A 102,643-nucleotide genomic window follows, 5' to 3' on the forward strand; every position below is an offset into this window, starting at 1 on the left:
ATCGATGTATATTTAGGAATTACATTTTTTTTTACGTTCTTTCTCTTATTTTATCCCAAATTTCCCCAAACAAACTATTAGATATAATAGCAATATCAATATCCGATTCTTTTTGATTACTATCACTAGCATTTTCAACGAAATGTCTAAATGGTTTTTGAGGTGATAAACTCATTCCTAATTTTGCACTTCCTACAATTTGCGCACTGTGAAAGCTAACTTCAAAGCAGTCTGATACAATTTCTTTAAATCGATCCATTTTATCAATAAGTTCATTTCCTTCTGTATGTTGATATTCCGCAAAATACCAATTGTTAGTTTTTATTATGTACTTTATATAAAACTCTCTAGCCTCTAATTTCTTAATATCTTCTTTTATAATACTTTCATCGTATATCATTAGCGCTTTCCTCACATAGTCGACTATATTCACATATTAATTTACGTAATTCCTTTCCAACTTTCTCCGCCATCAATACTGGAACACCATTTCCAACTGTCTTAAACATATCGGTTAATGACATTGTCTTTGGCAATTCAAACTCCATAGGTGCCGATTGTACCGCCAAAACTTCCGCCACACTGAGCCTTCTTGCCTTATATGGATGTAAATGAACTTCATTATTTCCATATGCCGCAGTTGGCGAATACCTCCATCTATGCAATCTTTTATAGGATTTTTTTGAAACATCCCCCTCATCTATTGTCTGCATTCTATTTAGTCCAGCTTTTGGGGTAAAATAATTATTTGCGTTTGCATGGATCTCCACTCTATTTTTTTCAAACCAGTACTGAATTGTTAACTCTTTAATAATTCCAACTGGAGGTTTTGTAATACTATCTTCAACAAATCTTTCTGTCGTAGGCCAGTCTATGTTCTTTATCATTTCAAGAGTATTACAATTATGAATTCCCCAATTAAACTCCTGTACTAATTTTTTTATAATTTCTCGCTGATGTTGATTAGTACATTTTATCCCGATCATTATTACTCTCTCTCTTTCCTGCGGCACACCGTATTCAAGAGAATTTAGCAACTTATCTATAATATAATATCCTTTTCTCTTCATCTTTCTATACATTTTGTCATAAAATTCCTTATGTTTTTTGGTCTTCCACAAACCTTTAACATTTTCAAAGACAAAAAAATCAGGCTCTTCTTTTGCTATAAGATCAAAATATGTTTTTGATAACTTTCCATTATCCCCCTTTGCTCCTTTGTTTTTTCCAGCAGTAGAAAAATCAGGGCAAGGCGGTCCTCCTATAAATCCTATAATACTATTTTTTTTCTCTTTCCTGACTATATCATCAAGGATTGAATTTTCCTTCAGATAATCGCATATGTCATCATTAAAATATCCATATTCGGGTTTAGGCATCTGCATTTTTTCTCTTGAATATTTATAAGCATCTAAAAACGGTTGGTATTTTTCTGAAACCATAGCTATATCAAATCCTGCTTCCTCCATTCCCAAATCCAATAAACCACAACCCGAAAAAAAAGAAAATAATTTTATCTTCATTATTTATTTTTGCACCCGGTGCATCCTCCATACCTTTTTAATTTTTAATAACTGCCCACTTCTGCAGTTTCTAATTTTACATTAGCCAAATATTTTGCGCCATGCATTTTCTTATAACTCATCATTGTCATGAATATTCATATCCCATATTGTTTCTCCAACTACTTTTACACATTCGTCAACATTTCTAGAAATCTATTTTCCCAAAAATCTAATCACAGTCCATCCCATAAATAAAAGTTGTTTATTTATCTCATCGTCTCTCTCTATATTTTTCTCAATTTTTTGTACCCAATATTGACTATTATTTCCTTATTCCAGCCTTGGTTTAAGGACTTCCCAATCTTTTCCATGGAAGAATTCGCTATCGCAAAATATAGCAATTTTATATTTTGTTAATGCTATATCCGGTTTCCCTGGTAATTTTTTATAATTTTTACGATAACTAAGACCTTTTTGCCATAACGCTCTACGTAGTTTTATTTCAATACTAGTATCACAAGACTTTATGCATTGCATATTTCTTCTTCGTTGTTCTCTAGTTAAATTATCCATTTATATTTTCCTGCAATTTTCCACTTACCGCCTTTGCCACATACCAAAACATCACCGGCGGAATGGCATTTCCCAAGGCTCTATACTGGGCAGCCTCACTTCCAACAAGTTCAAAATCATCTGGAAAAGACTGTATTCTCGCCACTTCTCTAGGTGTAAATCTGCGGTATCTCTTATCTTCCATAAGCACTGGATCTGTACTATTTAAAGACACCTTTGCCAAATGCGCCCCCACCGTATTACAAGGCTTATTAATATCCTGTGCCCTTCCCTTGTTCATACTCTCTCTTTTTTTCATCATTCCAGCTACAGCACGTTCGCTAAAAAAATATTTTTCATCCACTTTTTTCTCAATGACCTTTTTTAATGGTGCAAAATTATTTTCATCTTCTATCTCCACATCTGGAAATGAAAAATTTACATTTAAATCTTTTCTAAATCCAACAATAATCACACGTTCCCTCTTTTGTGGCACTCCATAATTGGCTGAATTCAAAATGCGATACTGAACATCATACCCACTTTCTTCAAATTCTTTCATGATTAATGGAAATGCACTTTTTTTATTTGCTGTAAGAATCCCCTTTACATTCTCTGCAATAAAACATTTAGGTTGTCTTTCCCTTAATATCCTGCACATCTCGAAAAACAGCTTTCCTCTTTCATCCTTTACGCCGAGACGTTTGGGATTCTGTGCAATAATAGAAAAAGACTGACATGGGAAACCACCTGTCAAAATATCAAACTCTGGGATCTCTTCCGACTTTACCTCTCTGATATCGCGGTTATCAGGCGTAATTCCAAAATTCTCTTTAAAAATATTACAAGCATTATCATCAATATCATTGGCATAAACTATCTCCATGCCATTAGACTCATAATGTTTACCCAAGAAATCAAAATCACCCAACAATCCAACATCCGTTCCGCCACATCCACAAAACAATGATGCTACTTTTAATTTTTCCATGTTAACAACTCCTCAAATTGTCCCACTTGCTTGGGATCAAATGTTATATCCGCTCCATCCGCAGGTATCATATCGATCTTATCTTGCTTATAAAGTCCTACCGGATCTTGTAACAAAAACAATTTTCGTTCCGATTTACTAAGAAGCAAACGATATACAAAATATCTATCATGAGTACTGCTCGCTGTATTCCACTCATTTTTTGTCAAATGAATTCTGTTAAAATGTAATGGTTTTGAACTAATAGTCGTTTTGACTTCAACATATCTCTTTCGCTCATCCAGCTCTACCGAACTAATATCATATCCAACGGCAAATTGCGTAGGTATTCGCTTAATCAAATGAATCAAATCCTCACGACCACCTAATTTAATTCTCATGCACTCATGCCCATGAACCAGACTTTCACCTATGTCACCTATGTCTTTTGTTGTCAGCATATCATAATATGTAGCAATACGCTTTTCAATCACATCATCCCTTTCAATAAAGTCTGCTAATCCAGCATCTTTGGCATTTCTTGCATTTTCTTTAAGCTGCTTTAATTCTTCCGCATCATTTGCAATATATGCCAAAATATCTGTTGAAAAATCCGTATTCTTCATATCTCTATTGACATATGCAAACCAGCCGTCACTACAGGCTTTCACCGTCTCCAAACTTCCATGACGACTTTGTATCATATTGTCATATCCATCAAACCACTCATTGGATTCACAAAATTTTATAATCGATTCTTCTTCCAACGTATTAAGATAGTATGTTCTACTATCATAAGTCTTCAAAAGATTTGCAATCTCCATGTAATCCAAAATATCGCCTGCATAACGTACCACATCACCAGTTTGATCATACGTCATTTTATTCTTTCGATTATCTGAAATCCTCTTCCATGTACTCTCAACACCTTCGTGATCTCTAGTCACACGCAAATCGTTAAATATACAATGGCATGCCTCTGGTTTAGTTATCCCAATAGAATTTTCACCTTCTCTATTAGCATATCTTAATAATTGCAAAACATATTGTGCAGGTTTGAATTTTATGCCTTGCTCTATCTGCTCCAATACCGCCCTAGGCTTTATATGTGCACCCGGATATTGAAAATTGTATAGAAATACTTTAAAACACTCAACCAAATCTTGATTATTAGCTAATTCTATTGCTCGTCTACCCGGTTTGTCTGTTATCTCCGTATGTTGTATAAATCCAAACAATGCTGAAATCTCTGTTCTCCAATTATTTATTGTTTTTAATTCCCTATGTGCATTTCCCGGATATCGAAACAGGGCAGCATTTACATCAGCAACAAAATCATCCGTTGCTTTCTCACCTACCCTTGCAATTTCCTCTGCAACATATATTAAAACATTTTCTATATCTCCTTTAAAGCGAGGTCTAACATGATGCAACCTAAAATAATACTCTTTTGGTATTTGATATTCAGCCATTATTTTCATCTCCTAACGCTTTTGTTAATTGCTCTGCAATACACTGTGCCATAAGCGGTGGAACTGCATTTCCCACTTGTCTAAACTGTTGTGTTTTGTTGCCTAAAAAAATAAAATCATCTGGAAACGATTGTAATCTTGCACACTCCCTAACCGTTGGTACTCGATTATATTTATAATGAAAATGATGTCTATGTCCTGTATCAATAGTAGGTGCAGGTTTATCACTTGCAAATCTTGTCCATGCAACATGAAAATTTCTGCTATTTCTATATTCTTCTGGTAAATCCTTATAGTTTCCACCATCTGGAACCAAAGATATTATTTTTTTGACTTTTTGAGAATGATTTGCAGCAACATGATTTCTAACCACACTTGAATTTTTTCTCATTAGTTTTTGATAATCGTTCTGTGCATCTGTGAGATATAGCGCATTCTCACAACCTAATTCACTCTCTAATGTGGGAAGATCTGACAATGCCATGCTACAACTTACAATTTTAGTGATAGCTTTCGGATATTCGTAGTGTCCCTTTTTCATTCCCACAAACACTACACGTTTTCTATTTTGCGGCACCCCATAATCTGATGCACATAATACTTTATATTGAATTTCATAGCCCAAATCAGTAAATTTCCTGATAATACTATCTTTGATCTGTCCACCAAATAAGCTTACAAGCCCCGGAACATTTTCAATTACAAACGCTTTCGGCTTGATTTCTTCCACTAAACGTATATATGTCAAATAAAGCTTATTTCTAGGATCATCAAATTTTCTCGGTCCTGAAAGTGACATTCCCTGACAAGGAGGTCCACCTATAATGACATCTATAGTTTTATCTCCAATTAATGGTTTTATATCCTTTTCATATGTTAATTCTGTTATATCTCCACAAATCGATTTTGACCCTTTGTGATTTAATTCAAATGTTTCTAAGGCTTTAGCATCATTATCTATTCCCAGCAAAATATTGTAGCCTGCCTTTTCAAATCCATAAGATAAACCTCCACATCCACAAAATAAATCAATGGCGTTTAGACTTGTTTTCATTTTGTTTTTTTACCTTTCTATTATCCTCTGGTTTCTCTGCATTCTCTGGAATTGCCCAAGCTTCTCCCAACTTAAATGTACCTTTTATCCGGTTTTCAGAGCATAATATTTGTACTCTGCGTTGAGAAATATTCCATTTTTTTGCAGCTTGATTTGCTGTCATATAACCCATATTATTTACCTCAACTTTCATATATCATTATATTCTACGGGGCGAACAAAAGCAACATGATCTTTTTCTCATTTCAGTTCTCATTTCATTCCAATCACATACAGTTAAAAAAAGACATCGTTTTCATTGATGTCTCTCCAACTATTTCTTATCAGCCATATAATATTTCTGTTCTCACAATCTACTCAGCTCTCTCCCGAATATTGTTCATCCTCTGCACCCAAAGCATCTGATTTTTCTCTTTCAGATGTTCAGTCACGCCCTCTTGTTCTGCCATCTGCTTTACCAATAGATCAAACTGTGCCTCTGCCTGTTCCTGCATCATAAGCAAATGTTCCTTTAGTTTTCCGCTTAATAGCATTGCCTGATAGATACCGCTCCTATACTCTTTCAGATAATGTCTTCTCATAAGTCCAAACTTTCTCAATTTCCCTTACGGCTCCGGATCAGAAATTAAGTTTGGTATCAAATAATCTTGATTTTTTCGTATGTAATATTCATAAACAACCTCTCTTTCCACGAATTACAATTCGGTACTGATATTGTGTTTTCTCGATGTGCCATGTTCCTGTGTATGCATAGATTTTTGTTGTGTTTGCTCTTTCACAACCTTCTGCTTTTCTGTCAAGCGTTCTTTCATTGTCTTAGGCTCTAATGACTTCACAAATTCTGCAAAGGCTTCGCCCAATCCTCTGGTGGAAATAAACTGCTTCATTTTATCCAATAGTCCATTCACATCTGATACTTTTTCTCTAGTGCAACAATCTTCTTTTCGTATTTTTCCAACAACTTATTTCTGGATACAGCTCTGCTAAAAGCATCTATGATTTTATCCCAGTCGCTTTTCTTTACTTTGACATATTCTTCACCGCCAAAAATATTGCTGACTGGAACTGCTGCACTTTTCAATTTCTTGGTATCTTTCTCTGTTTCTTTGGCTATAGTCTTTAGGGTATCTGCTCTCAAATCATGTTTTTTCAGCACATCCTTGCTATCTTTTTCCTTCTCATCCAGATTTGCAATCTGATCGGCAAGTTTCTCTGCCTGTTCTGCCAGCCTTTGATTATTTTCTTCTATTTTCACTGCCCGTTGTTCCAGTGCTTCCACTTTCTGCATCGCAGCTTTATACTCCGGCAAGCTAAGGTTATCTCTTTGTATTCCCAGCACCTCTACATCAATCCCTTTTTCCTGACAGAGTTCTGTCAAAAAAGCTCCCTCTCTTTGTTGCCATGCAACCGTTTCATTTTCTTTTTTGCTGACTGCCTTTGCAAATCCCATCTGCTGTAATGCCTTGGTAAGACTGTTGCGTGTTTCCATGCCTGTTTTATATCCATGCGCCACCGGAATATAATCAATGTGCAAATGTGGTGTTGCTTCATCCAGATGCATAACGCAGTTAAACAAATACAAGTTCGGATTTCGTTCCTGAAAGGTTTTTGCATACTGCTCCAGTATTTCAATTGCTACCTTCGCTTCCTCTGTAAGATTTCCATCTGTATCCACCACTGGAGTATCTTCCTTTTTCCCTATCTGAACGATATTTTCATAGAATGTCTTTTCCTTATTGCCGGAATTTTCTATCTCCTTCAGATAATTTTCCTTTCTCCTGTCCTTACGCTTTTGCGTTGCATTATAATCCATAAGTGCCTGCCCAAAACATTTCTCATATGCTTGCTCCAATGATTCCTGCATATAAACACGGTTCCAAGATGTCCGTTCGGGTACCACATTCTTGCTGATAAAATCTCGATTATTATGTGTAAGATGCCCTTTCCCTTTTGGAAAAGAAATCGTTTTTGCTGCCAATCGTCTCACCTTCTTTCTTCTGTTCGTGCTCTAAATGCTGCTGTTTAAGAATCTTCTCGAACATTAGCAGTTCGAGAAATATCGCCAGCTCTGCTGGCTCTTTGTTACTTTTGTCAAAAGTAACGCCTTATTACCTTTGACACTGCGTATCAAAGGTAGGCGCTCTGCGAGGCTGATGACACTCTGCGAGTGTCATAGTCTGCCATTGCAAAATCCCCATGGCAGACTGCTCATTCCGGCAAAACGCACCGTCATTCGCCATGGGTGACGGTACCGAATAAAATGCTTTCGCTACAGTATCATAGGCTTGCACTTTGAAAGTGGATACCAAGCACCAAAATGGGTTCCCATTTTCGGTACCGCCTATTCACCCATTGCAAATGCCATTGACATCATGGCATCCGACATATCCGTCTCCGGCACTTGCTCCGTTTCTTCCTCGCACTGCTCTCTGTGAAGCGTATCCTCGCCCGAAACGGTTCTCAGGGCATGTTCCTCAAGTTCCTTCATCAACTGCCTTAAAAGTGCTTCCTGCATCTTTGAAATTCGATCTGCAACGCTTTCCTCAATATGTTCCGCTGTCACTTTCAACCCGGCATAAAAAGCCTCCTCCGAAAGCTTCTTTCCGATTGGAATATTTTCTTCGCTCAAAGCTTTCTTGGCTTTCAATAGGGAGAAACAAGGCTCCTCTGCTTCTTCAGCCTCCCCCTTAGGTACCTTACCATCCAAAACCAATACAAAGGCATCCGAAAGTGCCTTTCCATAGGAGCTGTCCTTTCGGGTCAAACTCTGTAGGTACTCCCATGTCCGGCGCTGGTTCTCATCCTCCATACAAAAGCGAACGTTGCTTGATTTGTATGTTTTCCTCATGCAATTTTTCCTCTCATGCGCTGCTTCATTTCTGCCAAAGCCTCATAGCCCTTTGCATTTGCACAAATATCGGAAATGACAGTTACATTTCCCTTTTCTGTCATATCTGAAAAATGTCTCAGCAGACAGCCACCACCGCCAATGATATAGAGATGAACCAAATCTTCCTTATAGCCATGTGCCGTCAGCTTTTTCATGATTTCCTCTGTATAACTTTCCGCAATTCGTTTCGTGACCATTGCTACATCATCAGTTCTTTCACCTATGCCATTTCTAAGCAGAGGTTCTATTAACATTTCCGGCACTTCCACACCGCCTCTCTTGGACAGCTCTTTCTGTATTTTTTCCATACAATGATGCACCCCGAATACTTCTGTGCTGATGCTCTTTTCAATCGGTCTGCCATCGTGAATTTCAAGAATACTCATGGTTCCGTTGCCAATGTCCACCAGCATATTCATGCCCGGCATTGCACCTTGATTATGAACAGCTGCCAGTCCCTGCGGAAAGATTTCCACACCACACAGATGCACCTTGTAGCGTTCCTTTTGGAACATGAAATCCAGTTCTTTCTCCTGCATCAGATATGCTCTCCAATCGGCAGCCTGTGACTTAACCCACGCAAGCGGAAGTCCTACCGCAAGCACTGCCTCTGCCTCATGCATTCCCCGGAATTTCAACTCTTCTGCCAGTCCTGCCAAAGTCAGTATGTAGAAATCCTCTGAATCTGTTTTGTTGCCCTGATATACCAAATGGCTCTCGCCAATCACATAATATTTCTCCCGGTATTTTACAAAGTTGGTACTGACAATCGGTTCCTCATCATACGCTTCCACTCCGGCAGTAAATACTCTGTGTGCAGTCTTGATATTCCCATACCCATGATCCAAACCGATATAAATTTTTCCTTTTGCTTTTCCATTGTTCTGAATATAATTTTTCTCCATTAAAATATCCTCCTGAATGTCCTGCTTACATATCCGTTTACACGTTTTGTTTACAAATACTCTTTTAAATAATTTCTGTTTACGCTGTTTACAAATCCTCAAAGCCTTAATTTTACTGTATTCTTTCGTAAACCGGATTGTTTACATTTCCGTAAGCGAACGCCTGTAAACAAAATTTGTAAACGCAGCCTAAAAAACTTTTATCTTTCCTCAAAGGGTATTACCGCATCCTCCGGCAGTTTCTGAAACTCATTTTTCCCTGTCACCCTGCGCCACCCTCTTTGTGTGCCATATCCGGCAAATCTGTGGGAAGATATTTTTTCCCACCCGACAATGCTATGGTTCATGACATTATTGATTTCTTTCAGTTCCCAGTCCTTTGGTGTGTCATACTCGTGGGAAAATGCTTCCTTGTAAATCATAATGCTACATACATAATCCTCTGCCAGTTCATCCAACCAGAGCTGTATCACTCCGACCTTTGCATCCTCCGGCATAAAATCCTTCTGCATTTCCTTTAAGTATTCTTCTGTTTCCCTCCACAGCTTTAACTCATGAGAACCGTTCCGATATAGTTCCATCGCTTCCGCCCACGCCTGACGTATGTATTCCCTTGATTCTTTTTCATCCTCAAGAATGTGCTTTTCCACCCGTTCCGGATGTACCAGCACCGGAGCAAATCTCCGATTCCCTGTACGATCAAGAGGAATAAAGTCCATATTGTTGGAAGTACCAACAAATACACATTGTCTTGGTCTGTCCTCCGGGTATGTTTCGTAGGAAATTTTATATGTTTCCTTTTGCCGACTGATAAAAGACTTAATATCTTCGATGCTCTTGGCATTGACCGTTGCCATCATTTCCGACATTTCAATAATCCAATGTCCTTGAATCTTCCGATAGACATTATCATCATCCATCCGCTTCAAATCATCTGAAAACCATTCATCATTGATGGCTAGGAACCGAAAAAATGTTGACTTGCCTGCTCCCTGCCCTCCTACAAGGCATACCATGATTTCAAATTTGCATCCCGGCTCATACACCCTGCGGATAGCTGCCAGCATCAAGAGCCGCATGATTTCTACCGTGTAATCATCGTGATCAGCACCCAAATATCTGGGCAAAAGATTATCTATTCGTGGCAGTCCATCCCATTTGATTTTTTCCAAACACTCCCTGATAGGGTGATACTTATTTTCACTTGCAACGATATTCATAGCCTTGTTGATGTTACGGTCATTTTTTAGATCATAATTCTTTTCTAAGTACCAATGTATCTGATATACATCAGTATCCGTCAGGCTTGAAGATGTGCGCTGCCATCCGAGATTACCGACAATATCAATCTTTCCGGACAGCTCATTTTTTCTAATTGCACCCTTCAGCAACTGATCACGCTGAAATACCAACATACAGTTATTGATTGTCTGACAGATATTGCCTTTTTCGTTTCTTGCCAAATCTGCCCGAATATCCTCTACCGTGCTCATTTCCGTATCAAGCACTTCCCCGATTTCGTTCCATGATACGTTCTCTTCCGATTCTGACTCTCTCTGCAACTTCTTCCACCTCCTTCCTGCCTTTCATAAAAAGTTCCTGTTTATCCTCCGTATTGCCCATGCATAAAATATCCAACCAGTAATTCATAATCGGTTCCGCATGAAGCATCCGTGCATAGTCCTCTGAAAAAATAATATCCGGTGGCTTTCCATTAAAGAAAATACCCATCTGCTCTATCAGTGATAAACTGTCCCTTAAACTCTCAATACTGTGATTGCACCATCTGTCAAAACGCTCCCTGATGTGTATCAGCCTCTCGCGTTCTGTCCGTTCTCTACGAATACGCTCTCTGTCCTGCTCTCTTAATTCCTTGTTTCTTTTGACCTCTATCGGCAGCCGGAAATCTTCTACAATCTTTAGTGCCGCCTCATATTGTGATAAACCAAACATCCGGGAAACATAGTCAATCACATCCCCTCCCACACCACAGGCAAAACAATGATAGTTCTTATCAATCTTCATGCTTGGGTGCTTATCATCATGGAAAGGGCAACAGGCTAACCCATTTCTTCTGACCTGCAGACCATATTTTTCTGCTACCTGTCTCGCCGTCAGATACTCCTTTACCTCTGAAAAAATATTCAATATGCAATTTTCTCCTTTCCTCCGGAGAAAGCCTTTGCTATAATAAATGTGTGTGTTGGATAGAAAGGCTTTATCCTTTTTATTCCTGAATGCCCTTGTTACCAGCAGGGGCATTTTTATTTACTTCCAGCAACTGTTTTACCAATTCCAGCAGTAATCTTTCCTCTTCTGTATTGCCATTCTGTAAATGTGCCAATATCTGCTCCAATACTTTTGCCACCCTAACCGACATATAATTTCCGGCAATAACCGTTACCTCCTGCCCTAAAACTGCTTTCCGGTAATATTCACCTTTCGATATTCCCGATAAAATTATCTTCACTTCCACTTGGCTTTTCTCTTCGTCACTCAGCCAAAAAGCAATTGTATTGCGCCGAAACCTGTCTTCTCGTTTACACGCCACTCTCCTCACCTCTTTCCACTTTTCCAAGTCTATCTGCAATTTTTACCTGCGCATCCATTGACTGATGACAATAGGTTTCAATCGTAGTCGTAACCTTTCCATGCCCTAACCGTTTTGCAATCTCAACCGGACTAAATCCCATCTGCACAAGCATACTTGCATGACTGTGACGAGTACAATGGACTGTAATTTTCTTTACACCCGACAACTTAATTCCACGCTCCATCTCGTGTTCAAAGAAACTCTTTGTCCTTCCGGCAAAAAGACGGGTTCCCGGTCTCACATGATACAATGTGGCAATATATTCTTTTAGTTCCTCCTGCAATTCCTTATGTATCGTAATCACTCGAACCGAGCTTTCCGTCTTTGGTGCCGTAATCAAATCCTCTCCATCAAGCCTCGTCAAAGATTCGTCAACAGTTATGGTTCCCTGTTCGAAATCAATATCTTTCACCTGTAATGCCAGCAATTCTCCTATCCGCATACCTGTCCAAAATAAAATCTGAAAGGCAATCCATGAATCCTGCTTATCCATAATCGCATCTGAAAATTTCTGAAACTCCTCCAGTGTCCAATACGGTCTTTCATCCGCTTTACTCTTGCCCATGCTTCCGACTTTGCGGCAAGGATTGGAACGCAAATCATAGAAATTTACTGCATAATTCAAAATCGCACTAAGCTGATTATGTATTGTTTTCAGATATGTGGGCTTAAAACCTTTTTCCATCATTTCTCCCTGCCATTTGCGTATCATGGGAGCTGTGATTTCATTGATTGGCGTCTTTCCGAAATATGGTAGCACCTTGTCATTCATTACATACTCTTTTTGTTTCATGGTAGTTTTTCGTAAGCGCTTTTCCATATCCGCCTTATAAATCTCCCAAAAATCCGCCAACGTCATCGTCGGATCAGATGATTGCTGCAACATGAAATGTGCGTACCATTCTTCTGCTTCTTTCTTGGTCTTAAAACCTCTTTTTTGTGATTTCTTTTTGGTTCCCGTCCAATCTGTCCAGCGATATTATATCCGCCACGTACCATTGGGATCTTTCTTTGCATTGCAGCTCATGCACTTACCTCCTTTGCTCCTCCGTACCATTTTTCCTTAAAATACTCCACCGGAATTTTTCCGGCGATTGTGAGAAATCCTTTACTTGCCAAATCCTTATTCATTTCTCTAAGGATTTTGTAGGCTTTCCCCATACTCACACCAAGCATTTTTGCAATATCCTCCGCACTGTAATAGATTTTTTCATTCATATTGTTTACTTCTATTCTTGTATTTGCTTCTGTATAGTATCATTTTGTTTCGTTTTTATAATATCGTAACTTTTGTTTCGTGTCAATATCTTTTTGCTTTATTTTTTTGTTCTTGTGTGTTATCCTATATATGATGTTGATCAGTTTCACAAAAATATAGCTTTAGAGCAGGAGGCATGTTGTTATGACAGTCGGTGAAAACATAAGACGTATCCGGCAGGAACGTAATCTTACTCAAAGACAATTAGGAGAAATGGTTGGCGCAAGTGAAGCCTACATTCGTGCCTACGAAAGCGGCAGAAGAAATCCAAAGCCATCATCCCTTGAAAAAATAGCAGACGCTTTATCTGTCAGTCCCGAAGTACTGGCGAACTCTGATTTTGATGGCATAAAAGCCATACACAGACTTTTTCAGATATTCCGGCAATACGATGGACAACTCTTTAAATACCAGGATAAAGATGGAAATGATATGGTTGGAATCAGCTTTGGAACATTGTCTTTGATGCGATCATGGTTAGACCGCTATGAAGAATATATGGAAGAAGTTGAGAAATGCAATGAAATAAAAGATGTTAAGAAGCGTGGGGAAACTCTGCTGAAAGCGGAGGCAGATTTTAATCTTTGGATGGATATTTATCCGGAATCGGAGCCGTGGCAGGAACGACTTAAGATTCAGAAGACACATGATGATGTTATGGATAAGATGGGATTAAATCTCAAAAACTAAACTACTCAAATATAAAATTTTATAAAGGAGCATTTCAAATGATAGAATCCGTAAAAGAACTTGCAGGTATATCTTTAGCCATTTTTGAATCAATATTTGCCTCTAAAATCTGTGATTTTCAGAATCATAAAGATACTCTTGCATATTTCAATAAATTTGATGAATCTATTATTAGTCTTATACATGAACAAATAAAAGATGAGTATGAAGTAGAAAAATTGCAAGATTTTATATTAAAAACTCCTCTTCTGTCAGAGAAAAAATATGAATTTATCACAGAAGATATGAAAACCTCTTTTATAGATTCCTTTTATAAAAAAAATAGCGATTTGCGTTATATCGGAAGTAAACGGATAAATAATTGCCTAGAAACATATATAGACAAAATAAATGAATTGCTAAATAATATACTAAGTATAGAGGGTAAAATTCTTTTACAACAAATTAATACTTCAACCACATCTGTTCTCTCAGCAATTGAAACTACTAATCAAACGATTAATGATATAAAAGAAATTTTAACCTCTCAAACGAACGATCCATGTATTCCAAATTATTATAATATTCCAAGAAGGAATAGGCTGTTTTTCGGGCGTGTAAATATTTTAAATAACCTTATCACTGAATTAACTGCTAATAAGCTGGTTTTTCTTACTGGACCTGGTGGAATTGGAAAATCTCAAATTGCCCGAGAAGCTGTAGCACAATTACAAAATAAATATGAGCTAGTTTTGTGGTTTTCAGCCACATCCGAAAATGAACTCCTTGAAGAATATAATAATTTTGCAGTTTATTATAAATTAATTACTAATAAGAACAACGAATTAAATTCAATCAGCAAAGTAGTATTTTCTTTCATTAATCGTTTTTCAACCTCATTGATTGTATTTGATGGCGCTGATGATTTATCTATTGATTTTTTTGTCCAAAAATGTCCTTGTAATAATTCAGACATTATTGTTACCACACAAAATTCTAATGTAGACAGCGATGAATTTTCTGTGATTCCTGTGGATGTATTTGATATAGACGAAAGCACCTCTTTTTTATTAAATTACACAAGCCATCGCCAATGCTGCAAAACAGATAACGACTCAGCAAGGTCACTTTCTTCAATGCTTGAAAATTATCCGTTAGCTTTAGAGTATGCTAGAGCATACATAAACCAAATGCATATTTCTATTAAAGACTATTTTAACCTTTACACAGCTAATAAACAAAAAATATTAAATACCACAATAACATCTTATAAGAAAACAGCATATACCGCCTGGAAGATATCATATGATAAAGTTCTACAACAATCTGCCGCAGCTAAAGACATATTAAACCTAGTCTCCCTTTTTGACTCTAATAATATTCCACTATATGATATTTTCTTATCACATGAACAATACACAGTCTATGAGTTTAATCAAATAATATCTGCAATAACTAGTTATTCTTTATTTACTATAAACGGAAAAATAGCAGATACACATGGAATAACTCAAGAATTTATACGTCTGCAAATGCAAGACGATAATGAATATCAACACTATGTTGAGAAAGCTTTGCAATTATTCACTGACTTACTTCCACAAAAGATAACCTGTTCTTCTGAACGTGATGTTGCTAATCTTTTATTAAAGCATACAATAAAACTTTTATCATATAGTTGCTTGAATAATGAAACCACTATACGTCTTTCTGCAAATATAGCTTCAAAACTGTATGTACTCGGCAATTACATTGAAGTAATTAATTTTGTTCAAGAACAAATTGACCAGTATAAGTGTGATGAATATGAATTTAGTATATGTGAAATAGTGATTTTTTCCATACAATCATATCATTATATAGGAAAAGATGCTGACGCATTATCTTTACTAGAAAAATATGCAAATATCGTAACCTTATCAGAGGTATTAAGTAATATTCAAAAGGATTATCTTTTATCATTATATAAAAACATTGAAGGTATCATTCAAAAAGATCAAGGTAAATATGAAGAAAGTATTAATACATTTTTGGAGGCATTAGAGTATATTGAAAAAATGAAAGATAATGCTGCTGATGATTCAAAAACTAATATATTAAATAACATTGGCAACTCTTATAGAAATATTTTTCAATTAGATAAAGCTCTAGAATATTACGAACGGGCATTAGCATGTTCACATAATGATAAACACCAGTTCCTTCGTATTTATGGAAATATTGGTATAACTCATAAATTATTAGGAAATTATGAGTTAGCTATTCACTATTTTCAACCTGCTTTAGATTATTCTATTGAACTAGGCGATAAACGTAATGAATGTATCGGCTTAGAACATTTAGGAAACTGCTATATTTGTATGCATGAATATGATAAGGCTCTTCCTTTTTTAGAAAAATCTTTACAAATAGCTAATAATATGGAATTAGCTATTGCAAAGGTAAACGTATATTACGATTATGGTTCTTTAGCATTTCATCAAGAAAAATATAGCGAAGCAGAACAATACTGGAAACTGTGTATAAAAATGAGCATCCCAATAAACTATAAAAAAGGAATCTCTCTTGCTCAAATTGCTTTATCTGAGCTACCAAATTGAATAATCTTATATTGCAATGTAAAACCTTATCATGAACACCAGTAAGTTTTGTACCCAAATCGTACCCAACGCCATCTAAAAAATCCCTATAAAGCCTATAAATACAGGCTTTGTAGGGATTTACCTTTTTATTCAAACTCTACAAAGACTAACGCTTTTTGTTTAGGAATTATTCTCTGTAATGTTTCTCGTTCTTTTGATTATTTGATATATCCATATTATCCTGCCTATACGAGCTAATGTTATCATTTTGTTATCGGCATTGATAACACCTACTCGATAACTGTGGATAATAACTATATGTAGCATGTCAAATTATAAGCTATTTTGCTTAGAGATTCAACACAAAACTGAAATTTTACTTTTCCTTATATTCATCTGGTATTGCTATTTGAAATGTTTCACACAACAGCATCACATCATGCACATCATTTTTATCGTGTTCATATCCCAAATGAAGCATTACCTGACTCAATGGTTCAATACAAGAAACAGTTATATCTCCAACTTTTCCAATACCGGAAAAAGTTTTTGATGGAAATATATCTCCCTCATAAACAATTCCGTCATCTGTAAATTCAAAACAATGTAAATCAATGATTCTTTGTTTATCATCTTTCCAGACAGTATGACCATCCGTTGTATAATCAGTATTTACTTCCTCAAATCCATGCTGCTTAATCACATAAATATAATCATGATAATGTTTCAGTTCAACAAACAAATCAATATCATTGTGTATTCTTGATTCTCTTTTAAGAAGTGCATCAACACCCCATCCGCCATCTAAATATACTTTAATTTCGTTTTGCAAAGCATATTTTATAATTTCACATGCATCTTCTGTACGTACCATAATCTATCCTCCAAATTCAAATCTTTGTATGCTTTCCAACTCACTAAAAGCCTGAAATTTGTCAGTCTTTCATCCTTTTTGTTATCAATCACCAATTAGCTGTAATCCATTAGGATTTAGCTGATATATTTTATCGCACACCTCTTCAATATACTTTCTATCGTGAGAAATGCTAATGACAGCCCCCGGAAATTCTCGGAGCATTTTTCTTATTACCGGACCGGACAATGGTGAAAAATTTCTTGTCGGTTCATCCAGAATAAGAACATTTGCACCACTTAAGCTCATCCTCAAGAGAAGCACTTTCGCCTTTTGTCCGCCTGATAACTCCCGAATCGGATGCTCCATTTCATCTGGTGTGTATTTAAGTGAACCAAGGTATGTTCTAATTCTTGTACGCTCTTCTTTATCTCCTGTTTTATCAAGGTAATCAACCGGTGTAACATCCAAATCCAGCAGGTCTTCATAAGTTTGAGGCATATATTCTGCTTTAATGTCATTCCGATTTAGGAGTTCTTCCGCTATCTTTTTTAGAAGAGTCGTTTTTCCTGCCCCGTTGGCTCCTATCATACAGATTTTTTCTGAACCTTTTATTTTTAAATGAATTCCTTCTGCTAAAATTCTTTTGCCATCCGGAGTCACAAGCTTTGAAAGTTCATATTCTATGACCGTTTTTCCTGCGGGAATGTGTGAGTTTTCATCCCCTAATTTGACAAAGATTGCTTCTTCCTGTTCCGGCATCTGAGTCATATTTTCATCTTCTTTTTCAAATCTTCGTTCCATTGCCTTAACCGTATGCATTTTGTCCTTTAAGTTTTTGGCAACAGACGGTGCTTGTCTGGTACAACTTCTTAATGCACCTTGTACACTCTGCATAACTCTTTGATATTTTTCATCGCGAATCTTTTTCTCCCTACGGTCACTCAGTGCCCGCTGTTTTTGGATTTCAAATTTATGAAGCCGTTCTTCCACATAGCGTCTATAGGGAAGCTTTGCCACGGTATATCTCGCCTTTGTTTTTCGTATAATCTGCTCGATATGTATCACCATGTTGGCAGTACGCTCTATCAGCGTTTCATCGTGTGAAATAAAAAGCACAATGTGCTTCCAGTCATTTATGATTTTTTCCAGTAATGTAAGCGTCGCAATGTCGATGTCATTGGAAGGTTCGTCCAACAACAGCACAGAAACATCGCGAATGAAAAGCCTCATAAGTTGTGTCTTGACTTTTTCGCCTCCTGAAAGACTACCCATTGTCTGGTTACTGTAGAAAAAATCATTTTTCATTCCAAATTTTCCCGCAATAACAGACAATTCTTTAGGCGTTTTCTCCCAGAATATTTCCTCTTCAGAAAAATATTCGTATATTGTTTTTTCCTTATCTTCATCGAGCATCTCCTGCGGAAGATAACCAAGACGTTCGTGTCCCATTATCCTTTCCCCATCTGCTTCTATATAGTTTTCTACAAGCGACGGATTGTATATCCACTTCATTAATGTCGATTTCCCATTTCCCTCTTCTCCAATAATAACTGCCTTATCTCCATCATTTAGCACAAGGTTGAAATCATTAAGAATTATTCTCAGGTCTTTTTTATGTGTTAAATTTAATTTTTTTATCTGCAACATTAAAGTTTCTCCTTTTCGAAGTCTGAGCCAATTATTATTTTGAACACACAAAAACGAGTCTTTTTTGCATACGCAAAAATAGACTCGCTAAATAGACCCTTATTTCTTTTCCAAAAGGAAAACAAAGGAAATGCCTCTTGCGATAATCCAACTTAAGCGTACACAAAACAAACCTATTCTCTACAGGCTCAATAACTATATGTGTCTTACTTAAATCAAATTATCTATTAATCATTTCCTCACCTTACACAAAATGTGCCTTTCTTTCTTCTAATGGCAATACTATCATACTGTATTTTTTGTGTCAATACATTTCACCTTATGGAAGTGCAAATTAAAATTTTCACTTCCTAATTATACATCCAACCATTACGAAATTCAATCTTTCACAACCTCTTTACAACCACAACCACAGCACTCCAGCAAACGCAGGAGCACCATACCGTAAAACGCTTATGTGTAAATCAACTCCGTTCCTACAACTTCCCTCACACAAGCCTGAATATTATTCATTCTTCCAATCCATTCGTAGGGATTATCTTTCTTTAATTGTTCCGTCACATCTTGTCTGTCGGCATATTCCTTTACCAGTCGAAGAAACATATCCTCTGCTTGCTTATCGACTTCTGCAAGATAACTATGCAGCTTTCCGCTTGTCAGCAGGTTCATATATAACACTTTATAGTGTTCCTTTAAATGCCTTGCATGTCGTTTCCCCCATAAACCAATCGGCTCTATTTCTTCTTCGGCTGGTACTGTGATGTTCGGCAATAAATAATCACCCACCTGTCTATAAGTTCCGCCCATTTCTTCAAAAATTGTCTTTGTCATTTTCCTTTTCCTCCTGTGATTTTTGTCTATCGTGATCGTGTATTATCACGCTTGCGACCTTTAACTGTTCTTGCCTGCTCCAACAAATCATCTATCTGTTTGCGACCAAAAACCTTACGGAGCAGGCTGTAATCTTTATTTTCTGCTTTTAGGATTTTGTTTTCTTCGGTCAATCTTTCATTGACTTTCTCCAAACGCTGATTGGTGCGGTATAACTGTGCATTCGCTGTATTCAGCCTATGATAGTTGTCCCACCCCTCAAAGCAGCGGGCAAGCACCGTTTTGACAAGTTGCTTCAATTTCCTTACAACCGGCTCTGCCATTTTGGTTTATATGCCTTTGCAGTCATAAATTTCTCTGGTTCTGGCAACTGATATTTCGGTGCAGTATCAAGCTCTATTTCAAGATTTGACAGCTCGTCTTTTGCCTTATCATAGTTCAATACTCGTTCCGACAACACATCAAATTCAATCTGTTTCTGCTCGATTTTCGCACCTAATGCCGCCACTTCTTTTTCTCTTTCCTGCTTTTTATAATCCAAAACAGAAAGATGTTTTTCGTGTGTGCCTAAATGTTCCCACTCAATCCCATAACGTTCCATCACCGCCGCAAGCTGTTCTTTTTCGGACTGTATCCATTGCGACCACTCCGTATCGCCACGACTGCCGCCCTTAAAACCTTGCGTTGCAAGAGCCTGCTTTAGTGACACTCTTGTATCAAGTCCACGCTTGCTGCCTGTGGTAAAAGGTACAAAATCTATGTGCAGATGTGGTGTAGCTTCATCCATATGCAGATGAGCCGAGAACACCCGAAGCTGTGGATTTCGCTCCTGAAAACCCTGATAGTATTCATCTAAAATCTGCTTTGCCAGTTCTCCGTTTTCCGTATCGGCGTTCATATTTCCCTTACCGCCCACCTGTAAAATGATTTCGTGGAACGGTTTTTCCTGCTTGGAACTTCGGATTTTTTCATAATAATCTTTTATCTTTCGGTCTGACCTTATCTGCTTGGCATTGTATCTTTCCAATGCTTCATCAAACAATTCGTGATAAACTGTCTTTATATTTTCATTGCAGTAGTCGATATTGAGATGAGTACGAGTTCCGTCTACATTTTCTGCTCGGAACTTTCGGCTATTGTGATTGACCGAGCCTTTACCGACCATTGCACTTATCGTTCTCTGCATTTTTTCATCTCCCATCTGTAAATTTCAACATTCTCAGGTTTGTTACTTTTGTCAAAAGTAACGCAAAAGCACTTTTGACGGGTACACCCATCAAAAATGCGACCTGTAAACAGGTTTTGCGTTCTCCGAAGGCTCTCCGAGGGGTGAGCGTGTGCCGGTGGCACACACGCCTGCGAACCGACCGAGCCAGCAGGCGAGACCAAAGAGCCGCCTTTGAAAAGGCACTCTCTGCACACTCCCCTAAACTTTATCCGGTGTCAAAGTGTGACGATGGTGACAATGTTTTTCACAGCGTGCTGCTCTCAAAAACATTGACACCTTTGACACCGTTTGTCACGCCGTCTGCTCGGTTTCTTTCCAAAGTGAAACCTTTCTTCCGTCGTGTGTGCGGCTGTTCTGATAACGGATACCGTAATCACGAAACAGCCTGCTTGCGTTGATACTGAGCCTTAAAGAAAGTACATTCGGCTTTATATCCACCGCAAGCCTTTCGCAAAGTTCCGAAGCAGTTCCTTCCCATCTGTCACTTTCCGAAAAGAGCGTATCCGCTATCTTCTCAAGCAGAGGTTCGGGCGGTTCTTTCCACATCTCCGTTTCCGATTTTGCAAAGTTCCACACCAATCGCTCGCTGTCCCTTACAAGATGGATTTTCATATCCTGCTGGTCTCTGCCAGCAACATCAAGTGTGGCATTGTTGGAAGTACGCTTGTCCTTACTGAGAACAAATGCACCGTCTGCCGCACCCATCAGACCATTCGTGCCTGAAATCATATCGAATATATCTTCCGATTTTTGTTTGCGTGTATGATGAACAATAAGCATTGAAACCTTGTAACTGTCTGCCAACGCTTTCAGCCTTGCCACAACATCATAATCACTTGCGTAGCTGTAATCTGCTCCGCCTGCTTCACGCACACGCTTTAAGGTGTCTATGATAATCAAGCCTGTGTCTGGGTGTTCCCTCATAAACCCTCTTATCTGTTCTTCCAGTCCGCCATTGACCGTTTTACATTCCGTTGCGAAATACAGATTGCCTGTCTCCTTTGCACCGAACATCTGAAACAATCGCTTCTGCAAACGTGGGTAATCATCTTCAAGGGCAAAATAAAGCACCGTTGCCTTACGCACCTTATACTCCCAAAGCGGTGTGCCTGTGCTGATATGATAGGCAAGCTGTGCCATCATAAAGCTCTTTCCCACTTTCGGGGAACCTACGAAAAGGTAAGTTCCCCTTTGGAGCAGACCGTCGATAAGTGGTGTCTGAACCTCAAACACCGTATCATACAGCGTTGTCATTGATACTGTTTTCAGATAGGAAGGGTCTAACTGTCTGAGTATTTCCCTTTGCATTTCTTCAAAAGATTGCTCGTACCCCTTGAAATCCGTATCCTGATTGACTATACTATTGTCAGTACATTTGGAAAGTGACTGTTCCGCATCTGTTGCCGCAGATACATTTGGAATAGTCATTTCTTTTTTATTCTCCATTCGCATCCTCTCCTTTCAAACCGCCGAGAATAATGGAAATCAGTTCTATTACACTCAGCAGTTCATCATCCACACCTTTTCCTGCTTCAATCCTTTTCAGTTCCGCAAGGCTGTGGCAAATTCCGTTTTCAACGCCTTATACACTCTCGGATTGCCCTGTACCACCACATCCTGATTTAAGCAACGGCGGTAACAATACTCCTGTTTTGGCAATCCTGATAGAGCTACAGCTCTGTTAATGAGTTCGTTTTCTTCGGGCGATACTCGAAACCCTACTGTGATATTCCTCCAACGATTTTTGTTATCTCTGTTCTTAGCTGACATTTTCAAAATCTCCTTTCCCTAAATCATCTAATTTTTCTGCCATCTCAATCTGCTTTGACGGAAAGAGGTGTGCGTACTGATAAGTAATATCAATACTTTCGTGACCAACTCGGTCAGCAATCGCCACCGCAGAAAAGCCCATATCAATCAAGAGTGAAATGTGGCTGTGACGGAGATCGTGAATGCGGATACGCTTCACGCCTGCCGCCTTTGCCCCTCTGTCCATCTCGTGATGAAGATAGCTTTTCGTCACCGTAAAGATACGGTCTTTCTTCTTCAATCCGTAAAGCATACCGAGATATTCTTTCATTTCCTCACACAGAAACTTCGGCATTTTAATCGTGCGGTTGCTCTTTTTCGTTTTCGGAGAAGTAATCACATCCTGCCCTTTCAAACGCTGATAGGATTTATTGATTGTGACTGTTTCCTTATCAAAGTTGAAATCTGCCGGAGTCAAAGCTAACAGCTCGCCCTCTCGGATACCGCACCAGTAAAGCATTTCAAACGCATAAAAGGAAACAGGCTTGTCCATCATCTCAAAAGAGAATTTCTTGTATTCTTCCTTTGTCCAGAACAGCATTTCCTTGTGTTCCTCACGTCCCATATTTCCCACCTTTGCCGCAGGATTGGAACGCAGTTCATAGTAGCGGACAGCGTGATTGAAAATGGCGGACAACTGATTGTGCAGCGTTTTCAGATACGTCTGTGAATAAGGCTTTTTCTTCTCATCACGATAGGCAAGCATTTCATTCTGCCAAGTAATAATCTCCTTTGTGGAAATCTCGCTGATTTTCAGTTTCCCGAAATACGGAAGTATCTTTGTGCGTATGATATGCTCTTTGGTAAGCCACGTGTTTTCCTTCAAACGGTTCTTCACATCATTGATATAAAGCTCCGTAAAGGCTTCAAAACTCATATCAAGGTCTGAAGAAGTCTGCAATTTGAACATTCTTTCCCATTCCTGTGCTTCTCGTTTGGTAGCAAAGCCACGCTTGCATTTCTGCTTGCGTTCCCCTTTCCAGTTCACATACCTTGCCATCACATACCAAGTACCGTTATCTTCATTCTTAAATACCGGCATTTACATTTCCCCCTTTCCTGCTCCGTAGAGCCTTTCGTAAAAATACTGGCGATTTACACGCCCTGCAATCGTAATAAAGCCCTTTGCTTTCAATTCCTCATTTAATTGTCTGATGAGTTTATATGCATAAGGTTTTGATACGTTTAGTTCCTGAGCCACATCTTCGGCTCGGATAAATCTGTTTTCCATATCCTTTTTCTTCCTTTCTTAAAATAATTTTTTGCTTGCCGCTTTCTCCGTGTTAAAGTTCCAACAGGCACTCCTGCTTGTCGGCAGGCGCTGTGCTGTCCCAATGCACCGCAGTACATCAGGCGCTCGCTCGTATAGGGGTTCCCGAAAAGTCGGAGACTTTTGGGGAAGAGGAGGAGCAGTGCAGCGAATGAGCTTTTGTGCTTGCACACAAGCGAACGATACGGAACTTGCTCCGACGAGGTCTTGGCGGTTTGGCTTTTCGGACGGTCATTCAGTTGTCGCATTAAGCATATTTGTTTAATTCGTAATTTATTTTACTAAACATATTTGCTATTGTCAAGTGGTTGCAAAGAAAATATTAAACATTTTTGTTTCGGTTTTTCTTGACTTCCACTAAACATTTCTGCTATACTTATTTCACTAAATATAAAAGGAGCGTATCATTATGGCTATCAGCGAAAGAATACATTTTTTCAGACTAATGCGTGGTATGACACAAAAGTATCTCGGTACAGCAATCGGTTTTCCAGAAAAGAGTGCTGATGTGCGTTTGGCACAGTACGAAACTGGTACACGCAAACCGAAAGCAGACCTTACAAATGCATTGGCACAGGTGCTTGATGTTTCTCCACAGGCTCTTGATGTTCCTGACATAGACAGCTATATCGGTCTTATGCACACTCTGTTTACCCTTGAAGATATTTACGGTCTTACTGTCAGTGAAGCAGACGGAGAGGTATGCTTAAAGGTCAACAAGGACAAAGGCAGAGAAGCATATGAACTCCTCAAAATGCTGTATGCTTGGAAAGAACAGGCAGACAAGCTATCTTCCGAAGAAATCAACAGAGAAGAATACGATAACTGGCGTTACCATTATCCAGAGTTCGACACCACACAGCGTTGGGCAAAAGTTCCATCACAGGAATTAAGTGACGCTCTCGTGGAAGCATTCAAAGACCACTTGAAAGATAAATAAGCACCTACAGGACCTGCCACTGGCAGCTCCCTACAGATGCTTTGGCAACGACAAAAAAGCCCTTAACTATGGTTATTAACCACAGCTAAGGGCTTAGTTTATAATATGGAATTTGTTCAGAGCCAAGCTCCGAACTTTAGTCTGCAAGCCACCTGTTAATTGTTCCGTTACCCATAAACCACTGGATAACAAGAATAATGGCACTTGCTATGACTGTTATCAATTTGTTATCAAAAGACTAATCGAAATCGCTGAAACCCGCATAAACACTGGCTTTTTTAAGCAACTCGATTTATTCAAACTCAATCGTTCCAGGTGGTTTACTAGTCAGATCATAGAATACTCTGTTGACCCCACGCACCTCATTTATAATTCTGCTCATGACTGTCTGGAGAACCTCAAATGGAATCTCTGCGCTCTCTGCTGTCATGAAATCAATTGTGTTGACTGCACGAAGTGCAACCGCATAATCGTAAGTTCTTTCGTCACCCATAACACCAACGGAACGCATGTTAGTGAGGGCTGCGAAATACTGGTTTGGCATCCATGCTGGAGCCTTGCCGTTAGCTTTCTTGTACTCAGCTACGGCCTTGTCAACCTCCGAACGGTAGATAAAGTCAGCATCCTGAACGATACGAACCTTATCAGCTGTTACCTCGCCGATAATTCTGATTCCAAGTCCCGGACCTGGGAATGGCTGACGGAAAACAAGATGTTCTGGTATTCCAAGTTCAAGACCAGCCTTACGAACCTCATCTTTGAAAAGGTTGCGGAGTGGTTCAATGATTTCCTTGAAATCAACGAAATCAGGAAGTCCTCCTACATTGTGGTGAGACTTGATTACTGCTGATTCACCGCCAAGTCCGCTCTCTACAACGTCTGGATATATAGTTCCCTGTGCAAGGAAGTCAACTGCACCAATTTTCTTGGCTTCTTCCTCAAATACACGGATAAACTCTTCCCCAATAATCTTTCTCTTAGCTTCTGGCTCTGTAACGCCTGCAAGCTTAGAGTAATATCTCTCCTGTGCATTAACTCTTATAAAGTTAAGGTCGAACTGTCCTTCTGGTCCAAATACGCTCTCAACTTCATCGCCTTCATCTTTACGTAGAAGACCGTGGTCTACGAATACGCATGTAAGCTGCTTTCCAATAGCTCTTGAAAGAAGTCCGGCTGCAACAGATGAATCAACACCACCTGAAAGAGCAAGTAAAACCTTGCCACTGCCAACCTTCTCGCGGATTTCCTTAATTGTATTCTCAACAAATGCATCCATCTTCCATGTTCCGGCACATCCGCATACTCCACGAACAAAGTTGTGAAGCATCTTGGTTCCTTCCTGAGTATGAAGAACCTCTGGGTGGAACTGGATTGCATAAAGATTCTTCTCTGTACACTCTGCTGCTGCAACTGGGCAGTCTGCTGTGTGGGCAACAATCTTGAATCCTGGTGCAATCTGTGAGATGTAGTCAAAATGGCTCATCCACACAATAGTTTTCTCTGAGACATCTGAGAATAAAGCGCTGCTCTTATCTACAAATGTTTCTGTCTTTCCATACTCTCTTACTGGTGCCTTCTCAACCTTGCCACCAAGCACATGCTGCATAAGCTGTGCGCCATAGCAAAGACCAAGTACAGGTACACCAAGTTCGAAAAGTTCTTTAGTACATGTTGGCGCGCCATCTTCATAACAGCTGTTAGGACCACCCGTAAGGATAATTCCTTTAGGGTTCATGGCCTTAATCTGCGCCAGGTCTGTCTTGTAAGAATAGATCTCACAATATACATTACATTCACGGACACGGCGCGCAACCAGCTGGTTGTACTGACCACCGAAGTCAATGACAATAACTTTCTCCTGATCCATGATCAATCTCCAATCTTGTGTATTTATATATACATTATAGTTAAACTTGCCACTTATGACAAGCCTTAATTCTCCCCAATTCTTATCTTGCTAATTCTCCTCCAGACAATCCTTATCTATGCATCTTTCTCCCCAATTCTCTTCTTCACATAAGAATCCATCTTCTCTCTGACCATCGCCATCTTTCTGTTGGTCTCCTCATTATCAGAATGAAAATGCATAAGCTTTGCAAGATAGCCCTGTTCGACAGTAATCCGCACGCTCTCATCATACACAAGCTCATAAGCAAGTGATACATGACCAATAACAGTATCAGCCGGTGTGCGTCTTATTGCTTTGAGTATACAGTGTTCCTCATCAAACGCTTCTAACACTTCATCTGTAATATCACTCTTCATGAGTTCTTCAGTCGTAGTGTTATATATTTCTTCAAGCGGAGTATCAATATTAACCTTAAATATATCAACCTTATCAGCGTCACGAAGCACATTGCAGAATGCCTGCTCGCGGCTATTAAGTCCCTGCGGAATTCTGTACATATTGTGACACCTTATTGCAAGCTCAAGCATTTCCATGTCCGATTTATTCAATCTGTCATACAGAAATACTCCATCAGAACTATATCGATCCTCTAATGCTCCTGGCTTGTAGCCTGTACATTTGACCATTCCATTAAGAAAAGTACTGATAAGACCATCTTTGAACAACAGGTCTGCACCGAATTTTGCATGGTCAACAGAGTCCGCATCTGAAAATGTGTTATAACGCTTTATCTGTTCAAATCTTCCAACATCATGAAGCATTCCGGATAACCATGCCAGCTCAACATCATAGGCACACATTCCAGCTGCCTTTGCAATTCTTTCGCACAAAGCTGCAACTCTGTAAGTGTGGTCAATTTTTAATTTAATCTTAGGGTCATCTGCATTATAAGCTGCTGTGTATTCTGCAAATGCTTTCTTAACATGCACTCTGTCAACATACACACGGTTTATCTTGGCATTTTCATAATAACCTTCAACATCAGCAACCTTTCCCTCATTCCATGTGTCTATAATATCAGGCACATCAGATAAAGAATGACACACAACTGAAGTCAGTCTTCGGATGTCATCGTTAATCTCAATAGTATCAGGTATATGAATCACCTTCATGCCTGCTGCATATCCTGCTTTAATGCCATTAATACTGTCCTCAATGACTACACATTCTGATGGTTCACATCCGATAAAGCCTGCTGCCCTTAAGAATATGTCCGGCTCAGGCTTTCCATGCTCAACCTCATCTCCATATACAACACCAGAAAGATAATCCCATGCTCCTATTCTGTGAAGACTCTTTTCAGCACTTGATTTCTGTGTTGAAGTTGCAACAGCACATTTGAGTCCATTATCCTTAATATAATCAAGCAGCATATGAAGCCCCGGCTTAACCGGAACTTCCTCTGTCTCCCTGATTTTGTAGACATGGTCTGTGCGCATTGTCCGCATTTCCCAGTAATCCTGCTCTCCATGATAATAATCATCAAAAAAGCTCTGACTAAGCTTTGCCGGTGCACCTTTAAAACTGTCGATAAGCCATAATGGCATCTCTACATTTTTCTGGGAAGCTGCCCACAGCCAGCCAAGATTAGACTGATTCTCCGTATCAATCATAACTCCGTCCATATCAAAGATAATCCCTTTTATCATAACTGCCTCCATTCTACTCCCCAAAATATCAAACCGACATCCCTTGCATACACTTGCCAGATATACGTTCATTCACTTCTTAATCTTACTTCTCTTCCAGATACTTCTTAACATACTGTCCGGTATAAGACTTCTTAACCTTAACAATCTCCTCAGGCGTTCCCTTGGCAATAACAGTTCCGCCGCGGTCGCCCCCCTCTGGTCCCATATCTATAATATAATCTGCTGTCTTAATAACATCAAGATTATGTTCAATAACAACTACAGTGTTGCCACCCTCTGCAAGCCTGTGAAGGATATTGACAAGCTTGTGGACATCGGCAAAATGCAGACCGGTTGTAGGCTCATCAAGAATATATATAGTCTTTCCTGTGCTTCTTCTTGAAAGCTCTGTTGCAAGCTTGATTCTCTGTGCCTCACCACCTGAAAGCTCAGTTGATGGCTGTCCAAGCTTGACGTAAGACAAGCCAACCTCGTTGAGAGTCTCAATCTTTCTTCTTATACTTGGCACATTTTCAAAGAAATCAACTGCATCCTCAATAGTCATGTCAAGAACATCATATATGCTCTTATCCTTGTATTTTACTTCAAGAGTTTCTCTGTTGTAACGCTTACCCTCGCAAACTTCACAAGGAACATACACATCAGGCAGGAAATGCATCTCTATCTTGATAATACCGTCACCGGAGCATGCCTCACATCTTCCGCCTTTAACATTAAAGCTGAATCTGCCCTTCGTATATCCTCGCTCCTTGGCGTCCTTAGTCGTTGCAAACAGGTCTCTTATCATGTCAAATACACCTGTATAGGTTGCCGGATTAGACCTAGGTGTTCTTCCAATTGGTGACTGGTCAATATTAATAACCTTATCAAGCTGCTCTATTCCGTCAATTCCATCATGGTCACCAGCAATACATCTCGCCCTGTTAAGTGACTTTGCAAGGTGCTTGTAAAGAATCTCATTAACAAGTGAACTCTTGCCTGAACCTGACACACCGGTTACGCATGTGACAACTCCAAGCGGAATATCTACATCAATATTCTTAAGATTATTCTCCCTTGCACCTCTTACCTTAATCCAGCCAGCAGGCTTTCTGCGCTCTGCCGGTACAGGTATCCTGATTCTTCCTGACAGATATGCACCTGTAAGTGAGTCCTTGCATGCCATAATGTCCGCAGCAGTTCCTGTTGCGACAACTTCTCCACCATTTCTTCCTGCACCCGGTCCGATATCCACAATATAATCGGCTGCAAACATAGTATCCTCATCATGTTCAACGACAATAACGGAGTTACCAAGGTCGCGCAAATGTGTCAAAGTTCCCAGCAGCTTGTCATTATCCCTCTGATGGAGTCCGATACTTGGCTCATCAAGAATGTAAGCAACACCTACAAGTCCTGAACCAATCTGTGTAGCAAGCCTGATTCTCTGCGCTTCACCGCCTGACAGAGTTCCTGTAGCACGTGAAAGTGCCAGATAATCAAGACCTACATCTACAAGGAACTTAATTCTTGCCTTGATTTCCTTAAGAATCTCTGCACCAATAAACAGCTGTCTCTCTGAAAGCTTCATATTCTCAAGGAATTCCTGAAGCTTTATAATAGACATGTTAGTAATCTCATATATGTTCTTATCTGCAATAGTAACAGCAAGTGAAGACGGCTTAAGTCTCTGTCCGTGGCAGGCAGAACAAGGTCTTATTCTCATAAATTCCTCATACTGCTGCTTAGTATTATCAGAATATGTCTCTCTGTATCTTCTCTCCATATTTTTAATAAGACCTTCAAATGCGACATCATATACACCCTCTCCGCGCTGGCCTTTATATTTAACCTTTACAGAATGTCCCTTAGTACCATTGATAATAATATCCTTAATATCATCAGGATAATCCTTGAATGGTGTCTTTAATGAAAATCCATATTCCTCTGCAAGTGCATCAAGAACCGCCCTGCTGAAGCTGCCCTCATCCTTAGATGACTGCCATCCCATTCCGACAATAGCGCCTTCATCAATGCTGAGACTCTCATCCGGTATAAGCAGCTCTGCATCAAACTTCATTGTATAACCAAGTCCGAAACAGTCCGGGCATGCGCCAAATGGATTGTTGAACGAAAAGCTTCTTGGCTCAACCTCATCAATACTTATACCACAGTCTGGGCAGGAAAAGCTCTGGCTGAAATTAAGTGTCTCACCATCAATAACATCTACTGTCATAAGACCTTCGGCAAGCTTAAGAGCTGTCTCAATAGAATCTGTAAGTCGTTTCTGGATTCCGTCTCTTACAGAAAGTCTGTCTACAACAATCTCAATATTATGTTTCTTATTCTTATCAAGCTTAATCTCGTCTGTAAGCTCATACATGCTTCCATCAGCAATAACACGCACAAATCCGCTCTTCTTTGCCTGTTCAAACAGCTTTACATGCTCACCCTTTCGTCCACGGACAACAGGTGCAAGAATCTGAATCTTAGTTCTCTCAGGAAGCGCCATAATAACATCAACCATCTGGTCAACTGTCTGTTTGTTGATTTCCCGTCCGCATTTCGGGCAATGCGGAATACCAATTCTTGCATAGAGAAGTCGGAAATAATCATATATCTCTGTAACAGTTCCTACTGTAGAACGTGGATTCCTGTTAGTTGACTTCTGGTCTATAGAAATAGCCGGTGAAAGTCCTTCAATACTGTCAACATCAGGCTTTTCCATCTGTCCTAAGAACTGTCTTGCATATGAAGACAGTGATTCCATATACCTTCTCTGACCTTCTGCATATATTGTATCAAATGCAAGACTCGACTTTCCCGAACCTGAAAGTCCTGTAAGCACAACAAGCTTGTCTCTTGGAATATCAACATCTATTCCTTTAAGATTATGCTCTCTTGCACCCTTTATCCTTATGCAGTTCTTGTAACTGCCTCTTTCTATCTCTTTCTTTAACTTACTATCAGCCATGTTTTTTTCCTTCATAAATATATTTATTAATCTCAATCATCTTGTCACGAAGCTGTGCAGCCTCCTCAAAGTTAAGCTCTGCTGCTGCCTTACGCATGTTCTTCTCAACCTGCGTCTTAACCTTCTCAAGCTCTTTGATGCTCATAGATTCATAATCAACCTTGAGCTTTCCGGAAGCATCACCCGGTTCCGCTGCCTTGCTTATACTTATCAGATCTCTTACTGCCTTCTTGATTGTCTGTGGAGTAATTCCATGCTCATCATTATACTCCTGCTGAATCTTTCTTCTTCGTTCTGTCTCTGAAATAGCCTTTTCCATAGATTCAGTAATCTTGTCTGCATACATGATAACATGTCCCTCTGCATTTCTTGCAGCTCGACCAATCGTCTGTATAAGCGATGTCTCTGTTCTTAAGAAGCCTTCCTTATCAGCATCAAGTATTGCAACAAGGCTGATTTCAGGAATATCCAGACCTTCTCGCAACAGGTTGATTCCAACAAGAACATCAAATCCATCAAGACGCATATCTCTTATAATCTTCTGACGCTCAAGCGTATCAATATCTGCATGAAGATACTTAACCCTGATTCCTGCCTCCTTAAGATAATCAGTAAGGTCCTCCGCCATTCTCTTGGTAAGTGTAGTAACAAGCACCTTGTTCTTCTTGGCAGTTTCCTTATTAATCTCTGATATAAGGTCATCAATCTGTCCTTCAATCGGCTTAACAGTTATCTCCGGGTCAAGAAGTCCGGTAGGTCTGATAACCTGCTCGGTTCTCATAAGTTCATGCTCTGCCTCGTATGTGCTTGGTGTTGCTGATACGAAAAGCATCTGTGAAATCTTGCTCTCAAACTCGCTGAAATTAAGCGGTCTGTTGTCCTTCGCAGATGGCAGTCTGAAGCCATAATCTACAAGCGTAGTCTTTCTTGACTGGTCACCGGCATACATGCCTCGAATCTGCGGAATAGTGATATGCGACTCATCCACAATAATAAGAAAATCATCTGGAAAATAATCCATCAGCGTATACGGAGGACACCCTGCCGGAAGTCCTGCCAGATGTCTTGAATAATTCTCTATTCCTGAACAAAAGCCTGTCTCCTGCATCATCTCTATATCAAAATTCGTTCTCTCTTCAATTCTTTGTGCCTCTAGAAGCTTATCCTCACTCTTGAAATACTTCACTCTCTCGGCAAGCTCTGCCTTAATATTCTCAATCGCAGCGTCCATCTTCTCCTTCTCAACAACATAATGTGAGTTAGGGAATATCGCAATATGTTCAAGAACGCCTTTAACTTCGCCTGTTAGGGAATCTATCTCACTTATTCTGTCCACTTCATCACCAAAGAATTCAACTCTTATGGCATCACCTGATGATGATGAAGGATACACTTCAACAACATCGCCTCTTACCCTAAAGGTTCCTCGCTTAAAATCCTGGTCGTTCCTTACATACTGGATATCAATCAGCTTTCTTATGCAATCATCCCTGTCCTTCTCCATTCCCGGACGAAGCGAAATAACCATGTTCTTATAATCAACCGGCGCACCTAATCCATATATACATGAAACCGAAGCAACGATAATAACATCATTCTTTCAGAAAGTGCCGCTGTTGCCGAATGTCTTAATTTATCAATTTCATCATTAATAGATGAATCCTTCGCAATATAAGTGTCACTCTGAGGTACATAGGCCTCAGGCTGGTAATAATCATAATAGGAGACAAAGTACTCAACCGCATTCTCTGGAAAGAACTCCTTCATCTCCCCATACAACTGCGCTGCCAGTGTCTTATTATGGCTTATAATAAGTGTAGGTTTCTGAACATTCTGTATAATGTTCGCCATTGTAAATGTTTTACCAGAACCAGTTACACCAACTAGAGTCTCAAACTGATTGCCTTCCTCAAAGCCCTTTGTAAGTGCTTCAATAGCCTGCGGCTGGTCGCCCATCGGCTTAAAATCCGAATGTAATACAAATCTGTCCATAAAGCCCTCCCTATTTTGCGAAGCAAAATCCGAACCCCTTGGTGAGGAGAGGGATTTTGCCCTCCTTGTTTTCTGAAAGAAAATGCATTTCCCTCATTATACAATATAACAGCCAAAAAGTACAGAACAAACATTCGATTTGTCCTGTACTTTATTCCATACCTCTATATTCGTTATTCTGCCGCGCTGACACTCATTTTTCCATTGAGATACTCTACTGCTGCCTTCAACTGCACATCTTCAGTCGCATCATCCGGAAGCTCCACAATACTGTCAGGTGTCACTCCCTTGCCGTGAATATCCTGTCCCTTAGGAGTGAAATATTTGGCAATTGTATACTTAACCGCACTTCCATCAGTAAGCGGACGGATTGTCTGCACAATGCCCTTACCAAATGTCTGTGTTCCGATTATCTGTGCCTTATCATAATCCTGCATTGCACCGGCAAATATCTCAGATGCACTTGCACTATTGCCATTTACCAAAACTGCCATCGGAATATTAAGCTCATGATTATCAGAACCTGAATATTCCTGTCTCTTACCAGACTTAGTCTCTGTATACACGATAAGTCCGTTCGGAAGAATATAATCTAGCATATCAGCCACAGTCTTAAGAACTCCGCCAGGATTATTTCTTATATCAATTACAAGTCCTGTAATTCCCTGCTTCTGAGGTCATCAACAGCCGATTTAAACTGCTCTGTTGTAACATCATCAAACTGTGAAATATAAATATAACCTATATTATTCTCAAGCACCTCTGATGAAACAGTCTTAATATCAATCTTGTCTCTTGTAACTGTGAAACTCAGCTTCTCGCCATTTCTCATAACAGTAAGGTTAACATCTGTACCCTTCTCGCCCTTAATAAGGGCAACTGCTACAGAAAGGTCCATTCCTGTAATATCCTCACCATTAACCTCTGTTACCTTATCTCCATTTCTGATACCAGCCTTATATGCCGGTGCATCCTCATATGCCTCTGATATAAGTATTGAACCGTCGTCAGCCTTCTGGCATACAGCACCAATTCCATAGAAAGAACCTGATGTTGACTCCATCATTGACTTATATTCTTCAGGCGTATAATAAACAGTATATTTATCACCATATGCAGCAAGATATGCCTTAAAAATGTTGTCTGCAGCCTTTTCATCATCTACATCATCAAAGTAGAATCCATCTCCAAGCAGCGAATCCAAAGCATTCAGCTTACCTTCAACCTTAGTTCCGATTCCTTCGTTATCACTTGTTCCAACATCCTGAACATATATACGTCCGTCCATTCCAATATGGATATTACCACTTCTTATAAGTCCAATGAATACGCATGACAACGCCAGTATCACAACCAGCAGTGTTGCCACAACACCAATAATAACGCCTTTGCCTAAAGCATGTTTTCTCTTTCGTTCCTGTGCGGCCCCTTCCGAAGAAAAAGGTCTGTTATTATCATATTCCATTGAGTCCTCCTGTTAAGTTGAATTATTTATTAAAATATGGCATAGGATTAACATATGAACCATTGAGCATTACATCAAAATGCAGATGTGCACCAAATGAATTACCCGTATTACCCATAACACCAAGCTTCTGTCCCTTAGTAACCTGTTGTCCTACTGATACATTTAAACTATCAAGATGCAGGTATCTCGTATATAGTCCATTACCATGATAAATCATCACATAATTACCCGCTGTTGAGTAATACTCACTCTGTCTGTGTGCAATAACAACTTTACCGTCATAAGCCGCATATACAGGATCACCTGAAACGCCTGCTCTGACTGCTCCAATATCCACACCTTTATGTGGTGAAGTTCTGTCAGATGTATCTCCATATGGAGAAGTTATTCTTGTACTTGTTGTTGGCCATTTGAAAGTTCCGCCATCATATCTGTTAGACGGAGTAACTCCGCTTGCCTCCTCAGCCTTAATCTTGGCTGTTATAGAAGCAATCTCTGCATCAAGCTTCTTCTCGTCAGCTTCGAGCTGTTTCTTATAAGCCACCTGATTAGCTGTATTCTTACTCAAAGCATTCAGCTGGGCAGTCTTCTCATTCTGAACAACCTCCAGCGCATCAACCTGTGCCTGAAGTGCCTCCTGGCTGGCAGTCAGAGTCTCTTTATCTTCTTCAAGCTTTACTTTAGAAGATGATATAAGATTAATCGTCGACTGATATTCCTCGAGCATCTGTCTGTCATACTCTGATATCTTATTAATATACTCAAATTTATTAAGCATATCCGCCATACTCTGTGATGATAAAAGCACCTCAACATATGTATAATCATTATGCTCATACATAAACTGGATTCGCAGCTTCATAGCCTCATACTGGCTTTCCTTATCAGCCTCAGCCTGCTCAAGCTTTGCCTGTGTCTCCTCAATCTCAGCTTCAAGCTCTGCAATCTGGGTATTAATGTCATCTAATGACGCTGACAATTCTCCCATCTGTGCATCAAGTCCCTGAATAAGAGATGTAAGATCTGAACTCTGTGCCTTAAGCTGTGCAATCTTGTCTTCTGTTTCTTTCTTTTTATTCTGTATATCATTCTGCTGGTTCTGGGCATTCTTCAGATCCGATTTATTATCTCCGAATGTAACCTGTGCAAAACAATACGGTATAAGCAGCATTACAATCATGAGTGCCGCTGTTATTTTCTTTATTAAATTGTTCTGAAACAGTGCTTTCTCCATACAGCCACTCCTTTACCATAATTAAAATGTTCTCTAAAAACAAACAGGGACTTCTGCATCCGTTTGCAAAAGCCCCCAAAAACTATCCGAAACTATACATCGGCATGCTTTCTTACAGCGAAGAAACTTCCTATAAGACCAATACCAATTCCAAGAATAACTGCTACCGGAATAAGTACCTCAAATACTTCTGATGCTGGCATAAATGCTAATATATTCTGTAAAACAGAGAATTTTCCAAGAACAAAATTAACAACTCCACCATAAATATACCTCAATATTGCTACCGGAATAATAGCACCTATAAGTCCTATAACGATACCTTCTACGAAGAATGGTGCATTAACAAATGCATCCGTAGCTCCTATATATTTCATGATTGATATCTCATCTTTTCGTACTGTAATACCAATGACGATTGTATTAGTAATAAGGAATATAGATACCGCAAGAAGAACAACGATTACTGCAACTGCAACATAACTTACAAGTCTTGCTGCACTGGCAAGTCCGCTTGCTGTAACCTCTGAACGGTTAACCTGTCTTATTCCATCCTTATTCTCAAGGTACTTAACCAGTGTACCCTGATTACTTGCATCCTTAAGATACACTTCATAAGAAGCTGAATTTGCTAAAGGGTTATCATCCTGAAATCCATATGCAAGCTCTGGATAATCCTTGAAATAATCCCCCTTAAAATTTTCCCATGCCTGTTCTGCAGATACATACTCAACTCTTGATACTTCTTCTCTTTTGCTTATATCATCTCCAAGCTTCTTAATATCTGTCTCACTGAGATTTTCGTCAAAGAAAACTGTTACACAGACCTCTGTCTCAGCCTTCTTAATCATATACTGAAAATTAACCACTATAGAATAGAATACTCCAAAAAGGAATATACATGCCGTAATCGTTGCTATTGATGCCAGTGAGAACATCTTATTACGATGGATGTTCTTAAATCCATCTTTAATATGATATGCTAATGACCTAATCTTCATAGAAATAACCACCCTTTTCCTGATCGCTGATAATCTTTCCTTCACTCATAGTAATAGTTCTCTTCTTCATCTGCTGAACTATCTCCATATTATGGGTAACTACAAGTACTGTTGTTCCCTGCTTATTAACCTGATTAAGAATCTTCATGATTTCATTAGAATTAGCAGGATCAAGGTTACCTGTTGGCTCATCGCACAACAATATAGCTGGCTTATTAACCAGCGCTCTTGCAATTGCAATTCTCTGCTGCTCACCACCTGATAACTCATTAGGAAAAGCCTTATATTTGTCAAGAAGTCCTACCATTGAAAGCATCGCCAGTACTCTTGACTTAATCTTTCTATTCGGAGCTTCTACTACCTTCTGTGCAAATGCGATATTCTCATATACGTTTCTGTCCGGTAACAGACGGAAATCCTGGAATACTACGCCAATATCTCTTCTAAGATACGGAAGCTTCTTTCTTGTTATCTTGTTGAGATATTTCTTATTGACATATATCTTACCTGATGTAGGGTCTAATTCCTTAAGTAATAGTTTGATAAGAGTTGACTTACCCGAACCACTCTTACCTACTATAAATACGAATTCACCTTTCTGGATGTGAAGATTAATTCCATTAAGCGCAGCAACGCCAGTGGAATATGTCTTCGTAACATCTTCCATGATTATCATGTATCATTTCCTCCAAAAATCACTAAAATGTATCTTTACTTTCCATATACTTCATGTACTTAACTACCATAAGAGCAATCTTAAATGTTATTGCATCATCAAACACCCTGAGGTCAAGTCCGGTTATCTTCTGTATCTTATCGAGTCTGTAAACAAGTGTATTTCTGTGGATGTAAAGCTGTCTTGATGTCTCTGAAACATTAAGGCTGTTCTCAAAGAACTTGTTAATTGTTGACAGAGTCTCATCATCAAAATCATCAGGAGCCTTTCCTTCAAATATCTCCTTAATGAACATCTGACATAATGGTATAGGAAGCTGATATATAAGACGGCCTATTCCTAATCTGTTGTAAGCAACAACATTCTTGTTGCTGTAGAAAATTTTTCCAACATCAAGTGCCATCTTAGCTTCCTTGTAAGATCTTGAAACCTCTCTTATATCATTAACAATTGTACCATAAGCAACATGTGCCGCACTCATAGCCTCAGTGCTTAACATATCAATTATAACATCAGCTGTCTTGTCAAGTTCTTCATATGATTCATTACCCTTAACTTCCTTAACAAGAATTATACTCTTCTCGTCAACTGCTGTAATGAAATCTCTTGTTTTATTAGCAAAAAGAGTTCTTACTGTCTCTAAAGCATTAGTATCCTTTTCGTGCTTAGTCTCAATAATATATACAACTCTCTTAACATCAGTTCAATATGAAGTTTCTCTGCTCTTGTATACATATCAACTCGAAGAAGATTATCAAGAAGAAGATTCTTGATAAAGTTATCCTTATCAAATCTTTCCTTATATGCCACAAGTAAATTCTGTATCTGAAATGCAGTAAGCTTTCCAACCATATATACATCATCACTTGTTCCTCTTGCCATGATTATATATTCAAGATTGCCATCATCTTCAACCTTAAAAAACTGAAAACCATTAACTGCCTGACTTTCTGCTGGCGAATCAATAAAACTAATCGCATCCGCAAGGCATTCTGAAACATTATCAAAAGTCTTGGCTGCAACATTCTTATCTGCATCCACAATGCACAAATCCACTCGTGAAATAGCCTTAAGTCCATCTACAGTTGTCTGTAAAATTCTATTAGATATCATTGTTATCCCTTTCTGTCTACCACTTATCTTTTATTCGTACATATTCTATCTTATTGTAAAGCAAAACGACAAAAAAAAAAGGGGAAATGCAAATTTATTGCATTTCCCCTTCATAATTAAGATTTATTTAATAATTAGTGTGTGATAACGATTTCTGTTTCCTTATCGAATACATGAAGTCTCTCAACATCCATAGCAAATGTTACTTCATCACCTGGTCTTGCTGTTGTACGAGGATTTACCTTAGCTGTACATGTTACATCACCAATTTCATAGTGAAGGTTAACTTCTGCACCAAGTAATTCGTATACCTTAACTGTAGCTGTAAACTTAGAATCAGCATTCTTAGCGATGAATTCTGCATCATCCTTAACATCTTCTGGACGGATACCAACTACAACTGTCTTGCCAACATAGTTGCCATCGATAAGCTTCTTGCTCTTCTCAGCTGGAAGTGTAATTGTAACTGTATCAGAAAGTACAAGGTCAACCTGTGAACCATTAGCCTTAACTTCTGCATCGATAAGGTTCATCTGAGGTGATCCGATGAATCCAGCAACGAAGATGTTGTTAGGTGTATTGTAAAGGTTCTGAGGTGTATCTACCTGCTGAATAATACCATCCTTAAGAACTACGATTCTTGTACCAAGTGTCATAGCCTCTGTCTGGTCATGTGTTACATAGATGATAGTTGTCTGTAATCTCTGGTGAAGCTTAGAAATCTCAACACGCATCTGTACTCTTAACTTAGCATCAAGGTTTGAAAGAGGCTCATCCATAAGGAATACCTTAGGGCTACGAACGATAGCACGTCCCATAGCAACTCTCTGTCTCTGTCCACCTGAAAGAGCCTTTGGCTTACGATCAAGAAGGTGCTCGATATCAAGAATCTTAGCAGCTTCATGTACAGCCTTATCAATCTCTGCCTTAGGAACTTTTCTTAACTTAAGACCGAATGCCATGTTATCATATACTGACATATGTGGATAAAGAGCGTAGTTCTGGAATACCATAGCGATATCTCTGTCCTTAGGCTCTACATCGTTAACCATCTTATCACCAATCCATAACTCACCTGAGCTGATTTCCTCAAGACCTGCAATCATACGAAGTGTAGTAGACTTACCACATCCTGAAGGTCCTACGAAAATGATGAACTCCTGATCAGCAATTTCAAGATTAAAATCCTTAACAGCTACGAAACCGTTAGGATATACTTTACAAACATTCTTAAGCGATAAACTTGCCATTATTAAATATCCTCCTAATATAAATGCGCCTTTGCGCTTTTGATGTGATTATAATACACTATATAGGACTTTTTTACCACATGACATTTTTACAAATCTTTTCCGCGTTTTTTTTGCAAATTTACCATAGCAAGTCCGCTTATGTATAAATTGTACAAATTTATCGGGCTTTTATCTGCAAACATCACTAATGCAATATGCCTACTCAATCACAGCTATAGGGTACCAGCTAATTCCAGGGTTATCATATACATCACGCATATTACAATCCCCACAACAACCGGAGCCGTAAAATAATTCTTTATATGAGATAATCTGATTCCACTGAATCTGATTTTCTCAAGATTACCATGTCTTTTTGCCATAGTCTTAATGCACACGATTGCAAGCATCATGAATGCGGCAGCCACAACAGCAAGTATAATCATCTGGATTACTGTTGTGAGAGTACCCGTAGACGCCGCAAGTTCAGCTTCGCCTTCAGCCACTCCCGATAACTGACCATCTGTGGTGTACATGCCTGCCATCTTCAGAAGCTGTACAATTCCTATTGAATATGTATTAACTGCAAAATGTGCAATAACTGACGACCACAAAGATCCTGTAGCCTCAACCATATATGCGAACACAATTCCCATAACAAATGCGTACAATGCCTGATTAATATTGAGATGAAAACATCCGAATAATAATCCGCTCATTAGTGCCGCACCTGTCATTCCGGCTTTCCTGTAAGAGCCAAAGAATATCCCACGGAATATAAGCTCTTCTACAAGCGGTGGAATAACTGCCAGCAATATAACCTGCATCGCAAATGGATATGTAAGCAGTGTTGTTGTTCCCTCCTCAAGATAATTGGTTGAAAACAACATGCTAAGATTACTTATTAATAGTACTGCTGGAATAAGACAATATCCTGCAACAAGCGAAAGAACAATATCAACAACACTTATTCTTTTATAAGGAATCTCTGTAATGGGGTCAATCTTCTGAACAATCATATATATAATTGCAATAAGCAGAATTATCCCTTCTGACATAATATACTGAGTCCAGTCAGGCACAGCGATACCTGCATTCTGTGCATATCCCATAATTGATGCACACACAACAGATAATCCGATATAACCTATTACAAATATAATAAAGAAGCTATTAACTTTTCTTACTTCCATGCAATTGCTTCCACTTCAAGAAGAACATCCTTAGGAAGTCTAGCAACTTCTACGCATGAACGCGCTGGAAATGGCTCCTTAAAATATTTCTTGTAGATTTCATTAATCTTACCGAAATCATTCATTTCTTTAATAAATACTGTTGTCTTAACAATATTCTCTACCTTAGAGCCTGAAGCCTCAACAAGATTACAGAGGTTCTGGAATGCCTGCTCAGCCTGAGCCTCAACTCCACCTTCTGCGATTTCACCTGTAGCTGGTATTACAGGGATAACTCCTGATGTATATACCATATTGTTAATCTCGATAGCCTGTGAATATGGTCCGATTGCACTTGGTGCCTTGTCTGTACTGATTACTTTCTGCATAATAGTCTCCTTATTTCAACATATTTTACGTTACAAACGCATTGAATATATTGTACCGCAATCGTCATATTCATTCAAGATATTGATTAAAGAAGCTAATTCTATGGAACTATTTTTTAAGAATTATTGAATCCTGTGTTATCTCAATTTTGCCTTCTTTAAGCAGTCTTCCCACAGCTCTCTTGAAAGCATTTTTACTCATATTAAAATGTTTCTTGATAATCTCAGGGTCTGCCTTGTCTGTAAATCCAAGACTGCCACCCTTCTTTACTATGGTATCATATATCTGGACTGAATCCTCGTCCATCTGTATATAAGCTTCTGCTTAAGGCTTATAACAAGTTTTCCATCTTCTCTTACTCTTGAAACACGTCCGTGAATAACCTCACCGACACTAAGTGGCTCAAATACTTCTGACATAGGAATAAATGCGTCGTACTTATCTTCAACCGCAACATACGCTCTGTAATCTGGAGTTATTCCTATTATAGTACCTGTAACCGTACTGTCTTTTACAAGTGTGTCTGACTTTTCAAGATATTTGTTAATTCTCATAGTAGCTGCAAGTCTGCCGCTCTTATCTATGTAGAGAGCAACAAGGTACTCTGAGCCTTCTGATACATGTGTTGTCTGTTCCTTGTATGGCATTAGAAGGTCTTTTTCAAGTCCCCAGTCAAGAAATGCGCCAATACCTGTAACCTGTGATACTTTAAGTCTCTTAAGTTCTCCAAGCTGAATCTTTGGCTTATTAGTAGTTGCAATAAGTCTGTCGCTTGAATCCCTGTAAACAAATACTGTGAGAGCATCTCCCACTTCAACATCATCTGGAACCTGTTTTTTAGGAAGAAGGACTTTATCTTCTTCTGTTCCAAGATATACTCCGAAATCTGTTACCTTTACAATGTTAAGACACTGTGTTTTTCCTAACTCTATCATAACAACACCTATGCTGGCAGCTTCACCAGCCCTTTCATAATAATTTCAGTGCAAGTATGGCTGTTGCCTTTCTACGTTTATTCTCATCGCTACTCACACAAAAAAACCTCCCGTATGACTACGAGAGGTTTCTAGCTGGGCTTGAGGGATTCGAACCCCCGAAATGCTGGAATCAGAATCCAGTGCCTTACCACTTGGCGAAAGCCCAATATCGTGACGACATGCTGTATTATACATGAATATTTTCAGGAATGCAAGCACTTTTTTCAAAAAATTTAAAAAGTGTTATAATCCTCGTCTACTCCATCATCTTAAGGGTTACTGTACCGCCAGCATCTGTCTGTTCCTGTGTTACAGCAGCTTCCTGTATTACTGACAACTGTTCATTATCTGACACAGTTACTGCTTTATAGCTGTTATTGTAATACGAATTTATATTAATTCCACTTACTGACATAGCTGACTCCTTTCCGCCTTTATTACATCCTTGTACTTTATTTTAAAAAATCTAGTAATCATTATTAAATTTTTATAAATCCCCCCTTTTTCGTTGACCTCTTTTGCATATTAACTTAGAATAAAAACATATATTCATCAAAAAAGATTTTATAATAAGGAGTACATTAATAATATGAACAAAAAGAACTCATTATTGGTGCTTATTGGTATTTTCCTGATTTGTACAAGATTTTGGATATCAATCGGTCCAGTACACATTGATATCACTAATGACATTGTGGGATATATTTTAATATTTATTGGCATGAAGGATTTGAAATCGCTTAACTCAAGATTTAAGAAAGGTATGGCTCTTTCTGTTGCCGGACTTATCAGTGCTGTACTTTCCCAGTATCTCATATCGCGCGACTGGCCTTCATCACCTGAAACAATGTATTCAATAGCAATTGGTATAAGTGTCGTATTTGCAATTTATTTCACTTATTACTACACTGAAGCTCTTATAATGGAAGCCCGTATACAGGAAAAGAATGCCGTTACCAGAAATTATCAGATAACATGGCTTTTACTGTCAGCAGGAATTTTTATCCACTATTTTGCTTTTAAAGCTTCAACAACTGTTTACTCAATACTTGTTGAAGCTCTTATAATAATAATTACCATGTATTATTGTTTTTCTGTTTTTTCTACAAGCAAGCAGCTATATGAGGATTAATTGCTTAACATTTTTTATGATTGCAGTTATAATATTAACATTATTCGTTTATGCCTGAATAGCGTTGACTTTTAATCTTTACAGTGTTTTAATAATGTCGTCAGTACGAAAGGATATTATCTATGAAAAAATTAGAGATTATTATCAGACCTGAAAGACTGGATGATTTAAAGAACATCCTTAATAGTAACGGTGCTCACGGCCTCATGATATCTAACATCATGGGATATGGAAGCCAGAGAGGTCACAAGCAGGTATATAATGGTGTTGATTTCGGTGGCAACCTGCTTCCTAAAGTAAAAGTTGAGTCTATTGTATCTGATGAAACTTACGAAGCAATCATCGATCAGGTTATTGACCAGATTAATACCGGTGAATACGGAGATGGTAAGATTTTCGTATATGATGTATATGATGCCATAAGGATCCGTACCGGTGAACGCGGAACAGACGCATTGTAATTATAATATTATTTTGTTATCTCTTTTTGTATATAACTTTCAGTATCTGTATTCCATAACCTTACAGATATATAAATCGGGGCCGCAGAAAACTACCCAGTCTGCGGCCCCTCCTTTTTAGTTATTTGCTTATATTCTCATTAGTATCTTCTTCTGTTCCTGCCTCCTGTACTGATGGAACAGATTCCTTTTCAAGCTGTTTGAATATGCTCGAGAAAATATATGAATCAACATACAGAATCAATGGTATAGTCACAATAAATGCTGTGAAATAAAGACATGAAAAATATGTAAGTCCAACAGTAGCTATTAACATAATAATAGTCTGTGGAAGATGATGTACACTTATTATAAGAGCATTTTTTATTGTCACTATTATATTATTGTCATATCTTGACAGCATCGAAAATGAATACAACATAACTGCTGCCCATACCGCCATAACACCAACTACAACAAATACAAATATAACACCAGCCTGAGAACCCTGTACAAATCCCCACTGGGCACTGGCTCTTAAATCAATGAAAAGAAGGAAACCAATTACAACATGTATAAGCTCTAATAAAAATCCCTGCACGAAATTCATTTTGAATGATTTCCAGAAATCCTTATATACATAGCTTTCTTCATCCCTTACAAGCTTAATTCCTGAATAAAATGCTGCTGTAACCGCTGCTCCGATTGTAATAACCGGAACACAGAATAATACTGTAATAACTGCTAATATAATAAAATCTCCTGCTTTTGTAAGACCTTTAAATAATTTACCATCTAATCCAAATCCATTCATAATTATATACCCCTTTTTTTGCTTAAACACTATGATTATACAAAACCTTACATAAAAATCAAAGAAAATTTCAAATATTTTTCTTAAATGTTTATAAAAGCTGTTTTTTTGAGTTTATGTTTGTGTTAAACTGTATGCTATCTTACAATTAATTTAAGGAGAATTTATGGCTAAAGGCAACAACATACACGATGAAGTTAAGGAACAGCGTAAGAAGTTAAAAGATTTAACATTTTCCGGAAAGATTGAATACATCTGGAGCTACTACAAAATTCCTATTATTGGCATTCTGCTTGCCATTCTTTTTGCAGGTTCCCTTACTTATTCTATTATAAGAAACAATTACGACACCGTCTGTTTTATAGCAGTTCTGGACGGAAGAATAACCGGATATGATGATGATACGGACGCTCTTACTACCGGTCTTACAGATTATCTTGGTATTGACGGAAAAAAAGAACAGGTTGATATATCATATACATTTTCACTTGAAGAAAAAGAAATGGATCAGGAAGCTGATGTAACAGCTAACAGAATATATACCTATGCATCAGCCAATACTCTTGATGGATATCTATCTGAAAAAGAATATATTGATTATTTCTGTACTGACGGTAATATATTCTTCTGGGATTTAAGAGACCTGTTCTCAACAGAAGAACTCAACGAACTTTCTGATTATATTATTTATTACACTAATTCATCAGGAGAATCATTTCCTATAGCTGTTGATATTTCTAACGCCCCTGTTATCAAAGACAGTGACCTTAATATGAAGCAGCCTTGCTACGGCATCATATCAACATCCAAGTATTATGAGAATGCCGCCAACTTTATAAGATTTGTATTCAATATGGAAAAGCCTTGATATCACAGAAATTTTCTATATATATTCATCCCGTCTGTATCGCCTGCATACAATGTGAAACCAAGTTTCAATGCAAGCTGTATGGACGGGATATTTGTTTTCATTGTGCATATATACAATTCTTCTAAACCGAACCTGTCCTTAGCAATATCCACCATATGGTTCATAACTTCCCATGCCACATGCTTTCCCTGCCAGCTTTTTTTCACAAGATACCCAAGTTCCTGACAATTCTGTCCGTCTATGCTACGGTTTTCAATGCCTGCCCTAGCCACTAGCTCACCTGTTTTCTTATCAAGCACAAGCCACAGACCGTATCCGAAGAAACCATACATATTCTCAATGTATTTTATTGTAAATGCTTTCTCATCCTCATATTCATATAATGGTTCAACATACGGGCAGTCTGAAAGTGTCTGATATAATTCGTATAAATGTGGTAAATCCTCCACTGTCATCTCCCGTATAATAAATCTCTCCGTTCTGGCAATTACAAGCGGTTCATTGTATTTTCTTGCATATACAAGATCTAACAGGTCGTCATCAATATCTTCATCATCATATACAACATATGAAGCTTTTCCAAGGTATGCTTCTCCAAGCCCTATATCAGGAATCTCCAGCGTCCCATCCGGTTTTAATGTATCTTTATCACTAATTATTATTTCTCTGCCTTCGCCCATATCAATACATTTTCTCATATATGCCTCTTTATAATTGTTTCTAAAGTTTTAATTTGACTTTTTATACTGTAGTATTTAGAATTAATTACATCACATTTTGCTCATGCAGACAAGTGGGCAATTTAATGAATTTCAGGAGGAATAATATGGCTAATCCAATAGTTACATTTACAATGGAAAACGGCGATGTGATGAAAGCTGAGCTTTATCCGGAAATCGCGCCTACATCAGTTAATAATTTCGTTAATCTTGTTCAGAAGGGATTCTATGACGGACTTATATTCCACAGAGTAATCGCAGGTTTTATGATTCAGGGTGGTGACCCTGAAGGAACAGGTATGGGTGGTCCTGGCTACTCTATCAAGGGCGAATTCGCATCTAACGGATTCAAGAACGATTTAAAGCATACAAGAGGTGTTCTTTCAATGGCTCGTTCTATGAGACCTGATTCTGCAGGCTCACAGTTCTTTATCATGCACCAGAACGCTCCACATCTTGACGGAGATTACGCTGCTTTTGGTAAGCTTATCGAGGGTGAAGATGTTCTTGACAAGATTGCAGGCGTAGACACAGATTACAGCGACAGACCTAGAAAACCACAGGTTATGAAGACTGTTACTGTTGAGACATTTGGAGAGGAATATCCAGAACCAGATAAGTTATAATTAAAGTTCATCCATTGACATCAAAAAGGCGGATACAGTTAATTGCTGTACCCGCCTTTATATTTTTAGAAATGTCCGCCGGAGCCACTGTTTCCACCGCCTCCGCCGCTGCTTCCGCTGCTATTGTTGCGCTCAATATGTCTTGTAACAACTGTTGTATTAATGAACACGTCTCTTCTGTCATTAACCTTAAAGTTATGGTCTTTCGTATATTCTGTACTGCTAACTGTCATTCTTGCCTTGGCATTATGCATCATTGTAAGAACGGCTGCAACTGCAACACCTGATGCAATGAGAAGCTTTATCCACATTTTGTATGTAAGTTTCTTGACTATGCTTGTAGTCATACACATATTCATATTCTTGACATACTTAGAAAATGCTTTGTAATAATCCTTATCCGAAAGCTTCTCCTCACATGCTTCTCTTATGTCGTCAATTGTACCCTGTGATATATCAGTCTTTGCCTTTCCCTGTGTATACATTCTGTCGGCTCTTGATTTCATATCAACACCATATATTACGGCATTCTGCGAATATCCGTTATCATCAAGGAATTTCTTAAGATAACTGTCCATCGTACTGCCATCATGTCCTATATTAGTTGTGATAATAACTATATCACACTCTGAATCCTCAGATGCTTTCTTGCACTGGCTCTTTAGTTTACTAACCTCATCAGAAGTAAGAATTCCTGCATTGTCATATACATATTCCTTTGATGAATCTGCATGCACATCAGTCTTAATACTTAACAACACTCCCACACACATAAAGCATGCTATAATTATGCTCATGAAAGCCTTTATCTTCTTATTAATCTTCATCATATGAACAAAAGCCCTCCAAACATAGTAATGATAAGTGTAACGATGAATATTCCCGCTCCGAAGCCAAATGCTTTCTTTCCGCTTATCGGTCTGTCAGCAACTATCTTTCCTGTCTGTCCGTTAAGCATGAACTGGAAATTCTTCTTGTTAAACCTGTAATTAAGTACCCATACCGGAAATAATGCATACTGGCTTCCTGTTGGACGCATTGTTATGTCATTGTGAATTATATTAACAGATGAATAACCGGTAATTGTTGACATTGCAATATCTGTTATATATTTGTCAGCTCTTCTCGTAGCTCTCTCCTGTATCTGGTCTGCCGTATAATTATATCTTTCTGAAAGATATCCTGACAGATATGGCATTGAAAATGCAGTTAATTCGTTATAGTTAAATGGCTCTAACTTATCCATCGCATCATCAGGCATTTTTTCAGATGCATCAGCCGGAATCTTCTCAAACTTTGCAGATATATTTCTGAACACCTGAAAATGATCTGTGTATATATACTCTGTATCACCTTTTCTTGTTGTCCTGACTCTTTCTGCATTAGCATGCATATCAGTCTGTGCAGAATAATCATACAGCCAGTAAGGTACATACAGTCCGCTTATTTTCTCAATTGTTGAATTTCTTGATAAAGCAGATGGTGTGAGTGGTCCTTTCTTACACCAGTTTTTGTAAATCTCTACTGCTTTATCCTTGTTAATCTTAAATGGTATAATTGTTGATGGCTTGAATTCACCTCTAAGTCTGTCCTCCACAAGTGTCGGATTACCACAGAATGAACAAAATGTTGCCGATGTATATTCATCTGCCACAAGCTCTGCACCACATGTATTACAATGGTACATCTTCATCTCTTTGTCATATTCTCCCTGTGTACTGTTCTGTGAATATTTCTGTTCATATTCCCGCACATCAATCTGCATTCCACATGACGGACAGCCTAATTTCTGTGTGACACTGTCAAACTCCATAGCAGCACCACACCCAGGGCATTTGTAAATTGTTGGCATATTCCCCTCCTTAATTCACACTCGTTCATATTTTGTTCATATCTAATTCAATAAGATTTAACACTATGCACATTGTTTCTTCACTTTTGTTCAATATAATTTAATCATAAGAACAAGACATTTTCTACTATATGTTTTTCATAAATCGAGTTGTTAATAAACAGCTCTCCTCCCTCTTTCACCGTCTGCTACTCCGGCAGACGGTGTTTTTTATCCTGCATATAATTATAATACGACGAATGATGCTATAACTAAAACCACTCCTATTATAATTATTATCTTTCCCTTTTTCTTATCTTTAGCAAGTTTTTCATTATTAAGTCTGGCTTTTTCATCATCAGGCATAATCTGTTCCTCATATGTCATTCTGACATCTCTTGCATCAAAGAATATGTTAAAATTATGTTTTGCCGTAAGATATGTTGCAAGTCCGACAATAATTACAACAATTCCTGCAAGAAAAAGCATGAATCCAATAAATGGCAGATAGCTTGTGCCAGCATGGTCTTCACTATTATAGGAATCCATTGCTGTCTGAGTTTCGAGAGCTACCCTGTTGATAAAAAATGTTAAATAACCCATACATGTCTCCTCTCTTTAGATATTTTCTTAAGACATACATGATTATACATCATATTTCTTTGTATTAACACATAAATATCATATAAATATTCCTTTTCATTTTTAATGATATGAGATATAATGTTGTTATGCAAAATCGTGCAATGGAGGTAAAGAAATATGTTAGTTTCAGCTAAAGAAATGTTAGACAAAGCTCTTGCCGGCAAATATGCTGTCGGACAGTTCAACATCAATAATCTTGAATGGACTAAGTCTATTCTCCTTACTGCACAGGAGATGAATGCTCCTGTAATCCTTGGTGTATCTGAGGGTGCTGGTAAGTATATGACAGGCTTCGAGACTGTTGCAGCCATGGTTAAGGCTATGGACAAGTCTCTTGGAATCACTGTTCCTGTTGCTCTTCATCTTGACCACGGAACATACGAAGGATGCTACAAATGTATCAAAGCAGGCTTCACATCTATTATGTTTGACGGTTCTCATTATCCAATTGATGAGAATATCAAGAAGACAACAGAGCTTGTTAATGTAGCTCACAATCTTGGTCTTTCTATTGAGGCAGAAGTTGGTTCAATAGGTGGCGAAGAAGATGGTGTTATCGGAATGGGTGAATGTGCAGACCCTGATGAATGTAAATCTATTGCAGATCTTGGTGTAGACATGCTTGCAGCAGGTATCGGTAATATACATGGAAAGTATCCAGCTAACTGGCCAGGATTAAGCTTTGAGACTCTTGCAGCTGTTAAAGAAAAGATTGGTGATATGCCATTAGTTCTTCATGGTGGTACAGGTATTCCTGCAGATATGATTCAGAAGGCAATCTCTCTTGGAGTTTCTAAGATAAATGTTAATACAGAGTGCCAGCTTTCATTTGCTGATGCAACAAGAAAATATATTGAAGCAGGCAAAGACCTTGAAGGAAAGGGATTTGATCCTAGAAAGCTTCTGGCTCCAGGCTGTGAAGCAATTAAAGAAACTGTTCGTGAGAAGATTAATCTTTTCGGTTCAGCAGGAAAAGCTTGATGATGATTGGAGATTATTATGGGTAACTTAAAGACAGATGAAGATGATGATTTTATAACATCTGCTTCACCTGAAACAGAACCAGACGAAGCGGATGCCGCTTTTGATGCTAAAGAAAAAAAGAAAAAGCAGTCTAACATCATCAGCCGTATTATTTTAATCATATGTGCCTGCGTTTTTGTATTTGCAGCAGTCAAGCTTGTATCTATCCTTCTTGAATATAAGAAGGGCAACGACATTTATAATAATATTGAAGGCGATGTCCTTGACGATACGCCGGTTAATATTACAATTGATGATGATGAAGCACCTGAGGTAACAATTCCATTTGTGTACAATCATCAGGCGTTGCTTGACATTAATTCGGATGGTCTTGGTTTTCTTTATGTTCCATCGGTTGATATAAGGCTTCCTGTTGCCCAGACAACCGATAATGACTTTTATCTTACTCATACATTTGATAAGACATACAATCGCAACGGATGCCTGTTCGTTGATTACAGAATCAAGGATGGTCTTAATGCCAGCCATGTTCTTATCTATGGACACAATATGGGCTCCGGAGCCATGTTTGGCACTCTTGCCAGATATAAAAATTCTGGTTTCTACCAGACAGAAGGTAATGATGTTTTTTATATTTATACAGAGGATGTAATCCGTAAATACAAGATTTTCACAGTATATGTTACTGACCCGGTAAGTAATACATTTACTTTTAACTTCAGTAATTTAACAGGACTTCGCGAATACGCTAAAGTCGTTAAGGCCGAATCTCTATATGACACTGGTGTCGATGTTTCCAACGCAACACAGGTTGTCACATTTTCAACCTGTACAGACGATTCTAAGCAGCGTGTTATTGTATCCGGTACATATGTTGGAGAATCTAAGTTAGATAATGGGACATCTTCTGAAGCATCTGTATCCGCTTCAGAATAGGCATTTTAACACTCATATTTCATGCAGGCTTAATTTTTTAAATAATTTTAAAAAAGCACTTGCAAATTTATATAATATGAGTTATTTTATTTAAAGACAGCAGGCTGTCGCTAATTAAATAAGGTAGAACAAAGGCGTTCCATTTATATATTTGTATAAGTATATACTTGGACGCCATTTTTTAGTTTTACTAATAAAAAGATAAGAAAAGGAAGGATGAGGAAGTTATGAGTGAAAGATTCAATGTAGCTGACATCTTCGGCGAGAATGTGTTTAATGACACAGTTATGAAAGAGCGTTTACCAAAGAACGTTTACAAAAACCTTAAATTAACAATGGAAGGTGTGCAGGAGTTATCTTTAGCAGATGCTGATGTTATCGCTAATGCTATGAAGGACTGGGCTATCGAGAAAGGTGCAACTCATTACACACATTGGTTCCAGCCTTTAACAGGAACTACTGCTGAGAAACATGATTCATTTATATCAGCACCTAAGTCAGACGGAAAGGTGCTTATGGAATTCTCAGGTAAAGAATTGATTAAGGGCGAACCTGATGCTTCATCATTCCCTTCAGGTGGTCTTCGTGCAACATTCGAGGCCAGAGGATATACAGCATGGGATTGTACATCTCCTGCATTTGTACGCGAAGGTGCTCAGGGTGCTACTCTTTGTATTCCTACAGCATTCTGCTCTTACACAGGCGAAGCTCTTGACCAGAAAACTCCATTACTTCGTTCAATGGATGCCATCAACGAGCAGGCTCTTCGTATTTTAAGGCTTATGGGTAATACAACATCTAAGAAAGTTACTCCTTCTGTAGGTGCTGAACAGGAATACTTCATTGTAGACAGAGAGAAATATTTACAGAGAAAGGATCTTATCTTCTCTGGCCGTACTTTATTCGGAGCTATGCCTCCTAAGGGTCAGGAACTCGATGATCACTACTTTGGTTCTATCCGTGAAAGAATTGCCGCTTTCATGAAAGATATTAATGAAGAATTATGGAAACTTGGTGTATCTGCTAAGACACAGCATAATGAAGTTGCTCCTGCACAGCATGAGCTAGCTCCTATCTATGCACAGTGCAATATTGCTACAGATAACAACCAGCTTATGATGGAAGTTATGAAGAAGGTTGCTTACAGACACGGTCTTGTATGCCTTCTCCATGAGAAGCCATTTGCAGGTGTTAACGGTTCTGGTAAGCATAACAACTGGTCTATCACAACTGATGACGGCATTAACATGCTTGACCCAGGTAAGACACCACATGAAAACTTCCAGTTCCTTCTTGTACTTGGTGCAATTATGAGGGCTGTTGATAAGCATGCTGACCTTCTTCGTGAGTCTGCATCTGATGTTGGTAACGATCACAGACTTGGAGCTAACGAAGCTCCTCCAGCTATCATCTCTATGTTCCTTGGCGAGCAGCTTGAAGATGTAGTTATGCAGTTAATTGATAAGGGTGATGCTACAAGCTCTATCCAGAAGGGTAAGTTAAAGACTGGTGCTTCTACTCTTCCAGACCTTAACAAGGATGCTACAGATAGAAACAGAACATCTCCATTCGCATTCACAGGTAACAAGTTTGAATTCCGTATGGTTGGTTCTTCGGATTCTATCGCTCCTGCAAATGTTGTTCTTAATACAATCGTTGCAGAAAGCTTTAAGGAAATCGCTGATGAATTAGAGGGTTCTGAGGATATGCAGATGGCTGTCCATGATATGATTAAGAAACTCTTCACAGACCATCACAGAGTTGTATTCAATGGTAATGGTTACTCAGATGAATGGGTAGCGGAAGCTGAAAGAAGAGGACTTCCAAATATCAAATCCATGGTTGAGGCTGTTGGTTCACTTGTTAAGCCTGAAACAGTTAAGATGTTTGAAGGATTTGGTGTATTCACAGAAGCTGAATTAAAGTCAAGAGCTGAGATTAAGTACGAAGCTTACTCTAAGGCAATCAACATCGAAGCTAAGACAATGATAGATATGGCTGGCAAGGAAATCATTCCTGCCGTTATCTCATACACAACAGAGCTTGCTAACTCAGTACTTTCAGTTAAAGAAGCTGGCGCTGACGCTTCAGTCCAGGCAGACATCCTTACAGAAGTATCTGGTTACTTAAAGGAAATGAAGGCAGCTTCAGCTAAGCTTGCAGAAACAGTTGCTACAGCAGCTACATTTGAAGGAAAAGCACAGGCTGAATACTTCAGAGATACTGTAAAGGTTGCAATGGACGAATTAAGGGCTCCAGTAGATAAGGCCGAGATGATAGTAGATAAGGAATTCTGGCCATTCCCAAGCTACAGCGAATTATTGTTCGAAGTATAATACATAACTAATTGTTATAAATCACTCTCATAAAAATCTCCAGCATTAGACCGGCGAAGCCAAATCTAATGCTGGAGATTTTTCACCCCTGCCAGTTGTCCACTGTGTAGATTGCCAGCCGGGACGATTGTGTGGCTTAGGGAGTGGCTTGATTTATTACGAGCTGTGCAGGAGTTAATGCCGCCATAGACAAAAGTTCAGCGTGCAAAAGCTCGTTCAAACGAAGTGCGTTTGCTTTTGCACGCTGTAAAAACTCTGTATATGGCGGCATTTACTCCTGCTAAGCGCAGTAATCCATGAAAGCCACAGCCCGATATCCCCAGACTGGCACCACCTACACGCTACTGTGGATAACTCAACCTCTCCTCAACCGGATTATCCAGAACCTCCTCCTTAAACTTCTTCATATATATCTTCGCAAGCTTAAGATTGTTATCCAGATAATTACCACAGTCTCTTGGTGAATATCCAGGAATTGGTGTATTATCGTCATAATTAAGAACATAATCTGCAGCTTCTCTTAATACCCCGATAATATCCTCAGACTTTAAATCTCCTGCAAATATAACATAAAAACCTGTTCTGCAGCCCATAGGTCCGAAATATATAGTTTTCTCAGCCCATTCTGCATGATTCCTTAAAAATGTAGCAACAAGATGTTCAATTGAATGAATTCCCGGTGTATCCATAGGTGGTTCTTCATTAGGTCTTGTAAATCTTAAATCAAATGTAGTAAGACATACATCTCCGATATAATCCTTTCTTGATACATATACACCTGTCAGTAAATCAAGATGATTCACCGTAAAACTTGCTATCTTGTTCATTATGACTCCTTCTTTCTTATAAATACTATTCTTTTGTTATCTGTTGTTTCTATTAGCAGTTCTTTTATGCTTGATACAAATTTTGTCAGAGTTGAATATCCATATTCCTTTGCCTTGAATTTCGGATATTGACTATGTATTCTCTGTCCAAGTATTGCAAGCTCAACTCCTGTTGCCTTGCTTGCTCTGACATTATCTATTGCGTATTTAACAACCTGTTCTTTAATATTGTCATCTTCTTTGAGCTTTACCAGTACTGCATTATTAACCTTATATGTTTTGAACCCATCCATCTCATTGATAAATGTGGATAATGAGCTATACCCATAATTACGGACATCAAAGTCAGAATATTTTTTCTGCAAACGGCTTCCTATCTCTCCTAAATCCGTCTGCTTTCCCTTATTATCATTTTCCTGGATAATCTCAATAATAGCATTTTCGATTTTGGAAATTCGTATAATATTGTGTGATCTGTTAGGCCTCTGCTTATTATTAACAGCTGTAATTTCTTCATCCTCCTGATCCTGTAAAAGTTCCAGATCAGTAAATACTGAACATGCTGCCCTGAATGACCTTGGTGTTTTGTTCTCACCCATTCCAATAACTTCCATGCCAGATTCACGCAGCCTGCTTGCCAGTCTTGTAAAATCTCCATCACTTGATACAATACAGAATCCATCCACATTTTTCGTATACAGAATATCCATAGCGTCAATTATAAGTGTTGAATCAGTAGCATTCTTGCCTACTGTGTTGCGAAACTGCTGTATTGGTGTAATTGAATTCTCCATCAATTCTTTCTTCCATTTGCCCGCCTGCGGACTTGTCCAGTCCCCATATATTCGCTTGTACGTTATAACTCCATACTTAGTCATTTCATCTAATATATTAGAAATATATTTTGATGAAATATTGTCCGAATCAATAAGAACCGCATACCTCTTATCGTCCATAGATTCCCCCTTAATATAAACATTACATCTGATGACGTACTATCTTATATTCATCATTGCTCTGATAATATGGACACTGCTTATATGAAGAACTTAAAAGTCTTGCGTAATCGTCCTCGTCCATATCAACATCACATACATATCCTTCAATCTCCTCGTCATATACAAGGTTGTTGCAGTAATCGCAATTATATTGTGATGACATATCTATTCCATCTCCTTATTATCTGCTGTCTGGCTGCCTGATGCGCCATTAAGTCTTCCCATTTCCTCATATCTTTCAAGGAAATTATGCTTAACGCCATACTGCTTATACGCAATAACTGTATCAAGATTAACATTTTCAACACTTCTGAAAATATTCTTCTCAATGTAAGGGCTTACCTTAGTCAAATCTTTAATAAGCTGCTTAATCTCGCCTCTCTTAGAACCCTTTTCTGTTCCACCGCATGAAGCACAGCTCTCTGTAAGCCTGCATGCACACTGTATAAATGCAAGATTATTATAATCTCTCCAATGTATTATATCTGCTTCTCTTATAAGGTAAAGCGGTCTTATAAGCTCCATGCCCTCAAAATTAGTGCTGTGAAGCTTTGGCATCATAGTCTGAATCTGCGCACCGTATAACATTCCCATAAGAATTGTCTCAATAACATCATCATAATGATGACCTAACGCTATCTTGTTACATCCAAGCTCTTTAGCCTTACTATACAGATATCCTCTTCTCATGCGGGCACACAGATAACATGGAGACTCCTCTATATCTGCAACCGTATCAAATATCTCTGATTTGAACACAGTTATAGGAATATCAAGAATCTTTGCATTATTAAGAATAACCTGATAATTAATATCATTGTAACCCGGATTCATAACCAGAAATACAAGTTCAAAATTATTCTTTCCATGCCTCTTAAGTTCCTGAAAAAGCTTCGCCATAAGCATTGAGTCCTTACCGCCTGATATACAGACAGCAATCTTATCTCCGTCCTGTATAAGGTCGTATTCATTAAGTGCCTGTGTGAACTTTCTCCATATAGGCTTTCTGAACTTCTTGACTATGCTCCGCTCTATTTCCTTAACTCTTTCTTCACCTGAAAGCTCATTCTCTGCCTGTGCTTCCTTGACATAATTCTCGAACTTCCACTTCATATAAGCGCCCCAGCCGCCATACAGACTATAGACCTCATAACCCATTTCTTCAAGAATATCTGCCAGATCATCACTGTGCAGACCCGTATAGCACAGAAGATATATAGGAACACTCTTATCAAACTGCTGTGTGAATTCCTCAGGTGTTTCTTCAAGCACCTTAATCAGTTCCTCCCAGTACCAATTTCTTGCTCCAGGATATGTTTCCTTCTCGAATTCCTGCTTGTCTCTTACATCAAGCAGAACCTTTTCTCTTTCATCATTCTGGTAATCAATTATTGTTTTCATCATCAACCTCTTCATCCTGCGAATCCTCAAGAATACGCAGTCCTGCCGTACTTGTAACAGGAAGTGAGAACACAATAGTTCCTGCCTTGCTGTCTACGCCGGCTTTGTCCATTATAGCACGCATAATAGCATTTTTCTGTGATGACTTTGCAACAATAAGAATTACTTCCTTCTCTGAAACAAGCGAAACTCCTAGGAACTGCTCTGCCCGCTTCATTCCAACACCTTTTCCATGAAGCACCGTTCCACCTGTTGCACCGCCTTCTTCCGCTGCTCTCATCACCTGTGTATTATATCCATAATTAGCTATTGCAACAATAAGTTCATGTTTAGTATCCTTCAATGTGCTCTCATCTCCTTTCTTATATTCCTGCCCGTCAATTAAGAATCCCAGCTCTCTCTTGCCGCCAATACTGCTTAGCGGCACTATAAATGCGATTCCGGTTCCAGGCACATCTATTCTTAACTTACTCTGAAGCCCCTTCTTAACATTCTTCCATGTCTCCTCTGTAACAAGTGACATATGAATACCCTTCTCGTCATCCTCAAGCCCCAGTAAATCAAGCACATCACTTGATGCTGTTCCACGTCCTAATGATATATCAGCTGCTTCAACATTATAATCCTTATAGCAATCAACAAAACGCGGCATATTCTTCCTGCTGCATATTGTTACCATTACATATACTTCACTCATATCCGTCACCTCTACAATTCAATAATCGCATCATCTGAAAGCTCTGCAAACATATCCACAACAGGTGTAACAGTCTGTGGCACATTCTCTTTCCTGCTGTCCTTGATTCTGTATATAACACCAAGTATCTGCAAAGTTATAAGAGGTGTCATGGCAACCATGGCAACAACACCAAACGCATCAGTTACAATATTACCACCCACTGAAAGACATGCTCCCTGTGCCAGTGGCAGTAAAAATGTGGCTGTCATCGGACCTGACGCGACTCCTCCGGAGTCAAATGCTATAGCCGTGAATATCTTTGGAACAAAAAGCGTAAGTATCAGTGCTATTCCATAACCAGGGATAAGAAAATATAATATTGAGATGCCTGTCAGCACTCTTATCATTGAAAGGCCAACAGATACTGCAACACCTACAGAAAGACTTATCTGCATTGATTTGCCTGATATGCTTCCTGATGTCAGTTCTTCTACCTGATGCATAAGCACATATACAGCAGGCTCTGCCTTAACAATGAAATATCCTATTATCATGCCAGTAGGTACGATAATCCATCTAAATGATAATGAAGCAAGCACTGAACCAAGATAATTACCAGCTGGAATAAATCCAACATTAGCACCTGTAAGAAAAAGTACAAGTCCAATATATGTATACACAAGTCCAACACATATCTTCATAAGTGACTTCTTATTCATCTTTGGAGCAAATATCTGAAACACTCCGAAAAATACAACTATCGGAAGAAGTGACACTGCTATTTCTTTCAGATATTTTGGTATCTCATACCAGAACAGCTTTCCAAGTTCAACAGAATCGCTCACTTCAGTAATTGCTGTTGTTGTATAATTACCCTCTGTACTATAAACCATTCCAAGAATAAGAACTGCAAGTATTGGACCGATTGAACATAATGATACAAGACCAAAACTATCATTGCCGGCATGTTTGTCGTTTCGGATAGAAGAAATACCCACACCAAGAGCCATTATAAATGGTACAGTCATCGGACCGGTTGTTACTCCCCCTGAATCAAATGCAACTGCAAGAAAGCCTTTAGGAACAAACATCGCAAGTGCAAAAACAATTGCATAAAACACTAGCAGAAGCGGTGCTAACGGTATTCCAAAAAGTATTCTTAAAAGTGCAGCAACAAGAAATACACCTACTCCAACTGCTACAGATAATATAAGCACCATATTAGGAACTGCTGCCACCTGTCCTGCAAGCACCTGCAAATCCGGCTCAGAAATCGTAATTATAACTCCAAGAATAAATCCAATTGCTACAATCATCCATAATTTCTTAGTCCTTAACATACTTCCGCCAACTCTTTCACCCATTGGCGTCATGGACAATTCTGCCCCTAAAGAAAAAAACACCATGCCAATAATAACCAGCACGGCTCCAACAATGAATTCAACCAGTATACTAGGTGAAAGAGGTGCTATTGTGAAGCCAAGAAGCAACACTATAAGCATTATCGGTACTACCGCACTAACAGACTCCTTTGTCTTTTCCTTCATCTTCTCTCTTACCACTGTATTCTGGTAACTAAATTGTGTCCTTAATAATCCAGCCTTCAATAAAATCTCCCTTTGCTCTTAAATATCAGTTTCGGGTTACATAGTAATATATTAACATCTAATAATTGTACTGGCTACTTAAAATTTTATAAAAAGTGCCCGAATCAGAACACTTTTTATAAATTAAAACTCAATTATAAATTGTCATTTTCTTTCTCTCTGAGCAGTTCCTCATACTTTAACTGGTATTCAATCAGCCGTGGAATGTATTCTGGTGGAGTTCTTCTTGATGCCTCCCAGTCCTCTAATGTACGCACAGGAATACCTGTGTGCTGTGAAAATTCTTTTCTTGTCATTCCAACACTTTCTCTAAGCTGTTTTATTGTCTCTGCTATAGTCATAATATATGCCCTCTTAATGCATTTTTATTATTGTAACATTGTCTTGTATGTTACGCAATGCGTTATTTTGTCGTATGCTTTATTTCAATCACATACTTCTTTTTTAATTTTGAGCATCTATTCTGTGCAATGATACCTTCATGCTGCAACATTAATCAATTGCCGGCTGTTCTTTCAAAATCAGTGCCACACTCTCCACATGCACCGTATGCGAAAACTGGTCCACAGGCTGTACCTTAACAGTCTTGTAACCCTTAGCCGCAAGCAGTCCTAAGTCGCGAGCGAGTGTTGCCGAATCGCAGCTTACATACACGATACGCTCAGGCGACATCTTGACAATCGTGTCAAGAAGCGACTCATCGCAGCCCTTTCTTGGCGGGTCAACGACTACGACATCCGGAGTAATGCTCTTTCTTGCTTCCTCACGCTGAGCCTCGCTTGCAGATGTATCTGCTGCCAGCCGTGCCATTTCTTCATAAAAATGTGGTACGACCTCCTCAGCCTTTCCGACAAAGAATTCAGCATTATCAATGCCGTTAATTGCCGCATTATTCTTGGCATCCTCTATAGCCTGAGGAACAATCTCAACGCCATATACCTTTCTTGCATTCTTGGCAAGAAACAGAGATATTGTTCCTATTCCGCAATATAAATCCCATACAGTCTCATTACCTGTAAGGCCTGCGTATTCAAGGGCTTTTCCATACAGCTTCTCAGTCTGTCTTGGATTAACCTGAAAGAACGAAAGCGGTGATATCTGATATTTAATGTCGCCGATATAATCTTCAATATAGCTTTTTCCCCACAGAGTCTCGCACTGTCTGCCAAGAATGACATTAGTGTTCTCCGTGTTGAAATTAAGCATAATTGATTTGATGCATTTGTCAGTACTTATATCTGAATCAAGCGACACTTCTGTAAGACGCCCTACAAGCGATTCCTTTAACTTATCAGACATCTTAGTGCCGTTAATAACAAGACAGACCATTATCTCGTCGGTGTGGAATCCTGTTCTTATAAGAACATGGCGCACAAGTCCTTTTCCGGTCTGCTCATCATATGGTGCAACACCGTTAAGCTCCATCCAGCTCTTTATTACGGCAAGAATATACTGGTTCTCGACAGCACCAATCTTACAGTCTGTACATGAGATAATAGAGTGTGTTCTTCCTGCATAGAAGCCCATCACAATACTTCCATCTTTGGCTGTTCCAACCGGATACTGCGCTTTATTTCTGTATCTGTAAGGCTCTCCCAGCCCGATTGCCGGAAATACTCATACCCTTCTATCTTACCAATTCGCTTGAGATTATCGTCAACCAGCTTCTCCTTAAACTTAAGCTGTGCCTGATAACTCATCTGCTGAATCTGGCAGCCTCCGCACTGTCTTGCGACAGGACAGACAGGAGTCACTCTGTCAGGTGAAGCCTCAATAATCTTTTCAAGCCTTGCATAGCCGTAATTCTTCTTGGCTTTAATAATTTTTGCCTCAATCTTGTCGCCGATTATCGCATCCTTAACAAAGAGGGTATATCCGTCAACCTTGCCGATACCCTCTCCTCCGGTTCCTATATCTTCTATTACAAATGTTACTTTATCATCTTTCTTAAAACTCATTAGTTGTCCTTCTTATATTAGAATCAAGCCATCTGTTATAACCAAGCCAGTCGTTGGTATCCTTGGCTTCAAGTGCTTCCCTTAATGTCTCAAGCTTTGCATCCATATTATCAGCCATAGATAATGCAACAGCCTCTGCTATTGATGGCTTCTTAGGTGAGCCGTACTCAAGCTCTCCGTGATGTGAAAGTATGCAGTGTCCAATCTGCATTGCAAGCATATCAGGGAATCCGTCTATCTGCTTAACCTTCTCCATAACCATCTCATATCCAATAACGATATGTCCTAAGAAATTACCCTCGTCAGTGTAATCATTCTTAGGAAATTCAGATAATTCCTTAACCTTGCCGACATCATGCAGCATTGCACATGTTATAAGCAGATCCCTGTTAAGAAAATCATAGTTGCTGCTCATCTTGTCACATAATCTTGTAACACTTAAGCTGTGCTCTAACAATCCGCCAGCGAAACCGTGATGTACTGTCTTGGCTGCTGATACACATTTGAACTTCTTTGCAAATGTTTCATCTTTAAAGAAAGAATATAACAGCTGCTTCATATATGTACTTTTAACACTGTCTACATACTTCATCAGTTCTGCAAACATATTATCAATATTATATCTTGAAGATGGTACATAATCTGCTGCAACATATTCATTCTCTGATGCAATTCTTGCTCTCTCTATCTTAAACTGTAATGCTCCGTTATAGCTTGTTACCTGTCCTGTTACCGCAACATAATCATTAACATCAAATTCAGCAATTCCGCCTGAATTAAGGTCCCATATCTTAGAGTCAATCTGTCCTGTCTTATCAGCAAGCATTACATTGGCATATTCCTTGCCTGTCTTAGTAAGTGCTATTGATTTTGATTTGCACAGATATACCTCTGAAATTCTCTCACCATCTTTAAGAGTCTCTATATAACGCATAAATCCTTCTGCCTCCGTTAATTAAGTTGTTTTAGCTGTACACTTACTGAAAATGCTACATCTGAATAACCATCTTTTCCCTGCCTCATAGCTGTCACATACATAGCTTCTCCATCAGCGCACTGATATAGTTTCTCACTAAACTGCTGAATTGTCAAAATACTTTGTCCATTAATTGCACTAATTACATCTCCTGCCTGCAATCCTGCATAATAAGCCGGTGAATCAATATCCACATTAGATATGTATACACCACTCGGAAGCCCGTATTTGGCTGCAAGCTCATCTGTTACATTCTGTCCTGTAATACCACAGTACATGATTCCATGCTCATTAATCATAGTCTCAATCTGTGCCTTAAGGTCAGATATTCCAATGAATTTCGAACTTGTATCTGTTGAAGCCTTAGATACACCAACTACATTTCCTTCAGAATTAAACAATATGGCAAAACCGCCCGCCGTAATGCTTACACTTGTCTCAAAAACCTCATAACCGCTGTCTTTACTATACTCAACCTTAGAACCTGCAATTGTTCCGTATGACACACCTTTCGAAGTCTCATAAAGCTTTCCTGATGCAATAACAAGATCCCCCTGCTTTACCATATAAGAATTATCCAGCTGCGCAACTGCGATACTGTTACGTTGTTGTGCTGTAAGCTTAGATGCATTAATACTCACAATTCCTATTCCTGAAGCTGTATTTCTGCATACAAATGCAGCTTCTGTCTGGACTTCATCAGAAAGCCTTACTATATAATTCATTCCAGGTTCTAAAAGGCTTGAACTTGTAAGCACAAGATATGTTGAATTAACATTGGCAACCACAAGTCCTGCCACCTCTGTCTGACTGCTTTCAATTGTCGGAACATCAGAAAATGGCTGTTCAATGTCAACAGAAACCACACATTTATTAACATCCTCAACTTTTGCGCGAAGAGCTGCCATAGCAGCCTCATAATTATCTTTCAGGTCCTTCTCTGTCAATATATCTGAATATTCTGCCGTCTGGTTCTCTGCAAGTACGTAATTATCCTTCTGGATATATATGACATTCTTGTCCTTATTCTTTTCTTCAATCCTTTTCTGTAATACAGGATATAAAAATACCATAAACAAAGTTGCCGCTATTACGACAGAAACAGCAAAAAGCAGCAGCTTGCCTATTCTTATAAGCCACTTGTACTTCTTAGCCGGATGAAGAACTACCTGTTCTGTATACAGGTCATACTTTTCCTTATCATCTTCATTAGTTCCCATTTCGGACTCCTTATGTAATTATCGTCTCTTATGAATACAATTATATCATAGTTTATATTACGATTATGAACAATTTATGACTTACATGTAAATATTTATAAGCAAAATATAGTTTTTTTACCTTAAATGCTGTAAACTTATAAAGTATGAAAAGATTGTTTTTAGTTTTTGGAGGTCTTTCGTGAATAAGAAATCTTTATCCACTTTGGAATTTTATAAAATTACCGACCAGCTTGTTTCATATGCATGCTGTGACGGAGCTAAGAAAATACTTCGTAACTTAAAGCCTATGACTGATATAACAGACATCAACTTACGTCTCGATGAGACTAATGATGCACTCTCTAGAATTTTTCAGAAGGGTACTGTTGATTTCAGCCAGACTAAGGATATACGTGCTTCTGTTGCGAGACTTAAGGTTGGAAGCTCCCTTAATATATCAGAGCTTCTTAACATAAGTGCCATCCTTTCATGTGCAAAGCATGTTAAGGATTACTATGAGCATCGTGAGGATTCTATATCAGGAATGCTTGAAAACCTTGCAACTGTTGATGCTCTTAATTCCCAGATTAAGAAATGTATTATCTCTGAAGATGAGATAAGTGATGACGCAAGTGCCAACTTAAGAAGCATCAGAAGAAGCAAATCAATAGCCAATGACAGAATACATTCTGAACTTAACAAATTGCTTAATTCTCCTACTTACAGGACTTATCTTCAGGATTATGTTATTACCACAAGACAGGGGCGTTACTGTCTGCCAGTTAAAGCTGAATACAAGTCAGCATTTCCCGGTATGATACATGACCAGTCATCTACTGGTTCTACTCTCTTTATTGAGCCTGCAGCAGTTGTAAAGCTCAATAATGATATCCGTGAGTTAGAGCTTAAGGAAGCAGCAGAGATTGAAGTTATTCTTGCTGACTTAAGTGCAAAAGCCGGTGAACACACAGAGGAGCTTCTGTGTAATTATGAAATACTTGTCGAACTTGACTGTATATTTGCAAAGGCGCAGCTTGCCAGACATATGCATGCAAGCCGTCCGGTCATGAATACATCAGGAATTATCAATATCAAAAAAGGACGTCACCCGCTTATCGAGCCACATACTGTTGTCCCTATTGACATCTATCTTGGAACAGATTTTAAGCTTCTAATCATCACTGGTCCTAACACAGGTGGTAAGACTGTTTCATTAAAGACTGTAGGACTCCTCACACTTATGGCACAATCAGGTTTATTCATTCCGGCTCTTGACCATTCAGACATTGCCGTATTCAAGAATATATACGCTGATATCGGTGATGAGCAGAGTATTGAACAGAGTTTAAGTACATTTTCATCACACATGACCAACACTGTTAAGATTCTTAAAGAAGCTGATGAGAACTGTCTTGTACTTTTTGATGAGATTGGTGCCGGAACTGACCCTACAGAAGGTGCTGCCCTTGCTATCGCAATTCTTAATGACCTTAAGATGCGCGGTGTTACAACCATGGCAACAACTCATTACAGTGAAATCAAGCTTTATGCACTTTCTACTGAAGGTGTTGAAAATGCAAGCTGTGAGTTCGATGTTGAATCACTCCGTCCTACTTACAGACTGCTTATAGGCATTCCGGGAAAGAGTAACGCATTTGCAATCTCTAAAAAGCTCGGACTTCCTGACTATATTCTGTCTGACGCATCCGAAAGACTTAACGCGGAAGATGTACATTTTGAAGATATCGTATCTGACCTTGAACATGCGAGAATCTCTCTTGAGAAGGAACAAGCTGAGGTCGAAAGCTATAAGGCTGAGATTGCTTCTCTTAAAGAAAAGCTTCAGGCTAAGAATGAAAGGCTTGATGAAAGAACTGACAACATTATCCGCAAAGCCAATGAACAGGCTGCTGCCATCTTAAAAGATGCCAAGGATTTCGCAGACGAGACTATCAAAGCCATGAACAAGCACGGAATGACAGTTGCTGAGCTTGAAAAGCACCGTACTGCTGTCCGTGAGAAGATGAATAAGAATCAGGCCAAGTTAAAGGTAGAGCCTGCCAAGGTTAAAGCACACAAGGCACATGATATATCTGAATTCAAGACAGGCATGCATGTAAGAGTTCTTACTATGAATGTTATCGGTACTGTTTCTGCAATTCACCCTGCCAAGAAGCAGGTTACTGTTCAGGTAGGTGCTTTAAGCACTAAGATAGACATTAAGAATCTTGAGATTCTTTCAGGATATAAAGAGCCAAAGGAAGCTCCATCTAAGGTTGCCGGCGGTTCCGGTAAGATTAAGATGAGCAAGTCAGCCGGAATATCAACTGAGATTAATCTTCTCGGCTGTACAGTGGACGAGGCTGTTGCCCGCCTTGATAAATATCTTGATGACGCTTACATTGCCAAAATTCCACAGGTCCGTATCGTTCACGGTAAAGGAACTGGTGCATTAAGAAACGGCGTAACCGCTTATCTTCGCGGTGTTCCATATATAAAGAGCTTCCGCCTCGGCGAAATCGGCGAGGGTGATGCTGGTGTAACTATTGTTGATTTCAAATAATTATTATTGGGGGATATTATTATGGCATCTAAACAGCGAATACTTATTGTAGATGATGATGAAAATATTGCAGAACTTATATCTTTGTATCTTACAAAAGAATGTTACGAAACAAAGATTGTGTATGATGGAGAAAGTGCTCTGTCTGAGCTTTCTGTATTCAAGCCTAATCTCATTCTTTTAGACCTCATGCTTCCCGGTATTGACGGCTATCAGGTGTGCCGTGAGATAAGAAAGAATAACAATGTTCCTATAATTATGCTCTCCGCCAAGGGTGAAACATTTGACAAGGTGTTAGGACTTGAGCTTGGTGCAGACGACTATATTATTAAACCTTTTGAAACTAAAGAGATGGTTGCCCGTGTAAAGGCTGTGCTTAGACGATACCATATGCCTCAGAGTATTGGTGTTGATTCTTCTAATGCCAAATGTGTCAATTACCCCGACCTCTCTATCAACCTCGATAATTATTCGGTTAATTATATGGGCAAAAATGTCGAGATGCCGCCTAAAGAGCTTGAACTCTTATATTTCTTAGCTTCTGCTCCTAACCAGGTGTTTACAAGAGAACAGCTTCTTGACAATATATGGGGATATGAATATATCGGAGACACAAGAACCGTTGATGTACACATTAAGAGAATCCGTGAGAAAATCAAAGATCATGCCCACTGGAATATTGAAACAGTATGGGGAATCGGTTACAAGTTCGTAACTAAATAAAAAGGGCAGAACAAGGGAGGCTTAATATTGAAGGGCTTAAGTACACTGGGAAAACACATTTTTTTATATATAGTTATATCCATTATAGGATTTATTATTGTGTCTACTGTATGTTATAAAATTGATTACAAACGCATATACAGCTATTATTCTGACAGATTATATCTTCAGGCCAACGAAATAGCCAATGAATATGCTCTTGATTATTTCAGTGAAGCAAGGCTCCGCTCCATAGAACTTGAACTTCATTCCATATCTGTACTTAATGACACGCGTATTATTTTTATAACTCCATCAGGTGATGTCATTCTAGATACTAACGACAGCACTAAAGATAAAAGCAATAATGATGAAAAGATATTGTATTCTATTGAGGATTTTGACTATGGAGACCTTCACGGAAAACATGATATACTCTGGACTTTTTATGATTTGTTAAATGAACCGACACTGAGTGTTTTTGCTCCGATATCTAACTCCTTTGAAATAAAGGGCTATGTTGTAATTAATATACCCGATTCTGTAATCACAGACAGGGTTTATGATACATTTAACACTAACTACCTTACACTTATTATCACCCTTTTCCTTTCGGCTTCTTTCCTCGGATTGTATTTCATTCAGGTTCATAAGCCAATCACGGAAATCACAAAGGCTACAGCTGAATATGGTAAAGGTAATCTTTCTTATCATATCAAGCCAATGCTTAATGACGAAATAGGACGACTTGGAATGTCACTTGACTATATGGCTTCCCAGCTTAATGAATCTGATAAGTTTCAGCAAAAATTCTTATCAAACATTTCTCATGATTTCAGGTCACCTCTTACATCAATCAAAGGATACTTAGAGGCAATACAGGACGGAACTATTCCTCCTGAAATGCTTGATAAATATATCGGTATCATGCTTTTTGAGACAGAACGTCTTACTAAGCTGACCAGTAACATACTTACACTTAACGAACTGGATCCTAAATCTGTCCGCCTTGATATAAGTGTATTTGACCTTAATTCTATAATCCGTCATACTGTTGAAACATTTGAAGGAACATGCAAGAAAAAAGGCATTAAATTCAATATAACCTATGCCAACAGCATACAAAATGTCAAGGCTGATAAAGGCAGAATACAACAGGTAATCTACAATCTTATTGACAATGCAATTAAGTTCAGCAAGGACAGTTCATATATTTATATTACCGTGAAAGAAAAGGGCGAGAAAGCGCAGATATCCATTAAGGATACAGGCTGCGGAATTGCCAAAGAAGATATTGATAAAATCTGGGACAGATTCTATAAATCAGACTCTTCACGAGGCCGTGACAAGAAAGGCTCCGGTCTTGGTCTTTCAATAACTAAGGAAGTTATTCAGGCACACGGTGAAAACATTGATGTTGTAAGTACTGTAGGTGTCGGAACAGAATTCATATTCACACTTGAACTTGCAAAATAAAAACACACGGACATGCGTAGCTTGTATGTCCGTGTGTTTTATTATTCTTTCCAGTTAAGTCTGTGAAGATGTCCCTCACAATTCATATGTGAGAAATTATGCTGTCGGAGTGCTTCGTAAAGAACAATTGCCACTGAATTAGAAAGATTAAGTGATCTTATATCTCCTATCATAGGGATTCTGATACATGTATCCTCATTATCAACAAGTATCTCCTCCGGTATCCCCGCACTTTCCTTTCCAAACATTATATAACAGTCTTCTTCATAATTAACTTCTGTATATGTCTTATGTGCCTTGGTTGTAGCCATATACACCTTAGCACCCGGATTCTTAGCAAGAAAATCCTTATAATCATCATACTCAGTAACATCAAGCTTATCCCAGTAATCAAGTCCGGCTCTTTTTAACATCTTATCATTAATCTGAAATCCTAATGGTCCTATAAGATGCAGCCTTACGCCTGTTGCCACACATGTTCTTCCTATATTACCTGTATTAGCCGGCATCTCCGGCTCATGTAAAACTATATTCAACATATCTGATTCCTATTTCAGTGTACTGATAAACCTTTCTATTCTTTCGAGTCCCAGCTTAAGATTATCTATAGAATATGCATAAGATATTCTTAAAAATCCTTCGCCGCAGTCACCAAATGCAGTTCCAGGAACTACAGCAAGCTTCTGCTCTCTTAACAGTCTGTTAGCAAATTCTTCCGAAGATAATCCGAACTTCTTAATTGATGGAAATACATAAAATGCTCCAAATGGTTCAAAACAGTCAAGTCCCATCTCTTTAAATGCATGCATAAGATATCTTCTTCTCTGGTCATAAGCAGCAACCATCTTGTTAACTTCCATATCACAATTCTTAAGTGCCTCTATTGCAGCAAACTGGCTATTAGTAGGTGCACACATAATTGCAAACTGGTGAAGCTTAGTCATCTGACTTATAATCTCTTTAGGACCACATGCATATCCAAGTCTCCAGCCTGTCATTGCAAATGCTTTGGAGAATCCATTGATAACAATAGTCCTCTCCTTCATTCCCGGCAGACTTCCTATTGAGCAATGCTCTCCATTATATGTAAGTGCTGAATATATCTCATCCGATATAACAAATATATCCTTCTCAATTATAACAGGTACAAGCTCTTCAAGCTCCTCCCTTGTCATAACAGCACCTGTAGGATTATTAGGAAATGGCATAACAAGTACCTTAGTCTTATCTGTTATACTGGCAAGCAGCTCTTCCTTAGTAAGCTTAAACTCATTCTCTTCCTTTAACTCTATAATCACTGGCTTCGCATCAGCCATAATTGCACATGGAAGATAAGATACATAGCTTGGCTGTGGTATAAGCACTTCATCCCCTGGGTCACACATGCATCTTAATGCAACATCAATTGCCTCACTTCCACCTACTGTTATAAGTACTTCCTTCATAGGGTCATAATGAAGGTTCATCTTCCTTGCAAGGTAATTACATATCTCTTCTCTTAATTCCTTAAGACCTGCATTAGATGTGTAAAATGTTCTTCCCTTCTCAAGGGCATATATTCCTTCTTCTCTTACATTCCATGGAGTATCAAAATCTGGTTCGCCTACTCCTAACGAAATTGCATCAGGCATCTCACTTACAATATCAAAGAACTTTCTTATTCCTGATGGTTCTATGCCTGTTATTTTCAGTGATAATGGGTTTCTCATGGTGTAATCAGCATCCTTTCGTCTTTAGACTCGTCCTCAATTATTGTTCCATAGTCCTTATACTTCTTAAGTACAAAATGTGTTGATGTACTAAGGACTGAATCTAATGGTGCGAGTTTCGCCGCGACGAACTGTGCCACTGACTTCATTGTCTTGCCTTCTATAATAACTGTAAAATCAAAACCACCTGACATAAGATAAACAGATGTTACCTCATCATACTTGTAAAGGCGTTCTGCTATACTATCAAAGCCCAACCCTCTCTGAGGTGTAACTTTTACCTCTATAAGAGCTGTAACTTTCTCCTCACTTGTCTTATCCCAATTAATGACCGCATTATATCCGCAGATAATATGTTCTTTTTCCATATCCGCTATCTCATTGGCAACCTCTGCTTCAGAATATCCAAGCATAATAGCCATCTCCTTAAGGTCTATCCTTCCATTCTTTTCAAGAATATCAAGAATCTTCTCTCTCATAACGCAATCCTCCCACTAATTATATGAATCTGTATATCTCATCCTGTTCAGGAAGACCTAAGAATCTGTCTTCCTCAGTATTGTGAATAATTCTGTTATTGCTATCTGTAACTTTACCAATAACGGCAGCTTCGATTCCATTCTGCTGCATTGTATTAACTATATCACATCCATTTTCACATGTCATTAACAAACATCCCATAGAATCCAATATATATGGGTTAATATTAAATAATTCACATATTTCGATAATCTCCTGTTTAACTGGAATATTTCTTAAGTCAACTTCCAGTCCAACGCCTGAATACTCTGCCATATCCCATAATGCAGCAAATATACCGCCTTCTGAAACGTCATGCATAGCGCCTTCTACGCCTTCATTAACGAATACAGCTGCTTCTTTAGCTACAAGCAGCTCTTTATCATCTGTAAGTGCCTTATCAATGATATCCTGTGTATACACTTTAAGTATATCTTCTCTTCTTGCGGATATAACGTCTCTTATGCCACTCATTCCTATATACTTGGTAAGAACTATATCCTGACCTGCAACAGCTTTTCTCTGCTTATATACTTCATGACCTATTGCAGTTACAGATACAACCGGGTGATTAACATCCCTGCTTACAGTTGTGTGACCTCCAGCGATACCTGCGCCTATAACACAGCTTTGTCTGTCAATCTCTTTTATAATCTCCTTAAGACGTATCTCTCTTGACTTCTCATCAAGAACAATAGTATTCATAATACTATCTGTAACGCCGCCTGCCGCACTGATATTGTTAGCCGCTCTGTATACTGCCAATTCTCCGGTCGCAACAGCCGCCAGTACATTTCCCTCGTTAATTATATGTGCAGCATCCTGTCCATATGCCGGCTTTACTGTATTTCCTCTTTTGCCAAGCAATTTGAATACAGATCTCCCTAATATTGTATCAGATACTTTTCCTGTCTTCATAATACGTATAACCTCTTTATCTAATTTTAAGGTATAAGATAGACAACCATAGGAACAACCATTGCTACTATAAGTATCATTATTAATATTCCTGTGAACCATCTTTTAGTTTTCTTATTATTAAAATTAATCATAATTTTACCTCCAACAAAATATCAGATTTAATTAATTATAGCACAGTACGGATTATTTTCCATACTGTGCTATGATTGTATCTATCTGCCTTGAAGCAATACTTTTGGTCATCTCTTCAACTGGAATCTCAAGATTAATATTATGCTTATGCACAAGTGCCGCAAGATATCTTCTCTGGGCGGGAGTTATCGGCGAATCTTTCTTGACTGTATAGACAAGTTTCATTGTATGGTTAAATCCTTCATCATCCGGCTTTAACTTTTCCAGCTTACCATATAGCATACTTGCACTTACTGCATCATCATATGCTCTGTGTGACCTTCCCGGATCTATATTAAAATATTCACATAAGAAAGACAGATTCTTATGCTCTGCCTCTGGAAGAAGCCTTCTTGATATCTTTAACGTGTCGATTCCATCATCATTGATAGTCAGTCCGCTATTAACAGCTGCCTTCTTAAGAAAACTGAAATCAAATATAACATTATGTCCGAGTATCGGCCAGTCACCTATAAATGTTGTTATATCCCCTATGATATCCTCTATACGCGGTTTACCAATCAGATCATCATTATGTATACCTGTAAGTCCGGTTATACGCTCACTTATACTTATTCCCGGATATACCAGTGTTGAGTACTTTTCTGTTATACAGTCATTCTCAACCCTTGCCATTCCAACTTCTATAATTCTGTCTACAGCAGGATTAAGACCTGTAGTCTCTATATCCAGTGCAACATATCTGTTAATCATTACATTCTCTCTTTCAGGAACACTCTTCCAATATAATCTCCTATTATGGCAAGGAAATTGGCATCGTTCTCTGCCCATTTCTTGTCAAGCTTGTATCTTCCATAAGCTATGATATTATTATTCTTCTTAATATCACCACCAATTATGTACTGGATTGACTGAATTATTCCATAACCTGAATATACATTATACATAGTTGGTGCTTTAGTCTCAAAGAAATTGATGTTGTCAATTACAAATATACCATCTTCCCTGAAGTTAGGAATATAATTATCTCTATTGAAAAAGCTTCCATCATCATCTGACATACGCTCGTCCCCATAAAGAATATAATTTTTCATCTCTGCACGGTCATATATAACAATTGAATCAATATTAAATGCAACTGCAACAATATCTAACATTTCATTCCTTCTCTTGGCATCTGCATCTCTGAATCCTCTGATAATAGTATTAACAACATCCATCTTATGGTATTTGTAAAATGCTTTTTCGTCAATATCACCTATTTTTCCCATACCATACGCATAAGCTTTATGTATATCTTCATGATATATAATATATCTGTCTTTTCCTTTTTCCTTTGCCAGATATAATACCTTATCTGCTATCTTGAATAGTTCATTGTAATTATCTGCATCTCCGGGATAGGTTGCTGAACCAATAGAGCAGGTTATCTTAATATTACGGGAATCATCATGATACAGCCACTTAATGTTATTACGGACAGTTCTTAATACGCTTCTGATTCCCTCATCATCATTAAGACCTTCCATGACAATAAACATCTCATCGCCGCCTATACGCCCACACAAGCCTCTGCATCCAACAGCATCTCTTAGAATATCAGCGACTTTGTAAAGCACCTCATCACCAAACATATGACCATATGTATCATTGATAGTCTTAAAATCATCTACGTCAATAATAGCAATTGTTACATTATGACCTGGCTTGGAATCTATAAGTTTTCTTACATAATCTGTTATCGCCCGCTTATTAAGAAGATCTGTTCCTGGGTCTTTCATATCAGAGATAATACTGAGTTCTTCGACCACATGATTGTCAGAACTTTCTAAAATATTAATGGTTCCTATAACAACCTTATTGCCTGAATTATCAATAATTGTCTTACCTCTTACAAGACATCTGTCAAGTCTTCCTATATTATTGAGCACACTAATTGTAATCTCTCTTTTAAAGAATTTCTCTCCATTGATAAGTGCTGCAATAAATGCTTCAAGCTCCTGTACTGCCTGATTATCAAGTGCGTCAGTATTAATCTTATAATCTTTCCAATGTTCTACTGAACCTTCATAAAAAGACATCGTTTGCTGACCATCTGAAATCATAAAAATATTAAAGTCATCCTTAATAATATCATATGAGAAAAAAACATTCTCACACATTCCAAGATAACTTGAATATCTATCCATTCTGGCATTAAGATCATCTATCTGTGATGTTATTGATGCCGTATCAATGATGCTTATTCTATACAGATGTCCTCTCTCCTCAGATACGCCGCCATCTATAATTCTAGTAAGCATCCAGTGATATTCACCTGTCTGATATAGCATTCTTATAACAATATATTTGCTTACTTCACTGCAATCTCTGATAGCATCCGTAAATCTGCTGACATCATCAGGATGAATATATCTTGTATATATGAGCATGGCCTTATTACCCGAAATAACTTCGAAGTTTTTATCCATTGTTACAATAGTCATTTTCTCATCAATAAGGAGGTCTAAACTGCCAGCCTCCAATCTAATCAAATCTACCATAAGTAAACCCCTGTCTTGTGATTAATAGTGTCCTCTCCCTATTTTACCTCGACTCCTCAGGATGCTCCTTTATATAAGCTTCATACAGGTCAGGTCTGAATTTTCTGGTTCTCTCCAAAGACTTCTCATGTCTCCACTTTTCAATATTGGCATGATGTCCTGACAAAAGTACTTCTGGAACAGCTTTCCCATTATAATCTGCCGGTCTTGTATATTGCGGATACTCTAGCAGACCATCAGAAAAGCTCTCTGTTTCAGCAGATTCCTCATTATTAAGAACTCCTGGTACAAGTCTTGAAACTGTATCAATTACGACCATTGCTGGTAATTCTCCACCCGTAAGAACATAATCTCCTATAGATACATAATCCGTAACTATATTCTCCAATGCTCTCTCGTCAATTCCTTCATAATGACCACACAGAATAACAAGATTGTCTTCTTTTGCGAATTCCTCTGCCATACTCTGTGTAAATGTATATCCCTGTGGGGTCATATATATAACCCTTGGCCTTTTTCCAATACTTCTGACAATATCCTCATAGCAGTCGCATACAGGAGCAGCTCTCATAACCATTCCTGCACCACCGCCATAAGGATAATCATCTACCTTTAAATGCTTATCATTAGAATAGTCCCTGATATCATGTGCGGTAACAGACATAACTCCAGCTTTAATAGCTCTACCGGTTATACTTGTATTAAGTCCATCTGTTATCATATCAGGAAACAAAGTCATAACATGAAAATCCATTACTTCACTCCTGCAATTCCATTAAGCATAAATGCATAATAGCCACTCTTAAGATTATATCCACTATCTGTATAAGAAGATCCAAAATATCCCGAACCATCCTTAAATACAGTTGCCACATCGATATATGTTATACCAAGTGTTGATGCATTCTCTGAGAACATGCCGTTAAGTGAATCAATATTAGCCTGTTTGACCTTACTTGAAGATTCGAATCTCTGGCTTATTGGAAGTACTGAAAGAACATATACATTAGCTGATGGAAGGGCACTCTTCACAGCTTCTATAAATTCTTTCTCATACTTATATATATCATCCACTGATCTGCTTCCATAATTAAGGTCGTTAATACCAACCATAATATACACAGAATCAGGTGACTGGGATACAATATCATCAAGATATCCTGTAAGCTTGTCACTCGTCATTGAATTAGATGATATAACCTGTGAATCTGCCACAAATCCAAACTGCGAAATTCCGCTTACTACGAAATCTCCGATAAATACTGACTTACTGTAAGCTGCTGAAGATGTGTAATCTTCACTCTGTGGTGTTCCTGAAACAGCTAAACTTCTTCCAGAAGCAGCCTGCGTTGTCTGCTGCGATGCTTCCTGTGAAGAATTATCCGAACGCTGTGTCTCATCCTGTACACCCTGTGTGCTTTCCTGCTTTACAGGAGCTGTTGTATTATTATCATCCTTGCCACCATTCTTACCGCTGCAACTCTTAAGTACAACTGCAAATATAATAACTGCAACTACAAGTATTATTAATCCAATAACATAATTTCTGTATCTGTTCCACATTCTTTTCTTGCGGTTCAGACTTATCTTTGGTCTATCATTATTAGAATTATATGATTCCATTAAAATATTCCTTTCTGTTTCGACGCTATACTGTTGTATTATAACATTAGTCATTCACATGTGCAAATACAACATAAACAACATCTTTACCATTGCATCTTATGAAGAACCACTGCTGATGTCTTCCTTAAGCCTATGTCCAGCCAGCCATTCTGAAGATGGTACCCAAGCCTGTCGGTGCTGTATCCTCCTTCAAATGTAACCATAAGCTGTTCCACATCATCATCAAACCCAAGTCCGACTTCCCACGCAGGAATCTTCGCCCTTACCTCATCCTCATTATTATTAATAATAATAATTGCTGCATCATCTTTGCTAAATCGTCCATATGCAATAACATTATAAGCTGAATACAATGATTTATATGAGCCCGTTCTTAATACTTCGTTCTCTTTATGCATTCTTATTACTGCCTTATGAAAATCAATAAGTTCCTTATCCTCCTGGCCCCAAGGATAAGTTCTTCTATTATCAGGATCTGTAAAGCCACATACTCCCACTTCATCTCCATAATACACTGTAGGTGCACCAGGCCATGTCATCTGAATAACAACTGCCTCCTTAAATACTGACTTATTAATATTATTATTGGCAGCTTCAGGTCCAAGCGTGTTAGTTCTTCCAACTGTTCTGTTAGTTCTGGTTAAGAATCTCGAATGATCATGATTAGACAACTCATTCATAGATATCGATGTGCTCTGTCCACCCATTCTTGCCATATTATGATGCATCGCTCCAAAGAAATAATCCGGATTACCATATTTATCAGGTCTTGCCTCATCACTATGCTTCTCCATACCTGTCAGAAACCATGTTATAGGTTCCATAAAAGCATCATAATTCATTACAGTATCCCATTCATCACCCTGTAACCAGCTATATGGGTCTCCATAATGTTCTGCAAGAATAACCGCGTCAGGATTAGCCTTCTTTACTTCCTCACGGAATCTCTTCCAGAAATAATGATTATATTCTGGGCTGTATCCAAGGTCGGCAGCTACATCCAGTCTCCAACCATCTACATTATAAGGAGCTGAAACCCATTTTCTTCCGATAGAAAGAATATACTCCTCAAGCTCCTTAGACCCTTCATAATTGAGCTTAGGAAGAGTATCATGCCCCCACCAGCCATCATATGAATTATTATCCGGCCACTGGTTTGAGAAGAACTTGAAGAAATTATGATAAGGACTCTCATACTTCTCGTATGCTCCCGGCTCATACTCATCAGTGCTGTCTCTATAAATGTGTTCTTTATCCATCCATTTATTAAAGGAACCACAGTGATTAAATACACCATCTATGATAACCTTCATGCCTCTTGCATGAATTTCCTCTACTACTTTGGCAAAGAACTCATTGCTTGCTTCAAGATTAGCCTTTCTAGTAACTCTGTTAATATATCTTGTAGCATGTGTATTGTCATTGTCTCCCGGTCTTAAAAGTTCTCCCTCGTCCTCGACAATCTTTCCAAAATGTGGATCAATATAATCATAATCCTGTATATCATACTTGTGATTAGATGGGGATACAAACAAAGGATTAAAATATATAACTTCAACGCCCAAATCCTGTAAATAATCAAGCTTATCAAGTACACCCTGCAGGTCGCCTCCATAAAACTCTCTTATTCCCATCTGTGCAGGATACTTATTCCAGTCTTTAACCTGACAGACATGCTCCCCTATATAGTTATATTCATCATCAAGCACATCATTACTCTTATCTCCATTATAGAATCTGTCAACAAATATCTGGTACATAACTGCACCCTTTGCCCACTCTGGTGTCTTAAATCCTGGTGTGATCTGAAAATTATAATATTCGTTAAGATCCTTAATTGCTCCTATCTGGTTGTAAAAACACACTGTCCTGCCAAGCTCAACGCGGAAATAATAATACATTTTCTCTGTTCCAACATTAATCTTAGCCTCATAATAATCAAACATACTCTCGCTTCTGACTCTTGTCATAACATGCTCGACATTATCAACAACAAGATATGCTTTATCTACATTATATCTGCCAGTACGCAGTCGTATCGTTACTTCATCTCCAGGCATTGGCTCTGCCGGACTTCTGTAATCATTAGTAACATCCGAAAACAACGCTCTTGGATGTAGCGTCGGCCTTGCACTGCATGTATAAAAAATACGTTTTTCCCAGGCAGCTAAGTTTCCCATTTCCTCGGTTATTCTCATAGAGAATCCTCCTTAGCATATACTATTCTGATTTTATATCTAAAAGTACAATTTAGCAAGCAAAAAGGCTTTTATGGGTAGCAAAAAAGGCAGCCATGGGGTGACTGCCTTTTTCAGAGAAGGTATTTCTTTTCGATAAGCATTACTGCTTTATCTATAATGTATTGGGGGTTTTTACATTAATTATAATATCTTATTTCCCTCAATAAGTGTTCACAAACATCACTAAATTTATTCAAAATTTTTGTGCATATTTACTATACAATTGTTGTTCCCATAATACCATCATCATCTGTACCGCTTCCATTATCAAAAAGCGCTTCAAATTCTTCTCTTGTTACCTTTTCTTTTTCAAGAAGAAGTTCTGAACTCTTCTCTAATACATCCATATGCTCAGATATTATCTTCTTAGCCTGTGCATAACAGTCATCAATAATGTTCTTAACCTCTTCATCAATGGCTGTAGCAATATCCTCGCCATATGGTCTTGTATGTGCAAGGTCTCTTCCAATGAATACCTCATCTTCATCACTGCTTGCATAATTGATAAGACCAAGTCTGTCAGAGAAGCCATACTTGGTAACCATATCTCTTGCTGTCGCAGTTGCCTGCTTGATATCCTGTGACGCACCTGTTGTAATATCATCAAATATCAGCTCCTCAGCAACTCGTCCACCAAGGCTTACAATAATATTCTGTAACATCTTACCCTTGGTATTAAACATTTCATCCTTCTCAGGAAGTGGCATTGTATAACCTGCTGCTCCCATTCCTGTTGGAATAATAGAGATAGTGTGTACAGGTCCGACATCAGGAAGTACATGGAAAAGAATTGCATGACCTGATTCGTGGTATGCTGTAATTTTCTTTTCTTTCTCTGATATAATCTTGCTTCTCTTCTCAACGCCAATTCCAACCTTTACAAATGCATAATTGACATCTGCGTTAGTAATGAACTTTCTCTTGCTCTTGGCTGCATTAATAGCGGCTTCATTAAGAATATTCTCAAGATCTGCACCTGTAAAGCCTGCTGTAGTTCTTGCAAGGCTCTCAAGATCAACATCATCACCTAATGGCTTCTTGGCTGCATGGACATTAAGAATCTCAAGACGACCTCTTACATCAGGTCTGCCTACGACTACCTTTCTGTCGAAACGACCTGGTCTTAATATAGCAGGATCAAGAATATCAACTCTGTTAGTAGCCGCCATAACGATAATTCCTTCATTAACTCCGAAACCATCCATCTCTACAAGCATCTGGTTAAGAGTCTGCTCTCTCTCATCATGTCCGCCACCCATACCAGTTCCTCTTCGTCTTGCAACAGCATCAATCTCGTCAATAAATATGATACAAGGGGCATTCTTCTTAGCCTCCTCAAACATATCTCTTACTCTTGATGCACCGACACCAACGAACATCTCAACAAAATCAGAACCCGATATGCTAAAGAAAGGTACTCCCGCTTCACCCGCAACAGCTTTGGCAAGAAGAGTCTTACCTGTTCCCGGAGGACCTGTAAGAATAACACCCTTAGGAATTCTCGCTCCAAGGTTAGTGTATTTTACAGGGTCTTTAAGGAAATCTACAATCTCTTCAAGTTCCTCTTTCTCTTCATTAAGTCCGGCTACATCCTTAAATGTAACCTTATTGGCATCACCACTTATCATTCTCGCACGGCTCTTACCAAAATTCATCATCTTGGCGTTACCACCACCACCGGCCTGTCTTGTCATCATCATCATAAGTGCAACAACAACGATAAGGCACATACCAAATGGCAGAATAGTTGTCATCCAGATACTGTCTCTCTTAACATCCTTAAGAGTATACTCAACTCCCTTATTGTCGAGCAGCTCCTGAACAGAAACAACATCAGACACATTAAGTGAGTCTCTGCTTCCATCAGAGAATGTAATTGTAAGTGTACCGGTTGGAACTTCTGCATTCTGGCTGATAATAACACTTGTTACCTTGTCATCCTTTAAGTCAGATACAAAATCTTTATACTTATAAGTACTTGTTCTCTGGCTCATCTGAGCAATTACAGCCCAAATAATACCAATTATAATAATCATGAAGAAAATGCTTCCAAATCCTCCAGATTTTCTTTTCTTAGTATCCATCACTTCCTCCTTATTTAATTATGCCTCTCCATCAAGATGTAAAACTCCAACATATGGAAGATTTCTGTAGCTCTGATCATAGTCAAGGCCATATCCTACAACAAATTCGTCAGGAATGTTAAAGCCGTTATACTTAACCTCAACCTCAACTTCTCTTCTCTCAGGCTTATCAAGCAGAGTACATACACATATATCTGCTGGCTTTCTCTCCTTTAACATAGGCATAAGTCTTGCCAGTGTATTACCCGAATCGATAATATCTTCAATAACAATAACATGCTCTCCTTCAATGCTCTCATCAAGGTCCTTCTTAATCTTAATCTGACCGCTTGATGATGTCCCGCTTCCATAACTTGATACCTGCATAAAATCAAACTTAACAGGTACAGTAATTCTCTTGGCAAGCTCGCATGTAAATATAATACTTCCCTTAAGAATACAAATAAGTTTAACCTCCTTACCCTCATAGTCTTTACTTATCTGCTCTCCAAGCTGTGCAATTCTTTCATTAAGCTTCTCCTCAGATATAAGGACACTGATAAATGGTTCTTTCATCGTTTCTCTCCTTTGTCAACCTTAATATTCTCTCTTCTGTATAGTTACTTCCAGCACATTCTGTGTATTATCATCAATCAGGGCACGTTCACTTCGTCGCACCCCCACAGCCCATAAAACTCCGGTATCATCACATACAAGAAGCACATTGTCCCTCATATTCTCCGGCACTTTACGGTCAATAAATTCATTCTTTAGCTTGCGCTGATTTCCTTCTCTGTTAATAACAATTCTGTCTCCAGCCATACGTTTTCTAATGCATGGCTTTCCTGATATTTTATCATAATCAAAGGCTTTAGCATAGCGGCTATTAGCGTAATTTCGATTTTTTTCATAATTAGAATGAAGTGACAACTCAATCTGCACACTTTTCATCTGTAGTGTTTCATTATTATAATAAATATTTTCCTGAATTGTTACTTTCTGCCCAGCCTTAAGCTTTTCAATATCATCGTCCGAAAGTTCATATTCTTCCAGTGGCTCATTCTTATCTTGTCTGCTGACTCTTTCACTGCTAACCACAATATCGTCATATTCTCTTACAGCACATAAGCCATAACATATATCAGCACTGCTGCCAACTGTCTTTCCAACAAGTGCATCAACAGCATTGACATGTATCTTATATATATCCTTGGCAGTTTTTGTAAGATAATATACTGCCCTGTAGATAACTCGTCTTCTTATAACTTCATGAAGTCCTGCAAATTCTTCTCCATCCAGCTTAATAACTACATTATCTCCTTCAGTAACATACTTGTTATAAGCCTTGTCCGCTTCTGACTCAATAAAATCAAAATCCTGCTGCAGCTCACTGGCAGCACTGGCAATATTCTCAACAGTATGTGAATTAATATTGTCAGTCATATAAGGAATAACCACATTTCTTAAAGAATTACGTGTATAATCATTGCACAGATTCGTTGCATCTATAACATATGGCTGGTTAAAACCTTTCAGCACTTCCTCAACCTCAGCTCTCGTCACTGAAAGCAGAGGCCTTATAATATTATCCCTTACCGGTCTGATTCCACCTATTCCTTTAAGTGAGGTTCCGCGTGAAAGATTCATAAGAACTGTTTCTGCCTGGTCATTCATATGATGTGCAACCGCAATCCTTGCATTACACTCTTTACATGCCTCATTGAATATACGGTATCGTTCTTTTCTTCCTGCTTCCTCAACACTCATTCCAAGCTGCTTTGCAAGCCCGGCAGCATCTATATGATACGCCATGAATTCAACACCCATGCGTTCACACAAGGCTCTGGCAAACTCCTCATCATCTCCAGCCTCCTGCCTTATGCCATGATTGACATGCACCGCACATAATTCTGTCTGTAGATGCTTCCTCTCTATATACCCCTTAAGCACCATAAGCAGACACACAGAATCAGCGCCACCTGAAAGTCCGACAACCACTCTTTCGCAGTCCGTAAGCATATTATTCTGTTCAATATATCTGTAAATCTTATCTATAATTTCATTCATGCGAGAATTATATTATACGTTCACATATGTGTCAAACACTCCAAGAACCATAACAGTACAATCATCAAAAGCCTCCATATTATGATTCTTCAGTGACATCTCAAGAATCTTCTTTGCAATGCTTGCCGGCTTCTTAACATTTATATTATTAATAATCTCCACCATCTGCTCCTCCTTGTTGACTCCGGACAAATTATCAAGCACCCCGTCGCTTATCATTATAATATAATTTCCATCATACAGTTTCTTAGTTGTACAGTCATAATCCACCTGGTCAAGCACGCCCATTGGCAGCGTCGTCGACTTAATAATCTCAACCCAGTTGTCCCTCTTAATAAATGTAGACACAGCCCCAAGCTTATGCAGTTAATAACACCTGCCTGACAGTCAATAACGCTCATATCCATAGTAACAGGATTGTTAAATGTTGTTCCTGCAATATACGCTGAATTAATCAAATCAATTGCCGTCTTTTCCTCAAAGCCAGCTTCTATGCAGTTTTCCATAAGTTCAATCACCATTCTGCTCTCCGCAAATGCTCTTCTTCCGCTTCCGCAGCCATCCGCAATTGCCGCAACCATTTTCCCACAGCCAAGCCTTTTTAATAAGAAATTATCCCCACTCGTATTCTCTGCTTCTTTACATTTTCTTGCCATACCGGAAAGAATCCTGAAACGATCTTCCTGATAGAACACATACTGGTTAGGCTCTTCATTTATAATCACCCTGTTATCCTGATTAGAAAAGAACCTCACCTTGAACACATCAGACACAGCCTCTCGCAACACCCTCTCAGACACGCATCCTTTCATAAATGTTTTCGCAGTTACAAGTATCTCGCGTCTCTTTCCATCAACTACTTTTATATCCTTAACTGAAATTCCCACTGCCATACATTTGCGCTCAAGCTGCCTGTACTCCTGTTTTTCGGGCACTCTGGCGTTAAGATTCATTGCAACACATTCCTCTAATATGTCAGCAACGAGAATTAACTGTCTCTTAAATCCATTCTGCTTCTGGTTGGTCTCCCCGTATGCGTCGCCAAGATTCCTGAATGTTCTGGCTGTTTCCTGCAGACGGTTAATAGTATATGTATATCCGGCATCTTTATATGTATGTTTCATTCATATCCACTTCCTTTCCGGCACTACACCAATGTGAAGTATATATGACTGCATATAAATAAAATGTCGAAGCATGAAAGTCTTATAAAATCTTCCTGCTCCGACATAATATCCGTTATTATAAATGTTACTTGTTATTAGGCTTGAATATCAGTTCATCTGGATATATAAGCCCGAACTTGTTCTTAGCAATCTCCTCCACGAACTTCTTCGTCTTGACGTACTTCTCATATTCTGAGAGTTCATCACTTCTTTTATTCTCATCATCTATCTGTGACTGTAGTTCTGTTATCTGTGCCTCATAGTCAGCATTCTTCGCAACAAGTCCTGTTTTGCCTCTCCACAGAACAATACCAAGTGCAACAACTACAACAATAGCAATAGCCATTCCTGCAAGTGCTGAACGTCTCTGCCTTTTAAGCCTTTCTGCACGCTCTCTTCTTGATTCTAATTTCATATATCCTCACCCTTGTGAATCCTTCTTACGCATCTTATTCCTGTGCTCTATATATCTTTTAAGGTTTCTAACTGGTATTGTAATAATATGGACTACATTTTTCAATATAAAACATACCGGTTTTAGTAAAAATTTTATAATCTTCACTGTCCATCGGATATACAACACACTGATGAATCTAAAGTAAAGAAATGCACCAGATGCTATTCCCATAATTATAAATCCGCGGATAATACCATCTGACACTTTAAAACACATCAGAAAAACACTTATTCCTGCATATATTCCATATACAATGTCTTCTATGCTCATAAATACTATTGTTTTATGTCTTATTATTCTTCTGTAAACTCTTATATTATCATACACCCACGCAAGTAATACTCCTCTGAAGAAACTCACTGCCAGTGCATAAAGCTCCCACACTATTACACGGCTTATCATCTGAGCAGCCTGCTCATGAATGAATCTTGTTTCGTCTTCATGCCAGATTCAGAATAGCAGATAGAATCAACTCTTCCATCAATATCTAACTCGCCCTTCTCGATTGATAGGCGGTTTACATGCAGACCATCGCCCTTTATTGTAATATGACCGTAATCTGATTCCAGCACAACCTTTACCGGGTCAAATGAAACAACATCCGTTATTCCTGTAAAATCAATTCTTTTACGGTCCTCCATATTCAGTCTGTGTGGTCTTCTTACCCTGACCTTCTCCTCCATATAACCTCCTTATAGACATTCCGTTATATGAGAATATATGCATGACCACAATATATGATTACAGGTACTTTGAATTAAAGATATTCAAACATTTCCTTTGCCTCTTCTTTCTTAACAGTATCCTTGACATCTGTAACCCTTGCTCTTACATTTTTGTTACCAAACTGGATTTCAATAATGTCTCCGACTTTAACATCATAAGATGCCTTCACAACCTTGTCATTAACCATTACTCTTCCTGCATCACATGCATCGTTGGCAACAGTCCTTCTCTTTATAAGTCTTGATACTTTTAAATATTTATCTAATCTCATGTTCTTCTCCTTAATCCATTAGTAAATCCAGCCTGCTATCCCTTAAGTATAACCAGTCCGCCTCAAGTCATCTACGATTCCATGTACTTTCCTAAAAAGTTAGCCGCCGTCTTTACCATTTTCTTTTCATTATCTGTAAACTTTGGCTTCATGTCAATAGACATCATAAGCACAGTACCTAAAACATCTCCCTGACATATTATCGGATACATAATTTCCTGCTTAAACTGCGCCTCATCAGTGACTTTCACAAAGCCATCCTCTCCTTCACCTGCAGCAATGGTACATCTTCCCTCCATCGCCTGATTAAGCTCCTTTGTGACAGGCTTATTCATCAGATTCTTCTTATCGTCACCTGATGCAGCAATAACCTGTTCCCTGTCAGTTATACATACTGTCATTCCGGTCGCATCCGACAGTGATTCTGCATATTTTCCTGCAAATGTGCTAATATCCCCTATCGGGGAATATTTTTTCAAGATAATCTGCCCCTCGGCATCCGTAAATATCTCCATCGGGTCAGTTTCCCTTATATGAAGTGTCCTTCTTATCTCCTTTGGAATGACAATTCTGCCTAAATCATCTATCCTTCTTACAATTCCTGTGGCTTTCATATTAATAATTCCTCCTGATTTTTACATACTTTCCATAATTTATAATGTATGGGTAGTATGTGGAAAACAGGAAGAATTATGCATCTCATGTAATGATTTTCATATGGCCCCGGTTTCGAAAATGTAAATTTTTTCATTTTTTGAAACCGGACAAAAAGCGTCTATCCGGTTCAAATTAAAGAATGAATAAACGCTCATAAAATCACAATATTTTCCATAAAATATTGTGATTTGTCTGCAAAACATTTATCATATTTTCTAACAAATAGAAACGGGGTTATAAATATGTGCACTATACATTCAGACATTTTCCCAGACGGAACGCCCGTCGATGGCTGGTTTCACAATACCAGCATTCCAGAACTCACCAAACTGGGAAAGCAATATATTATTACAGATTATGGTATACATGATGACGGCAGAATATACACTGCTAATTTCCAGAAGCTGATAGACCTTGTATACAATGCTGGTGGCGGTGTAATCGTTATTCCGCATGGTACATACATGACTGGAGCTTTATTTTTCAGACAGGGAGTTAATCTATATATTGAAGACGATGCAACACTTATGGGAAGTGACGACATCAGCGATTATCCGGTCTGTGAAACAAGAATAGAAGGTGAAACCTGTCTGTATTTTGCCGCACTTATCAACGCTTCTGGAATTGATGGCTTTACATTGTGCGGTAATGGAACGATAGACGGTAACGGCTTACGAAGCTGGAAAGCCTTCTGGCAGCGAAGAACCTGGAATCCCGACTGCACCAACAAAGACGAACAGCGTGCAAGGCTTATCTATATGGAAAGATGTACCAATGTTACTGTTGCCGGATTGCACATTAGTAATTCGCAGTTCTGGACTAATCACCTATATAGATGTTCTCATGTACGTTACCTTAACTGCCGCATTACAAGCCCCTCTGCGCCTGTCAAAGCACCTAGCACTGACGCAATAGACATTGACGCCTGCACTGATATTCTTATTAAAGGCTGCACAATTAATGTAAATGATGACGCAGTTGCTTTAAAAGGCGGCAAAGGACCATTTGCTGACAGTAACCCGGACAATGGCACTAATGAACGCATAATTATTGAGGACTGCACATTTGAATTCTGCCATGGATGCCTTACATGTGGCTCAGAATCCATACACAATAAGAATATAATAATGCGTCACATCAAGGTCGACTCAGGTTACAATCTGCTCTGGCTGAAAATGCGTCCCGACACGCCACAGATATATGAATATATTACATTGGAAGATATCAGAGGACAGATATTTAACTTCATAAACATCAACCCATGGACACAGTTCTATGATAATAAAGGCTGCGCAGATATACCAGCCTCCATTGCAAGACATATTATAATAAGAAAGAGTACCTGCACCTGTAACGTTTTCCGCAACATAAAAGAAGCACCAGAACAATACACTCTCGCAGATATCCAGATTGACGACAATATGATAGAAGAAATCGGAACACCTTCCGATAAGACAAAACATACCGGAGCAGAATAACTGCCCCGGTATGTTTTATTTTATTGGTATTGAATATGATATCAGCAGGATATGTTAGTGGCGCGGGCTTGATTTATTCCTGTGCTGTGTGGAAGTTAATGCCGCTATATACAAAAGTTCAGGGCTTGAAATCTCGTTCAAGCGAAGCGCGTTTGATTTCAAGCCCTGTAAAAAACTTTGTATATAGCGGCATTTACTACCACTAAGCTCAGGAATCATGAAAGCCTGTACCACTAACATATCCTGCGTCATACATATTTAATGACCAATTAAACTGCTGCCTTCTCAGAGTTCTTCTCGCTCTTTGCATAGCTCTTTACTGAGTTAACTACGATGATTACACCAAGTACAATAAGGAGTATAGCAATTATAAGCTGAAGTCCGTTAGCGATGAATACGCTTCCCCAAGATGTCTGTCCAGCAGGAATTGTAACAGAAGCTGCTAACTTGATAGCCTTAACCATTGCAATTGTTCTCTGTACAAGTGCTGTAAATGTTACACAAAGCATGATGATAAGAGGAGGGAAAAGCATTTTGTTGCTTCGTCCTGTAACCTTTAAGAATACGCAGAGTGTAAGAATTACAAGAGCGCTTAATAACTGGTTAGCTGAACCAAATAATGGCCAGATATTAGCATATCCAATCTTAGTAAGGATGAATCCACATACTAATGTTACGATTGTTGAGAAGTATGTATTGCACAATAACTTTCTCCATCCTTCTGCATGTTCCATATCATCTACGCTGAAGAGTTCCTGGAAACTCATACGACCGATACGGGCAACTGCATCAAGTGATGTAAGAGCAAGAGCAGATACACACATTGTCATGAATACTGTTGCAAAATGTACTGGAACACCAAACATTTCAAAGAATCCTGCTACACCACTGCTGAAGATTGCGAATGGTGTCTTAGCTGGAAGTGCTCCGTTAGTAGCAGCTGCACCAGCAACACAAAGGGCAAGTACTGCAAGTAAACTCTCAAGTACCATTGCGCCGTAACCAACCTTAAGCATATCCTTCTCGTTATTAACTGTCTTAGAAGATGTACCAGAAGATACAAGGCTGTGGAAACCAGAAACAGCACCACATGCAACAGTTACGAAAAGAATTGGGAACATTGTTCCAAGCTTTGCATTGTTGAATCCCGTATATACAGGAAGATTCATTGAAGGATGTGCAACTACAAGACCAACTGCTGCACCTACAATCATGCAGATAAACATGAATGTTGTCATATAGTCACGAGGCTGCTTCATTAACCACATTGGCATAACTGCAGCGAAGAAGATATATACAAATGTGATATAACTCCATACATCTTTGTTGAACTCAAGTGGGAAAAACATACCAACAGCAAATGCTGCGATAATAAACACAATACCAAGTACTGCTTCTTTCCAGCCTGAAAGATTTAACTTCTTCTGGATAAGACCGAATACTACGGCAAATACCATAAACATGATAGATACCATACCAGCTGAACCATTTGTCTTAGCTGCTGCTGATAAAACAGTAGCACCATCAGCATTTACTGTGTAAGCATTAAATGTACCTGCAACCATATCTGCAAATGCTGCAATAACGATAAGTGTGAATAACCAGCAGAAAAGTAAGAAAATCTTACGGCCAAACTTACCGATGTACTTCTCAATGATCATACCCATTGACTTACCTTCATTCTTAACTGAGGCATAAAGTGCACCAAAGTCTGTAACTGCTCCGAAGAATACACCACCGATGAGGATCCAGAGTAAAACTGGTAACCATCCAAATGCTGCTGCCTGAATAGCACCTGTTACAGGACCTGCTCCTGCAATTGATGAGAACTGATGACTGAAAACTGTCCAGCCATTAGTTGGAACGAAATCTTTACCGTCGTTATATTTAACGGCTGGTGTCTCTGCCTTAGGGTCGATACCCCATTTCTTTGCTAACCAACGACCATAAACCATGTATGCACCAAAAAGTACAACTGCCGCGATAAGCACGATTACTAATGTGTTCATAATGTCACTCTCCTATAAAAATATATTTCACCAGTCAAACGCAGTGGAAGCGGTGCTATGATTCTCAGTGCTTCCATAGCTCGTAGCTCATATGTCAGAACTGCGTTCTGACATTGTCGCGGTGCTCCTCGTATGTTCCAACATGAATCTGATTGTATGCAAGCATACATCAAATTCCCGTTGTTCCATCCTCATCGCTACTCGCACAAAAAAACCTTCGTCGATGCACTAATCCATCACTGGATTATGTGCAAAGACGAAGGTATATTATTTCTACTTCCGCGTTACCACTTTGCTTGCCGGATACTCCGACCACTCTACTGCCACTCAGCAATTTCAACCTTATGGCATGCCCTTTTAACGATGGGTACCGGTTCCAACTACTAGACATCTGCCTGTCTTTCACCAGAACTGCTTGCAGGTGAGGGCTTAATCATTCCTTGCTGCCGTCTCTCATCAACTGACGGCTTTCTGTGAGCGGTGATATGAAGAAGTCATTTCCTGTTCTTCGCATTTGACTGTTGATTTGTACATTAAAATATTCCTTTGTAAGTAATTTGTCAATAACAAAATTAAAAATTTGTTAATTTTTCTTAAATTTTTTAATAAAATTAGGTATAACTCACATATTTAAAACGTTCCAAATCAATTTCTTTTAATTTTGTTAAGTATTTTAGATAACCATCCAGTCTTCAAACTTATTTGCATTTTCAACAATGTTGACAATTCCGTCTGCGCCGTAAGTAAATGCGCGGTGAATAAATACATTTACTTCCTCGCCCTTCTTTATCGGAGCTTCCTCAACATTTCTTGTTCCGACAACCTCTATACCGTTGACATTGACAGTTATCTCGACTTCCTTGCCCATGAAAAGCTTGCCTACAACCACGCCCTTTTCAACAGAAGCGGCTGAATCAACCTTCTCATCAAGCCTTGTGATGTTGACATTCTCAGGTCTTAATACCGCCTTAACAGAATCGTCAAGCTGGTTAAAACCTTTAATCTTATTAATCCGGTCAACATGTACCGGATGTCCCATGAATTCCGCCATAAATGCTGTCTCGGGCTCTCTGTATATCTGTCTTGGCGTTCCAATCTGCTCTATATGTCCCTTGTTAGTGACAATAATTTCATCAGCAACCTCAATTGCCTCATCCTGGTCATGAGTAACGAATATACTTGTGATTCCAACCTTTGTAATCATGTCACGAAGCCAGCTTCTTAATTCCTGTCTTACTTTCGCATCAATCGCTGCAAATGGTTCATCAAGGAGCAGAAGCTCAGGATTAGGTGCTAATGCCCTTGCAAATGCTACTCTCTGCCTCTGTCCGCCTGATAACTGGCTAGGGTATCTTTTCGCCATGCCTGAAAGTCCGACAAGCTCAATAAGCTCATCAACACGTTTCTTAATGTCCGATTTTTTCCATTTATTGACCTTTAATCCAAATGCAATGTTATCATACACTGTCATGTATCTGAAAAGTGCGTAGTTCTGGAAAACAAAACCTATTCCACGCTTACTTGCCGGCACATCATTAACAACCTTACCATCAATAATAATATCACCTGAATCCGCAGTCTCAAGGCCTGCTATCATTCTTAAGATGGTAGTTTTGCCGCTTCCGCTAGGTCCAAGCAGTGCAATAAGCTTGCCCTTCCCAATCCCGATATTAATATTATTCGAGGCTTTAAATGTGCCATATGTCTTATTGATATTACGAAGCTCTACATATTTGTCTGTTTCCTGCTGTAATTCTGCCATAATCTGTTCCGCCTTTCTGTTGTAGTGCGTTTCTATCCTTCCTGCTGCTCTTTCTCTGCCTTTGCTGCCTGCTCTCCCTTGTACTCAAGAACACTCCTTAGTACAAGTATAATAACCGCCATCAGCACCAGAATCGCTGACACTGCAAATGCTCCCGTAAAATCATATCCCTGATACAGAAGCTCAATATAAAGCGGCATCGTGTTAGTTCTTCCCCTTAAATGTCCTGAAAGCACGGATACTGCTCCGAATTCGCCCATCGCTCTTGCTGTACACAAAACAATTCCGTAAAGAAGTGGCCATTTGATATGTGGAAAGGTTACTTTCCAGAATATAGTCCAGCCGTTAGCACCCATAAGCGCTGCAGCTTCCTCCTCGTCAGTTCCCTGCGATGTAAGAACCGGTATCAGCTCCCTTGATATGAATGGAAACGTTACAAATATAGTCGCAAGCACGATACCCGGAACTGCGAATATAATTCTTACTCCCATAGCCTTAAGATATGGATATATAAAACTCTGTCTACCGAATGTAAGCACATATATAAGACCTGCTATAATCGGTGAAACTGTGAGTGGTAAATCTATTAAAGTAGATATAATCTTCTTGCCCTTAAACTGGAATTTCGTAATAAGCCATGAAGCAAATATTCCAAAAAATGTGTTACACACAACAGCGATAAGTGAAACTTCTATTGTCAGCTTGATTGAATGAAGTGCGTATTTGTCGGTAACTGCTGCCAGAAATACCTTTATGCCCTTAGAAAATGCTGTGTACATTACATAACTGAGGGGCAGAATAAGCATCACAAATAAAAACAACACACTTATACCTATTAGAATCCATTTTAACGGACCTGAATCTTTTCTTATATTCATACACTAACCCCTTTCTATGAAATTCCACTTACAATCTTTGATGTCCTGCTCTGTAACACTGCATTTATAAAGAGAATAATAAATGCGATGAAAAGCATTACAAGTGCTATTGATGTTGCACTTGCGTAATCATATTCCTGAAGCTTTGACATAATCATAAGCGGCGCTATCTCTGTCTCATACGGTGTATTTCCTGCTATGAATACGACACTTCCGTATTCGCCAAGGCCTCTTGCAAACGACATTGTGAATCCTCCGATAAGTGCTGGAAGTATCTCTGGAAGTATTACCCTGCATACTGTCTGCCTGTTGGTTGCTCCAAGCATGTTGGCTGCCTCCTCGTACTGGATATCCACCTTTTCTAACACCGGCTGGACAGCCCTCACTACGAATGGTATTCCAACGAATATAAGTGCGAATATAATTCCCAGCCTTGTATATGCAATCTTTATTCCGAATTTTGCAAAGATTGCTCCAAGCCAGCCGTTGGTTGTTGTCAGATGTGTAAGTGCTATACCCGCAACAGCTGTCGGCAGTGCAAATGGAAGTTCTATTATTCCATTCATAATCTGCTTTCCCGGGAAATTATATCTTACAAGAACCCATGCAAGTATAGTTCCCATCACAGCATCTATAAGTGCCGCGATTAACGCTGTCTGAAGACTTACTCTGTAGCTTGAAAGCACTCTCGGCCTTGTAACTGTCGTTATGAATTCCGTAAACGACAGCTTTGCCGAGAATATCACAAGGGTACATAAAGGGATAACAACAATGAATCCTAACATAGCAATTGTTATTCCAAATGAAAGACCAAAGCCCGGTATTACTCTTTTTTTCTTTCTTTTCTTCTCTTTCATTCTGTCGTTTCCCCTTCCCTTAATCACTTCTTCTCATATATCTTGTCGAACACTCCGCCGTCCTTGAAGTACTTGTTGTTTTTTAATTCCTACTAATTTAATATGTTACTATGTTGCAGATTATATACCTACTAGGTTTATATGTCAATAGTGTTTTAGAATTTCTAGTTGTTTCCTGATGCCTGTTTCCTTCGGAACGCTTTTTTCTCCGTAAACCTACTAAACATCTTGTTTTCTTAGCTTGCGTAGGCATTTCCCAAATATTATCTCATGCCTATGATTATCCTCACCCTGCCCTCTTGACTTCTTGTCTTATCTGTATTACTATATATAATACAAGTAAGACAAAAATCACCTCTCTTTACAGAAAGGAGCTTCACATGGTTATTGAACTTGATTTTGCGAGCGACACACCCATATATGTGCAGTTAAGGAATCAGATTGTTAAAGGAATTGGCAAGGGAGAACTTAAGGCTGGCGAGAAACTGCCGACTGTCAGACAGCTTGCTTCTGACGCAGGCGTTAATACAATGACCGTCAATAAAACCTACCAGATTCTTAAAGCTGAAGGTTTTATTAAAACCGACAGAAGGCTTGGTGCATTTGTCGCTGAGAATATTAATATGGATATTGAATTCAGGGAAAAGCTTGAATCAGAACTTGAACTGCCGTCAGCAGAAGCAAGCATTACTGGAATGGATAAAGAAGAATTCTTAAAAATGTGCGAAAACATTTATTCCAAGATGAATCCCTGCACAATGTAATATGCCTGTATTCACACATGCATTAACACACACAGTCCCACTATACAAGGAGGTTTCCTTATGAAAATCGCAATGTTTATGCTATTCTTCGTATGCAACATGTTCACAGTCCTGATCATGAGATTTGCATATGAATCCAACTACCGATACAACAATGGAATGCTTATCGGAGTCCACATTCCAGGCGACCATGTTAACGATGACGATGTCACACGACTTATGACACGCTTTAAGAAAAGCATGAAATATTTTCAGAATATCAATGCAGTACTCTCAATAGCCATATGCTTTCTTAATTTTGTGAACATAATCATTTTCGTTATTATGTATACAATCTGGATTCTCGTGTTCGTTTTCGGAATTATGTATATCCAGCTTTCAGCGCATCGGAAAATGTATCTGTTAAAGATACAGAATGGCTGGTTTGTTGAATCCCAGAAACAGAAGGTCTTCATTGATACGCGTGCCTGTGCAAATGCTGACGCAACCCCCATCAGCTTCAGATACCACATCATCATAATTGCCGCAGAACTGCTGGCACTGATTCCATTCTATTCATGGACAGACAGAGCGTATTTTTCTATGATTATTGTATTTGCAATATGTACTGTCATAGTTTCTGTATTCGGGTTTGTGTTCCATATTTATATGAACAGACGACAGAATCAGACATACAGCCTTAATTCGGACATTAACAACATTGTTAATCTTACTATGAAAAAATACATTGCTTCAGCAATGCTTGTAATGTCACTTCTTAACTTCGTGGCATGGATAACATTTGTATTAATGTGTATTATTCAGGATACTGTTGGAGACTTAAGTTTCTGGATGTACATTATTCTGCAGTTGTTAAGCGGCTGCACGCTCACTGTCATTCTTATTCTTGCACGCAACAGAAAGAATGAAATGCTTAAGGCTGACACACAGCCGGTATTTGTTGATGATGATGACTACTGGAAGACTGGATTTTACTACAATCCTAATGACCCGCACCTTTTCGTACCCGACAGGCTGTGTTCGACCAACTACTCGCTTAACTACGCCAGAACCGGTGCAAAGGTGTTCACTGGTACAATCACAGCAATTCTGCTAGGAACCTTAATATGGACAATTGTTGTACTTGCGCCGTTCCTGCATGTCACTATTGATATTAAGACTACTGAAAGCACTGTAAATGTGTCTTCATGCGGTTACACAAGCAGTATTAACATTGACGACATCATAGAACTTAAGCTTATGGATAAGCTTCCAGACGACCATTTTTTCAAGTCCAATGGCGGTGCCACAGAAAGTTATCTTGTCGGAAGATTCAAGGGCAATACTTATGGAAAATGCAGTCTCTACATTTTTAAAGATGTGTCTCCTGTACTTATGATAAAAACTGCTGACCAGACTGTGTTCTTGAATTCCAAGAAAGATGGCGAGATTGTTAATCTGTATAATGCAATTAAAAATGAATAATCTAACATACTATTCTTCTTACATTTGACAATCCTGCCCCAAAGTATTATAAATATCAAAGGGAATGAAGTACTCCCTTGGGAAACCTAAACTGCTTATTCAAGCTGATGACTTCTACGATTTTATGTCGCAGGAAGCATCAGCTTTTTTTGCGTTCATAAATGCATTTACTACATTTTTAAGGAGGCTTATTATGCTGACATCTTTATCACTTATCTTTCTGGTTGGGCTCGTCATGGGCGCAATCTGCCAGAAGCTGAAACTGCCAAGAATCATCGGTATGCTTGTTACCGGTATTGTCCTCGGGCCATATGTCCTTGATTTTCTTGACCCGTCAATCCTTTCAATATCGGCTGACTTGCGAAAAATGGCTCTTATCATTATTCTTATCAAAGCCGGTCTGTCGCTTGACTTAAAAGACCTGAAAAAAGCCGGACGAAGTGCAATTCTCATGTCCTTCATTCCAGCTTCCTGTGAAATCATCGGTTATATTCTGCTTGCCCCTGTAATTCTTGGAATTAACCACGCCGAAGCTGCAGTAATGGGCGCGGTTCTCGCCGCCGTTTCTCCTGCGGTTGTCGTTCCCCGGATGGTAATGCTGATTGAGAAACGCTACGGAACTGACAAGGCAATTCCACAGATGATACTGTCTGGTGCTTCGTGCGATGACATATTTGTAATAGTGTTATTCACAACATTTTTAAATGTGGCACAGGGTGGCAAGGCAAATGTTATGGATTTCGTAAATATTCCTGTGTCTATTATACTCGGCATAATTCTTGGCATAGTAACCGGATTGGGACTGTATCTGTTCTTTGAAACATCATACGCCCGCAAGCATACTGTAAGAAACAGCATGAAGGTTATTATCGTGCTTGGCTTCTCTTTCCTTCTTATCGCAATTGAGGGCTGGCTTGAAGGTAAAGTGTCTGTTTCCGGACTTCTTGCCGTTGTCGCTATGGCATGTACGCTGAAGTTCAAATGTGTTCCTGCCGTATCAGCCCGTTTGTCCGAGAAATTCGGCAAGCTGTGGCTCGCTGCTGAAGTAATATTGTTCGTGCTTGTCGGCGCGGCTGTCGATATCCGCTACACACTTAAAGCCGGGCTTCCAGCCTTACTCATGATTCTTGCAGCACTTGTCTTCAGAGCAGCCGGAGTTCTTCTCTGCACCGTAAAGACAAATCTTACATGGAAGGAACGGCTTTTCTGCATAATTGCCTATCTTCCTAAAGCAACCGTCCAGGCAGCCATCGGCTCTGTTCCTCTCGCCGCCGGACTTGCCTGCGGACAGATAGTGCTTTCCGTAGCTGTACTTGCAATCATAGTTACTGCTCCGCTCGGCGCGCTTGGCATCGACTGTACTTATAAGAGGCTGCTGACAGAGGACAAAACCCACTAAAAGCCATTATACACTCAATATAGTAGGTCATTTCCATAGTTTATGCATATACTTTCTGGCTCATAACCTACTATATTGTTAAATTAGCATATTTTCGTAGGTCTTTTTCCCACATTTCACTAACAATTGTAAGCAATTTGCGAGTGAAAGACCTACTAATCATATCTTCCCTGATTGATTAGTAGGTCTTATCACTTAAACAACTTATAATATTCTCCGCAGAAACCTACTAAACCAACAACTTGCTCTATATTAGTAGGCTTCATGTACCTGTGCATAGTCAGATTCGCACAATATATTCAACCGCGCAGCATATTCAACAAAACATTTTAATTAATCATATATCTTATCAAATATTCCACCATCAGAGAAAAACTTCTGTGTAGCCGCTTCCCAGCCGCCAAAATACCCGATATCCGCCATGTCAATGTCCTTGACAATCCATTTGCCGTCGGAAGGGATTTCCTTAATGTTTCTTGAATCGCCAGAAGACTCGTATTCCTTCTGGATGTCCCTGTTTACAGGTCTGTAGAAGTTCTGTGCTTCAAGTCTCTGCGCATCATCAGTGTACAGGAAAGATAGATAGGCATCAGCAAGCTCCTCCGTGCCATTCATCTGTGTGACCTCGTCAACCTTTGCAACCGTTGGCTGGCACAATACAGATGCAGACGGAACGACAATCTCATACTCGCCCGGATATTCCTGTAATGCAAAAAATGCTTCATTTTCCCATGCAATCAGGACATCTCCCTGTCCATTCTCTGCAAATGTGGTAGAAGAACCTCTTGCACCTGAATCAAGCACTGCCACATTCCTGTAAAGTCTCGTAACACTAGCCTGAACCTGTTCCTCAGTCTGTCCCTGCTTCTTAAAATAATACCATGCTGCAAGGAAATTCCATCTGGCTCCTCCGGAAGTCTTAGGATTAGGGGTAATAACCTTAACCTCATCATTAAGAAGATCATCCCAGTCCTTAATATTCTTAGGATTGCCCTTTCTTACAAGAAAAACAATCGTAGAAGTGTAAGGCGAGCTGTCATCAGAATAATCATTGATATATCCGTCATCAATCAGCCCTTCGTCCCTTATAACATTAACATCTCCCTCAAGAGCAAGCGTGACAACATCAGCACCAAGACCGTTAGCGACCTCTAGCGCCTGCTTTCCAGAACCGCCATGAGACTGGATAACCTCAACCTTCTCGCCAGTCCTGCCATACCAGTAATCCTCAAAAAGCCTGTTATACTCCTTATAAAACTCTCTTGTGGCATCATAAGAAACATTAACAAGTTCCGTCTTCTTCTGCCCACAACCAGAAAGTCCAATAAAAGTCAGGCAAAAAATCATACCCAAAGATATTAACTTTTTAAAAAAATGTGTATTCATAATTATAACCTAACTCCTACAAAATATATTCCAAAACCAAGCAAAGCAGCGAAGCGCCCTTTACCGCCCGTCTGCCAACACTTCCACCCCTGAAGTAACCCCACGCAGCGGGAAAGAGCCCCAGCTACGCATTCTTCTTAATAAACTCAGCCACATCCGCAGTAGTTGCGTCAACCTCAGACTCCCAGCCTGCAAGCACTTCTGCGCCATCAATCTTAATATCAGCTGCCTTACTAAGTGCAAGGATAACAACAATACCTGCATTTACAAAGTGAGTAACAACATTTGTATAATCCTCGCCCTCTGCCGGAGCATACAGATATACGTGCTTGCTTTCAAGAAGAAGCTCCTTCTCAACCTTCTTTAAGAAATCAACATTAATCTTGTCTGAAAGAACAGCCTCAACAACAACAGGCTTCTGGTTGTTAAGCTCAGCTCTGAAAGCTGCGTCAACTTCCTTAACATCATCAGCTTCCTCATTAACTTCACGGACAACGCCACAGGCACTAGTCATATTAGTAACACGGTCTATGAGGATAAGCTCACCCATAGTCTTGTGAAGGTCAAATTCATCAACAACAATTACATCAGCAAGAGAAATCTTGCATACTGCGATTTCATTTTTCTTAAGGAGAGCTGCTGGCTTCTCCTCACCTGTATTAACATCAATAGTATTGACAATCTCAGTAACAACGCCTGGAATAAGTCTTGTTCCAAGCTTTACGAAAAAGTTCTTGTTATTAGTAAGAACATCATCATCCATCCAGAGAATAGTAGCTGTAATCTCAGTTGCAAGCTTTAAGTCAGCGCCTGCTGCAAGAACAGAACCTCTTGAAACATCAACCTCACGGTCTAACTGGATAGTTACAGGCTGTCCAATAGAAGCAGTCTGGGCTTCCTTGTCACCGACATGGATACTCTTTACATGAACATGCTCCTTAGTTGGAAGAGTGATAATCTCGTCACCAACAGATACGCTTCCTGCCTCAATCTGTCCCTGGAAACCACGGAATTCATGATTTGGACGGCATACTCTCTGAACAGGCATGTAGAAGCCCTTTTCTTCCTCAGTATCATCAACATCAACCTGCTCAAGATAAGGAAGAAGTGCCTGACCCTTATACCAAGGAATATTTTCAGACTTAGTTGTTACATTGTCACCCTCAGTTGCCGAAACAGGGATAACAACTACATCTGCAAGTGAAAGCTCCTTAGTAAGCTCTGCTATCTGCGCATTAATCTCGTTGAAACGCTCCTCACTGTAACCAACAAGGTCCATCTTATTAACTGCAAATACAAAATGCTTAATTCCCATGAGTGCGCAGATTCTTGCGTGTCTCTTAGTCTGGATAAGCACGCCCTGCTTTGCATCAACAAGGATTACTGCAAGGTCTGCAAATGAAGCACCAACCGCCATGTTTCTTGTGTACTCCTCATGTCCCGGAGTATCAGCAACTATAAAGCTTCTATTGTCGGTTGTAAAATATCTGTAAGCAACATCAATAGTAATTCCCTGCTCTCTCTCAGCCATAAGACCATCAAGAAGAAGTGAATAATCAATCTTACCTTCACGGCTTCCGACCTTGGAATCAAGCTCTAATGCCTTCTCCTGATCTGCATACAATAACTTTGAATCATATAAAATGTGTCCGATAAGTGTAGATTTTCCATCATCAACACTACCGCATGTGATAAATTTAAGTAAACCTTTCATTCTAGAAGTACCCCTCTTTCTTTCTTCTTTCCATGCTTCCTGCTTCCTCATGGTCGATTACACGGCTTGTTCTTTCTGACTCAACCGCACTTAAAGTCTCCTCGATAATCTCATCAAGAGTCTCTGCGTCTGACTCAACACCACCTGTAAGTGGATAACAGCCAAGAGTTCTGAATCTTACCTTCTTCATCTGTGGCTTCTCGCCCGGAAGAAGTCTCATTCTGTCATCATCAACCATGATAATATTGCCGTCACGGTATACAACAGGTCTTTCTGCTGCAAAATAAAGAGGTACAATATCAATCTTTTCTCTCTGGATGTACTGCCAGATATCCTTCTCAGTCCAGTTAGAGATAGGGAAAACTCTCATGCTCTCGCCCTTGTGAATCTTAGTGTTGTAAAGCTTCCACATTTCCGGACGCTGGTTCTTAGGGTCCCATGCCTGTGCTGTATTTCTGAAAGAAAAAATTCTCTCCTTAGCTCTTGATTTCTCCTCGTCTCTTCGTCCCCCGCCAAATGCTGCTGTGAAGCCGTATTTGTTAAGTGCCTGCTTAAGAGCCTGAGTCTTCATGATATCAGTGTAAGCTGAACCGTGGTCAAATGGATTAATTCCCTGCTTAACACCCTCTTCGTTAGTGTAAGTAAGCATCTCAATTCCAAGCTTTTTCGCTGTCTCATCCCTGAACTTAATCATTTCCCTGAACTTCCATGTTGTGTCAATATGAAGAAATGGAAATGGCGGTTTCTCAGGATAGAATGCTTTCATTGCAAGATGAAGCATAACTGAGCTGTCCTTTCCTATAGAATACAGCATTACCGGCTTTTCGCATTCTGCTGCAACTTCCCTTATAATATATATTGCCTCTGCTTCGAGTGCGTCCAAATGTGATAAATTACCCATGATATTCCTCCCTAATATTTATTAGATTCTTGTCTGTTGACCTCAAGCGTCTTAACTGTTCCGTCTGGCGAAGTCACCGTCCATGTATTGATGCTTCCATTCTGTCTGAACGAAAGAGTGCTTCCCTTGCCGCCGACATCAGCACCCAGAAAGAAATTAATTGCCTCAAAACGACATTCTTTAAGACATGATGTGCAACCCCAGCAGTCCTTGACATGCTTTATAAATGCTTTTCCATCAGTATCTTTCTTAATAAGATTGCCAGGACAGGCTTCAACGCACTTCCCGCAGCCAACGCATTTTAACTTATTTATCTGAATGCTCATAGCTGTCGCCTCCCCTCACAAGGTCTCTTATGATTATCTTAATCTCGCCATTCTCCTTGCGGGAGTTGACATATTTTAACCAGTCATCACTCTTAGCCGGATAATCCATATTCTCCGCAAAGCTGTGCCAACGGGTTTCTTTTCTTGCTTTCAAATGTGCTATAACACTTCTGCACACCGTAAGTCTTTCTCTTATCTCATAGATTCTAAGCAAATCGTCCGCATCCTGTGCCGCAAGATTATCAATGCTCTTCTCTAAGAACTTTATCTTCTCATCCGCAAGCTCAAGTCTTGCTTCATTGTACTGGTAATCAGTGCTTATGCCACCTGCGTACTGGTCCATAATCTTCTGCATCGCTTCCTCAGTCTGCTCGATATCGACCAGCCCCTGCTTATTATTAAGGAAGCTCTCATATTCATGCTTCTTTTCCAGTGCTTCCTGTGACAGCTCCTCATCCGAAGCTTCCCTGACAACAAATCCTTTTCCAGAACCAGTAAGTCTCTCTGCTATCGCCTGTGCTGCAATCTCGCCCTCGGCAAGTGCGCCTGTCACATATTTCTGTGGACATCCGCCTGCAACATCGCCTGCTGCAAAAAGCCCGTGGATTGTAGTCTCTCGGTTATTATCAACCCAGTAACCACTCGCTGTATGGCCTCCGACTATGTATGGCTCAGTTCCTTCTATCTCAACATTTTCTTCAGAAGGACCGCCCGCCGCCTCAAGCCACTTAAGTGTCTGGCTCGGTGCCATGTTAAGATATGCTTTGTAAAGGTCTTCTTCCTGCTCCCTGCTTATTCCCTTAGTTCCAAGATAACAAGGACCTCTGCCCTCACGGTTTTCCGTAACTGTTCCGTAAAGTCTCTGTGAAGTTGTAAGACCATATTTGTTCTCATACACTTCACCGTTGGAATTAAGCTGCTTTGCCGGAACTCCCTGTGCAATCGTTCCTGTCGGTGCGATTGTATCTTTACATCTTAAAGCAATGAATCTCATTTCAAATGTGGTCATCTCCGCACCTGCATTGATTCCCATTGCATATCCGGCTCCTGTATTGAACGGTGGATACCACATTTTATGTCTTGAAAATCCAGGATTGTTAGGTCTGTAAAGACCTGCCGCTCCGCCAGTAGCCACAAGAACTGCCTTCGCATTTATCTCATAGAACTCTGCATTGTTGACATCAAATCCGTATGCACCTTTAATCTTGTTATTCTCTACTATGAAATCTGTAATATTAAGGTGATTGATTACCGCTACATTGTCCTGCTTCTTAACTGCATCTGCCAGTATCGGCTTGATATTCTCACCATTTATCTTAATATTGCGGTTTCCTCTCGCAACATAATCTCCATTCTCATCTTTAAGGATTACAAGTCCTAAGTCCTCCATTATCTTAGTGACATGATTAAGCCTCTCAGACATTGAAAGAAGCAGATCCTCTCTTACAATTCCATGTGCATCTTTCTTACAATAATCAACATAATCCTGTGGAACTCTGCCCTTAGTGATATAAGCATTGATTGCATTAACACCTGCAGCAAGGCAGCCGCTTCGTACAATGTTCGCCTTCTCAACAATCAGTACATCAAGGTCTTTCTTCCCTCCAAGTGTGATACCGGCAAAACACCCTGCCGTTCCGCCACCTATAATAAGTACATCTGTGTCAATAATTCTATTCTTCAACCTTCATGTACCTCCTTGTATATTCCTGCATAATCTTCTTGTGAATCCAATTCCATATAAACATAGTATCTTGGTATGTAAATGATTATATTCTCAATTTCCTATTTGTCAATAGGGTTTTGCAGATTCTTTTTGATTCTTGTTGACTTATTCTAACTCTGAACTCCAGTGGCGCACCTTTTGGACTTTATTATGCCTGTTTGCTGGCTTTTCGCCACTCTAACGTCCAACCCACCACTCTATCGCTCTCCTTTTGGACTTCCTCCTGCCTATTTACTGCCTCCCCACCGCTTCAACGTCCAACCTGCCACTCTATGCCGCTCCATTTTGGACTTTTTTGTGCCTTCCCTCCACTTCAACGTCCAATCCGTCCCCCCTGCCGCACCCTTTTGGGACTTCAT

Annotated in this window: 96 protein-coding genes, 1 tRNA gene, 6 pseudogenes and 1 riboswitch; of the genes and pseudogenes, 17 read left to right on the forward strand and 86 right to left on the reverse strand. The window is 39.0% G+C overall.

The genetic code is table 11. The annotated features are described in order from the left end of the window. Positions 1-31: 31 nt before the first annotated feature. The 18 genes and pseudogenes from DW963_RS08430 to DW963_RS08510 all read right to left on the reverse strand — a co-directional run bounded on the left by DW963_RS08430 (position 32) and on the right by DW963_RS08510 (position 13,159). On the reverse strand, positions 32-400 hold the full coding sequence (locus tag DW963_RS08430; protein WP_117915060.1) for a hypothetical protein: 369 nt from the start codon (positions 398-400) through the stop codon (positions 32-34). Then, the gene (locus DW963_RS08435) at positions 387-1,523 is read right to left on the reverse strand and encodes a DNA cytosine methyltransferase (protein ID WP_117915062.1); all 1,137 of its coding nucleotides are present in this window, start codon (positions 1,521-1,523) and stop codon (positions 387-389) included. The genes DW963_RS08430 and DW963_RS08435 overlap by 14 nt, the downstream gene beginning before the upstream one ends. 312 nt (positions 1,524-1,835) lie before the next feature. Continuing rightward, positions 1,836-2,078: a hypothetical protein gene (locus tag DW963_RS13995; RefSeq protein ID WP_353652792.1), complete on the reverse strand. Its 243-nt coding sequence runs from the start codon at positions 2,076-2,078 to the stop codon at positions 1,836-1,838. After that, on the reverse strand, positions 2,071-3,048 hold the full coding sequence (locus DW963_RS08445) for a DNA cytosine methyltransferase (RefSeq protein ID WP_117915065.1): 978 nt from the start codon (positions 3,046-3,048) through the stop codon (positions 2,071-2,073). Before DW963_RS08445 ends, DW963_RS13995 begins: the two co-directional genes overlap by 8 nt. Next, complete coding sequence (locus tag DW963_RS08450) at positions 3,036-4,499, reverse strand: protein NO VEIN domain-containing protein (RefSeq protein WP_158568672.1); 1,464 nt, start codon at positions 4,497-4,499, stop codon at positions 3,036-3,038. Before DW963_RS08450 ends, DW963_RS08445 begins: the two co-directional genes overlap by 13 nt. Next, positions 4,492-5,553 (reverse strand): DNA cytosine methyltransferase, encoded by a 1,062-nt coding sequence (locus tag DW963_RS08455; RefSeq protein ID WP_117915069.1) that lies wholly within the window; start codon positions 5,551-5,553, stop codon positions 4,492-4,494. Before DW963_RS08455 ends, DW963_RS08450 begins: the two co-directional genes overlap by 8 nt. Then, complete coding sequence (locus tag DW963_RS08460; protein ID WP_353652793.1) at positions 5,528-5,746, reverse strand: helix-turn-helix domain-containing protein; 219 nt, start codon at positions 5,744-5,746, stop codon at positions 5,528-5,530. The genes DW963_RS08455 and DW963_RS08460 overlap by 26 nt, the downstream gene beginning before the upstream one ends. A 160-nt stretch (positions 5,747-5,906) precedes the next feature. Next, on the reverse strand, positions 5,907-6,152 hold the full coding sequence (locus DW963_RS08465) for a TnpV protein (RefSeq protein WP_286169219.1): 246 nt from the start codon (positions 6,150-6,152) through the stop codon (positions 5,907-5,909). 96 nt (positions 6,153-6,248) lie between these two features. Beyond that, entirely contained in the window at positions 6,249-6,449 is a 201-nt protein-coding gene (locus DW963_RS08470; RefSeq protein WP_147347588.1) for a hypothetical protein, read from the reverse strand. A gap of 8 nt (positions 6,450-6,457) precedes the next feature. Beyond that, the gene (locus tag DW963_RS08475; RefSeq protein WP_353652794.1) at positions 6,458-7,540 is read right to left on the reverse strand and encodes a plasmid recombination protein; all 1,083 of its coding nucleotides are present in this window, start codon (positions 7,538-7,540) and stop codon (positions 6,458-6,460) included. Positions 7,541-7,894: 354 nt separating this feature from the next. Then, complete coding sequence (locus DW963_RS08480; RefSeq protein ID WP_158568677.1) at positions 7,895-8,317, reverse strand: hypothetical protein; 423 nt, start codon at positions 8,315-8,317, stop codon at positions 7,895-7,897. A gap of 80 nt (positions 8,318-8,397) precedes the next feature. Next, a complete protein-coding gene (locus DW963_RS08485; protein ID WP_117915080.1) occupies positions 8,398-9,348 on the reverse strand; it encodes a ParM/StbA family protein in 951 nt (316 codons plus the stop codon). Between the two features lie 200 nt (positions 9,349-9,548). Continuing rightward, the gene (locus DW963_RS08490; protein WP_117915192.1) at positions 9,549-10,841 is read right to left on the reverse strand and encodes a virulence-associated E family protein; all 1,293 of its coding nucleotides are present in this window, start codon (positions 10,839-10,841) and stop codon (positions 9,549-9,551) included. Positions 10,842-10,848: 7 nt separating this feature from the next. After that, entirely contained in the window at positions 10,849-11,496 is a 648-nt protein-coding gene (locus DW963_RS08495) for a CHC2 zinc finger domain-containing protein (protein ID WP_158568679.1), read from the reverse strand. Positions 11,497-11,575: 79 nt separating this feature from the next. Next, positions 11,576-11,899 (reverse strand): plasmid mobilization protein, encoded by a 324-nt coding sequence (locus tag DW963_RS08500; protein ID WP_117915084.1) that lies wholly within the window; start codon positions 11,897-11,899, stop codon positions 11,576-11,578. After that, the gene (locus DW963_RS08505) at positions 11,889-12,827 is read right to left on the reverse strand and encodes a tyrosine-type recombinase/integrase (RefSeq protein WP_353652795.1); all 939 of its coding nucleotides are present in this window, start codon (positions 12,825-12,827) and stop codon (positions 11,889-11,891) included. Before DW963_RS08505 ends, DW963_RS08500 begins: the two co-directional genes overlap by 11 nt. Before the next feature lie 12 nt (positions 12,828-12,839). Beyond that, positions 12,840-12,899 (reverse strand): annotated as a pseudogene (locus tag DW963_RS13675) (Arm DNA-binding domain-containing protein); the annotation flags it as partial. A gap of 65 nt (positions 12,900-12,964) precedes the next feature. Beyond that, positions 12,965-13,159, reverse strand: a complete 195-nt coding sequence (locus tag DW963_RS08510) for a hypothetical protein (RefSeq protein WP_055059692.1) — start codon at positions 13,157-13,159, stop codon at positions 12,965-12,967. A gap of 184 nt (positions 13,160-13,343) precedes the next feature. Between DW963_RS08510 and DW963_RS08515 the strand changes: the two genes are divergently transcribed. Next, entirely contained in the window at positions 13,344-13,889 is a 546-nt protein-coding gene (locus DW963_RS08515; RefSeq protein ID WP_117915086.1) for a helix-turn-helix domain-containing protein, read from the forward strand. 38 nt (positions 13,890-13,927) lie between these two features. Continuing rightward, positions 13,928-16,468, forward strand: a complete 2,541-nt coding sequence (locus DW963_RS08520) for a tetratricopeptide repeat protein (RefSeq protein WP_117915088.1) — start codon at positions 13,928-13,930, stop codon at positions 16,466-16,468. Between the two features lie 358 nt (positions 16,469-16,826). Here DW963_RS08520 and DW963_RS08525 read toward each other — a convergent pair whose 3' ends face one another. The 9 genes and pseudogenes from DW963_RS08525 to DW963_RS08560 form a co-directional block, all read right to left on the reverse strand. Then, the gene (locus DW963_RS08525) at positions 16,827-17,324 is read right to left on the reverse strand and encodes a nucleotidyltransferase domain-containing protein (RefSeq protein ID WP_009247521.1); all 498 of its coding nucleotides are present in this window, start codon (positions 17,322-17,324) and stop codon (positions 16,827-16,829) included. Positions 17,325-17,408: 84 nt separating this feature from the next. Beyond that, a complete protein-coding gene (locus DW963_RS08530; RefSeq protein WP_009247522.1) occupies positions 17,409-18,953 on the reverse strand; it encodes an ATP-binding cassette domain-containing protein in 1,545 nt (514 codons plus the stop codon). Between the two features lie 453 nt (positions 18,954-19,406). After that, positions 19,407-19,784, reverse strand: coding sequence for a TnpV protein (locus tag DW963_RS08535; RefSeq protein WP_009247523.1), 378 nt, complete (start codon positions 19,782-19,784; stop codon positions 19,407-19,409). A gap of 26 nt (positions 19,785-19,810) precedes the next feature. Then, positions 19,811-20,107: a hypothetical protein gene (locus DW963_RS14145; protein ID WP_330409153.1), complete on the reverse strand. Its 297-nt coding sequence runs from the start codon at positions 20,105-20,107 to the stop codon at positions 19,811-19,813. Then, the gene (locus DW963_RS08540) at positions 20,089-20,970 is read right to left on the reverse strand and encodes a plasmid recombination protein (protein WP_330409152.1); all 882 of its coding nucleotides are present in this window, start codon (positions 20,968-20,970) and stop codon (positions 20,089-20,091) included. Before DW963_RS08540 ends, DW963_RS14145 begins: the two co-directional genes overlap by 19 nt. A 333-nt stretch (positions 20,971-21,303) precedes the next feature. Then, positions 21,304-22,458: an AAA family ATPase gene (locus DW963_RS08545; protein WP_009247525.1), complete on the reverse strand. Its 1,155-nt coding sequence runs from the start codon at positions 22,456-22,458 to the stop codon at positions 21,304-21,306. After that, positions 22,448-22,782, reverse strand: a pseudogene (locus DW963_RS13680) (plasmid mobilization protein). Before DW963_RS13680 ends, DW963_RS08545 begins: the two are co-directional and overlap by 11 nt. After that, entirely contained in the window at positions 22,772-23,863 is a 1,092-nt protein-coding gene (locus DW963_RS08555) for a site-specific integrase (protein ID WP_009247527.1), read from the reverse strand. The pseudogene DW963_RS13680 and the gene DW963_RS08555 overlap by 11 nt, the downstream one beginning before the upstream one ends. Beyond that, positions 23,864-24,052, reverse strand: coding sequence for a helix-turn-helix domain-containing protein (locus tag DW963_RS08560; RefSeq protein WP_009247528.1), 189 nt, complete (start codon positions 24,050-24,052; stop codon positions 23,864-23,866). A 448-nt stretch (positions 24,053-24,500) separates the two neighbouring features. Here DW963_RS08560 and DW963_RS08565 point away from each other — a divergent pair, with 448 nt between their 5' ends. Next, positions 24,501-25,031, forward strand: a complete 531-nt coding sequence (locus DW963_RS08565; RefSeq protein ID WP_009247529.1) for a helix-turn-helix domain-containing protein — start codon at positions 24,501-24,503, stop codon at positions 25,029-25,031. A 292-nt stretch (positions 25,032-25,323) separates the two neighbouring features. Here the strand turns inward: DW963_RS08565 and guaA are convergent, their stop codons facing one another. The 16 genes and pseudogenes from guaA to DW963_RS13315 all read right to left on the reverse strand — a co-directional run bounded on the left by guaA (position 25,324) and on the right by DW963_RS13315 (position 43,215). Further along, on the reverse strand, positions 25,324-26,898 hold the full coding sequence (gene guaA / locus DW963_RS08570) for a glutamine-hydrolyzing GMP synthase (RefSeq protein WP_012740028.1): 1,575 nt from the start codon (positions 26,896-26,898) through the stop codon (positions 25,324-25,326). A 116-nt stretch (positions 26,899-27,014) separates the two neighbouring features. After that, positions 27,015-28,589 (reverse strand): HAD-IA family hydrolase, encoded by a 1,575-nt coding sequence (locus DW963_RS08575; RefSeq protein WP_158568681.1) that lies wholly within the window; start codon positions 28,587-28,589, stop codon positions 27,015-27,017. Between the two features lie 85 nt (positions 28,590-28,674). Further along, a complete protein-coding gene (gene uvrA, locus DW963_RS08580; RefSeq protein WP_117915194.1) occupies positions 28,675-31,545 on the reverse strand; it encodes an excinuclease ABC subunit UvrA in 2,871 nt (956 codons plus the stop codon). After that, positions 31,538-33,537 (reverse strand): annotated as a pseudogene (gene uvrB / locus DW963_RS08585) (excinuclease ABC subunit UvrB). Before uvrB ends, uvrA begins: the two are co-directional and overlap by 8 nt. 173 nt (positions 33,538-33,710) lie before the next feature. Beyond that, a complete protein-coding gene (locus DW963_RS08590; protein WP_117915091.1) occupies positions 33,711-34,199 on the reverse strand; it encodes a S41 family peptidase in 489 nt (162 codons plus the stop codon). After that, the gene (locus DW963_RS08595; RefSeq protein ID WP_117915093.1) at positions 34,184-35,002 is read right to left on the reverse strand and encodes a S41 family peptidase; all 819 of its coding nucleotides are present in this window, start codon (positions 35,000-35,002) and stop codon (positions 34,184-34,186) included. Before DW963_RS08595 ends, DW963_RS08590 begins: the two co-directional genes overlap by 16 nt. Positions 35,003-35,024: 22 nt before the next feature. Further along, positions 35,025-36,239, reverse strand: a complete 1,215-nt coding sequence (locus tag DW963_RS08600; protein ID WP_117915095.1) for a murein hydrolase activator EnvC family protein — start codon at positions 36,237-36,239, stop codon at positions 35,025-35,027. Positions 36,240-36,331: 92 nt separating this feature from the next. Next, positions 36,332-37,240 (reverse strand): permease-like cell division protein FtsX, encoded by a 909-nt coding sequence (gene ftsX, locus DW963_RS08605; protein ID WP_117915097.1) that lies wholly within the window; start codon positions 37,238-37,240, stop codon positions 36,332-36,334. Beyond that, positions 37,230-37,916 (reverse strand): cell division ATP-binding protein FtsE, encoded by a 687-nt coding sequence (gene ftsE, locus DW963_RS08610; protein ID WP_012740035.1) that lies wholly within the window; start codon positions 37,914-37,916, stop codon positions 37,230-37,232. Before ftsE ends, ftsX begins: the two co-directional genes overlap by 11 nt. A gap of 22 nt (positions 37,917-37,938) precedes the next feature. Next, positions 37,939-39,029, reverse strand: a pseudogene (locus DW963_RS08615) (PucR family transcriptional regulator). 134 nt (positions 39,030-39,163) lie between these two features. Next, positions 39,164-40,279 carry an ABC transporter ATP-binding protein gene (locus DW963_RS08620; RefSeq protein WP_022099084.1) on the reverse strand — a complete coding sequence of 372 codons (1,116 nt, stop codon included), beginning with the start codon at positions 40,277-40,279 and terminating at the stop codon, positions 39,164-39,166. Between the two features lie 215 nt (positions 40,280-40,494). Beyond that, a complete protein-coding gene (locus tag DW963_RS08625) occupies positions 40,495-41,454 on the reverse strand; it encodes a CPBP family intramembrane glutamic endopeptidase (RefSeq protein WP_117915099.1) in 960 nt (319 codons plus the stop codon). Further along, complete coding sequence (locus tag DW963_RS08630) at positions 41,445-41,822, reverse strand: RidA family protein (RefSeq protein WP_022099081.1); 378 nt, start codon at positions 41,820-41,822, stop codon at positions 41,445-41,447. The genes DW963_RS08625 and DW963_RS08630 overlap by 10 nt, the downstream gene beginning before the upstream one ends. Positions 41,823-41,931: 109 nt before the next feature. Next, positions 41,932-42,758: pseudogene (locus DW963_RS08635) on the reverse strand (CvfB family protein). Positions 42,759-42,893: 135 nt separating this feature from the next. After that, a tRNA-Gln gene (locus DW963_RS08640) sits at positions 42,894-42,966 on the reverse strand. A gap of 90 nt (positions 42,967-43,056) precedes the next feature. Beyond that, positions 43,057-43,215 (reverse strand): hypothetical protein, encoded by a 159-nt coding sequence (locus DW963_RS13315; protein WP_158567413.1) that lies wholly within the window; start codon positions 43,213-43,215, stop codon positions 43,057-43,059. 174 nt (positions 43,216-43,389) lie between these two features. Between DW963_RS13315 and DW963_RS08645 the strand changes: the two genes are divergently transcribed. Further along, entirely contained in the window at positions 43,390-43,932 is a 543-nt protein-coding gene (locus DW963_RS08645; protein ID WP_117915101.1) for a hypothetical protein, read from the forward strand. A gap of 122 nt (positions 43,933-44,054) precedes the next feature. Further along, a complete protein-coding gene (locus DW963_RS08650) occupies positions 44,055-44,393 on the forward strand; it encodes a P-II family nitrogen regulator (protein WP_012740044.1) in 339 nt (112 codons plus the stop codon). Positions 44,394-44,514: 121 nt separating this feature from the next. Here the strand turns inward: DW963_RS08650 and DW963_RS08655 are convergent, their stop codons facing one another. Then, complete coding sequence (locus DW963_RS08655) at positions 44,515-45,186, reverse strand: YesL family protein (RefSeq protein ID WP_117915103.1); 672 nt, start codon at positions 45,184-45,186, stop codon at positions 44,515-44,517. A gap of 166 nt (positions 45,187-45,352) precedes the next feature. Between DW963_RS08655 and DW963_RS08660 the strand changes: the two genes are divergently transcribed. After that, positions 45,353-46,054, forward strand: a complete 702-nt coding sequence (locus DW963_RS08660; protein WP_117915105.1) for a hypothetical protein — start codon at positions 45,353-45,355, stop codon at positions 46,052-46,054. Between the two features lie 2 nt (positions 46,055-46,056). Here DW963_RS08660 and DW963_RS08665 read toward each other — a convergent pair whose 3' ends face one another. After that, positions 46,057-46,755, reverse strand: a complete 699-nt coding sequence (locus DW963_RS08665) for a GNAT family N-acetyltransferase (protein ID WP_117915107.1) — start codon at positions 46,753-46,755, stop codon at positions 46,057-46,059. A gap of 128 nt (positions 46,756-46,883) precedes the next feature. Between DW963_RS08665 and DW963_RS08670 the strand changes: the two genes are divergently transcribed. Next, the gene (locus DW963_RS08670) at positions 46,884-47,402 is read left to right on the forward strand and encodes a peptidylprolyl isomerase (protein WP_117915109.1); all 519 of its coding nucleotides are present in this window, start codon (positions 46,884-46,886) and stop codon (positions 47,400-47,402) included. Between the two features lie 65 nt (positions 47,403-47,467). Here DW963_RS08670 and DW963_RS08675 read toward each other — a convergent pair whose 3' ends face one another. From DW963_RS08675 to DW963_RS08685, 3 genes are all read right to left on the reverse strand, one after another. Continuing rightward, positions 47,468-48,232 (reverse strand): TPM domain-containing protein, encoded by a 765-nt coding sequence (locus DW963_RS08675; RefSeq protein WP_117915111.1) that lies wholly within the window; start codon positions 48,230-48,232, stop codon positions 47,468-47,470. Continuing rightward, on the reverse strand, positions 48,229-49,254 hold the full coding sequence (locus tag DW963_RS08680; protein WP_117915113.1) for a TFIIB-type zinc ribbon-containing protein: 1,026 nt from the start codon (positions 49,252-49,254) through the stop codon (positions 48,229-48,231). The genes DW963_RS08675 and DW963_RS08680 overlap by 4 nt, the downstream gene beginning before the upstream one ends. A gap of 225 nt (positions 49,255-49,479) precedes the next feature. Beyond that, positions 49,480-49,836, reverse strand: a complete 357-nt coding sequence (locus DW963_RS08685; protein ID WP_117915115.1) for a DUF3899 domain-containing protein — start codon at positions 49,834-49,836, stop codon at positions 49,480-49,482. Positions 49,837-49,995: 159 nt separating this feature from the next. Here DW963_RS08685 and fba point away from each other — a divergent pair, with 159 nt between their 5' ends. The 3 genes from fba to DW963_RS08700 all read left to right on the forward strand — a co-directional run bounded on the left by fba (position 49,996) and on the right by DW963_RS08700 (position 54,134). Continuing rightward, positions 49,996-50,859, forward strand: a complete 864-nt coding sequence (fba, locus tag DW963_RS08690) for a class II fructose-1,6-bisphosphate aldolase (protein WP_117915116.1) — start codon at positions 49,996-49,998, stop codon at positions 50,857-50,859. Between the two features lie 18 nt (positions 50,860-50,877). Further along, positions 50,878-51,798, forward strand: coding sequence for a class B sortase (locus DW963_RS08695; RefSeq protein WP_117915118.1), 921 nt, complete (start codon positions 50,878-50,880; stop codon positions 51,796-51,798). A 227-nt stretch (positions 51,799-52,025) separates the two neighbouring features. Continuing rightward, on the forward strand, positions 52,026-54,134 hold the full coding sequence (locus DW963_RS08700) for a glutamine synthetase III family protein (protein WP_117915120.1): 2,109 nt from the start codon (positions 52,026-52,028) through the stop codon (positions 54,132-54,134). Between the two features lie 341 nt (positions 54,135-54,475). Here the strand turns inward: DW963_RS08700 and DW963_RS08705 are convergent, their stop codons facing one another. From DW963_RS08705 to DW963_RS08750, 11 genes are all read right to left on the reverse strand, one after another. Further along, positions 54,476-54,961 (reverse strand): S-ribosylhomocysteine lyase, encoded by a 486-nt coding sequence (locus DW963_RS08705; RefSeq protein WP_022099066.1) that lies wholly within the window; start codon positions 54,959-54,961, stop codon positions 54,476-54,478. Then, entirely contained in the window at positions 54,961-55,917 is a 957-nt protein-coding gene (locus DW963_RS08710) for an NYN domain-containing protein (protein ID WP_055286568.1), read from the reverse strand. Before DW963_RS08710 ends, DW963_RS08705 begins: the two co-directional genes overlap by 1 nt. A 22-nt stretch (positions 55,918-55,939) precedes the next feature. Then, positions 55,940-56,122 (reverse strand): DUF6472 family protein, encoded by a 183-nt coding sequence (locus DW963_RS08715; protein WP_012740059.1) that lies wholly within the window; start codon positions 56,120-56,122, stop codon positions 55,940-55,942. A gap of 2 nt (positions 56,123-56,124) precedes the next feature. Further along, positions 56,125-57,363 (reverse strand): PP-loop family protein, encoded by a 1,239-nt coding sequence (locus tag DW963_RS08720; protein ID WP_117915122.1) that lies wholly within the window; start codon positions 57,361-57,363, stop codon positions 56,125-56,127. Next, positions 57,344-58,057, reverse strand: a complete 714-nt coding sequence (locus DW963_RS08725; protein WP_117915124.1) for a P-II family nitrogen regulator — start codon at positions 58,055-58,057, stop codon at positions 57,344-57,346. The genes DW963_RS08720 and DW963_RS08725 overlap by 20 nt, the downstream gene beginning before the upstream one ends. An 11-nt stretch (positions 58,058-58,068) precedes the next feature. Beyond that, positions 58,069-59,586 (reverse strand): DUF1538 domain-containing protein, encoded by a 1,518-nt coding sequence (locus DW963_RS08730; RefSeq protein WP_199669375.1) that lies wholly within the window; start codon positions 59,584-59,586, stop codon positions 58,069-58,071. 194 nt (positions 59,587-59,780) lie between these two features. Beyond that, positions 59,781-59,987: a helix-turn-helix domain-containing protein gene (locus DW963_RS08735; RefSeq protein WP_117915128.1), complete on the reverse strand. Its 207-nt coding sequence runs from the start codon at positions 59,985-59,987 to the stop codon at positions 59,781-59,783. A 151-nt stretch (positions 59,988-60,138) separates the two neighbouring features. After that, the gene (gene rlmD, locus DW963_RS08740; RefSeq protein WP_353652797.1) at positions 60,139-61,251 is read right to left on the reverse strand and encodes a 23S rRNA (uracil(1939)-C(5))-methyltransferase RlmD; all 1,113 of its coding nucleotides are present in this window, start codon (positions 61,249-61,251) and stop codon (positions 60,139-60,141) included. After that, positions 61,173-61,604 (reverse strand): TRAM domain-containing protein, encoded by a 432-nt coding sequence (locus DW963_RS14000; protein WP_353652796.1) that lies wholly within the window; start codon positions 61,602-61,604, stop codon positions 61,173-61,175. The genes rlmD and DW963_RS14000 overlap by 79 nt, the downstream gene beginning before the upstream one ends. After that, positions 61,594-62,538, reverse strand: coding sequence for a 3'-5' exoribonuclease YhaM family protein (locus tag DW963_RS08745; protein ID WP_022099060.1), 945 nt, complete (start codon positions 62,536-62,538; stop codon positions 61,594-61,596). Before DW963_RS08745 ends, DW963_RS14000 begins: the two co-directional genes overlap by 11 nt. Positions 62,539-62,555: 17 nt before the next feature. Continuing rightward, entirely contained in the window at positions 62,556-63,800 is a 1,245-nt protein-coding gene (locus DW963_RS08750; RefSeq protein WP_117915130.1) for a S1C family serine protease, read from the reverse strand. A gap of 181 nt (positions 63,801-63,981) precedes the next feature. On the opposite strand from DW963_RS08750, the gene DW963_RS08755 reads away from it, so the two are divergent. The 3 genes from DW963_RS08755 to DW963_RS08765 are packed head-to-tail and all read left to right on the forward strand — an operon-like array spanning position 63,982 to position 68,523. After that, a complete protein-coding gene (locus DW963_RS08755; RefSeq protein ID WP_117915132.1) occupies positions 63,982-66,345 on the forward strand; it encodes an endonuclease MutS2 in 2,364 nt (787 codons plus the stop codon). Positions 66,346-66,366: 21 nt separating this feature from the next. After that, the gene (locus DW963_RS08760) at positions 66,367-67,068 is read left to right on the forward strand and encodes a response regulator (protein WP_022099057.1); all 702 of its coding nucleotides are present in this window, start codon (positions 66,367-66,369) and stop codon (positions 67,066-67,068) included. Positions 67,069-67,095: 27 nt separating this feature from the next. Next, a complete protein-coding gene (locus DW963_RS08765; RefSeq protein ID WP_117915134.1) occupies positions 67,096-68,523 on the forward strand; it encodes a sensor histidine kinase in 1,428 nt (475 codons plus the stop codon). Positions 68,524-68,564: 41 nt separating this feature from the next. Here the strand turns inward: DW963_RS08765 and trmL are convergent, their stop codons facing one another. The 18 genes and pseudogenes from trmL to DW963_RS08860 all read right to left on the reverse strand — a co-directional run bounded on the left by trmL (position 68,565) and on the right by DW963_RS08860 (position 85,577). Further along, positions 68,565-69,062: a tRNA (uridine(34)/cytosine(34)/5-carboxymethylaminomethyluridine(34)-2'-O)-methyltransferase TrmL gene (trmL, locus tag DW963_RS08770; protein ID WP_117915136.1), complete on the reverse strand. Its 498-nt coding sequence runs from the start codon at positions 69,060-69,062 to the stop codon at positions 68,565-68,567. Positions 69,063-69,071: 9 nt separating this feature from the next. Further along, positions 69,072-70,232, reverse strand: coding sequence for a pyridoxal phosphate-dependent aminotransferase (locus DW963_RS08775; RefSeq protein WP_117915138.1), 1,161 nt, complete (start codon positions 70,230-70,232; stop codon positions 69,072-69,074). Continuing rightward, a complete protein-coding gene (locus tag DW963_RS08780) occupies positions 70,229-70,711 on the reverse strand; it encodes an Lrp/AsnC family transcriptional regulator (RefSeq protein WP_117915140.1) in 483 nt (160 codons plus the stop codon). The genes DW963_RS08775 and DW963_RS08780 overlap by 4 nt, the downstream gene beginning before the upstream one ends. Positions 70,712-70,730: 19 nt before the next feature. Further along, on the reverse strand, positions 70,731-71,669 hold the full coding sequence (locus tag DW963_RS08785; RefSeq protein WP_158567412.1) for an AIR synthase-related protein: 939 nt from the start codon (positions 71,667-71,669) through the stop codon (positions 70,731-70,733). A gap of 186 nt (positions 71,670-71,855) precedes the next feature. Next, positions 71,856-72,557: a 3'-5' exonuclease gene (locus DW963_RS08790; protein WP_117915144.1), complete on the reverse strand. Its 702-nt coding sequence runs from the start codon at positions 72,555-72,557 to the stop codon at positions 71,856-71,858. Next, positions 72,557-74,347, reverse strand: coding sequence for a sensor domain-containing diguanylate cyclase (locus DW963_RS08795; protein WP_117915146.1), 1,791 nt, complete (start codon positions 74,345-74,347; stop codon positions 72,557-72,559). The genes DW963_RS08790 and DW963_RS08795 overlap by 1 nt, the downstream gene beginning before the upstream one ends. Before the next feature lie 43 nt (positions 74,348-74,390). Next, positions 74,391-75,101 carry a tRNA (guanosine(37)-N1)-methyltransferase TrmD gene (gene trmD / locus DW963_RS08800; RefSeq protein WP_117915148.1) on the reverse strand — a complete coding sequence of 237 codons (711 nt, stop codon included), beginning with the start codon at positions 75,099-75,101 and terminating at the stop codon, positions 74,391-74,393. Next, positions 75,101-75,970 carry a GDSL-type esterase/lipase family protein gene (locus DW963_RS08805; RefSeq protein WP_158567411.1) on the reverse strand — a complete coding sequence of 290 codons (870 nt, stop codon included), beginning with the start codon at positions 75,968-75,970 and terminating at the stop codon, positions 75,101-75,103. Before DW963_RS08805 ends, trmD begins: the two co-directional genes overlap by 1 nt. A gap of 86 nt (positions 75,971-76,056) precedes the next feature. Beyond that, complete coding sequence (locus DW963_RS08810) at positions 76,057-78,171, reverse strand: glycoside hydrolase family 13 protein (protein WP_117915152.1); 2,115 nt, start codon at positions 78,169-78,171, stop codon at positions 76,057-76,059. Between the two features lie 257 nt (positions 78,172-78,428). Then, positions 78,429-80,297, reverse strand: coding sequence for an ATP-dependent zinc metalloprotease FtsH (gene ftsH, locus DW963_RS08815; protein ID WP_117915154.1), 1,869 nt, complete (start codon positions 80,295-80,297; stop codon positions 78,429-78,431). 18 nt (positions 80,298-80,315) lie between these two features. Further along, a complete protein-coding gene (gene hpt, locus DW963_RS08820; protein ID WP_117915156.1) occupies positions 80,316-80,852 on the reverse strand; it encodes a hypoxanthine phosphoribosyltransferase in 537 nt (178 codons plus the stop codon). A 21-nt stretch (positions 80,853-80,873) separates the two neighbouring features. Continuing rightward, positions 80,874-82,343, reverse strand: coding sequence for a tRNA lysidine(34) synthetase TilS (gene tilS / locus DW963_RS08825; protein WP_117915158.1), 1,470 nt, complete (start codon positions 82,341-82,343; stop codon positions 80,874-80,876). Between the two features lie 12 nt (positions 82,344-82,355). Continuing rightward, positions 82,356-83,467 (reverse strand): annotated as a pseudogene (locus DW963_RS08835) (SpoIIE family protein phosphatase). A 127-nt stretch (positions 83,468-83,594) separates the two neighbouring features. Continuing rightward, positions 83,595-83,924: an FtsB family cell division protein gene (locus DW963_RS08840; protein ID WP_117915164.1), complete on the reverse strand. Its 330-nt coding sequence runs from the start codon at positions 83,922-83,924 to the stop codon at positions 83,595-83,597. Positions 83,925-83,930: 6 nt separating this feature from the next. After that, the gene (yabQ, locus tag DW963_RS08845; protein WP_117915166.1) at positions 83,931-84,368 is read right to left on the reverse strand and encodes a spore cortex biosynthesis protein YabQ; all 438 of its coding nucleotides are present in this window, start codon (positions 84,366-84,368) and stop codon (positions 83,931-83,933) included. After that, positions 84,365-84,649, reverse strand: coding sequence for a sporulation protein YabP (gene yabP, locus DW963_RS08850; protein WP_117915168.1), 285 nt, complete (start codon positions 84,647-84,649; stop codon positions 84,365-84,367). Before yabP ends, yabQ begins: the two co-directional genes overlap by 4 nt. Positions 84,650-84,723: 74 nt before the next feature. After that, the gene (locus tag DW963_RS08855) at positions 84,724-84,963 is read right to left on the reverse strand and encodes an RNA-binding S4 domain-containing protein (RefSeq protein WP_012740096.1); all 240 of its coding nucleotides are present in this window, start codon (positions 84,961-84,963) and stop codon (positions 84,724-84,726) included. Between the two features lie 71 nt (positions 84,964-85,034). After that, complete coding sequence (locus tag DW963_RS08860) at positions 85,035-85,577, reverse strand: stage V sporulation T C-terminal domain-containing protein (RefSeq protein ID WP_117915170.1); 543 nt, start codon at positions 85,575-85,577, stop codon at positions 85,035-85,037. Between the two features lie 285 nt (positions 85,578-85,862). On the opposite strand from DW963_RS08860, the gene DW963_RS08865 reads away from it, so the two are divergent. Further along, positions 85,863-87,098: a glycoside hydrolase family 28 protein gene (locus DW963_RS08865; RefSeq protein WP_117915172.1), complete on the forward strand. Its 1,236-nt coding sequence runs from the start codon at positions 85,863-85,865 to the stop codon at positions 87,096-87,098. A 269-nt stretch (positions 87,099-87,367) separates the two neighbouring features. On the opposite strand, the gene DW963_RS08870 is transcribed toward DW963_RS08865, so the two are convergent. From DW963_RS08870 to cysT, 4 genes are all read right to left on the reverse strand, one after another. Beyond that, positions 87,368-89,107 carry a carbon starvation CstA family protein gene (locus DW963_RS08870; protein ID WP_117915174.1) on the reverse strand — a complete coding sequence of 580 codons (1,740 nt, stop codon included), beginning with the start codon at positions 89,105-89,107 and terminating at the stop codon, positions 87,368-87,370. Between the two features lie 673 nt (positions 89,108-89,780). After that, positions 89,781-90,869 carry an ABC transporter ATP-binding protein gene (locus tag DW963_RS08875; protein WP_117915176.1) on the reverse strand — a complete coding sequence of 363 codons (1,089 nt, stop codon included), beginning with the start codon at positions 90,867-90,869 and terminating at the stop codon, positions 89,781-89,783. Positions 90,870-90,901: 32 nt separating this feature from the next. Next, positions 90,902-91,747 carry a sulfate ABC transporter permease subunit CysW gene (gene cysW, locus DW963_RS08880; protein ID WP_117915178.1) on the reverse strand — a complete coding sequence of 282 codons (846 nt, stop codon included), beginning with the start codon at positions 91,745-91,747 and terminating at the stop codon, positions 90,902-90,904. Positions 91,748-91,761: 14 nt separating this feature from the next. Beyond that, positions 91,762-92,604 carry a sulfate ABC transporter permease subunit CysT gene (gene cysT / locus DW963_RS08885; protein WP_117915196.1) on the reverse strand — a complete coding sequence of 281 codons (843 nt, stop codon included), beginning with the start codon at positions 92,602-92,604 and terminating at the stop codon, positions 91,762-91,764. Positions 92,605-92,984: 380 nt separating this feature from the next. Between cysT and DW963_RS08890 the strand changes: the two genes are divergently transcribed. The 3 genes from DW963_RS08890 to DW963_RS08900 all read left to right on the forward strand — a co-directional run bounded on the left by DW963_RS08890 (position 92,985) and on the right by DW963_RS08900 (position 96,231). Next, a complete protein-coding gene (locus DW963_RS08890) occupies positions 92,985-93,368 on the forward strand; it encodes a GntR family transcriptional regulator (RefSeq protein WP_117915179.1) in 384 nt (127 codons plus the stop codon). A gap of 60 nt (positions 93,369-93,428) precedes the next feature. Further along, entirely contained in the window at positions 93,429-94,832 is a 1,404-nt protein-coding gene (locus DW963_RS08895) for a PH domain-containing protein (RefSeq protein WP_117915181.1), read from the forward strand. A 51-nt stretch (positions 94,833-94,883) separates the two neighbouring features. Then, positions 94,884-94,956, forward strand: a riboswitch (Fluoride riboswitch). A gap of 69 nt (positions 94,957-95,025) precedes the next feature. Beyond that, entirely contained in the window at positions 95,026-96,231 is a 1,206-nt protein-coding gene (locus tag DW963_RS08900) for a cation:proton antiporter (RefSeq protein WP_117915183.1), read from the forward strand. 333 nt (positions 96,232-96,564) lie between these two features. Here DW963_RS08900 and DW963_RS08905 read toward each other — a convergent pair whose 3' ends face one another. From DW963_RS08905 to DW963_RS08925, 5 genes are all read right to left on the reverse strand, one after another. After that, entirely contained in the window at positions 96,565-97,617 is a 1,053-nt protein-coding gene (locus DW963_RS08905) for a sulfate ABC transporter substrate-binding protein (RefSeq protein WP_117915185.1), read from the reverse strand. Positions 97,618-97,741: 124 nt separating this feature from the next. Further along, the gene (locus DW963_RS08910) at positions 97,742-99,331 is read right to left on the reverse strand and encodes a sulfate adenylyltransferase subunit 1 (protein WP_117915186.1); all 1,590 of its coding nucleotides are present in this window, start codon (positions 99,329-99,331) and stop codon (positions 97,742-97,744) included. A gap of 1 nt (position 99,332) precedes the next feature. Further along, positions 99,333-100,232, reverse strand: coding sequence for a sulfate adenylyltransferase subunit CysD (gene cysD, locus DW963_RS08915; RefSeq protein ID WP_117915188.1), 900 nt, complete (start codon positions 100,230-100,232; stop codon positions 99,333-99,335). An 11-nt stretch (positions 100,233-100,243) separates the two neighbouring features. Then, entirely contained in the window at positions 100,244-100,558 is a 315-nt protein-coding gene (locus DW963_RS08920; protein WP_022099023.1) for a 4Fe-4S dicluster domain-containing protein, read from the reverse strand. After that, complete coding sequence (locus tag DW963_RS08925; protein WP_117915190.1) at positions 100,539-102,242, reverse strand: adenylyl-sulfate reductase subunit alpha; 1,704 nt, start codon at positions 102,240-102,242, stop codon at positions 100,539-100,541. Before DW963_RS08925 ends, DW963_RS08920 begins: the two co-directional genes overlap by 20 nt. Positions 102,243-102,643: the final 401 nt, after the last annotated feature.

The organism is Eubacterium sp. AM46-8 (assembly GCF_003466705.1).
GTDB lineage: Bacteria > Bacillota > Clostridia > Lachnospirales > Lachnospiraceae > Lachnospira.

Excerpts from the sequence above, each read along its gene's own strand:
- DW963_RS08430 (WP_117915060.1), bottom strand. The coding sequence starts at position 400 with ATGATATACGATGAAAGTATTATAAAAGAAGATATTAAGAAATTAGAG.
- DW963_RS08435 (WP_117915062.1), bottom strand. The coding sequence starts at position 1,523 with ATGAAGATAAAATTATTTTCTTTTTTTTCGGGTTGTGGTTTATTGGAT.
- DW963_RS13995 (WP_353652792.1), bottom strand. The coding sequence starts at position 2,078 with ATGGATAATTTAACTAGAGAACAACGAAGAAGAAATATGCAATGCATA.
- DW963_RS08445 (WP_117915065.1), bottom strand. The coding sequence starts at position 3,048 with ATGGAAAAATTAAAAGTAGCATCATTGTTTTGTGGATGTGGCGGAACG.
- DW963_RS08450 (WP_158568672.1), bottom strand. The coding sequence starts at position 4,499 with ATGGCTGAATATCAAATACCAAAAGAGTATTATTTTAGGTTGCATCAT.
- DW963_RS08455 (WP_117915069.1), bottom strand. The coding sequence starts at position 5,553 with ATGAAAACAAGTCTAAACGCCATTGATTTATTTTGTGGATGTGGAGGT.
- DW963_RS08460 (WP_353652793.1), bottom strand. The coding sequence starts at position 5,746 with ATGAAAGTTGAGGTAAATAATATGGGTTATATGACAGCAAATCAAGCT.
- DW963_RS08485 (WP_117915080.1), bottom strand. The coding sequence starts at position 9,348 with ATGGAGAAAAATTATATTCAGAACAATGGAAAAGCAAAAGGAAAAATT.
- DW963_RS08490 (WP_117915192.1), bottom strand. The coding sequence starts at position 10,841 with ATGAGCACGGTAGAGGATATTCGGGCAGATTTGGCAAGAAACGAAAAA.
- DW963_RS08505 (WP_353652795.1), bottom strand. The coding sequence starts at position 12,827 with ATGTTGCAGCAATCATCTGATCCGACGATGACGTTGGCGGATTTTTGG.
- DW963_RS08510 (WP_055059692.1), bottom strand. The coding sequence starts at position 13,159 with ATGAATGAAAAAATCTATTACAGTGCGGAGGATATTGCAAAAATGCTT.
- DW963_RS08515 (WP_117915086.1), top strand. The coding sequence starts at position 13,344 with ATGACAGTCGGTGAAAACATAAGACGTATCCGGCAGGAACGTAATCTT.
- DW963_RS08520 (WP_117915088.1), top strand. The coding sequence starts at position 13,928 with ATGATAGAATCCGTAAAAGAACTTGCAGGTATATCTTTAGCCATTTTT.
- DW963_RS08525 (WP_009247521.1), bottom strand. The coding sequence starts at position 17,324 with ATGGTACGTACAGAAGATGCATGTGAAATTATAAAATATGCTTTGCAA.
- DW963_RS08530 (WP_009247522.1), bottom strand. The coding sequence starts at position 18,953 with ATGTTGCAGATAAAAAAATTAAATTTAACACATAAAAAAGACCTGAGA.
- DW963_RS08535 (WP_009247523.1), bottom strand. The coding sequence starts at position 19,784 with ATGACAAAGACAATTTTTGAAGAAATGGGCGGAACTTATAGACAGGTG.
- DW963_RS14145 (WP_330409153.1), bottom strand. The coding sequence starts at position 20,107 with ATGGCAGAGCCGGTTGTAAGGAAATTGAAGCAACTTGTCAAAACGGTG.
- DW963_RS08540 (WP_330409152.1), bottom strand. The coding sequence starts at position 20,970 with ATGCAGAGAACGATAAGTGCAATGGTCGGTAAAGGCTCGGTCAATCAC.
- DW963_RS08545 (WP_009247525.1), bottom strand. The coding sequence starts at position 22,458 with ATGGAGAATAAAAAAGAAATGACTATTCCAAATGTATCTGCGGCAACA.
- DW963_RS08555 (WP_009247527.1), bottom strand. The coding sequence starts at position 23,863 with ATGCCGGTATTTAAGAATGAAGATAACGGTACTTGGTATGTGATGGCA.
- DW963_RS08560 (WP_009247528.1), bottom strand. The coding sequence starts at position 24,052 with ATGGAAAACAGATTTATCCGAGCCGAAGATGTGGCTCAGGAACTAAAC.
- DW963_RS08565 (WP_009247529.1), top strand. The coding sequence starts at position 24,501 with ATGGCTATCAGCGAAAGAATACATTTTTTCAGACTAATGCGTGGTATG.
- guaA (WP_012740028.1), bottom strand. The coding sequence starts at position 26,898 with ATGGATCAGGAGAAAGTTATTGTCATTGACTTCGGTGGTCAGTACAAC.
- DW963_RS08575 (WP_158568681.1), bottom strand. The coding sequence starts at position 28,589 with ATGATAAAAGGGATTATCTTTGATATGGACGGAGTTATGATTGATACG.
- uvrA (WP_117915194.1), bottom strand. The coding sequence starts at position 31,545 with ATGGCTGATAGTAAGTTAAAGAAAGAGATAGAAAGAGGCAGTTACAAG.
- DW963_RS08595 (WP_117915093.1), bottom strand. The coding sequence starts at position 35,002 with ATGGAATATGATAATAACAGACCTTTTTCTTCGGAAGGGGCCGCACAG.
- DW963_RS08600 (WP_117915095.1), bottom strand. The coding sequence starts at position 36,239 with ATGGAGAAAGCACTGTTTCAGAACAATTTAATAAAGAAAATAACAGCG.
- ftsX (WP_117915097.1), bottom strand. The coding sequence starts at position 37,240 with ATGAAGATTAGGTCATTAGCATATCATATTAAAGATGGATTTAAGAAC.
- ftsE (WP_012740035.1), bottom strand. The coding sequence starts at position 37,916 with ATGATAATCATGGAAGATGTTACGAAGACATATTCCACTGGCGTTGCT.
- DW963_RS08620 (WP_022099084.1), bottom strand. The coding sequence starts at position 40,279 with ATGGCAAGTTTATCGCTTAAGAATGTTTGTAAAGTATATCCTAACGGT.
- DW963_RS08625 (WP_117915099.1), bottom strand. The coding sequence starts at position 41,454 with ATGGAAGTAAGAAAAGTTAATAGCTTCTTTATTATATTTGTAATAGGT.
- DW963_RS08630 (WP_022099081.1), bottom strand. The coding sequence starts at position 41,822 with ATGCAGAAAGTAATCAGTACAGACAAGGCACCAAGTGCAATCGGACCA.
- DW963_RS13315 (WP_158567413.1), bottom strand. The coding sequence starts at position 43,215 with ATGTCAGTAAGTGGAATTAATATAAATTCGTATTACAATAACAGCTAT.
- DW963_RS08645 (WP_117915101.1), top strand. The coding sequence starts at position 43,390 with ATGAACAAAAAGAACTCATTATTGGTGCTTATTGGTATTTTCCTGATT.
- DW963_RS08650 (WP_012740044.1), top strand. The coding sequence starts at position 44,055 with ATGAAAAAATTAGAGATTATTATCAGACCTGAAAGACTGGATGATTTA.
- DW963_RS08655 (WP_117915103.1), bottom strand. The coding sequence starts at position 45,186 with ATGAATGGATTTGGATTAGATGGTAAATTATTTAAAGGTCTTACAAAA.
- DW963_RS08660 (WP_117915105.1), top strand. The coding sequence starts at position 45,353 with ATGGCTAAAGGCAACAACATACACGATGAAGTTAAGGAACAGCGTAAG.
- DW963_RS08665 (WP_117915107.1), bottom strand. The coding sequence starts at position 46,755 with ATGAGAAAATGTATTGATATGGGCGAAGGCAGAGAAATAATAATTAGT.
- DW963_RS08670 (WP_117915109.1), top strand. The coding sequence starts at position 46,884 with ATGGCTAATCCAATAGTTACATTTACAATGGAAAACGGCGATGTGATG.
- DW963_RS08675 (WP_117915111.1), bottom strand. The coding sequence starts at position 48,232 with ATGATGAAGATTAATAAGAAGATAAAGGCTTTCATGAGCATAATTATA.
- DW963_RS08680 (WP_117915113.1), bottom strand. The coding sequence starts at position 49,254 with ATGCCAACAATTTACAAATGCCCTGGGTGTGGTGCTGCTATGGAGTTT.
- DW963_RS08685 (WP_117915115.1), bottom strand. The coding sequence starts at position 49,836 with ATGGGTTATTTAACATTTTTTATCAACAGGGTAGCTCTCGAAACTCAG.
- fba (WP_117915116.1), top strand. The coding sequence starts at position 49,996 with ATGTTAGTTTCAGCTAAAGAAATGTTAGACAAAGCTCTTGCCGGCAAA.
- DW963_RS08695 (WP_117915118.1), top strand. The coding sequence starts at position 50,878 with ATGGGTAACTTAAAGACAGATGAAGATGATGATTTTATAACATCTGCT.
- DW963_RS08700 (WP_117915120.1), top strand. The coding sequence starts at position 52,026 with ATGAGTGAAAGATTCAATGTAGCTGACATCTTCGGCGAGAATGTGTTT.
- DW963_RS08705 (WP_022099066.1), bottom strand. The coding sequence starts at position 54,961 with ATGAACAAGATAGCAAGTTTTACGGTGAATCATCTTGATTTACTGACA.
- DW963_RS08710 (WP_055286568.1), bottom strand. The coding sequence starts at position 55,917 with ATGGACGATAAGAGGTATGCGGTTCTTATTGATTCGGACAATATTTCA.
- DW963_RS08715 (WP_012740059.1), bottom strand. The coding sequence starts at position 56,122 with ATGTCATCACAATATAATTGCGATTACTGCAACAACCTTGTATATGAC.
- DW963_RS08720 (WP_117915122.1), bottom strand. The coding sequence starts at position 57,363 with ATGATGAAAACAATAATTGATTACCAGAATGATGAAAGAGAAAAGGTT.
- DW963_RS08725 (WP_117915124.1), bottom strand. The coding sequence starts at position 58,057 with ATGAGTGAAGTATATGTAATGGTAACAATATGCAGCAGGAAGAATATG.
- DW963_RS08730 (WP_199669375.1), bottom strand. The coding sequence starts at position 59,586 with ATGAAGGAAAAGACAAAGGAGTCTGTTAGTGCGGTAGTACCGATAATG.
- DW963_RS08735 (WP_117915128.1), bottom strand. The coding sequence starts at position 59,987 with ATGACTATAGCAGAGACAATAAAACAGCTTAGAGAAAGTGTTGGAATG.
- DW963_RS14000 (WP_353652796.1), bottom strand. The coding sequence starts at position 61,604 with ATGAGTTTTAAGAAAGATGATAAAGTAACATTTGTAATAGAAGATATA.
- DW963_RS08745 (WP_022099060.1), bottom strand. The coding sequence starts at position 62,538 with ATGCGTTATATAGAGACTCTTAAAGATGGTGAGAGAATTTCAGAGGTA.
- DW963_RS08750 (WP_117915130.1), bottom strand. The coding sequence starts at position 63,800 with ATGGGAACTAATGAAGATGATAAGGAAAAGTATGACCTGTATACAGAA.
- DW963_RS08760 (WP_022099057.1), top strand. The coding sequence starts at position 66,367 with ATGGCATCTAAACAGCGAATACTTATTGTAGATGATGATGAAAATATT.
- trmL (WP_117915136.1), bottom strand. The coding sequence starts at position 69,062 with ATGTTGAATATAGTTTTACATGAGCCGGAGATGCCGGCTAATACAGGT.
- DW963_RS08775 (WP_117915138.1), bottom strand. The coding sequence starts at position 70,232 with ATGAGAAACCCATTATCACTGAAAATAACAGGCATAGAACCATCAGGA.
- DW963_RS08780 (WP_117915140.1), bottom strand. The coding sequence starts at position 70,711 with ATGAGAGAGAAGATTCTTGATATTCTTGAAAAGAATGGAAGGATAGAC.
- DW963_RS08785 (WP_158567412.1), bottom strand. The coding sequence starts at position 71,669 with ATGAAGACAGGAAAAGTATCTGATACAATATTAGGGAGATCTGTATTC.
- DW963_RS08790 (WP_117915144.1), bottom strand. The coding sequence starts at position 72,557 with ATGATTAACAGATATGTTGCACTGGATATAGAGACTACAGGTCTTAAT.
- DW963_RS08795 (WP_117915146.1), bottom strand. The coding sequence starts at position 74,347 with ATGGTAGATTTGATTAGATTGGAGGCTGGCAGTTTAGACCTCCTTATT.
- trmD (WP_117915148.1), bottom strand. The coding sequence starts at position 75,101 with ATGGATTTTCATGTTATGACTTTGTTTCCTGATATGATAACAGATGGA.
- DW963_RS08805 (WP_158567411.1), bottom strand. The coding sequence starts at position 75,970 with ATGGAATCATATAATTCTAATAATGATAGACCAAAGATAAGTCTGAAC.
- DW963_RS08810 (WP_117915152.1), bottom strand. The coding sequence starts at position 78,171 with ATGAGAATAACCGAGGAAATGGGAAACTTAGCTGCCTGGGAAAAACGT.
- ftsH (WP_117915154.1), bottom strand. The coding sequence starts at position 80,297 with ATGGATACTAAGAAAAGAAAATCTGGAGGATTTGGAAGCATTTTCTTC.
- hpt (WP_117915156.1), bottom strand. The coding sequence starts at position 80,852 with ATGAAAGAACCATTTATCAGTGTCCTTATATCTGAGGAGAAGCTTAAT.
- tilS (WP_117915158.1), bottom strand. The coding sequence starts at position 82,343 with ATGAATGAAATTATAGATAAGATTTACAGATATATTGAACAGAATAAT.
- DW963_RS08840 (WP_117915164.1), bottom strand. The coding sequence starts at position 83,924 with ATGAAATTAGAATCAAGAAGAGAGCGTGCAGAAAGGCTTAAAAGGCAG.
- yabQ (WP_117915166.1), bottom strand. The coding sequence starts at position 84,368 with ATGATAAGCCGTGTAATAGTGTGGGAGCTTTATGCACTGGCAGTGAGT.
- yabP (WP_117915168.1), bottom strand. The coding sequence starts at position 84,649 with ATGGAGGAGAAGGTCAGGGTAAGAAGACCACACAGACTGAATATGGAG.
- DW963_RS08855 (WP_012740096.1), bottom strand. The coding sequence starts at position 84,963 with ATGAGATTAGATAAATATTTAAAAGTATCAAGACTTATAAAGAGAAGG.
- DW963_RS08860 (WP_117915170.1), bottom strand. The coding sequence starts at position 85,577 with ATGAAAGCCACAGGAATTGTAAGAAGGATAGATGATTTAGGCAGAATT.
- DW963_RS08865 (WP_117915172.1), top strand. The coding sequence starts at position 85,863 with ATGTGCACTATACATTCAGACATTTTCCCAGACGGAACGCCCGTCGAT.
- DW963_RS08870 (WP_117915174.1), bottom strand. The coding sequence starts at position 89,107 with ATGAACACATTAGTAATCGTGCTTATCGCGGCAGTTGTACTTTTTGGT.
- DW963_RS08875 (WP_117915176.1), bottom strand. The coding sequence starts at position 90,869 with ATGGCAGAATTACAGCAGGAAACAGACAAATATGTAGAGCTTCGTAAT.
- cysW (WP_117915178.1), bottom strand. The coding sequence starts at position 91,747 with ATGAATATAAGAAAAGATTCAGGTCCGTTAAAATGGATTCTAATAGGT.
- cysT (WP_117915196.1), bottom strand. The coding sequence starts at position 92,604 with ATGAAAGAGAAGAAAAGAAAGAAAAAAAGAGTAATACCGGGCTTTGGT.
- DW963_RS08890 (WP_117915179.1), top strand. The coding sequence starts at position 92,985 with ATGGTTATTGAACTTGATTTTGCGAGCGACACACCCATATATGTGCAG.
- DW963_RS08895 (WP_117915181.1), top strand. The coding sequence starts at position 93,429 with ATGAAAATCGCAATGTTTATGCTATTCTTCGTATGCAACATGTTCACA.
- DW963_RS08900 (WP_117915183.1), top strand. The coding sequence starts at position 95,026 with ATGCTGACATCTTTATCACTTATCTTTCTGGTTGGGCTCGTCATGGGC.
- DW963_RS08905 (WP_117915185.1), bottom strand. The coding sequence starts at position 97,617 with ATGAATACACATTTTTTTAAAAAGTTAATATCTTTGGGTATGATTTTT.
- DW963_RS08910 (WP_117915186.1), bottom strand. The coding sequence starts at position 99,331 with ATGAAAGGTTTACTTAAATTTATCACATGCGGTAGTGTTGATGATGGA.
- cysD (WP_117915188.1), bottom strand. The coding sequence starts at position 100,232 with ATGGGTAATTTATCACATTTGGACGCACTCGAAGCAGAGGCAATATAT.
- DW963_RS08920 (WP_022099023.1), bottom strand. The coding sequence starts at position 100,558 with ATGAGCATTCAGATAAATAAGTTAAAATGCGTTGGCTGCGGGAAGTGC.